This is a genomic window from Cupriavidus sp. F041 (assembly GCF_057814235.1).
In genome coordinates, this window is record NZ_JBVASY010000001.1 from 1,420,364 (window position 1) to 1,533,176 (window position 112,813).

Annotated in this window: 98 protein-coding genes and 2 pseudogenes (2 of these 100 cut by a window edge); 37 read left to right on the forward strand and 63 right to left on the reverse strand. The window is 66.5% G+C overall.

Annotated features, from left to right (window positions below; all coding sequences use genetic code 11):
* The 10 genes from ACZY0R_RS06475 to ACZY0R_RS06520 all read right to left on the reverse strand — a co-directional run.
* Positions 1 to 558: the 5' end (the start) of a CaiB/BaiF CoA transferase family protein gene (locus tag ACZY0R_RS06475; protein ID WP_488857654.1), read on the reverse strand. The gene continues 600 nt to the left of window position 1, outside the view; the window shows 558 of its 1,158 coding nt (coding positions 1-558); its start codon is at positions 556 to 558; its stop codon lies beyond the left edge, outside the window.
* A 108-nt stretch (positions 559 to 666) separates the two neighbouring features.
* On the reverse strand, positions 667 to 1,422 hold the full coding sequence (locus ACZY0R_RS06480) for a lipoate--protein ligase family protein (RefSeq protein ID WP_488857655.1): 756 nt from the start codon (positions 1,420 to 1,422) through the stop codon (positions 667 to 669).
* Between the two features lie 66 nt (positions 1,423 to 1,488).
* Entirely contained in the window at positions 1,489 to 2,265 is a 777-nt protein-coding gene (locus ACZY0R_RS06485; protein WP_488857656.1) for an SDR family NAD(P)-dependent oxidoreductase, read from the reverse strand.
* Positions 2,266 to 2,399: 134 nt separating this feature from the next.
* Positions 2,400 to 3,512: an acetoin dehydrogenase dihydrolipoyllysine-residue acetyltransferase subunit gene (locus tag ACZY0R_RS06490; RefSeq protein WP_488857657.1), complete on the reverse strand. Its 1,113-nt coding sequence runs from the start codon at positions 3,510 to 3,512 to the stop codon at positions 2,400 to 2,402.
* On the reverse strand, positions 3,512 to 4,528 hold the full coding sequence (locus tag ACZY0R_RS06495) for an alpha-ketoacid dehydrogenase subunit beta (protein WP_035866741.1): 1,017 nt from the start codon (positions 4,526 to 4,528) through the stop codon (positions 3,512 to 3,514). Before ACZY0R_RS06495 ends, ACZY0R_RS06490 begins: the two co-directional genes overlap by 1 nt.
* Before the next feature lie 78 nt (positions 4,529 to 4,606).
* On the reverse strand, positions 4,607 to 5,611 hold the full coding sequence (locus ACZY0R_RS06500; protein WP_488857658.1) for a thiamine pyrophosphate-dependent dehydrogenase E1 component subunit alpha: 1,005 nt from the start codon (positions 5,609 to 5,611) through the stop codon (positions 4,607 to 4,609).
* 11 nt (positions 5,612 to 5,622) lie between these two features.
* The gene (locus ACZY0R_RS06505; protein ID WP_488857659.1) at positions 5,623 to 6,747 is read right to left on the reverse strand and encodes an ATP-NAD kinase family protein; all 1,125 of its coding nucleotides are present in this window, start codon (positions 6,745 to 6,747) and stop codon (positions 5,623 to 5,625) included.
* Between the two features lie 238 nt (positions 6,748 to 6,985).
* The gene (locus ACZY0R_RS06510) at positions 6,986 to 9,007 is read right to left on the reverse strand and encodes a sigma-54-dependent Fis family transcriptional regulator (protein WP_488857660.1); all 2,022 of its coding nucleotides are present in this window, start codon (positions 9,005 to 9,007) and stop codon (positions 6,986 to 6,988) included.
* A gap of 211 nt (positions 9,008 to 9,218) precedes the next feature.
* Complete coding sequence (locus ACZY0R_RS06515; protein ID WP_488857661.1) at positions 9,219 to 9,980, reverse strand: haloacid dehalogenase type II; 762 nt, start codon at positions 9,978 to 9,980, stop codon at positions 9,219 to 9,221.
* Positions 9,981 to 10,007: 27 nt separating this feature from the next.
* Positions 10,008 to 10,973 carry an aldo/keto reductase gene (locus ACZY0R_RS06520; RefSeq protein WP_488857662.1) on the reverse strand — a complete coding sequence of 322 codons (966 nt, stop codon included), beginning with the start codon at positions 10,971 to 10,973 and terminating at the stop codon, positions 10,008 to 10,010.
* A 283-nt stretch (positions 10,974 to 11,256) separates the two neighbouring features.
* Between ACZY0R_RS06520 and ACZY0R_RS06525 the strand changes: the two genes are divergently transcribed.
* The gene (locus tag ACZY0R_RS06525; protein ID WP_488857663.1) at positions 11,257 to 12,828 is read left to right on the forward strand and encodes a methyl-accepting chemotaxis protein; all 1,572 of its coding nucleotides are present in this window, start codon (positions 11,257 to 11,259) and stop codon (positions 12,826 to 12,828) included.
* 112 nt (positions 12,829 to 12,940) lie between these two features.
* On the opposite strand, the gene ACZY0R_RS06530 is transcribed toward ACZY0R_RS06525, so the two are convergent.
* The gene (locus ACZY0R_RS06530; RefSeq protein WP_441635887.1) at positions 12,941 to 13,957 is read right to left on the reverse strand and encodes an LLM class flavin-dependent oxidoreductase; all 1,017 of its coding nucleotides are present in this window, start codon (positions 13,955 to 13,957) and stop codon (positions 12,941 to 12,943) included.
* Between the two features lie 82 nt (positions 13,958 to 14,039).
* Between ACZY0R_RS06530 and ACZY0R_RS06535 the strand changes: the two genes are divergently transcribed.
* On the forward strand, positions 14,040 to 14,726 hold the full coding sequence (locus tag ACZY0R_RS06535) for a TetR/AcrR family transcriptional regulator (RefSeq protein ID WP_488857664.1): 687 nt from the start codon (positions 14,040 to 14,042) through the stop codon (positions 14,724 to 14,726).
* 17 nt (positions 14,727 to 14,743) lie between these two features.
* On the opposite strand, the gene ACZY0R_RS06540 is transcribed toward ACZY0R_RS06535, so the two are convergent.
* Positions 14,744 to 15,208 (reverse strand): YbaN family protein, encoded by a 465-nt coding sequence (locus ACZY0R_RS06540; RefSeq protein WP_488857665.1) that lies wholly within the window; start codon positions 15,206 to 15,208, stop codon positions 14,744 to 14,746.
* Between the two features lie 313 nt (positions 15,209 to 15,521).
* On the opposite strand from ACZY0R_RS06540, the gene ACZY0R_RS06545 reads away from it, so the two are divergent.
* Together ACZY0R_RS06545 and ACZY0R_RS06550 are read left to right on the forward strand one after the other, a co-directional pair.
* Positions 15,522 to 16,496: a TauD/TfdA dioxygenase family protein gene (locus tag ACZY0R_RS06545; protein WP_488857666.1), complete on the forward strand. Its 975-nt coding sequence runs from the start codon at positions 15,522 to 15,524 to the stop codon at positions 16,494 to 16,496.
* A gap of 78 nt (positions 16,497 to 16,574) precedes the next feature.
* Entirely contained in the window at positions 16,575 to 17,078 is a 504-nt protein-coding gene (locus ACZY0R_RS06550) for a MarR family winged helix-turn-helix transcriptional regulator (RefSeq protein WP_488857667.1), read from the forward strand.
* Positions 17,079 to 17,105: 27 nt separating this feature from the next.
* Here the strand turns inward: ACZY0R_RS06550 and ACZY0R_RS06555 are convergent, their stop codons facing one another.
* On the reverse strand, positions 17,106 to 19,379 hold the full coding sequence (locus tag ACZY0R_RS06555) for a xanthine dehydrogenase family protein molybdopterin-binding subunit (RefSeq protein ID WP_488859537.1): 2,274 nt from the start codon (positions 19,377 to 19,379) through the stop codon (positions 17,106 to 17,108).
* Positions 19,380 to 19,540: 161 nt separating this feature from the next.
* On the opposite strand from ACZY0R_RS06555, the gene ACZY0R_RS06560 reads away from it, so the two are divergent.
* Complete coding sequence (locus tag ACZY0R_RS06560; protein ID WP_488857668.1) at positions 19,541 to 20,266, forward strand: TetR/AcrR family transcriptional regulator; 726 nt, start codon at positions 19,541 to 19,543, stop codon at positions 20,264 to 20,266.
* A gap of 42 nt (positions 20,267 to 20,308) precedes the next feature.
* Here ACZY0R_RS06560 and ACZY0R_RS06565 read toward each other — a convergent pair whose 3' ends face one another.
* From ACZY0R_RS06565 to ACZY0R_RS06580, 4 genes are read right to left on the reverse strand one after another with little or no spacing between them, the layout of a single operon-like run.
* Positions 20,309 to 20,938, reverse strand: a complete 630-nt coding sequence (locus ACZY0R_RS06565; protein WP_045238944.1) for an N-carbamoylsarcosine amidohydrolase — start codon at positions 20,936 to 20,938, stop codon at positions 20,309 to 20,311.
* The gene (locus tag ACZY0R_RS06570; protein ID WP_488857669.1) at positions 20,931 to 22,049 is read right to left on the reverse strand and encodes a 2,5-dihydroxypyridine 5,6-dioxygenase NicX family protein; all 1,119 of its coding nucleotides are present in this window, start codon (positions 22,047 to 22,049) and stop codon (positions 20,931 to 20,933) included. Before ACZY0R_RS06570 ends, ACZY0R_RS06565 begins: the two co-directional genes overlap by 8 nt.
* A 29-nt stretch (positions 22,050 to 22,078) precedes the next feature.
* Positions 22,079 to 22,921: an alpha/beta fold hydrolase gene (locus ACZY0R_RS06575; RefSeq protein WP_488857670.1), complete on the reverse strand. Its 843-nt coding sequence runs from the start codon at positions 22,919 to 22,921 to the stop codon at positions 22,079 to 22,081.
* A 44-nt stretch (positions 22,922 to 22,965) separates the two neighbouring features.
* Complete coding sequence (locus tag ACZY0R_RS06580) at positions 22,966 to 23,718, reverse strand: maleate cis-trans isomerase family protein (RefSeq protein ID WP_488857671.1); 753 nt, start codon at positions 23,716 to 23,718, stop codon at positions 22,966 to 22,968.
* A 379-nt stretch (positions 23,719 to 24,097) separates the two neighbouring features.
* Here ACZY0R_RS06580 and ACZY0R_RS06585 point away from each other — a divergent pair, with 379 nt between their 5' ends.
* From ACZY0R_RS06585 to ACZY0R_RS06600, 4 genes are all read left to right on the forward strand, one after another.
* On the forward strand, positions 24,098 to 25,252 hold the full coding sequence (locus ACZY0R_RS06585) for an FAD-dependent monooxygenase (protein WP_488857672.1): 1,155 nt from the start codon (positions 24,098 to 24,100) through the stop codon (positions 25,250 to 25,252).
* Between the two features lie 83 nt (positions 25,253 to 25,335).
* Positions 25,336 to 25,842 carry a (2Fe-2S)-binding protein gene (locus ACZY0R_RS06590; RefSeq protein WP_488857673.1) on the forward strand — a complete coding sequence of 169 codons (507 nt, stop codon included), beginning with the start codon at positions 25,336 to 25,338 and terminating at the stop codon, positions 25,840 to 25,842.
* Complete coding sequence (locus ACZY0R_RS06595) at positions 25,839 to 28,856, forward strand: c-type cytochrome (RefSeq protein ID WP_488857674.1); 3,018 nt, start codon at positions 25,839 to 25,841, stop codon at positions 28,854 to 28,856. Before ACZY0R_RS06590 ends, ACZY0R_RS06595 begins: the two co-directional genes overlap by 4 nt.
* A 391-nt stretch (positions 28,857 to 29,247) precedes the next feature.
* Positions 29,248 to 30,558 carry an MFS transporter gene (locus ACZY0R_RS06600; protein WP_488857675.1) on the forward strand — a complete coding sequence of 437 codons (1,311 nt, stop codon included), beginning with the start codon at positions 29,248 to 29,250 and terminating at the stop codon, positions 30,556 to 30,558.
* 62 nt (positions 30,559 to 30,620) lie between these two features.
* On the opposite strand, the gene ACZY0R_RS06605 is transcribed toward ACZY0R_RS06600, so the two are convergent.
* Positions 30,621 to 33,482: a hypothetical protein gene (locus tag ACZY0R_RS06605; RefSeq protein ID WP_488857676.1), complete on the reverse strand. Its 2,862-nt coding sequence runs from the start codon at positions 33,480 to 33,482 to the stop codon at positions 30,621 to 30,623.
* A 176-nt stretch (positions 33,483 to 33,658) separates the two neighbouring features.
* Here ACZY0R_RS06605 and ACZY0R_RS06610 point away from each other — a divergent pair, with 176 nt between their 5' ends.
* A complete protein-coding gene (locus ACZY0R_RS06610; RefSeq protein ID WP_488857677.1) occupies positions 33,659 to 34,345 on the forward strand; it encodes a hypothetical protein in 687 nt (228 codons plus the stop codon).
* Positions 34,346 to 34,381: 36 nt separating this feature from the next.
* On the opposite strand, the gene ACZY0R_RS06615 is transcribed toward ACZY0R_RS06610, so the two are convergent.
* The 3 genes from ACZY0R_RS06615 to ACZY0R_RS06625 all read right to left on the reverse strand — a co-directional run bounded on the left by ACZY0R_RS06615 (position 34,382) and on the right by ACZY0R_RS06625 (position 36,814).
* A complete protein-coding gene (locus ACZY0R_RS06615) occupies positions 34,382 to 35,368 on the reverse strand; it encodes a VTT domain-containing protein (RefSeq protein WP_488859539.1) in 987 nt (328 codons plus the stop codon).
* A gap of 185 nt (positions 35,369 to 35,553) precedes the next feature.
* Positions 35,554 to 35,958: a copper resistance protein CopQ gene (locus ACZY0R_RS06620; protein WP_488857678.1), complete on the reverse strand. Its 405-nt coding sequence runs from the start codon at positions 35,956 to 35,958 to the stop codon at positions 35,554 to 35,556.
* A gap of 151 nt (positions 35,959 to 36,109) precedes the next feature.
* A complete protein-coding gene (locus ACZY0R_RS06625; protein WP_045240100.1) occupies positions 36,110 to 36,814 on the reverse strand; it encodes an FMN-dependent NADH-azoreductase in 705 nt (234 codons plus the stop codon).
* A 134-nt stretch (positions 36,815 to 36,948) separates the two neighbouring features.
* Between ACZY0R_RS06625 and ACZY0R_RS06630 the strand changes: the two genes are divergently transcribed.
* Together ACZY0R_RS06630 and ACZY0R_RS06635 are read left to right on the forward strand one after the other, a co-directional pair.
* Positions 36,949 to 37,869 (forward strand): LysR substrate-binding domain-containing protein, encoded by a 921-nt coding sequence (locus ACZY0R_RS06630; protein ID WP_488857679.1) that lies wholly within the window; start codon positions 36,949 to 36,951, stop codon positions 37,867 to 37,869.
* Positions 37,870 to 37,974: 105 nt separating this feature from the next.
* Entirely contained in the window at positions 37,975 to 38,499 is a 525-nt protein-coding gene (locus ACZY0R_RS06635) for a cupin domain-containing protein (protein WP_488857680.1), read from the forward strand.
* A gap of 499 nt (positions 38,500 to 38,998) precedes the next feature.
* On the opposite strand, the gene ACZY0R_RS06640 is transcribed toward ACZY0R_RS06635, so the two are convergent.
* Complete coding sequence (locus tag ACZY0R_RS06640) at positions 38,999 to 39,520, reverse strand: hypothetical protein (RefSeq protein ID WP_488857681.1); 522 nt, start codon at positions 39,518 to 39,520, stop codon at positions 38,999 to 39,001.
* Positions 39,521 to 39,940: 420 nt separating this feature from the next.
* On the opposite strand from ACZY0R_RS06640, the gene ACZY0R_RS06645 reads away from it, so the two are divergent.
* Positions 39,941 to 40,789 (forward strand): IclR family transcriptional regulator domain-containing protein, encoded by an 849-nt coding sequence (locus ACZY0R_RS06645; protein WP_045240097.1) that lies wholly within the window; start codon positions 39,941 to 39,943, stop codon positions 40,787 to 40,789.
* A 135-nt stretch (positions 40,790 to 40,924) separates the two neighbouring features.
* Here ACZY0R_RS06645 and ACZY0R_RS06650 read toward each other — a convergent pair whose 3' ends face one another.
* The 3 genes from ACZY0R_RS06650 to ACZY0R_RS06660 form a co-directional block, all read right to left on the reverse strand.
* Positions 40,925 to 42,061 (reverse strand): NAD(P)/FAD-dependent oxidoreductase, encoded by a 1,137-nt coding sequence (locus ACZY0R_RS06650; RefSeq protein WP_488857682.1) that lies wholly within the window; start codon positions 42,059 to 42,061, stop codon positions 40,925 to 40,927.
* Positions 42,062 to 42,335: 274 nt separating this feature from the next.
* The gene (locus ACZY0R_RS06655) at positions 42,336 to 43,085 is read right to left on the reverse strand and encodes a flagellar brake protein (RefSeq protein ID WP_441631362.1); all 750 of its coding nucleotides are present in this window, start codon (positions 43,083 to 43,085) and stop codon (positions 42,336 to 42,338) included.
* A 280-nt stretch (positions 43,086 to 43,365) separates the two neighbouring features.
* Entirely contained in the window at positions 43,366 to 44,328 is a 963-nt protein-coding gene (locus tag ACZY0R_RS06660; protein WP_488857683.1) for a LysR substrate-binding domain-containing protein, read from the reverse strand.
* Between the two features lie 157 nt (positions 44,329 to 44,485).
* Here ACZY0R_RS06660 and ACZY0R_RS06665 point away from each other — a divergent pair, with 157 nt between their 5' ends.
* Positions 44,486 to 45,124, forward strand: coding sequence for a LysE family translocator (locus tag ACZY0R_RS06665; RefSeq protein ID WP_488857684.1), 639 nt, complete (start codon positions 44,486 to 44,488; stop codon positions 45,122 to 45,124).
* A gap of 21 nt (positions 45,125 to 45,145) precedes the next feature.
* Here the strand turns inward: ACZY0R_RS06665 and thpR are convergent, their stop codons facing one another.
* From thpR to ACZY0R_RS06725, 12 genes are all read right to left on the reverse strand, one after another.
* Positions 45,146 to 45,754 carry an RNA 2',3'-cyclic phosphodiesterase gene (gene thpR / locus ACZY0R_RS06670; protein ID WP_488857685.1) on the reverse strand — a complete coding sequence of 203 codons (609 nt, stop codon included), beginning with the start codon at positions 45,752 to 45,754 and terminating at the stop codon, positions 45,146 to 45,148.
* A 47-nt stretch (positions 45,755 to 45,801) separates the two neighbouring features.
* Positions 45,802 to 46,338, reverse strand: a complete 537-nt coding sequence (locus tag ACZY0R_RS06675) for a methylated-DNA--[protein]-cysteine S-methyltransferase (protein WP_488857686.1) — start codon at positions 46,336 to 46,338, stop codon at positions 45,802 to 45,804.
* Positions 46,335 to 47,807: an AlkA N-terminal domain-containing protein gene (locus ACZY0R_RS06680; protein ID WP_488859541.1), complete on the reverse strand. Its 1,473-nt coding sequence runs from the start codon at positions 47,805 to 47,807 to the stop codon at positions 46,335 to 46,337. The genes ACZY0R_RS06675 and ACZY0R_RS06680 overlap by 4 nt, the downstream gene beginning before the upstream one ends.
* A 455-nt stretch (positions 47,808 to 48,262) precedes the next feature.
* On the reverse strand, positions 48,263 to 48,622 hold the full coding sequence (locus ACZY0R_RS06685; protein ID WP_488859543.1) for a hypothetical protein: 360 nt from the start codon (positions 48,620 to 48,622) through the stop codon (positions 48,263 to 48,265).
* 15 nt (positions 48,623 to 48,637) lie between these two features.
* Positions 48,638 to 48,958 carry a hypothetical protein gene (locus ACZY0R_RS06690; RefSeq protein WP_488857687.1) on the reverse strand — a complete coding sequence of 107 codons (321 nt, stop codon included), beginning with the start codon at positions 48,956 to 48,958 and terminating at the stop codon, positions 48,638 to 48,640.
* A 27-nt stretch (positions 48,959 to 48,985) separates the two neighbouring features.
* Positions 48,986 to 49,462 carry an ISAs1 family transposase gene (locus ACZY0R_RS06695; RefSeq protein ID WP_488857688.1) on the reverse strand — a complete coding sequence of 159 codons (477 nt, stop codon included), beginning with the start codon at positions 49,460 to 49,462 and terminating at the stop codon, positions 48,986 to 48,988.
* Positions 49,459 to 50,130: an ISAs1 family transposase gene (locus ACZY0R_RS06700; protein ID WP_488857689.1), complete on the reverse strand. Its 672-nt coding sequence runs from the start codon at positions 50,128 to 50,130 to the stop codon at positions 49,459 to 49,461. Before ACZY0R_RS06700 ends, ACZY0R_RS06695 begins: the two co-directional genes overlap by 4 nt.
* 756 nt (positions 50,131 to 50,886) lie before the next feature.
* Positions 50,887 to 52,227: a cytochrome-c peroxidase gene (locus ACZY0R_RS06705; RefSeq protein WP_488857690.1), complete on the reverse strand. Its 1,341-nt coding sequence runs from the start codon at positions 52,225 to 52,227 to the stop codon at positions 50,887 to 50,889.
* 24 nt (positions 52,228 to 52,251) lie between these two features.
* Positions 52,252 to 52,560: a FixH family protein gene (locus ACZY0R_RS06710; RefSeq protein ID WP_488857691.1), complete on the reverse strand. Its 309-nt coding sequence runs from the start codon at positions 52,558 to 52,560 to the stop codon at positions 52,252 to 52,254.
* 109 nt (positions 52,561 to 52,669) lie between these two features.
* Positions 52,670 to 54,001, reverse strand: coding sequence for an IS701 family transposase (locus tag ACZY0R_RS06715; protein WP_488857692.1), 1,332 nt, complete (start codon positions 53,999 to 54,001; stop codon positions 52,670 to 52,672).
* Positions 54,002 to 54,284: 283 nt separating this feature from the next.
* A complete protein-coding gene (locus ACZY0R_RS06720; RefSeq protein ID WP_488857693.1) occupies positions 54,285 to 54,656 on the reverse strand; it encodes a DUF3703 domain-containing protein in 372 nt (123 codons plus the stop codon).
* A 182-nt stretch (positions 54,657 to 54,838) separates the two neighbouring features.
* The gene (locus ACZY0R_RS06725; RefSeq protein WP_488857694.1) at positions 54,839 to 55,141 is read right to left on the reverse strand and encodes a hypothetical protein; all 303 of its coding nucleotides are present in this window, start codon (positions 55,139 to 55,141) and stop codon (positions 54,839 to 54,841) included.
* Positions 55,142 to 55,374: 233 nt separating this feature from the next.
* Between ACZY0R_RS06725 and ACZY0R_RS06730 the strand changes: the two genes are divergently transcribed.
* Both ACZY0R_RS06730 and ACZY0R_RS06735 read left to right on the forward strand, forming a co-directional pair.
* Positions 55,375 to 55,581, forward strand: coding sequence for a helix-turn-helix domain-containing protein (locus tag ACZY0R_RS06730; protein ID WP_488859545.1), 207 nt, complete (start codon positions 55,375 to 55,377; stop codon positions 55,579 to 55,581).
* A 545-nt stretch (positions 55,582 to 56,126) separates the two neighbouring features.
* Positions 56,127 to 56,423 carry a hypothetical protein gene (locus ACZY0R_RS06735; RefSeq protein ID WP_488857695.1) on the forward strand — a complete coding sequence of 99 codons (297 nt, stop codon included), beginning with the start codon at positions 56,127 to 56,129 and terminating at the stop codon, positions 56,421 to 56,423.
* Between the two features lie 162 nt (positions 56,424 to 56,585).
* On the opposite strand, the gene ACZY0R_RS06740 is transcribed toward ACZY0R_RS06735, so the two are convergent.
* Positions 56,586 to 58,325, reverse strand: a complete 1,740-nt coding sequence (locus ACZY0R_RS06740; RefSeq protein WP_488857696.1) for an IS1634 family transposase — start codon at positions 58,323 to 58,325, stop codon at positions 56,586 to 56,588.
* 381 nt (positions 58,326 to 58,706) lie between these two features.
* Between ACZY0R_RS06740 and ACZY0R_RS06745 the strand changes: the two genes are divergently transcribed.
* The 4 genes and pseudogenes from ACZY0R_RS06745 to ACZY0R_RS06760 all read left to right on the forward strand — a co-directional run bounded on the left by ACZY0R_RS06745 (position 58,707) and on the right by ACZY0R_RS06760 (position 63,953).
* Entirely contained in the window at positions 58,707 to 61,562 is a 2,856-nt protein-coding gene (locus ACZY0R_RS06745; protein WP_488857697.1) for a M16 family metallopeptidase, read from the forward strand.
* Positions 61,563 to 61,732: 170 nt separating this feature from the next.
* Positions 61,733 to 62,137, forward strand: a complete 405-nt coding sequence (locus tag ACZY0R_RS06750; RefSeq protein WP_035874511.1) for a hypothetical protein — start codon at positions 61,733 to 61,735, stop codon at positions 62,135 to 62,137.
* A gap of 263 nt (positions 62,138 to 62,400) precedes the next feature.
* A pseudogene (locus tag ACZY0R_RS06755) lies at positions 62,401 to 62,535 on the forward strand (Lrp/AsnC family transcriptional regulator); the annotation flags it as partial.
* A gap of 107 nt (positions 62,536 to 62,642) precedes the next feature.
* A complete protein-coding gene (locus ACZY0R_RS06760) occupies positions 62,643 to 63,953 on the forward strand; it encodes an MFS family transporter (protein WP_488857698.1) in 1,311 nt (436 codons plus the stop codon).
* A 28-nt stretch (positions 63,954 to 63,981) separates the two neighbouring features.
* Here ACZY0R_RS06760 and ACZY0R_RS06765 read toward each other — a convergent pair whose 3' ends face one another.
* The 4 genes and pseudogenes from ACZY0R_RS06765 to ACZY0R_RS06780 form a co-directional block, all read right to left on the reverse strand.
* Entirely contained in the window at positions 63,982 to 64,800 is an 819-nt protein-coding gene (locus tag ACZY0R_RS06765) for a M78 family metallopeptidase domain-containing protein (protein WP_488857699.1), read from the reverse strand.
* Positions 64,801 to 64,985: 185 nt separating this feature from the next.
* The gene (locus ACZY0R_RS06770) at positions 64,986 to 66,143 is read right to left on the reverse strand and encodes an acyl-CoA dehydrogenase family protein (RefSeq protein ID WP_477103614.1); all 1,158 of its coding nucleotides are present in this window, start codon (positions 66,141 to 66,143) and stop codon (positions 64,986 to 64,988) included.
* 161 nt (positions 66,144 to 66,304) lie between these two features.
* Positions 66,305 to 66,758 (reverse strand): annotated as a pseudogene (locus ACZY0R_RS06775) (lysozyme inhibitor LprI family protein).
* 86 nt (positions 66,759 to 66,844) lie between these two features.
* The gene (locus ACZY0R_RS06780) at positions 66,845 to 67,165 is read right to left on the reverse strand and encodes an H-NS histone family protein (protein WP_035874525.1); all 321 of its coding nucleotides are present in this window, start codon (positions 67,163 to 67,165) and stop codon (positions 66,845 to 66,847) included.
* Positions 67,166 to 68,106: 941 nt separating this feature from the next.
* Here ACZY0R_RS06780 and ACZY0R_RS06785 point away from each other — a divergent pair.
* Positions 68,107 to 69,744, forward strand: a complete 1,638-nt coding sequence (locus ACZY0R_RS06785) for a phospholipase D family protein (protein WP_488857700.1) — start codon at positions 68,107 to 68,109, stop codon at positions 69,742 to 69,744.
* Positions 69,745 to 70,074: 330 nt separating this feature from the next.
* Positions 70,075 to 70,977, forward strand: a complete 903-nt coding sequence (locus ACZY0R_RS06790) for a LysR substrate-binding domain-containing protein (RefSeq protein ID WP_488857701.1) — start codon at positions 70,075 to 70,077, stop codon at positions 70,975 to 70,977.
* Between the two features lie 60 nt (positions 70,978 to 71,037).
* Here ACZY0R_RS06790 and ACZY0R_RS06795 read toward each other — a convergent pair whose 3' ends face one another.
* Positions 71,038 to 72,492, reverse strand: coding sequence for a GAF domain-containing sensor histidine kinase (locus ACZY0R_RS06795; RefSeq protein ID WP_488857702.1), 1,455 nt, complete (start codon positions 72,490 to 72,492; stop codon positions 71,038 to 71,040).
* A 545-nt stretch (positions 72,493 to 73,037) separates the two neighbouring features.
* On the opposite strand from ACZY0R_RS06795, the gene ACZY0R_RS06800 reads away from it, so the two are divergent.
* The 3 genes from ACZY0R_RS06800 to ACZY0R_RS06810 all read left to right on the forward strand — a co-directional run bounded on the left by ACZY0R_RS06800 (position 73,038) and on the right by ACZY0R_RS06810 (position 74,927).
* A complete protein-coding gene (locus ACZY0R_RS06800; protein ID WP_488857703.1) occupies positions 73,038 to 73,280 on the forward strand; it encodes a hypothetical protein in 243 nt (80 codons plus the stop codon).
* A 100-nt stretch (positions 73,281 to 73,380) separates the two neighbouring features.
* Complete coding sequence (locus ACZY0R_RS06805; RefSeq protein WP_488857704.1) at positions 73,381 to 74,331, forward strand: LysR family transcriptional regulator; 951 nt, start codon at positions 73,381 to 73,383, stop codon at positions 74,329 to 74,331.
* 122 nt (positions 74,332 to 74,453) lie between these two features.
* The gene (locus ACZY0R_RS06810) at positions 74,454 to 74,927 is read left to right on the forward strand and encodes an aminoacyl-tRNA deacylase (RefSeq protein ID WP_045238562.1); all 474 of its coding nucleotides are present in this window, start codon (positions 74,454 to 74,456) and stop codon (positions 74,925 to 74,927) included.
* Between the two features lie 241 nt (positions 74,928 to 75,168).
* Here the strand turns inward: ACZY0R_RS06810 and ACZY0R_RS06815 are convergent, their stop codons facing one another.
* The 9 genes from ACZY0R_RS06815 to ACZY0R_RS06855 all read right to left on the reverse strand — a co-directional run bounded on the left by ACZY0R_RS06815 (position 75,169) and on the right by ACZY0R_RS06855 (position 84,579).
* Complete coding sequence (locus ACZY0R_RS06815; protein ID WP_488857705.1) at positions 75,169 to 76,098, reverse strand: DMT family transporter; 930 nt, start codon at positions 76,096 to 76,098, stop codon at positions 75,169 to 75,171.
* Entirely contained in the window at positions 76,095 to 77,174 is a 1,080-nt protein-coding gene (locus tag ACZY0R_RS06820; RefSeq protein WP_488859547.1) for a histone deacetylase family protein, read from the reverse strand. The genes ACZY0R_RS06815 and ACZY0R_RS06820 overlap by 4 nt, the downstream gene beginning before the upstream one ends.
* A 114-nt stretch (positions 77,175 to 77,288) precedes the next feature.
* The gene (locus ACZY0R_RS06825; protein WP_488857706.1) at positions 77,289 to 77,606 is read right to left on the reverse strand and encodes a cupin domain-containing protein; all 318 of its coding nucleotides are present in this window, start codon (positions 77,604 to 77,606) and stop codon (positions 77,289 to 77,291) included.
* A gap of 40 nt (positions 77,607 to 77,646) precedes the next feature.
* Positions 77,647 to 77,772 carry a hypothetical protein gene (locus tag ACZY0R_RS06830; protein WP_488857707.1) on the reverse strand — a complete coding sequence of 42 codons (126 nt, stop codon included), beginning with the start codon at positions 77,770 to 77,772 and terminating at the stop codon, positions 77,647 to 77,649.
* Positions 77,773 to 77,800: 28 nt separating this feature from the next.
* On the reverse strand, positions 77,801 to 79,438 hold the full coding sequence (locus ACZY0R_RS06835) for an ABC transporter ATP-binding protein (protein ID WP_488857708.1): 1,638 nt from the start codon (positions 79,436 to 79,438) through the stop codon (positions 77,801 to 77,803).
* 18 nt (positions 79,439 to 79,456) lie between these two features.
* Positions 79,457 to 80,296 carry an ABC transporter permease gene (locus tag ACZY0R_RS06840; protein WP_045238557.1) on the reverse strand — a complete coding sequence of 280 codons (840 nt, stop codon included), beginning with the start codon at positions 80,294 to 80,296 and terminating at the stop codon, positions 79,457 to 79,459.
* Positions 80,293 to 81,297, reverse strand: coding sequence for an ABC transporter permease (locus ACZY0R_RS06845; protein WP_488857709.1), 1,005 nt, complete (start codon positions 81,295 to 81,297; stop codon positions 80,293 to 80,295). Before ACZY0R_RS06845 ends, ACZY0R_RS06840 begins: the two co-directional genes overlap by 4 nt.
* Positions 81,298 to 81,455: 158 nt before the next feature.
* Positions 81,456 to 83,072 (reverse strand): ABC transporter substrate-binding protein, encoded by a 1,617-nt coding sequence (locus ACZY0R_RS06850; protein WP_488857710.1) that lies wholly within the window; start codon positions 83,070 to 83,072, stop codon positions 81,456 to 81,458.
* A 160-nt stretch (positions 83,073 to 83,232) separates the two neighbouring features.
* Positions 83,233 to 84,579: an ArgE/DapE family deacylase gene (locus ACZY0R_RS06855; RefSeq protein WP_488857711.1), complete on the reverse strand. Its 1,347-nt coding sequence runs from the start codon at positions 84,577 to 84,579 to the stop codon at positions 83,233 to 83,235.
* A 175-nt stretch (positions 84,580 to 84,754) separates the two neighbouring features.
* Between ACZY0R_RS06855 and pdxR the strand changes: the two genes are divergently transcribed.
* Both pdxR and ACZY0R_RS06865 read left to right on the forward strand, forming a co-directional pair.
* Entirely contained in the window at positions 84,755 to 86,353 is a 1,599-nt protein-coding gene (pdxR, locus tag ACZY0R_RS06860; protein ID WP_488857712.1) for a MocR-like pyridoxine biosynthesis transcription factor PdxR, read from the forward strand.
* A 150-nt stretch (positions 86,354 to 86,503) separates the two neighbouring features.
* Positions 86,504 to 87,928 carry an FAD-binding oxidoreductase gene (locus ACZY0R_RS06865; RefSeq protein WP_488857713.1) on the forward strand — a complete coding sequence of 475 codons (1,425 nt, stop codon included), beginning with the start codon at positions 86,504 to 86,506 and terminating at the stop codon, positions 87,926 to 87,928.
* Positions 87,929 to 88,153: 225 nt separating this feature from the next.
* Here ACZY0R_RS06865 and ACZY0R_RS06870 read toward each other — a convergent pair whose 3' ends face one another.
* The 4 genes from ACZY0R_RS06870 to eat all read right to left on the reverse strand — a co-directional run bounded on the left by ACZY0R_RS06870 (position 88,154) and on the right by eat (position 93,193).
* A complete protein-coding gene (locus ACZY0R_RS06870; RefSeq protein WP_488857714.1) occupies positions 88,154 to 89,443 on the reverse strand; it encodes a haloacid dehalogenase-like hydrolase in 1,290 nt (429 codons plus the stop codon).
* 96 nt (positions 89,444 to 89,539) lie between these two features.
* Complete coding sequence (eutC, locus tag ACZY0R_RS06875; RefSeq protein WP_488857715.1) at positions 89,540 to 90,340, reverse strand: ethanolamine ammonia-lyase subunit EutC; 801 nt, start codon at positions 90,338 to 90,340, stop codon at positions 89,540 to 89,542.
* 13 nt (positions 90,341 to 90,353) lie between these two features.
* Complete coding sequence (locus ACZY0R_RS06880; protein WP_488857716.1) at positions 90,354 to 91,736, reverse strand: ethanolamine ammonia-lyase subunit EutB; 1,383 nt, start codon at positions 91,734 to 91,736, stop codon at positions 90,354 to 90,356.
* 8 nt (positions 91,737 to 91,744) lie between these two features.
* The gene (gene eat / locus ACZY0R_RS06885) at positions 91,745 to 93,193 is read right to left on the reverse strand and encodes an ethanolamine permease (protein ID WP_488857717.1); all 1,449 of its coding nucleotides are present in this window, start codon (positions 93,191 to 93,193) and stop codon (positions 91,745 to 91,747) included.
* A 225-nt stretch (positions 93,194 to 93,418) separates the two neighbouring features.
* Here eat and ACZY0R_RS06890 point away from each other — a divergent pair, with 225 nt between their 5' ends.
* Positions 93,419 to 94,474 carry a helix-turn-helix domain-containing protein gene (locus ACZY0R_RS06890; protein WP_488857718.1) on the forward strand — a complete coding sequence of 352 codons (1,056 nt, stop codon included), beginning with the start codon at positions 93,419 to 93,421 and terminating at the stop codon, positions 94,472 to 94,474.
* Between the two features lie 460 nt (positions 94,475 to 94,934).
* Positions 94,935 to 95,972 (forward strand): AI-2E family transporter, encoded by a 1,038-nt coding sequence (locus ACZY0R_RS06895; protein ID WP_488857719.1) that lies wholly within the window; start codon positions 94,935 to 94,937, stop codon positions 95,970 to 95,972.
* A 155-nt stretch (positions 95,973 to 96,127) separates the two neighbouring features.
* On the opposite strand, the gene ACZY0R_RS06900 is transcribed toward ACZY0R_RS06895, so the two are convergent.
* Complete coding sequence (locus tag ACZY0R_RS06900; RefSeq protein WP_488859549.1) at positions 96,128 to 96,841, reverse strand: FadR/GntR family transcriptional regulator; 714 nt, start codon at positions 96,839 to 96,841, stop codon at positions 96,128 to 96,130.
* Between the two features lie 129 nt (positions 96,842 to 96,970).
* Between ACZY0R_RS06900 and ACZY0R_RS06905 the strand changes: the two genes are divergently transcribed.
* The 4 genes from ACZY0R_RS06905 (at position 96,971) to ACZY0R_RS06920 (ending at position 102,145) form a co-directional block, all read left to right on the forward strand.
* Positions 96,971 to 97,747: a (Fe-S)-binding protein gene (locus tag ACZY0R_RS06905; protein ID WP_488857720.1), complete on the forward strand. Its 777-nt coding sequence runs from the start codon at positions 96,971 to 96,973 to the stop codon at positions 97,745 to 97,747.
* The gene (locus tag ACZY0R_RS06910) at positions 97,744 to 98,463 is read left to right on the forward strand and encodes a LutC/YkgG family protein (RefSeq protein WP_488857721.1); all 720 of its coding nucleotides are present in this window, start codon (positions 97,744 to 97,746) and stop codon (positions 98,461 to 98,463) included. The genes ACZY0R_RS06905 and ACZY0R_RS06910 overlap by 4 nt, the downstream gene beginning before the upstream one ends.
* Positions 98,460 to 99,932 (forward strand): LutB/LldF family L-lactate oxidation iron-sulfur protein, encoded by a 1,473-nt coding sequence (locus tag ACZY0R_RS06915; protein WP_488857722.1) that lies wholly within the window; start codon positions 98,460 to 98,462, stop codon positions 99,930 to 99,932. The genes ACZY0R_RS06910 and ACZY0R_RS06915 overlap by 4 nt, the downstream gene beginning before the upstream one ends.
* Positions 99,933 to 100,411: 479 nt before the next feature.
* Complete coding sequence (locus ACZY0R_RS06920) at positions 100,412 to 102,145, forward strand: lactate permease LctP family transporter (protein ID WP_488857723.1); 1,734 nt, start codon at positions 100,412 to 100,414, stop codon at positions 102,143 to 102,145.
* Between the two features lie 48 nt (positions 102,146 to 102,193).
* Here ACZY0R_RS06920 and ACZY0R_RS06925 read toward each other — a convergent pair whose 3' ends face one another.
* The 4 genes from ACZY0R_RS06925 to ACZY0R_RS06940 all read right to left on the reverse strand — a co-directional run bounded on the left by ACZY0R_RS06925 (position 102,194) and on the right by ACZY0R_RS06940 (position 106,999).
* Positions 102,194 to 103,345 (reverse strand): CaiB/BaiF CoA transferase family protein, encoded by a 1,152-nt coding sequence (locus tag ACZY0R_RS06925; protein ID WP_488857724.1) that lies wholly within the window; start codon positions 103,343 to 103,345, stop codon positions 102,194 to 102,196.
* A 61-nt stretch (positions 103,346 to 103,406) separates the two neighbouring features.
* A complete protein-coding gene (locus tag ACZY0R_RS06930; RefSeq protein ID WP_488857725.1) occupies positions 103,407 to 103,859 on the reverse strand; it encodes a PaaI family thioesterase in 453 nt (150 codons plus the stop codon).
* 238 nt (positions 103,860 to 104,097) lie between these two features.
* Positions 104,098 to 105,078, reverse strand: a complete 981-nt coding sequence (locus ACZY0R_RS06935) for a Bug family tripartite tricarboxylate transporter substrate binding protein (RefSeq protein ID WP_488857726.1) — start codon at positions 105,076 to 105,078, stop codon at positions 104,098 to 104,100.
* Positions 105,079 to 105,190: 112 nt separating this feature from the next.
* Positions 105,191 to 106,999 carry an acyl-CoA dehydrogenase family protein gene (locus ACZY0R_RS06940; RefSeq protein WP_488857727.1) on the reverse strand — a complete coding sequence of 603 codons (1,809 nt, stop codon included), beginning with the start codon at positions 106,997 to 106,999 and terminating at the stop codon, positions 105,191 to 105,193.
* A 295-nt stretch (positions 107,000 to 107,294) separates the two neighbouring features.
* On the opposite strand from ACZY0R_RS06940, the gene ACZY0R_RS06945 reads away from it, so the two are divergent.
* Positions 107,295 to 108,167: a LysR family transcriptional regulator gene (locus tag ACZY0R_RS06945; RefSeq protein ID WP_488857728.1), complete on the forward strand. Its 873-nt coding sequence runs from the start codon at positions 107,295 to 107,297 to the stop codon at positions 108,165 to 108,167.
* 285 nt (positions 108,168 to 108,452) lie between these two features.
* Here ACZY0R_RS06945 and ACZY0R_RS06950 read toward each other — a convergent pair whose 3' ends face one another.
* Positions 108,453 to 108,752: an antibiotic biosynthesis monooxygenase family protein gene (locus ACZY0R_RS06950; protein ID WP_035862620.1), complete on the reverse strand. Its 300-nt coding sequence runs from the start codon at positions 108,750 to 108,752 to the stop codon at positions 108,453 to 108,455.
* 303 nt (positions 108,753 to 109,055) lie between these two features.
* On the opposite strand from ACZY0R_RS06950, the gene ACZY0R_RS06955 reads away from it, so the two are divergent.
* From ACZY0R_RS06955 to ACZY0R_RS06965, 3 genes are read left to right on the forward strand one after another with little or no spacing between them, the layout of a single operon-like run.
* On the forward strand, positions 109,056 to 109,361 hold the full coding sequence (locus ACZY0R_RS06955) for a FeoA family protein (RefSeq protein ID WP_045240923.1): 306 nt from the start codon (positions 109,056 to 109,058) through the stop codon (positions 109,359 to 109,361).
* Between the two features lie 19 nt (positions 109,362 to 109,380).
* Positions 109,381 to 111,252 carry a ferrous iron transport protein B gene (gene feoB / locus ACZY0R_RS06960; RefSeq protein WP_488857729.1) on the forward strand — a complete coding sequence of 624 codons (1,872 nt, stop codon included), beginning with the start codon at positions 109,381 to 109,383 and terminating at the stop codon, positions 111,250 to 111,252.
* 16 nt (positions 111,253 to 111,268) lie between these two features.
* Positions 111,269 to 111,589 carry a DUF6587 family protein gene (locus ACZY0R_RS06965; RefSeq protein ID WP_488857730.1) on the forward strand — a complete coding sequence of 107 codons (321 nt, stop codon included), beginning with the start codon at positions 111,269 to 111,271 and terminating at the stop codon, positions 111,587 to 111,589.
* Between the two features lie 370 nt (positions 111,590 to 111,959).
* On the opposite strand, the gene ACZY0R_RS06970 is transcribed toward ACZY0R_RS06965, so the two are convergent.
* Positions 111,960 to 112,813: the 3' portion of a hypothetical protein gene (locus ACZY0R_RS06970; RefSeq protein ID WP_488857731.1), read on the reverse strand. 172 nt of this gene lie beyond the right edge of the window; only the last 854 of its 1,026 coding nucleotides appear in the window; its start codon lies beyond the right edge, outside the window; the stop codon is at positions 111,960 to 111,962.

Below are 112,813 nucleotides of genomic sequence, written 5' to 3' on the forward strand. Positions count from 1 at the left end.
ACGCGCCTCGTTGACCGCACACATCACGCCAAACGCCAGCAGCATGCCGCCGCCGCCAAAGTCGCCGACGTAGTTGAGCGGCACCACGGGCGGCTGCCCCGGCCGGCCAATGGCATGCAGCGCGCCGCCAATGGCGATGTAGTTGATGTCGTGGCCGGCCGCCTGAGCCAGCGGCCCGTGCTGGCCCCAGCCGGTCATGCGGCCGTACACCAGCGCCGGGTTGCGCGCCAGGCAAACGTCCGGGCCCAGCCCCAGGCGCTCCATCACGCCCGGGCGGAAGCCTTCGATCAACACGTCCGCCTTGGCGATCAGGTCCAGCACGACCCCGGCCGCGCCGGGCTTGCGCAGGTCGATGGCCAGCGAGCGCCTGCCGCGCGCGGTCACGTCGCAGCGCGCCTTGCCCGCGCCGGTGGCCGGCGCCTCGCCGGGCCGGGCCGGGCGGGGCCGGTCGATCCGGATCACCTCGGCGCCCTGGTCGGCCAGCATCATCGCGCAAAAGGGCGCAGGGCCGATCCCAACCATTTCCACCACTTTCAGTCCCGCCAACGGTCCCGCCATGTCCTGTCTCCGGTTGTCTGCTCCTTCAGGCGGAGCGTCTAGCCGGTCAGTTTGCCACGGACGCCAGGGGCCGGAATCGTCAATACCGACGAATCCGCGCGGTGCCGCTTAAGCCAGGGACGTCGCGGCGAAGGCCGGCGGCGTTGCGGCAAGCGCCTCGCGCAGCGCCTGGGCAGTCCGTTCGCCCAGGTCGCCGGGCACTGGCTGGCCGCTTTCCGCCAGCGCCTGGGCCACGCTGACCACCTTGTCGGCCCGGTAATGGCGCCCGCTGCCGATGGCGGCCTCGAAGTCGTTGGCGCGCTGGTTGATCTCCTCCGGATCGGCGCTGACCAGCAGGACTGCGTGGGCCAGCACTACGTGCAGGCTGGTGTCCCCGGCGCCCGCCACGCGGCGCCAGTACTGCGCGGTGCCGGCGATCTTGCGGGCCAGTTCCGGGGAGCCCCAGGCCAGGTTGAAACGGCCATCGCAGAATGAGCCGTCCACGGCCTGCCAGTGCGTCCGCAGCCCCAGCTTGTTCAAGGCACCGGCCAGCACCTCGCACAAGTGCAGGTAGACCGGCTCGGCGCAGGTGCCTGCACCGCCGCGCACAGGGTAGGCCAGGCTCAGGTTTAGGATGCCAGGGCCTTGCGGCACCAACCCGCCGCCCGAGAGGCGCAGCCATACCGGGCAGCCGCGCGCGGCAAAGGCGCTGCGCGCGGCGTCCAGTTGCGCATGGCGCAGGTAGCTGCGCGGCACCACCAGCGAGACGGGCGCCTGCCACAGATGCGCCAGCCAGCGGCTGGCGGATGCCTGTTCCAGCAGCGCCTGTTCGGCGTGGAGGGGATCGGGGTTGGCGGGGTCGGGATCGAGGGTGTCAAATCGCATGGCATGGCCGGTAAGCGCCGGGGCGGGATGCGCGCGTAACCGGGCCGCGGTGCGGCCCGGTGCCGGTCAGTGGAAGGTGAAGCCACCGTCGACGTTGACCGACTGCCCGGTCACATTGTCCATGGTCGCGAAGAACAGCGCCATCCTGCCCATGTCTTCGGGCGTCTGTGCACGTCCTTGCGGGATCAGCGTGAGCTGGTGGCGGGCCCAGGAGTCTTCGACCGATTCGCCCTCGGCCTTCCATTCGTCGGACAGGCGGTCCCACATATAGGTGCGGACGATGCCGGGGCAGATGGCGTTGACGGTAATGCCGTCGCGGGCGACTTCCTTGGCCAGTGCGTTGGTGAAGCCGACCACCGCGAACTTCGAGGCGCTGTAGTGGGCGAGGTTGGGGAAGCCTTCCTTGCCGGCGATCGAGGCGACGTTGATGATGCGGCCTTTGCCCTTGGCTTTCATGTGTTCCAGCGCGGCCTGGCAGCCCAGGAAGGTGCCCTTGGCGTTGACGTCCATGACGAAGTCCCAGTCGCGTTCGCTCAGCGCTTCCACGGGGTGGATGCTGATGACGCCGGCGCAGTTGACCAGGATGTCGAGGCCGTCCAGCTGGTCAAGTGCTTGCCTCACCATCGCGCGGTGCATCTCGGGCTTTGTCACGTCGACCTTGAGGGTGCTTGCCCGACGGCCGAGCGCGCGCACTTCTTCCGCAGTTTCGCGCATGGCGTCTTCGAGCAGGTCGGCGATCAGGATGTCGGCACCGGCATGCGCCAGCGTCAGCGCGATGCCGCGGCCGATGCCGCGCGCGCCGCCGGTGATTACGGCCACTTGTCCCTTCAGGGGTTCATCCATGGGTGGTCTCCTAAGCTTGTTTTGTTGATTTTCTTCAGTGCATACAGCAACGAAATACGTCGCGCGACGCGCTGGTGTTCTCCCCTCTCCCACTTCGTGGGAGAGGGGAGAACACCGGGCGGGACTCAAGTTCGTCAGCCGCCGATATGCCGCTTGAGCAGCGCGTTGACTTCGTTGGCCTTCTCCATCTGGCTCATATGGCCCGCATCGTCGAACACCTTCACGGTGGCGCCGGCGGGTGCATTCTGCGCATGCGCCGCGGGAATGATCTGATCCTGCGCGCCCCAGATCACCAGCACCGGCTTGCCGCTATCGCCCAGCTTGCGGCCCGGCTGCTCGCTCTGCCGGCCGCCGCCGAACAGACTCGCACCCAGGCTGCCCAGCGCCTCCGTCACGCCGTCTAGCCGCTTGTACTTCAGCAGGTCGTCCAGCATCTGGCGGCTGACCAGCCCCGCGTCGGCAAACAGCAACTCCACCACCGGCTTGAGATCGCGCCGCGACTGCGCGTTGACGAAGCCTTCGGTGTAGCCGCTGTTGACCTCATCGCCCATGCCGGCCGGCGATACCAGCGCCACCGAACGCACCCGTTGCGGCGCGTCCACCGCCAGCTGCGCGGCTACGCCGCCGCCCATCGAGTGGCCGACCAGGTGGGCCTGGCCGATATCCAGCGCGTCCATGAAGCGCGCGACGAATCCCGCCAGCGATGCCAGCGTGGTGCCCGGCAACTTCGGCGTGGACTGTCCGTGCCCCGGCAGGTCGAGCGCGATCACGGTGTGGGCTTCCGCCAGCGCGTCGAGGTTGAACAGCCAGTTATCGAGGTCGCCGCCAAAGCCGTGGATGAAGAGCACCGTCTGCGCGCCCTCTCCCCGTTTTGCATAGCGCACGCGGATGCCATCAACATCGATGAAGTGGTAGGCGGAAGCGGCCGCGTCTTCATCGTCCTCGTCGGCCGCCGGCGTCTCGTAGGCGGCGACAAAGGCGTCGATCTCCGCGTCGCTGACTTCTGGCGGGGCCAGTACGCCGAGCAGCGCCTTGACCGGCAGGATGTCGCCCACGGCGGCCACCTTGCGGCGCAAGGTGCCGGCGTCCGGCGCTTCCACCGCGTTGGCGATCTTGTCGGTCTCCACGTCGAGGATCGGCATGCCTACCGAGATCTGCGTGCCCTCCTCCACCAGCCAGTCGTTGATGGTGCCTTCTTTCATCGACAGGCCCCATTTGGGCATGACGATCGGGGTGATCTCGGCCATCAGTGTTTCCCTCCTTTCACGGTCTTGCGCGCGGCATCGGCGATCTGCGCCGCGCTGGGGATATACAGGTCTTCCAGCGCGGGCGAGAACGGCACCGGCGTGTGCGGCGGGCAGACCATCTCGATGCCGGCCTTGAGCGCGCCGAACGCGCGCTGGGCCACTTGCGCCGAAATGTCGGTGGCGATATTGCAGCGCGGGCTGGCTTCATCCACCACCACCAGGCGGCCGGTGTTTTCCACCGACTCCAGCACGGTGTCGATATCCAGCGGCGAGAGCGTGCGCAGGTCCACGATCTCGGCTTCGATGCCTTCCTTGGCCAGCGTGGCCGCCGCTTCCAGCGCGCGATGCACCATCAGGCCGTAGGTGACGATGGAAACGTCCTTGCCGTCGCGCACGATATTGGCTTCGCCGAAAGGAATCGCGTAGGAGTTCTCGGGCACCTCGCCTTCGAAGCCGTAGAGGTTCTTGTGCTCGCAGAAGATCACCGGGTCGTTGTCGCGGATCGCCTGGATCAGCAGGCCCTTGGTGTCGTACGGCGTGCTGGGGCATACCACCTTGAGGCCGGGGATATGCGTGAACAGCGGCGTCAGCATCTGGCTGTGCTGGGCCGCCGCGCGAAAGCCCGCGCCGACCATGGCGCGGATCACCACCGGCGTCTCCGCCTTGCCACCGAACATGTAGCGGAACTTGGCGGCCTGGTTGAAGATCTGGTCGAAGCAAACGCCCATGAAGTCGATGAACATCAGCTCGGCAATCGGCCGCATGCCGCAGGCGGCGGCGCCGATGGCCGCGCCCACATAGGCGGATTCGGACAGCGGCGTGTCGAGCAACCTGTCGCCATGCTTGGCGTACAAGCCCTTGGTCACGCCGAGTACGCCGCCCCAGGCGTCTTTCTCGCCGTCCGCGCCGGCGCCGCCGACGATATCCTCGCCGAGCATGATCACGCTCGGGTCACGGGTCATTTCCTGGTCGATCGCTTCGTTGATCGCCAGCTTCATGCTTAATTTGCGGGACATGGTGTGGTCTCCTGATCGTGCTTGCTGTCGTTATGCCGTTATGTCTTTACGTCTCGGGATGGTGGGCCGGGCGCGCGCTCAATAGCTGACGTACACGTCGGTCAGCAGGTCGGCGGGCGTCGGGAACGGCGCTGCCTTGGCCTGCTGCACCGCGTCCTCGATCAGCGCGGCAACCTGCTCGTCGATGGCCTTGAGCTCGTCCGGCGCGATGACGCCGGACTGGGTCACGGTGGCGGTGAACTTCTTCAGGCAGTCCTTGTTGGCGCGGATGTCGTCGAGCTCGCCGGAGGCACGATAGGTTTGCGCATCGCCTTCGAAGTGGCCGTAGAAGCGCACCATCTTGCATTCGAGCAGGGCCGGGCCGCCGCCTTCGCGGGCGCGCTTGATGACTTCGCCCGCGGCCTCGTGCACCGCGAAGAAATCGGTGCCGTCCACGGTCACGCCGGGAATGCCGAAGCCGGCGGCGCGGTCCACGTAGCTGTCCACCGCGGTGCCATAATCGCGCGCGGTGGATTCCGCGTAGCCGTTGTTCTCGATCACGAAGATCACCGGCAGGTTCCACACCGCGGCCAGGTTCAGGCTCTCCAGGAAGGTGCCCTGGTTGGATGCGCCATCGCCGGCGAAGGTGATGCCGATCTCGCCCTTGCCGCGGAACTTGGCTGCCAGCGCGGCGCCGCAGATCAGCGGCGCGCCCGCGCCCAGGATGCCGTTGGCGCCCATCATGCCCTTGGACAGATCGGCGATATGCATGGAGCCGCCCTTGCCGTTGCAGGAGCCGCCCTTGCGCCCGTAGATCTCCTTCATCATCGCGACCGGATCCACGCCCTTGGCGATGCAGTGGCCGTGGCCCCGGTGCGTGCTGGCGATGCGGTCGCCGTCGCCCAGGTGGTGCAGGATGCCGACCCCGGCGGCTTCCTCGCCGGCGTAGAGGTGGACGAACCCGGGGATGTCGCCGCGCCCGAAGTCCACGTGCAGGCGTTCTTCGAAATCGCGGATGGTGCGCATCCTGCGATAGACGGCGAGCAGTTCCTGCTTGTCGAGGGGCAGCGTGTTCCCGGTGGCGCCGGATGAGTTGGCTGTCATGTCTGTCTCCTTCAAGGTTTTGTGGTGGCGGTAAAAAACTCGGTCAATGGCTGGGGTGGAGGATGTTGCTGCTGCGGCTGCGGTGGCGCGCGCCCGCTGCGCATCAGCCCCGCCGCGGCGGCGTAGCGCATGCAGGCGGCTACGTCGATGCTCAGGAAGGCGCGCTCGCGCAGCGTCACGGTGATGGTGTCCTGCGGGCCGAACACCAGTTCGCGTTCGCCATCGAGCGCGACGATGCCGGCGCGCTGGCGCACGCGGTGCGGCACGCCGTCGGTCAGGCGCTCCCAGCCCGCGATGGGCACGGCGCGCAGCAGGCCCGGCGCAATCGGCGCGCGCAGCTCGAAGCGGCCCTCGCCGGGCGCGGCGAGTTCGATCGCCAGGCCGCCGGGCTCGTGCCGGCCCACCGGCTCAAGCAAGCCGCCGATGGCGGACAGGCCGATTGCCTGCGGATCGGCAAAGGACACGAAGACCGCGCCCAGCGTCTCGGTCTTCCACAAGGCGCGCGCGCCGATGAAGTGCTCGTGCGAAATCACGGCGTCGACCAGCGCGATGTCGTGCCGCACCTCTCCCGCGCCGGCAATCGCAATGTCCAGCCGCTTATTGCCGGCAAGCGCATGCGCGGCGGGAATGCGGCCGCTGGCGAACAGGCCGGTGGCCAGCCCCGTGATGGTGGGCTCGCGCATTTCGGGGTAGGCGTTGTTGGTGCCGGTGGAGAGACCGGCGATCGGCACGGTGCCGCATTCGCGCACCACCGCGCGGTGGGTGCCGTCGCCGCCGAGCACGATGATGGCGGCCACGCCGGCCTCGCGCATCATGCGTGCGGCCAGGAAGGTGTCGTCGACGCGCGCGGTGACGGGCATGTCGAGGTATTCCACCTCCGGCAGCGCGGCGTCCGGACCCTGGCGGCGCGACAGGTGGCGCGCCAGCAGCACGCGCATGCCTTCGCGGTCCGGCATCATCAGCACGCGGCCGACCCCGCAAGCCGACAGCGCGGCCAGCAGGCGCAGCACGATATTGACGCGATCGGCCAGTTGCAGCGTATTGGCGTTGGCGATCACGCGGCGGATATCGCGCGCGGAAATCGGATTGGCGATGATGCCGACCAGCGGCCGTGCGGCCAGCGCTTGCTCACCCATGCATGTCTCCTGTCGCCCTGGTTTTTTTCCAGGTTCCGACAGGCATATCGCAATGGGCGTGCCACCCCGCGAAAGCGGGTTCCGGCGGCAAGAAGCACGGGATTACCCCGAGGAAAACAGGGCCGTACGGGGGCGTTGCGGGGTGTACGCGGGCTGCGGCGTGACAGGTGTCACAGCATCAGTTGTACAGGTGGTGAACAGGTGTAGCGGGCGGCGATGGCACGCCGCGCCGCCCGCCTCAGTGGTGTCCCGCGTCGCGCTGGTTGGGCGACTCGATGCCGTAGCGCGCCATGCGGCGGTACAGCGTCATCCGGCTTACGCCGATCTGGCGTGCCACCGCGCTCAGGTTCCAGCCCGCCGCGCGCAGGTATTGCATCAGCAGCATCCCTTCCGGCGGCAGCAGGTGGGGGTCGAAACCGGGCGCCGGCAAGGCCGGGGCGGCTTCGGCTGCCGCGCCTGCGGGCGCCGCGCCGGGAAATACCGGCAGCAGATCTTGCTGCACCGGCATCTCGCCAAGGCCATCGGGCAGGTCCTCCGCCTCGATATGGCCGTCATTGCAGACGGCGCGCGCGTACTCGAGCGCGTTGCGCAACTCGCGCAGGTTGCCGGGCCAGCGATGCGCCTGCAGCCGCGCGCGCGCCGCGGGCGACAGGCTCACGGCGGCCTGTTGCTCGGCGCCGCCGAGCATCTTGTTGATCATCCAGTCCAGGTCCGTACGCTCGCGCAGCGGCGGCAGCATCAGCCGCGCGCCGTTGAGCCGGTAGTACAGGTCCTCGCGGAAGCGGCCGCTGCTGACCAGTTGGTCCAGCGGATGATGGGTAGCGGAGATCACGCGCAAGTTGACCGGCACCGGGCGCGACGCGCCGATCGCCAGCACCTCGCCTTCGGCCAGCACGCGCAGCAGGCGCGACTGCAGCTCGCGCGGCATGTCGCCGATCTCGTCCAGAAACAGTGTGCCGCCGTCGGCCTCCTGGATCAGCCCACGCTTGGGGCGGGAGCCGGCGCCGGAGAAGCTGTTGGGCAGGTGGCCAAACAGCTCGCTCTCGATCAGGGACTCCGGAATCGCCGCGCAATTCACCGCCACGAAAGGCCCGTGGCGGCGCGAACTGGACTGATGCAAGGCCTTGGCGAAATATTCCTTGCCACTGCCAGTCTCGCCGTTGATCAGCAGGTTGATGGGCGAGTCGACCAGCCTGGCGGCACGCAGCAACTGCTGCTGCAGTGCCGCATCGCCTCCGCACAGGGCGGCCAGCGGCGCCTGCAGCGGCTTGGTCCGCTCGGCGGTGTCGCGGGCGCGCTGCCAGCGCAAGGCCGGCGGCATCACGCTCAGGTACAGCCGCCCGCCGCTGTGGGCCAGCGCCAGCGCGCGCTGCTCGCTCGGGCGCGAATGCACGAAGCGGCCCAGCTCATCGAGCCGCGCTTCGAACAGCGATTCGAACGGCATGCCCAGCACCGGCGCGCCGCCTGGCCGCACGCCCAGCTCGGCCTCCAGCATCTGCTGGGCGCGGCGGTTGTGGCCGACGATGCGGCCGCCGGCGTCAAGCGCCAGCAGGTATTCCGGATTGACGTCGACGAATTCCGGCGCGGCATTGAGCTTGAGGATCCAGTCCTCCCGGTGGCTGCGCACGAAGCTGGCGTTCTCGATGCGGGTGGCGTAGATGCGCACCATCTGCAGCGCCAGTCCCTGGCTGTCCTTGGCCTGCGGCGAGGTCAGCGCGGAGATGTCGAGGATGGCGCAGAGGCTGCCGTGCGAATCGAACAGGGGCGCCGCGGTGCAGGTCAGCGGGATATGCGTGGCATCGAAATGGTCGGCCTGGTGCACGGTCAGGGCCTGGCCGGTGGCCAGCGCAGTGCCCACCGCGCAGGTGCCGGCGCCGGCCTCGCTCCATTGCGCGCCCAGGTACAGCCCGGCGTGGCGCAAGGAGGCATCGGCGTTGGCGTCGCCCAGGTAATCCACCGTCACGCCCTGCGCATCGGTCAGCAGCACCACGTAGCCCATGCCGGCCACCTGGCTATACAGCGTCTGCAGGCCGTGGCGCGCGATCCGCGCGAAATCGTCGATACGCTGCTGGTGCTCGCGCAGCCGGGTCTGCGGCAGGATGCAGGCCTGCTGCATGCGCGCCGGGTCCAGGCCGTACTGGTGCACGCAGCGCCGCCACGAATTCTGGATGATGGTTTCGGGCGCGCGCAGCATCGGCGCGCCGGCGCGGGTGGTGAGCTGGACTACCGTGTCGATGTGCTCGCGTTGCCGCAGGTCCATCGTCGTCTCCTTGTCGTCTCCTGGCGCGCCGCCGTCCTGGCGGGAGCCAACCCCCGGCTCTGGCTTGCCTCTGTGCGCCGCAGTTGCGGCGTGGGCGGCCGGGAGTCCTAATGTATCCGACAGGGAGTGGCTTGGGCAAACCCCTTCATCCGAAGTGCACCGGCGAGCGCTTGCGGCACTCCGCTGCGGACCAGCCGCTTGTTACGCAAACTCAGCCGCAAAGCCGGTCCGCCAGCGCCGTCAGGCTGTCCACGACCACATCCCAGTCCGACTCGGCCGCACGATCCTTCGACTGGTTCGGCCCGTACTCCGTGGGCCGGTTGACATAGGCAGTGCGCATGCCGTGCGAGCGGCCATGCCGCAGGTCGTTGTTGTGCGCCGCCACCAGCATCACCTCGTGCGGCTGCAGGTCGAAGAAGGCAATCACGCCCTGATAGATCTCCGCCTCCGGTTTGTAGTGGCGCACGATGTCCGCGCTGAACACGGCGTCCCACGGCAGGCCTGCATACCTGGCCGTATCGACCAGGCAGGACACGCTGCCGTTGGAGAAGGTGGAGATGATGTAGCGCTGCTTCAGCCGCGTCAGCCCGGGCACGGCATCGGGCCAGCCGGAGAGCCGGTGCCAGGCGCGGTTGAGGTAATCCTTCTCCGCTTCGCTCAGGTCTTCGATGCCGAACTGGTCGAGCAGCGCGTCGAGCCGCTCGCGATGCAGCACGTCGATATTGGCCCAGGGCCGCTCGCCCTTGCGCACGCGATCCATGCCGGGCACATAGCCCGCGCGCCACGCGTCGGTGAAGGCGGTCCAGTCGGCGTCGATGCCCTTCTTCTGCCCGAAGGCGGTCAGATCCGCGATCACGCTGGTGCGCCAGTCCACCACCGTGCCGAATACGTCGAACACCAGCGCCTTGACCGCGCTCAGGTCCGGCGCCGCGCCTTCGGCGCAACTGGCGTGGCGCTTCCTGTTTTCATGCATCCCGTATCTCCTCCAGGGTAGCCGCGCTCACGCGCTGGCCTGATCGAGCTGCGCGATATCGCCGGCGCTAAGTTGCAGGCGCGTGGCGGCGATCAGGTCGTCCAGTTGCGCCAGCGAAGTCGCGCTGGCGATCGGCGCGGTAATGCTGGGGCGCGCGATCTGCCAGGCCAGCGCCACTTGCGTCGGGTTGGTGGCGGTGCGCGCTGCTACCTCGTCCAGCGCCGCCAGGATACGCAGGCCGCGGGCATCGAGGTAGGCCTTGACGCGCTGGCCGCGCGCGCCGCTCTTGTCCAGGTCGGCCTCGGAGCGGTATTTGCCGCTCAGGAAACCGCTGGCAAGCGCGTAATAGTTGAACACGCCCAGGCCTTCGCGCAACACCAGCGGTTCCAGTTCGCTCTCGTACTCGCTGCGCGTATAGAGGTTGTAGTGCGGTTGCAGGCTCTCGTAGCGCGGCAGGCCAAGGCGGCGGCTGGTTTCCAGCGCTTCGGCCAGGCGCGCGGCGCTGTAGTTGGAAGCGCCGATGGCGCGCACCTTGCCGGCCTTGATCAGGCGGTCGTAGGCGTCCAGCGTTTCTTCCAGCGGCGTGTCCTGGTCATCGGTATGCGACTGGTACAGATCGATGTAGTCGGTCTGCAGCCGCTGCAGCGAGGCATCGACGGCGCGTTCTATATAGGAGGCGCGCGACAGGCCCTTGCGGCCCTCGCCCATATCCATGCCGACCTTGGTGGCCAGCACCACGCCGGCGCGCTTGCCGCTGCGCTTGAACCACTTGCCGAGGATGGCCTCGGACTCGCCGCCCTGGTTGCCGGGCACCCAGCGGGAGTACACGTCGGCCGTGTCGATGAAGTTGAGCCCGGCGCCGACAAAGGCATCGAGCAACTTGAAAGAAGTGGCTTCGTCGGCGCTCCAGCCGAAGACATTGCCACCGAATGCCAGGGGTGAGACTTCCAGCCCGGACCTGCCCAGCTTGCGCTTGGTGATGCTTGAGGTCATGCGTATTGCTCCGCGGGTTGCGTCGGACCGCCCGTGATCCGGGCGCGGCGAAAGGCACATTGTAGGCAGGGATCGAAATGCCTGCCGGCCCGGAATCGAGAATCTCTTGAGGCACTTTTCAATCGGCCATTCAAGTCCCACCGGCGATAGGTCGTTAACCGGCTGTGGCCAGGCTCCGCGCAGCGAGCGGAATCGTCCCCGCTGTGCCGCTCTGTCAACACCAAGGTCAGGCCGATGCCGCGCCGCCGGCGCGAACGGCTGCCCGTTCCCGGTAAGCATGATCATGAATCGAATCTCGTTGAACACCAAACTCTGGGCCGCGCTGGTGGCGATGTGGCTGGCCCTGCTAGCGCTGGGCACCTGGGGCGCCGTGCACACCCGCGCCACCATGATGGCCGAACGCCGCGAGAGCCTGCAGTCCCTGGTGGCCACCGCCGAAGGCATCATCAAGCTCTACGTGGACCGCGCCGCCAACGGCACCATGAGCCTTGAGGCCGCGCAGGCAGCGGCCAAGGACACGCTGCGCGTGATGCGCTTCGGCGACAAGGGCTACCTGTTCCTGCTCAACTCCAAGCCACAGGTGGTGCTCAACCCCGGCCTGCCGGATACGGAAGGCAAGATCGTGGGCGACTTCAAGGACCCCGACGGCAAGCTGGTCTACCAGAGCATCGTCGATGCGGGCAAGGCGGGCGCGCGCGCCGGCGCCAGCCCCGACGACAGCTTCGTCACCTATCGCGGCCGCCTCCCGGGCACCGAAACGCCCGCGCGCAAGCTGACCTATGTGCGCTACGTGCCGGCCTGGGACTGGCATGTGGCGACCGGCGTGTTCCTCAAGGACATCGAAGGCACCTTCCGCGACAGCCTGGTATCGGCGGCCATCAGCACCCTGCTGATCGGCGCGCTGGTGTCGGCATTCATGCTGGCCATCATGCGCACGGTGCGCAAGAGCCTGGGCGGCGAGCCGGCCTACGCGACCGAAGTGGTCACGCGCATTGCCGCGGGCGACTTCACCGTGCCGGTGCAGATCCGCGCCGGCGACAAGGACAGCCTGCTCGCGGCCATGCAGGGCATGCAGCAGCGCCTGTCCGGCACGCTGGGCGAGATCCGCGGCGCGGCGGATTCGATCGCCTCGGCCACGCAGCAGATTTCCGCGGGCAATACCGACCTGTCGCAACGCACCGAGCAACAAGCCTCGGCCCTGGAGCAAACCGCGTCGAGCATGGAAGAACTGACCGGCATTGTGCGCCAGAACGCGGACAATGCGCGCCAGGCCGCCTCGCTGGCGGTCAACGCCTCGGATATCGCCCAGCGCGGCGGCCAGGTGGTCAACCAGGTGGTGACCACCATGGGCGAGATCAACGGCGCCTCGCGCCAGATCGTCGACATCATCGGCGTGATCGAAGGCATCGCCTTCCAGACCAACATCCTGGCGCTGAACGCCGCCGTGGAAGCGGCACGCGCCGGCGAGCAAGGCCGCGGCTTTGCCGTGGTGGCGAGCGAGGTGCGCAGCCTGGCCCAGCGCTCGGCCACCGCCGCCAAGGAGATCAAGGGCCTGATCGACAACTCCGTGGCCCAGGTGGATAACGGCTCCGCGCTGGTCGCCAAGGCCGGCCAGACCATGGAAGACATCGTCGGCGCCGTCAAGCGCGTGACCGACATCATGGGCGAGATCAGCGCCGCATCGAACGAACAAAGCGCCGGCATCGAGCAGGTCGGCCAGGCGGTCAACCAGATGGACACGGTGACGCAGCAAAACGCGGCGCTGGTGGAACAGGCCGCAGCCGCGGTAGGCGCGCTGGCGGAACAGGCGCAGTCGATGATGCGTTCGGTGGCGTCGTTCAGGCTGGCGGCCTGAGGGCAACAGACCGCAAACCTGATCGTGCCGCCTCTCCACTCCGGGAGAAAAAAAGCCCGCGCCATATCGGCAGCGGGCTGCAGCGGGCTTTTTCACATGCGGACAGCTCCGTTCAGAGCACGATCTTCGCCACTGGCTCCACCGCCCGCATGGCCTGCGCCGCGATCTCGAACGAGCGCAGACGCGCCTCATGGTCATGGATCTGCGCCGTCAGCATCAATTCATCCGGCCTGAACTCCTCGATAAAGTTGCGCAAGCCATTGCGCACACCCTCCGGATCCCCCACCACCGAGCACGCCAGCGAGCGCCGGATATGCGTGGCCTCGGTCTCCGTCCACAGCAATTCGATATTGTCCACCGGAGGCCGGATCGGGCCCGGGCTGCCGCGCACCAGCGCCAGGAACTGCTGCTGCAGCGACGTGAACAGCCGCCGCGCCTGCGCGTCCGAATCCGCCGCGAACACATTGAGTCCCAGCATCACATGCGGCTTGGACAACTGCGCCGATGGCTGGAAAGTCTGGCGATACAGATCGACCGCCTGGCGCATGAAGCCCGGCGCGAAGTGCGAAGCAAAGGCAAAAGGCAGGCCCATCGCCGCCGATAGCTGCGCGCTGAACAGGCTCGAGCCAAGCAGCCACAGCGGCACCTTCAGGCCCGCGCCGGGCACCGCGCGCAGGCGCTGGCCGGGGCGCGGATCGTCGAAGTACGCCTGCAGCTCTTCCACGTCCTGCGGGAAAGCATCGGCCGTGTCCTGCGTGGCGCTGCGGCGCAGCGCCCGGGCGGTGGACTGGTCGGTGCCGGGCGCGCGGCCCAGGCCAAGGTCGATGCGGCCGGGGAACAGCGATGCCAGCGTGCCGAACTGCTCGGCCACCACCAGCGGCGAATGATTGGGCAGCATGATGCCGCCCGAACCCACGCGGATGGTGGAAGTGCCGTTGGCCACATAGCCGATCAGCACCGCCGTGGCAGCACTGGCGATGCCCGGCATATTGTGATGCTCCGCCAGCCAGAAGCGGCGGTAGCCCAGGTGCTCGGCGTGCTGGGCGAGCGCGAGCGAATTGCGCATGGCCTGGCCGGCGTCGCCGCCTTCCACGATGGGCGACAGGTCAAGCAGGGAGTAGGGAATCATGGCGAACGCCTGCCGGCGTGGCAATTTATTGAACGATCACTATGTTAATCACCACTGGCGCCGCTGGCAACGGAAAAATATAATGACCACTATGAAAAAGAGTGTTTCCGGTGCGGGCCGCGGGCGGCCCAGGCAATTCGATCGCGACGAGGCGCTGGGCCAGGCCCTGTCGCTGTTCTGGCGCTATGGCTATGGCTCCACATCGATCGCCGCCCTCACCGGGGCGATGGCGATCACCGCGCCCAGCCTGTACGCCGCCTTCGGCAGCAAGGAGCAGTTGTTCTACGAGGCGGTGGACCGTTATGCGGACACGCACGGCGCCCTGCTGTATGCGCCGCTGCAAGCCGCGGGCGGCGCGCGCGAAGCCGTGCAGGGGCTGCTGAGCGGCGCCGCCGCGCTGTTCAGCGCCAAGGGCAACCCGGCCGGCTGCTTCCTGATGAGCGGCACCAGCTGCTCGGCCGACTGCGCCTACATCGAAGACACCCTGCGCGAACGCCGCAGGGAAAAGGAGCTGGCCCTGCAGGCCTGCATCCAGCACGGCATCGCGCGCGGCGAACTGCCGGCCGGCACCGATACTGCCGCGCTGGCCAAGTTCTACAACACGGTGATGCAGGGGATGTCGATGCAGGCGCGCGACGGCGCGTCGCGCGCCGCGCTGGAGGCGGTTGCGGCCACCGCGATGCTGGCATGGCCGGCAGGCCCGGCCAAGGCGCCGAAAGCCGCGAAAGCCGCGAAGACCGCAAAGCCGCGCGAAGCACAAACCACGTAGCGCCCCGGATCAGCGCATCAGGCCGCCGGCTCCGGCCGGCGCCACAACCACGCCAGCACGCACGCCATGCAGGCAATCGCCCCGTAGGCCAGCCACGGCCGATGCATGCCGAACAGCAGCACGGCGCTGCAGATGCTCATCGCCACCGTGGCGCTCCACTTGGCGCGGCGGCTGACCATGCGGCCGTTGTGCCAGTTGTAGAGCATGGGGCCGAACACGCGGTGGCCGAGCAGCCAGGCATGCAGCCGCGGCGATCCCTTGGCCGCGGCCCAGGCGGACAGCAGCACGAACTCCGTACTAGGCAGGCCGGGCACGAACAGCCCGAGAATGGCAACGCCCAGGCTGAGCAGCGCCAGCGCGGTCAGCAGCAGCCGGGCCGTGCGGGTGCGCGCCAGCCGCAGCGGCGGATCGCCCGCATGCGATCCGCCTGGCCGGGACGTCGGGACGGTTTCGCGCGCGCAGGCTGCGTCGGCATCATCCAAGATGGTTCACCGCGAATGGAAACGGCGTTGCAGCATGGCGAGATTCTCCCGGTTCTGGCGATTCTGGCGTTTCTGGGAACAGGCAAGGCTGGCCACATTGTCCGCGCCGCCAGGCCGGGCGGCAAGACCCGGCCCTGATGCGGGCGCAGGCATTGCGCTACCCGGACCGGTGACGGCGGCCTTCCCGTGCGGGTGCTGCGCGGCCTGGCGCCTTATATGCAAAGCCGAATTCCTTCGTTGGGCGCGAGGCGCGGCACGCATATGGTAATGGTTTGGCGGCCAGGCGCTGCCGCACTTGCGAAGGAGCCCAGAGATGACCGAAGCCGTACTGGACCAGACAGAGAACGCAACCCGCCCCCGGCACACGGACGTCCCCCTCACCGTACACCCGCTGTCGGCCCATATCGGCGCGCGCATCGATGGCGTGGACCTGCGCGCGCCGCTGCCGGCAGCGGAGGTCGCCGCGATCCGGGCCGCGTTGCTGAAGTGGAAAGTGGTGTTTTTCCGCGACCAGCATCTGTCGCACGAGCAGCATATCGCCTTCGCCAAGCAGTTCGGCGCGCCGACCATCGGGCATCCCGTGTTCGGCCACGTGGATGGTTTTCCCGAGCTGTACTCGGTGGGCAAGCACCGCAAGGCCAACCGCTTCGAGGGCCATGCGGTGCAACGTCCGTGGACCGGCTGGCACACCGATGTGACGGCGGCCGTCAACCCGCCCGCCGCGTCCATCCTGCGCGGCGAGGTGATTCCGCCGTACGGCGGCGATACGCAATGGACCAACCTGGTGGCCGCCTACCAGGCGTTGTCCGAGCCGCTGCGCCGTATCGTGAACGAACTGCGCGGCGTGCACCGCTTCACGCCGCCGGCGGGCGCCAGCGCCACCGACGAGTTCGCGCGCGCGGTCAGGAGCCGCGCGCTGGTCAGCGAGCATCCGCTGGTGCGCGTGCATCCCGAGACCGGCGAGCGCGCGCTATACGTCAGCCCGAGCTTCCTCAAGCACCTGTCGGGCTTCGCGCCGCGCGAAAGCCAGCAACTGCTGGAACTGCTGTGGGAACACGTGGTGCGCCCCGAGTTCACGGTGCGTTTCAAATGGGAACCGGGCAGCATCGCGTTCTGGGACAACCGCGCCACCGCGCACCTCGCGCCCACGGACATCTTCGACCTCGACTTCGACCGGCAGCTCTATCGCATCACGCTGGTGGGCGATGTGCCGGTGGGCGTGAACGGCAGGCCCTCCAGCGCGCTGGAGGGCGATCCGGTGCTGGCGGCGCATGGGGCGGCGTCGTAGCGCGAAAAATCCCGCCGCGCGCGGCCACGCTCGGTATACTCGGAGGCACGTTTATCTCATGCCCGCAGACCGCCCATCGTGTCCAATTCCTCCGCGCGCAAGACCGCCGCGCAAAAATCCGCCGCCGCCGACTACGATTTCACCGAGCAAGTCGGGCACCTGCTGCGGCGCGCTTACCAGCGCCATGTGGCGATCTTCCAGCAGACCATTGCCGATTCGCAACTGACCGCCGCGCAGTTCGTGGTGATGTGCGCGGTCAACGAGCGCGGCTCGTGCTCGCTCAGCGAGATCGTCAGGGCCACCGCCATCGACCAGGCCACCGTGCGCGGCATCATCGAGCGCCTCAAGGCGCGCGAACTGGTGGCGGTCTCGCACGACACCAATGACCGCCGCAAGGTGGTGGTCACGGTGACGCCGGCCGGCCACGCGCTGATCGAGGAAACGGTGCCGTTCGCGCACCGCATCTCCGAGCAGACCTTTGGCGACCTCAATCCCGCGGAACGGGTGGCGATTACCTATCTGCTGCGGAAAATGAGTGAGTTCGACGAACGCGGCGGCACGCCGGACGGCGAGCCGGAATAAGGCTGGAATAAGGCGCCGATACGCGCTTCAGGCAGGCTGGCCCAGCTCGCCGGCCAGCGCGGCAAGCACCACCTCCGGCGTGAACGGCGCACGCCGCAGCCGCACGCCGGTGGCATCGAACAGCGCATTGGCAATGGCCGGCGCGCCCGGCAGCGATGCCGATTCGCCGGCGCCCATCGGCGCTTCCTCCTGGCGCGGCATCAGCACGACTTCGATGGGCGGCAGCTCGGGAAACGTCAGCAACGGATAGCTGCCCCACTCGCGGCTGGCCACGCCGGCGGCATCGAAGCGCACCTGCTCCTTGAGCACGCGGCCAAGCGCCTGCACCACGTTGCCCTGCACCTGGTGGCGCACGCCGTCGGGGTTCACCATCATCCCGGTGTCCTGCGCCACCAGCAGGCGCTCCACCGTCACCAGCCCGGTATCGGGCGCTACCGTCAGGTCCACCACCCAGGCCGCCCACGCGGCGCCAAAGCCCGGGAATTTGCTGTGGATATAGCGGGCGTAGGCCACGCCGCGCCCGCGCAGCAGCCCATCCGCGCCGGGCTTGCCACGCGAGCCGCGCGCGCCCTCTTGCCAGCCGGCGTGCGCCGCCAGCGCACGCAGCAGATCGGCGGCGCGCTCGTCGGTCAGGTGGCGCAGGCGGAAGGCCAGCGGGTCGGCGCCGCTCTCGTGCGCCAGTTCGTCGATAAAGGATTCGTGCGCGAAAACGTTTGGCAGGGCCGAGACGCCACGCAGCCACGAGGCGCGCACGATCGCGGGCGTATCGTCGCAGCCGATGCGCATGTTCGCGTACGGATAGGGTGGCACTGCGGTGCGGTCGCCCATCTGCAGCGTGCGCGGCGCGTTACCGACGATGCCGGTGAGCAACAGCGCCAGCGTGGGCGCATCGTTGGACGGATAGCGGCTGACGAAATCGTAGGCGAGCAGTTCGCCGCCGGGGCCGATGGCGCCGCGCACGTCCATCAGTTGCGCCGCGCCCTTGGGCTCCCACAAATGTTCCTGCTCGCGCGTGAGCTGCACGCGCACCGGCCGCCCCACCGCGCGCGACAGCAGCACCGCATCGGCGCAGACGTCGTCGGCGCAATTACGCCCGTAGCAGCCGGCGGCTTCCATCCGCACGATCTCGATGCGGCCTTCGTCCAGGCCCGTCAGCCGCGCCAGGTCGATGCGCAGCACATGGGGATTCTGCGTGCCCGACCACACTGTGAGGCCGTCTTCACGGTAGTCGGCTACGGCGCAGGAGGGACCGATCGAGGCGTGCATCTGGTAAGGCCACGCATAGCCGTGCGACAGCACCCGGCCCGCGCCGCGCGCGGCGTCGAACGCCGCCTGCGCATCGCCGTCGTCCACCAGGGTGCGGCGCGTCGCTGGATTGGTGCGCAGCGCGGCCTCCGCGTCCCCCGGTTCGTTCAGCGCGGGCAGCGGCGGCACCGGCTTCCAGTCCACCCGCAGGCGCCGCGCGGCCTGCATGGCCTGCTCCTCGCGCTGCGCCACCACGCCGACGAAATCACCCTGCACTACCACGTCGACCACGCCGCGCACCTCACGGATCGATGCGCGGTCGACGCCGCGCAGGCTGGTGCCGACAAAGTCGCCGCAATCGCGGCCAGCGTATGGCGGACGCACCACGCGGCCATGCAGCATGCCGGGCACGCGCACGTCGTGCACGAAGGTGAGCTGCGCGGTGGCCTTGGCGGGAATATCCACGCGCGCGGCGGCGCGCCCCACCACGCGGTATTCGCTGACGGGCTTGGTGGCGATGTCGTCGGCCAGCGGCAACTCGATATGCTCGCCGGCCAGCAGTTCGCCATACGTCAGGCCATCGCCCTGCCCGCCGCGCAAGCGCAGGCGGCCGTCTTCCGCGTCCAGCGCTTCGGGCGGCACGCCGAGCCGCGCGGCGGCGCGCCCGCGCAGCCAGGCCATGGCCTGCGCCGCCGCGCGCCGCAGCGGCAGTGCCGAGATCTGGATGGTGGCACTGGCGATGGTGGGCCCCTGGTTGGGCGTCAGTTGGGTGTGGCCCAGCGTCATCGCCACGCGCGCCGCCGGCACCTCCAGTTCCTCGGCCACGATCTGCGCCAGCGAGGTGCGGATGCCGGTGCCCAGGTCGACGTGGCCGTTGAAGGCCAGGATCTCGCCGTTGTCCCGCAGCGCCACGAAGATGTCCGGTTGCGCCGCGACATAGTCGGAAGCCGCGCCGGGCTGGCCGGGCGCGGGCCGGGGTGCTGCCTGCGGCGCCCGCGTCACCAGCAGGACGCCACGCGCCTGCAGCAGGGCGTCGCGCAGCGCGCCGGGAGACATCGGTGCCGATGCGGGGAGAGACGCGGACTCAGGTCCGGTGGCGGGGGTCGTTTCCATTCGTTCCATGTCTCGGATGGGCATGCGGGCGGGCCACCGGATTCCGGCTCCGCCCGCCGTGGCCGTTATACTGCCAGCCTTGAACAGCAAGTTGTATCAAACTTATGAGCACCCCGACCGCTAAGAAAAGCGCGGCAGCCGGAACCCGGGCCCGGCAAGCTCAGGACACCCGAGCCAAGATCCTCAAGGCAGCCATCAAGGTCTTCGCCCTGCGCGGCTACGAAGGCGGGCGCGTGGAGAAAATCTCCTCGCTGGCCAAGACCTACGACCGCATGATCTATTACTACTTCGGCAGCAAGGAAAAGCTCTTCGTCGAAGTCCTCGAAACCATCTACCTCCAGCTCAACGAGGCCGAGCAGGCGCTCCAGCTCGATACCGAGGACCCGGTGCGCGCGCTGACCCAGCTGATCGACTTCGTCTGGGGCTACTACCTGGACCATCCGGAGTTCGTCGCCATCCTGTCCAGCGAGAACATGAGCCAGGGCAAGCACGCCAAGAAATCGAGCCGGCTCAGGGAGATCTCCAGCTACGCGCTGTCCGTGCTGGACGGCATCCTGGAGCGCGGCAAGGCCGCTGGCCTGTTCCAGCCCGATGTGCAGGCGCGCGATATCTACCTGGTGATCGCTTCGCTGGGGTACTTCTACAACTCGAACCATCATACGCTCAGCGCTTTCCTTGACGAGCCCATGATGAGCAAGCCGGCGCTGGAGCACTGGCGCAATGTGATCCAGCGCACGGTGCTGAGCACGGTCTGCGTGGCGCCTCCTGCCATCGGCCCGGCGGCGGACGCCGCCGCGCGCAAGAAGCCGGCGCGCGCCAGGCGCGCGTAACCCTGGCAGCCGGCGGTCGGCGCGCATCGCCGGATGACCTTCTCAGGCCGCCGCCCGGGCGAGCATCGCCAGGGCTTCGTCGCGCGGCATCACCGTGGCGTATTTCTGCGCCATGTCGAACAGGTTGGCATCGTGCGGCCCGATGGCGCGGTCGCCCACGCAATCGGACAACACCAGCGGCCGGAAGCCCAGCGACATGGCATCGACCACGCTGGCGCGCACGCAGCCGCTGGTGACGCAACCCGCCACCAATAGCGTGCGCACGCCGCGCTGGGTCAGCCACGCCGCCAGCGAAGTGCCGAAAAAGGCGGATGGCACCGTCTTGCGCACCACCAGCTCGCCAGCACGCGGCGCCAGTTGCGGCACGATCGCGCTGTTGTGGCTGGCCTCCTTCAGCCCCAGCATGCCGGGCACCTTGAGCGTGAAGATGTTGTGGTCGCTGTCGTCGTCGGCGAATACGATGCGGCTGTGCGCCACCGGCCAGCCCTGCTCGCGCGCGGTGGCCAGCAGCGGCCCGGTGTTGGCGATGGCCTCGGGGATATTGCCGCCGCCGAAGACTTCCGGATTGGCGAAGCCGTTGACGAAATCGATGATCAGCAGGCCGTACGGCGCCTTGGGTTCCAGGGTGGCGCCGAAGCCCTGGCGCTCGTAGGTCTTGACTTCGTCATGCATGAATGGCTCCCTTGGCCCTTTGTTGCTGCACTTGCTGCACTTGCTGCACTTGCTGAACCTGCTGCGCTTGCTGGTACTCGCTGTCCAGCACCTTGCCCTTCTCGACCACCGCCTCGCCATTCAGCCGCACGGTGCAATGCCGCACAGGGATATCGATATGGCACGCCGTGGTGCGGCTGCCGCCGGCCTCGTTGTTGGGACCGAAGGAGCAGAGGAAGTTGCCCTCGAACGCGCGCGCGTCCATGCCGATGGTGGCCTCGCGGTCGTACATGGCAAGCGTGGACCAGCGCGCGCGCGGCTGCAGGCCCCAGCCGATATGCGACATGGCGTAGGCCTCGGGGTCGTTGAACGAGGCCATGTAGTCGCTCAGCAGCTCGGCGTCGAGGCCGCCTTCGATGCGGGTGACGAAGCCGTTCTCCAGCGTGATGCCGATGGGCTCCTGCACATACGATTTCATCGGCAACAGGATGTCGCCGCGATCGAGCACGATGCGCCCGTTGGTGCCGCCTTCGTCCGGCCAGGTCAGCACAAAGCCGCTTGGCCAGTGATCCCAGCGGCCGGGCTCGTCGACGAAACCGTACTCGCTGATGGCGGGAAACTCGCCGAGCGAGCAACGCAGGTCGGTGCCGGCGTCCGACACGATATGCATCTCCCGCGCGCGCGCCAGCCGCGCCGTGGCCGCTTTCACGCGGGTGCGGTCGCCTTCCGTGGGCACCAGCCGCACCAGCACCTCGGGCGGCTCCACCGCCAACAGGATCTTGGTGCCACCGGAGAGGATGTCGTGCTGCTCGGGCGAGAACAGCAGCGTCATCAGGTCCAGCACCAGGTCGCTGGCTTTGAGCGCGGCGATGGCGGCCGGGTTGCCGGTGAGCGGCGTGGTGCCAAGATAGGCCAGCGCGTCGCGGCTGAGCGCCTTGTCGCCGTTGACGGGCGGCAGGTCCAGCCGGTTGACGATGGCGCCCATCGCGGTGGCCGCCATCTGCGCCGTGCGCAGCGTTTGCGGATGCGTGGCGGCGCCGGTCAGCACCGTGACCGTCTGGCCCGGCTCCAGTTTTGACAGTGTGAGCACCTGGCGCCATGCCTGGGTCAGGTCGTGATCGCTTACTGGCATGTGTTCTCCTTTCTGGTGAAGCAGGCGGCTCAGGCGGCAGCCTGGTCCCGCAGCAGCGGCGCGCCCAGGAAATCGCCGAAGGCGCGGTAGAAGCCGGCCTCGTCGTCCCACGGGATCATGTGGCCCGCATCCGGCACGCGGGCAACCTGCACCGCGGGCAGCAGGCCGCGAATCTCTTCGATGTCTTCCGCGCGGATCACATCGCCGCGCCCGGCCACCATCAGCAGTGTGGGTACCTGCACCGATGGCATGTCCGCATGCACATCGTCGCGATGGAAGTCCTCGAAGCTGGTCACGATGGCGCGCTCGTCGCAGGTGTGCAGCCACTCGGCGCGCAGGCGAAGCTGCTCTTCCGTCCACGTGGGGCAGAAGCGGCGCATTCCCTCGGCGTCGATACCTTGCCGCGCCAGGCGGATCGAATCCACATACCAGGGCAATTGCGAGGGATAGGCACGGCGGCCCGGGCCAGACACGGGCGGGTCCACCATCACCAGCCGCGTCAGCCCGGCGGGGTTGCCGCGCGCGGCGCGGATGCCGATGCGCGCGCCCATCGAATGGCCGACGATGGCGTAGCGCACCAGGCCCAGCGCCTGCGCGAACGCCGTCACGTCCGCGGCTTGCGCATCCAGGCTGTAGTCCAGCGCATCGCCCGCCTCGGACAAGCCGCGCCCGCGCACATCCAGGATGTAGGTATCGAAGTGCTTGCCGAACTGTTCGCCGACAAAGCCCCAGGTCACGGCCGGGCTGGTGATGCCGGGCACGATCACCACGGCGTCGCGCCCTTCGCGCGCGCCGGTGGCGCCGCCATAGCGCAGGTAGTGCTGGCGGATGCCGTTGGCGAACACATTGCCGCCGTAGAGAAACTCGCTCATTGCTGACTCCTTTGTCGAACTAGCCGAACTAGCCGAAGGCGGTTTTAGTAGGCACCGGACAGCAACGCGCCCGCGCCGGGCACGACCGGCTCCAGGTCGAGCTGCTTGAGGATGGCGTAGGTGGTGGCGATGGCCGCGGTGATCACGGGCTTGCCGGTCATCGCTTCCACCTTGGCCACGGCCGGCAACGAAGGCATCTGCACGCAGGCCGACAGCACGATGGCGTCGACGTCTTTGGTGTTCATCTGCGCGACGATGCCGGGCAGCCTGGCGGGATCATGACGGCCCACTTCGAGGTTGTCGGGGATTTCCAGCGCGCGCCAGTCCACCACTTCGTAGCCTTCGTTGCGGATGTAGTCCACCACCAGTTCCGTCAGCGGCTTCATATAGGGCGCGACCACGGCGATGCGCCTGGCGCCGATCACCTTCAGCGCGTCGATCAGCGCACCGGCGCTGGTGATCACCGGCGCATCCGCGCCATTCGCGGCGGTATGGGCCTGCAGGCGCTTCTCCGAGACGCGGTGGTAGCCGTGGCCCATCGCCATGATGGCCACCAGGCAGGCGTAGCCCAGCACGTCGACGCGGGCGTCGCTGAGTTCCAGCGCGCAGCGGTCGGATTCGGCGTCCATGGCCGCCAGCTCCTCCTTGACCACCTTCTTCATGCGCATGCGGCTGGAGTGGAAGGTGAACCGCTCGGGCCGCACCTGCTGGCGCGCCAGCAGCATCGCGGGGATTTCGGTTTCCATGGTGGTGTTCGAGCTCGGCACGATCTGGCCGATACGGAAAATTTTCTGCACTGTCGACTCCGTCATCTATGTGTTCTGTCCACCCGCCCTGGCGCCCGTCTTCGCGGCGACGCCCTGCACGGCCGGCCCGGAGCCTTCAACGGTCTCCGTAGCCTGCGAACTATTGTAGTGTACACACGCTATTTGTACAACAAAACCGTGACTGGAAGAATATGCACCATTTCAGTGCCCACTTAATGAACCAACCCCTTGAATTGGGCTTATTTTCACGCTTAATTGGCATTTAATCGGCTCATTCACTTTGAAATCAGGGTTTTCCATAGGGGTGGCATGTCATTTCTTTACAAGCAATTTTCTAGTGTGTACACTCTATTCATCGATTGGCCAGACGGCCTGTTCAGACCCACATCACACCGCCAGGAGAAACATCGTGCAAGGCAAACCACGCATCGCAGTGATCGGCGCCGGACTGGGAGGGACGGTCGCGGCCGCCCTGCTGCAGCGCGCCGGACATCAAGTCAGGCTGTATGAGCAGGCGCCGGCGTTTTCGCGCCTGGGCGCCGGCATCCACGTCGGGCCCAATGTCATCAAGGTTATGCGCAGGATCGGCCTGGAGGATGCGCTCAACAACATGGGCTGCCACCCGGACTTCTGGTACAGCCGCGACTGGCAAAGCGGCGAAGTGATCGCCCAGATCCCGCTCGGCGACTATGCCCTGTCGCACTATGGCGCGAGCTACCTGACCGTGCATCGTGGCGACTTCCATGCCCTGCTGACCGAAGCGGTCGCGCCCGGCACGCTGCTGTTCGACAAGAAGCTGGCCAGCGTGGAAGACCTGGGCCATGTGGTGCGCCTGCGCTTTGCCGACGGCACCGTCGATGAGGCCGATATCGTGATCGGCGCGGACGGCGTGAACTCCCGCATCCGCGAAACCCTGCTGGGCGCCGAGCCGCCCAAGTACACGGGCTACGTGGCGCACCGCGCCGTGTTCCCGATCTCGCGCGTGAAAGGCTTCACCCACGAACGTTGCACCAAGTGGTGGTCCGACGACCGCCACATGATGGTCTACTTCGACACCAGCAAGCTCGACGAGATCTACTACGTGACCGGTGTGCCCGAACCCACCTGGGACATGAGCAAGAGCTGGCTGCCCAGCAGCGTCGAGGAGATGCGCGCCGCGTTCGACGGCTGGCATGAAGGCGTGCAATCGCTGATCGAAGGCACCGTGGAAGTGACCAAGTGGCCGCTGCTGGAGCGCGATCCGCTGCCGGTGTGGAGCCGCGGCCGCCTGGTATTGCTCGGCGATGCCTGCCACCCGATGAAGCCGCACATGGCACAGGGCGCGGCGATGGCCATCGAGGACGCCGCCATGCTGGCGCGCTGCCTGGACCAGACCGGCGTATCGGACTTCGGCGCCGCCTTCGCGCTGTACGAGGCCAACCGTGCCGAACGCGCCAGCAAGGTGCAGCTGGTTTCGCACAACAACACGTGGCTGCGCACCAACGAGAACCCGGACTGGTGCTTCGGTTACGATGTGTTCAGCGTGCCACTGGTGGAAGCCGGGCGCGTGGCCGTCGCAGCCTGAGCCACGTCCCGGCAAGACCGCCGGGCGCCCCCAACGGGCGCCCGGCCACGCGAGTGATGTTCTAAAACGCCCCCAGCCCCACGATGAACACGCCCCGCCCCCTGTGCCTCCGGGTCAACCGGACCACATACCAGCTCGATGCCGAGGTCGATCCCGGCACGCCGCTGCTTTATATCCTGCGCAACGACCTGGCCTGCAACGGTCCTAAATACGGCTGCGGGCTGGGGCAGTGCGGTGCCTGCACGGTGCTGGTGGATGGCGTGGCGGCACGTTCCTGCGTGATCCCCGTGAAAGCGGTGGCGCAGCGCGCCATCACCACGCTCGACGGGCTGGGCGCGCCGGGCGAGCCCGACCCGGTGCAGCAGGCCTTTATCGACGAACAGGCGGCGCAGTGCGGCTATTGCCTGAACGGCATGATCATGACCGCCAAGGCCCTGCTGGCGGAAAACCCGGACCCCGACGAAGCGCAGATCCGCGAGGCACTGCGCTTCAACCTTTGCCGCTGCGGCACGCATGTGGAGATCCTGCGCGCGGTCCGGCGCGCCGCCGTGCTGCTGCGGCAAGCTGCCGCCCCGGAATGCACGCCATGAGCGGGCGCGACCAACTCGTGATCGGCCAGGACAGCGTGACGGCATGGCAGCCGCCGCCCGAGCGGCAATGGCTGGCAGGCCACGTGATACGCCCTCCCGTACTGGAATGGCACGCAGGCAGCCTGCGCAGCGCACGGCTGCTTGGATGCGACGAAGCCGCTGCGCGCGCACTGCCCGGCGTTGCTTCGGTAGTGCGGCGCGGCGATTTCCTGGGCATTGCCGCCGACACGGCGCAGCAGGCCGCGCAGGCAGCCGGCGTGCTGCGCGCCCGCTGGCAAGCGCCCCCCAGCCCTGGCGCGCCGCTCACCCACCGCCTGCTTGCCGCGCACGGTGACACCACGCAGGCCATGGCGCACGCCACGGGCCGGAGCGCGCAAGACTATCAATGGCCGCTCTCCGGGTTGCAACCAGCAGGTTGCACCGCCGTCGCCGACTGGCGCGATGGCGCGCTGCGCGTCTGGCTGCCCAGCCGCAACCCCGGCGCCTTGCGCACGGAACTGGCGGCCCTGCTAGGCGTCGGCGAAGACCGCATCACGCTGGTCTGCTGGCAGGCCATGGACGGCGACAACAACGGCGCCGGCGAAGATACGCAGTACGCCCATCATGCGGCTGCCGATGCCGCCTTGCTGGCGCAGGCCGCCGGCGGCACGGTCCGGGTGCGCGTCGAAGCGCATGAGCTGGGCGCCACGCAGGCACAGGTCAATACCCATATCGAGAGCGCATGGACGGTCGATGGCGAGATCGCCGCTTACACAGTCAATGCGGCTGTCGATGCGCGCGGCAGCGCGGCTGTGATGGCGGCCCCGCCGCTTGCGCTATGGCTGACCGGCACGCCGGCGCCGGTCGGCGAGATCGATCTGGATGCATCCGGCGCAAGCGACGAAACCCGGGGCGACGCCATCCTGCCGCCCTACCGCTTCGCCAGCCTGAGCGTGACGCAGGCCGGCGCGCCCGGCCTGCCGCGCGCCGCCGGCACGCCCGCCCAGACGGCAAGGGCCTATGTCTTCGCGCATGAATCGCACGTGGACGAGGTAGCGGCAGCCAGCGCACAGGATCCTGTGGCCTTGCGGCTGCGGCATCTCGACGACGCGCGCGGGGCCGGCCTGGTGCGCCGGGTCGCGGCGCAAGCCAACTGGCAGCCGCGCGGCGAACGCACGCAAGCGAACCAGAATGTACGGCGCGGGCGCGGATTTGCCTATGCCAGCACCATCGAAGCCGGCGAAGCCAACGCGGGCCAGCCCGTGCAAAGCTGGTCCGCCTGGGTGGCCGAAGTTGAAGTCGATGCCAGCACCGGCGAGGTCAACGTGACCGGTGTCACGCTTGGCCATGACAGCGATGCGGGCGAGCAAGGCGCGGGCAACGCCCTGGCCTTGCAGCAGGAAGCCGCGCGGGCGGCGCAGCAACTCATCGCCGGCGGCAGCTTCGACAGCTGGCCGGGCACAGCGGCACCGGCATTGCCGGCACGGCACGACGCCGGCCTGCCCGCGCTCGCCACCGCGCCGTTGCCGCAGGTACGCATTGCCGGCGCGCTCGGTGCGGCAACCACCACGCTGGGTACCAGCGCGGCAGCCACCCTGCCCGCCGCGCCCGCCGTGGCCAACGCCATCTTCGACGCCACCGGCGTGCGCCTGCGCGAGCCGCCGTTCAGCGGCGAACGTATCCGCCTTGCGCTTGCCGCGCAGGGCAGTGCCGACGGCGCCAGCAAGCGAGGCGCCGCGCGCAAGCGCAACTGGCTGCTGGCCGGCGCCACCGCCGCCGTCGGGTTGTTCGCCACCGCGATGCCGTGGCGCGCGCCGATCGCGCCGGTCGCCCCGCCCGAAGCCGGCTTCTATTCCGCCGCCACCATCGAACGCGGCCGGCTGGTGGCCGCCGCGGGCGACTGCGCGGTCTGCCACACCGCACCCAACGGGGTGCGCAATGCCGGCGGGCTGGCGCTGGATACGCCGTTCGGCACCATCTACAGCACCAACATCACGCCCGATGTCGAGACCGGCATCGGCAGCTGGTCCTACGCGGCGTTCGAGCGCGCCATGCGCCAGGGCATTCATCGCGATGGCCGGCACCTGTACCCGGCGTTCCCGTACACCGCCTTCGCCAAGGTCAGCGATGGCGACCTGCAGGCGCTCTACGCCTACCTGATGGCCGCCGAGCCGGTGCGCACCAAGGCGCCCGAGACCGCGCTGGCCTTCCCCTACAACCTGCGTCCGCTGATGGCCGGATGGAACCTGCTGTTCCACCGCGCCAAGCCCTTCGAGGCCAATCCGGCCCGCTCGGCGCAGTGGAACCGCGGCGCCTACCTGGCCGAGGGCCTGGGCCATTGCAGCGCCTGCCATTCGCCGCGCAATGCGCTGGGCGCCGAACGCGGCGGCCGCCTCTACCTGGGCGGCGGCGAAGCCGAAGGCTGGGAGGCGCCCGCGCTGGGCAAGCTCTCGCATGCGCCGGTGCCGTGGACGGAACAATCGCTGTTTGAATACCTGCGCACCGGCTACGCGCCACATCATGGCGCCGCCGCCGGACCGATGGCGCCGGTGGTGGAAGAACTGGCGCTGCTGCCGGAGGACGATGTGCGCGCCATCGCGCACTATGTGGCGTCGTTCGGCGAGACCGGGCCGGATGCGGCGGCGGCAAGCGCGCAAGCCATGCTGCTCGAGCAGCGCAGCGCCACCGCGGCGCATGCGCTTGGCGGCCCTGCCGCGCGCCTTTACCTGAATGCCTGCGCGGTCTGCCACCAGGGCGACCAGGGCATCAGGCAGTTCGGCATCAAGCCGTCTCTCGCGCTCAATACCAACCTGCACGGCGACAAGCCCGACAACCTGATCCGCGTGCTGCTCGACGGTATTCCCACGCCGGCGGCAAGCGAACTGGGCTATATGCCGGCCTTCGGCGAAAGCCTCGACGACCGTCAACTGACGCAGCTGGTGCATTACCTGCGCGCCCGCTTCGCCCCCGACAAACCCGCATGGGAAAACGTGGACGACACACTCGCGCGGCTGCGCGCAGCTCCATCTCATTAAGCAGGCACTGAACAAAAACAGGCCGGCCTGAGGCCACCGATCCGTCAATTCCTGCGGCAGGCCACCTTGCCACCGCCCGCTGCCGCGCGGCACGGGAAAACCCCGAGGAGAAAACCGCCATCGCTCCCTTGCGAGCTTGTTTCATGTAGCTTACGCTGAACGCTTCATGTAGAAGGCACTACATGAGTGCCGGATGAAGGAAAGCGGTGCCGCCCCTGCACAAGGACGGCGCGTAACATCCCGGCCAGCCCGCCGGAAACCATAAAAATCGAACATCCATCACTGCGCAGGCCCTGGCCCGCTGCTTGCATAAGCAACAGCACCCAAGCGGCGACAGCGGTGGCAAAGATATCCACACGGTAGACAACGGTAAAACAGTAAAGGAGTAAACATGTCGTATCAGTATCAAGACGGCGCGGCGGGCGTGCTACCCGCGGCAGCGCAGCCAGACATCTATCGCAAGGTGACCTGGCGCCTGATCCCGTTCTTCTGCGCCTGCTACCTCGCCGCCTACCTCGACCGCATCAACGTCGGACTGGCCAAGCTGCAGATGCTGGACGACCTGCACTTCAGCGAAACGGTCTACGGCCTGGGCGCCGGACTGTTCTTCGTGGGCTACATCCTGTTCGAGGTACCGAGCAACCTGGTGCTGCAGAAGGTGGGGGCACGCATCTGGATCGCCCGCATCATGGTGACGTGGGGCCTGCTGTCCGGCGCCACCATGTTCGTCAACACGCCAACGCAGTTCTACGTGCTGCGCTTCCTGCTGGGCGCCGCCGAGGCCGGCTTCCTGCCCGGCGTGCTGCTGTACCTGACCTACTGGTTCCCCACTCACAAGCGCAGCAAGATCATCGCGCTGTTCATGATGGGCCTGCCCCTGGCCAGCATGATCGGCAGCCCGATCTCCGGCTGGATCATGACCGCCTTCGCCGGCATGCACGGCTGGGCCGGCTGGCAATGGCTGTTCTTCCTGGAAGCCATTCCCTCGGTGCTGCTGGGCGTGATGGTGTTCTTCTACCTGCCCAACGGCATCAAGGACGCCAAGTGGCTGGAAGCCGACGAGAAGCGCACCCTGCAGCGCAACCTGGACACCGACGTGCTGGTGGAGAGCAGCCACTCGCTCAAGGCGGCCTTTACCGACAAACGCGTGTGGATGCTGGGCCTGATCGACATGTGCCTGCTGATGGGCACGTACTCGATCGGCTTCTGGATGCCGACCATCATCCGCGACTCCGGCGTGGCGAGCCCGCTGCAGATCGGCCTGCTGACCGCGATCCCGCACGCGGTGGCGGTGATCGCGATGCTGCTCAACGGCGCCCACTCCGACAAGATGCGCGAGCGCCGCTGGCATATCGTGATTCCCATCCTGGCGGGCGCCGCCGGCCTGGTGGGCAGCACCTTCGTCACCGGCTCCACCTCCGCCACCGTGCTGATGCTGACGCTGGCCAACGTGGGCATCGTGGCCACCTTCCCGGTGTTCTGGTGCCTGCCGTCGACCTTCCTGAGCGGCACCGCGGCCGCCGCCGGCATTGCGCTGGCCTGCTCGATCGCCAACCTCGGTGGCTTTGCGGCCACTTACCTGCTGGGCTGGCTGAAGGACACCTTCCATAGCCCAAGCGCGGGCCTGATCCTGTTCGCCGGCTGCCTGCTGGCGAGCTGCTTCCTGGTGCTGGCGATGCCGGCCAAGGTGGTCAACCGGTAACAGAAAGCCAGGCTAGCCCGCCGGCACCGTGCCCGGCGGGCTTCGGGCGCCCGGCCGCAGGCTCAGTGAAGCCATAGGGCGCGCGCCACCGCATCGCCCTCCGCCCCACCGCCGAACACGCGCTGGCCAATGGCAAAACCCAGCTCGCGGTAGCTCTCCCACTGCGCCTCGTCGAAAAACTGGTCGCTGGTCGGCTCCTGCGGAAACGCGGGATGGCCGGCGCCATACTGCTGCACATCGGCCGGCGCCGAACCAATCATGCAGGGCTTGAGCAAGACGATGCGCGATACCGGCCGGCGCGTAGCGGCCGCTTCGGCGGCGCGGAACACGTTCAGCAGGATCGCGCATTTCTCGCTCGACGCCTGCCGCGCCGCCGGCAGGAAATCCGCCGGCGTGCCGAACACGCTGCCGAGCACATCGTCGCCGGCAGCCGCGGTGTCCACCACGATCTCCAGCCCCATGTCGATACGCGCCAGCCGGATCAGGTTGGCAAGATCGCCGAACTGGTATTGGGGATCCGCCCCGCAATCGCACAGCACGATCAGCGTCACGCCGCGCTCGGGACGCAGCAGCTCATACACGGCCGTGTTCTCGAAATGGCCGCCATCCGACAGATACTGCCAGCCGCGCCGCGTGCCATGAAAGCGCGCACTCAGCTCGCACGCCAGGTAGTACTGGGTGCGGAACAGCGTGATAAAGCCGCCCAGCCAGGGCGACCCGGCACGGTCCGCCTGCACGCAGTCGCGGTCGGCGCCGCCGGCGCGCGGCGCGCTGCCGGCATCCAGCGGATACGACGGCCACCAGGTGCCCAGGCGGAGGTTGGCCAGCCCCAGCAACAGCGACGTGCCCAGCGTGGTCGAGCGGCCCAGCCCGGTGGAGATCGCCGCGCCGGAGGTAGCGATCCAGTCGCCGAGCGTGCGCGACTGCGACAGCTCGCTGCCGCCCGCCTTGTGCGTCTCCGGGTAATACAGCTGCCCGTCCACGGTGAAGCGCACGAAGGAATCCGCGGGCACGGCGCGCGTGGCCGTGGGCGGCAACATGAAAGGCCCGGGCGCGATGCACAGCGGCTTGCCCTTGCGGTCGCGCTGCACCAGTTGCTCGGCGGGATCCACGGTGAGGTTGAGCGTGACGTTGATCAGGTGCAGCGGCGCCAGCATGGCGGGGTCGTAGTAGGTGTTCAGGCTGAGCGCATCGCCCGCCTCGGGCTCGGCCACGCTGAGCCTGGCACGCTGGCTGGCGTGCTGCTGCGCCGGTGCCGCCCCGCTGCCGGGCGCGAAGCGCTGGCCGTTGGAGCCGCCGAGGTAGGCGCGGGTCAGGCGGGCCGAGTAGAACTGCTGCAGCGTGGACAGGTTCAGGAAGCCGGCAAAGCGCCCGGCAATCAGCGTGAGCCCGAGCGCCATCGCGCTCAGCGCGGACAGCACCGGCGTGGTGTAGCCCGTGCCGAACACCAGCCAGTCGACCGGCTCGCGCCCATTCCACCTCACCCACAACACCAGCCACGACCACATGACGAAAACCAGCAACGCCACCACGGCGGCGGCGATGCCGGCCAACAGCGACACTGGCAGCCGCGACAGCCACGTCCCCCCCTTGCCATCGCTGCCCTTGCCGTCGAGCAGGCCCGCGCCATAGCGGATCAGCCAAACCAGGCCGCCCAGCATCCCCGCCGGACCGAGCGCGCCCCACGGATGGCCCGTAGCCTGCGTGTAGAGGTAGAAGGTACGCGCCACGGTATCCGCCACGCCCAGCGCCGCGAGCCACAGCGCCACGCCGACGGCATGGCTCAGCACGCGCGTGGCACGCACTCGGTAGGCCTGCACGGTGGCAGGCTGGCTCCGGCACAGCACAAAGCAGCATGCCACGCCCAGCAAGGTCAGCACCGCGATGGCCAGCAGCAGGCAGGACACCACCAGCCCCGGCCCGAGGTTGTGCAGCCAGGCGGCCAGCCCCAGCATGACAACGCCAGCCAGCGCGGCAAGGCGCGTGGCGAGGCTATCGAAGCGCAACGCCGGCCGCCCGTCGCCGGCGCGTGGGTAGACCAGCCAGTAAGCCAGGCCAGGCGGCACCGCGAACAGCAGCAGCGCGGCCAGCGGCAGCCATAGCAACTCGCTCCACCAGATCGCCAGGCCGCCCTCGTTGAACACCTGCCGCGCGTCGTGCAGCAGGTCCATCTCATGCCGGCCCAGGTCGAGCCAGGTCCCCACCGCGAGATGGCGGGACAGGGCCAGCAATGCCAGCAGCAACAGCAGCGCGCTGCCGATCACGTATTGCATGGCAAACCAGTTGCGCACCATCAGCGACGCCGCGTAGAGCGAATCGCCAGCGCCGGTGGGCGTCAGGTAGCGCCCGTTCTCGCGCAACCACGCCACGGCGGCGCGGCCGGGGTCGGCGGCGTAGGACACCGAGGAGCGAATGCGTCCCGGCGGCTCCTGCCGCAGCGTGCGGTAGGCAAGCGCGGCGGCCTCGGGCGGCGTCGTTCCCGGTTTCAGGCGGCCGGGCACGAACAGGCTGCAGAAGAAGGCGCCGAGGTAGCCGCCACCGCTGACGGTGGAGAGGTAATCGAACTGGCCAAGCAGCGCGGTCGTGGCTGGCGGGGGCGCGGTGAAGGCAGGCGCGGGGCCATCGCCTTCCTGTACGGCGTCCTGCGTGACATCAGGCATGGCCGCCGGTGTAGCAGGCTGCCCGCCGTCGCGCGCCACGTCATGCAGTGGCGCTCCGGGCGCGCCGGCCACCGGCGGCGGCGGCGTCTTGGCCAGCGCCTGCATCACGCCCAGGCTGAAGGTGGCGCTGCGAATCCCGCCGCCGGAGAGGGCCACGGCCCAGTTGCCGTCGCCATCGCGGATGCGCCTGGCAATGCCGAGTTGCCGGCGCCGGCGCGCGATGCGGGCCGACTCGTCTCCGGAAGCCTGGTCTTCGACTGGCATGCCGATCCTCCCTAGCAGATCCCCGCCCAAGTATAGGCGGCGCCACGGCGTGCCGAGACCGGACGGGGCGGCGCCCCCATGTGCGGCATGCCACACACGGGCATTTTCAGCGGACGCGCTTCGGTGTATGGTTGCGCACCTGACGCCGTCCCCGCCCTAGCGGCTATTCTTGCAACATGCTCCGCCTGAACGACCCCGAAAGCCACGCGCTGTCCCGCTACCTGTCCACCCTCGCCGCCTGTGCGGCGCTGGCCGCGCTGCCCGGCTGCGAACGCAACGAACCGGCGCCGGCCGCCCCCGCGGCGGCAACTGCCTCGGATGCGCAGGCCGCTCGCGCCGACGACGCCGCCCAGCCGGACGACACGCCCGTCTTCGCCCCCGCGCCGCTGGCCCGCCCGCTGGTGGCCCTGCGCGGCCTGAGCAGCATGGCGGACGTCCAGGCCGCCTGGGGCAAGCCGCCCGACATCACGCCCAACCAGGAAGAATGCGGTACGGCGCTCGATGAAGAGCAGCTGATGGACTACCGCTATCCGGATGCGCTGATCGAAGTGGGCCGCAGCGGCGACGCCGTGATCCGCGCACTACATGGCATTCCGGCCGGGCTGACGCTCAAGCTCGAAGGCCATGACATCACCGCGGCCTCCACGCTGACGCAGATCAACGCGGCCCTGCGCAAGAACCCGCACTGGAAGGTGGCCGAAGCGCCGGGCAAGGTGCGCAGCCCCGCCGACCGCGACGAGGATGATCCGCTCGAACACCTCGCCTACACCACGCTCTACACCCTGGATGGCGACGGCGACCAGTACCGCCTGTACTTCCTCGGCGACCGGCTGGTGGGTTACGCCTACTGGGTCGGCTGCTGACCCGGCGGGCCGTCGGCCAACTGGCCTGGCGGCGGACTAGCGCAATGCGCCGGGACCGCCCGCGTGTGGCGTGAGCGCCGCCTCGGCTCCCTCTTCGGCAGGGGCCGGTGTCACTTCGCCATGCAGCCGCTTCCACTCGTCGAAGCCGCCGGCCAGCGCCCAGGTATTGGCATAACCGGCGGACTTGAGCCGCTCTGCCAGGATTGCGGCCGACACCTCGTTCGGACACGCGCAGTAGATGACGATGTCGGCCGTGCGCGGATGGTCGGAGAGCAAGGCCAGCGGCGCGTTCAGGTCAATGGTCATGGCGCCGGGGATGCGTTCGGCCGCGTCGCTGCGTACATCCAGGACCAGCGGAAAGCGATCGCCGTGGCGGCGCGCCTCCAGTTCGCTCACCGACATGCGGGGCACGAGGCGCGTGCGGCGCAGCAGGCGCACGCGGCGCCAGAACTTCCACGCCACGAAGGCCGCGAACCCAGCCACCAGCACCATCACGGCCACCGGGCCATACGTGCTGAACGTGCTCAGGATGACCTCGACGAAATCGGTGAACACCGCGCCCACCAGCAACGCACCGCCAGCCCACACCAGCGCGCCGATCGCGTCATAGAACAGGAAGACGAGGAAAGGCGTGGACGTCATGCCGGCCATGGCCGTGGACAGCGCGCCGGCGCCCGGCAGCAACTTGGCGAACACCAGCGAGCGCGGACCCACCCGCAGGTACAGCGACTGGGTCTGGCGGATACAACTGTCGGGAGAGATCGACACGCGGCAGATGGTGCGCAGCATGGGCTGCCCGAGGCGCTTGCCGGCGAAGTACCAGGCCGTGTCGGCAATCAGGCAGGCCAGGATGACCGCCGCCAGCACCGCGCCCAGCGCCGGGCCGCCCTCGCGCATGCCGAGCGCGCCGGCGACGAATAACATGGGAACGGCCGGCACCGGCAGCCCGGCCTGCTCGGCAAGCACATTGAGAAACACCAGCATGACGCCGTGGCTCTCCAGCAAGGACTGCAACTCACCCACACCGATCTCCCGCGCTTGCGCACCTGCGCTGTTTCCGCCCGGCGCGAGCGACTCGCTCGCGCCGACGGGCATAGGTAGTAGTGTGCCACCAAGGCGGCACGGTGAAGTGCGTTGTCTTGCATGCCAACGTCAAAAACCCTGAAAGAACGGGCGATGCCGCGGGCGCGGGGCTAGCGCGCCGATCGTCAGGCGTGGGCGCCGTCCTGGAACGTATCGAACTTGCGCGCGGGATCCGAGGAAACACCGGAGCGATCCATGCCGGCCAGCTTTTCCGCGCCGTCCAGGAAGGGATCGACCTTCCGTGCCGGGTCAGAGGAAACGCCAGTACGGTCCATGCCGGACAGCTTATGCGCGCCGTCCGAGAACGGATCGGGCTTGCACGTCCGGCTGGCATCGGCGTCGGACGCGGCCGGGTCGAACCGTGCGCCATCGCTGTACACATTGAAGCGCGAGGCATGGAAAACGTAGCCATAGCGGTCCGCCGCCACCGGGCTGTCCTTGGGGCCGGTGGCTTGGGCGGGAGCCGCCAAGGCGGCAAGTCCGGCGAGTGCGGCCGAAGTCATCAACAGCTTGAGGCAATGGTTCTTCATGATGGTCTCCTTCTGGCGATCGGCGGATCGCCGCTTGCTTGCGGGGAGGCAGCGCATCGCGCCGGTCCGGCCACACGTGAAACGCGCGGTTAGACCAGATACGCCGCGCAGCGCGGCGTGGATGCAAAGAAAAACGTAAGTGGCGCAGATGTCAGGCAAGCGGGGCGCCAGTGAAGTCAGCCATGCCGTCCATGCGCCGCATCGCGCTGGCGACAGCGGCATCCACCTCCGCCTCGGCCCGCGCCACCGAGGCCGCCAGCCGGTCACCGCCAAATTCGTCGTATTCGATGGCTACCTCCAGCGCATCGTCAATACCGATGTAGCTGAACGCGGCGCGCACGCCGGGGGTGGCGTGGTCGAGCCGGGCCAGGCGGTCCGCATAGCCGTAGTCGCCGCGCGAGGTCAGCAGCACCAGTTGCTTGCCGCCGCCTGCCAGCATGGGCCAGTACGGCTCGCCCTCGCGTTCGCGGTCGAAGCCGAAGGTCTTGCCCACGCGCACTATATTGTCGATATAAGCCTTGAGTTGCGCGGGCATGCCGAAGTTGTACATCGGCACGCCGATCACCACGACGTCGGCGTGCTCGATCTCCTCGATCAGCCGGTCGCTCTCGGCCAGCAACGCATCCATCCACGGCTCGCGCCGCGCAGGCGGCGTAAAGGCGCTGCGTATCCAGTCGCCGCTGACGGGGGCGGGAGATTGCCGGCCCACGTCGCGGTAGGTCACGGTGTCGGTGGGGCGCGCTGTTTGCCAGCCGCGGACAAAGCGGTGCGAGAGGCGGCGCGTGTGCGAGCCGTGGGGGTCCGCGCCCGAACGCCCAGGGCGGGCGCTGGCGTCGATATGAAGCAGGTGAGTCATTCGGGTATCCGTATCGGTTGCGTCATGCATGAGCCATGCTCATGGCTCCGGGCATGCGGTTGAACTTGATCACTGACGGTATTGGCAATGTAGACTTGCCTCAACGCGTCGACAACCGATCCTTTCTCCGTCTCATGCCTGAGAATTTCTCATCTGATCCCAAGCCCCGGCGCTTGCCGCCGCTGTCGGCATTGCGCGCCTTCGAAGCCACGGCGCGGCACCTGAGCGTCAAGCGCGCGGCGCAAGAGTTGTCCGTCACGCCGACAGCGGTGAGCCACCAGTTGCGGCTGCTGGAGCAAGTGCTGGGCGTGATGCTGTTCGAGCGCCTGCCGCGCCGGCTGGTGCTCAGTGCGCATGGCGCCACGCTGTACCCCGGCACACGCGATGGTTTCGATGCGCTGGAACAGGCGGTGGCCAGGCTGCGGGCCCCGCCGCCGCGCAAGACGCTCACGGTATCGGCCACGCCTGCCTTCGCGGCGCGCTGGCTGCTGCCCCGCGCTCCGGGGCTGCGGACAGTAGCGCCCGGATTCGACCTGCACGTGCATGCCTCGCTGGATCCCGTGGACCTGCACGCGGGCCAGGCCGACGCGGCGATCCGCTACGGCAGCGGCAAATGGCGCGGGCTGGCCGCCGAGCTGCTATGGCGCGAACGCTTTGCGCCCGTGTGCAGCCCGGCGCTCGGCGTGAAGAGCGCCGCGGGGCTGCGCCGCCAGACCTTGCTGCATCACGCGCGGCGCAACAATGCGCGCCGTCCTGTCACCTGGGCCCTATGGCAACAAGAAGCCGCGCTGGACCGGCTCGACGTGGCCAGCGGCCCCACCTTCTCCGACGAAACCCACGCCATCCTCGCGGCCGTGGCCGGCCAGGGCGTGGCCCTGCTGAGCCTGACGCTGGTGGCGGAGGAACTGCGCAGCGGTGCGCTGGTGCAGCCCTGCGGCCCGGTAATTGAAGGCGATGGCTACTACCTGGTCTATCCGGCGCACCGGCGCGACGACGAAGCGGTGCGCGCTGTACGCGCATGGATCGGCCCGGCGGCAAATCCAGCCGCGCCCTGAACTGGCTGGCGGGTGGCGACCGCCTGGTGGCACCGTGCGCTCCGGCATGTTGCCTGTTGCGCCCACGTGCGGGCATCATGGCGCCTACCGAACCCGGAGCCCCGCATGTCTGCCCAACCCGCCTCGCAAGACCAGTTGATCCAACGCTTTGGCTTGCAGCCGCATCCGGAAGGCGGCTACTACCGCGAGACCCACCGCGATACGGCGCGCGTGGCACGCGAAGGCGCAATCGGCGGCCCCGCCACCCATGCCGCTTCCACTGCGATCTACTACCTGCTGTGCGACAACGCGTACTCCGCCTGGCACCGCATCCGCTCCGACGAAGTGTGGCACTTCTACGCGGGCGGCCCGCTCGACGTACACGTGCTGGAGGACGGTGGCGGCCTCACCACGCACCGGCTGGGCAACGCGCTCGCGCATGACGACGCGGTTTTCCAGGCCGTGGTCAAGGCCGGCTGCTGGTTCGCCGCCGAGCGCAGCGATCCGGCCGGATTCTCGCTGGTAGGCTGCACGGTGGCGCCAGGCTTCGAGTTCAGCGAGTTCGAGCTGGCCGACACCGACAGCCTGCTGGCAACGCATCCACGGCACGCCACGCTGATCACGCGGCTCGCGCCGGCTGCGCGGCGCTAGGGCACAGTTGCTTCACTGTTCTTGGTTTTGCCATTCCGGGATTCCGGATACGAAATACGTGTCAGCGCCAGGGAAAGCGAAGCCCAGAGGCTTCTTGCGGCACAACGGCATAGCGAGCGCCAAACATTCGATATCCGATGGCCGAAACAACAGCGCAGCCGCCGAACAACGATTCGGTGTAGCCGTCGGTGCGCGATGCGAAGCGAGCCGTAAAGGTTCACCAGGCCGTATGGGGCGCCTCGTCGGCAGGCAAAAAGAGCGGAAAAGAGGGACCCATGTCTGAGTATCGCCATAAGGCGATGCGAGTTTGGGTCCCGGCCGCTCTTTTTGTCTGCCGACGAGGGGGGGTCGCCCCATCCGGCGCGCCTTTTTTGCCTACTTTTTTGGCAAGACAAAAAAGTAGGTCGCCCCCCGCAGGGGGTGAAACCGCCTTTGACTTTAAGCCTTTGCAGTTGAAGTTGAAGTTGAAGTTGAAGTTGAAGTTGAAGTCAATCAGCCCCTACCGCGGCTTCCGATACTCACTTTCAATCCAATCCCCCGCACTAGCCTTACTCAACTTAAACCCAGCCGACACCCGCACCTGCGCCAACTCATCCCCATTCTCATCAACAGCACTCAGCACCGCATAAGGATTATCCTCATCCGGCACAATATCCAGCGTCACACTGATCCGCGCAGCATCCGTATCCACAACCACACTCTTGTGCAACATGGCATGCAACTGCTGCTCATGCCGCCGCAGCACTTCCGAGGCCGTCTTGACCAGCGTCGAAAAGGCATTGGCATCGAGCGGCTTGGGGTTCTTCTTGTCGCGCCCCATCGTCCACGGCCCCACCAGGGCAGGCTCCGGCTCGCCATCCTTGATCATGGCAACGGCCCAACCCTCGTCATCCTCGTTCTTGATCACGCGAGCGGTCCAGCCGTCGGCGCGCCACAGGCGCGGCTCCTGGATCTTGTCTGCGTTGTCCCCGCCGGCGTCGTGGTCATTGGTTTCGGGCGAAAATTCGGGCTGATTGGTCATGGCTGGCTTCAATTCGGGGCTGCGCGGAGGAATGCGGGCGCCGCCCGAACCGCGCAATGCCTGGCGGCGGGGGGGACGGGACGGCGGCGGCAACAAGGACGCGATTTTACCCGTCCCGCCGTGGGGGCGGGCGCAACGTCCCGCCAGCCGCCTCGGGCGCGGCCATGACGGCACACCGATCCCCCCCGAAGTTGTATTTAATGTCTGCGCACCACGCCCTATGCTGGAAGAGTCGCCAAGGCCCCCGTCTTGATGACGAACCCCTTCCGGTCGCCGCCAACTTGAGACGGCGACGTTTTTTTGCCCGCCGGGCCCCTTCTCGCACCAAACCGGGGCTCGTGCCTGACGAAAGCGCTGGCCGGAGGCGCCCAGCCGGTTTAAGATGCGCGATTATCGAACAACCCGCGCGCACCCGCACACATGGACGCCCCCCCTCCTACCAGCCCTGGCCAGGCAACGGCCGCCACTGTCCGCGTCGCCCGGCCCCAGGCAGACCTGCTCAACAGCTTCTCCGGCGACCCGAACTTCATGCTATCGCTGGCACGCGGCCTGAGCGTGCTGGAGGCCTTCTCGGAGCGTAAGCGCCCGCTCACCATCTCCCAGGTGGCCCAGCGCACCCAGCTTTCGCGGGCATCGGTCAGGCGCTGCCTGTACACGCTGGAGCAGCTCGGCTACGTCAGCCAGCAAGCCGGCCAGTTCGCGCTGCGGCCCCGCGTGCTGCACCTGGGACACGCGTATTTCTCGTCGACCTCCCTGGTGTCGCTGGCCCAGCCTATCCTCGACAGCCTAAGCACGCGCATCCAGCAGACTTCGGCGCTCGCCATCCTGGACGACACCGACATCCTTTACCTGGTGCGCTCGGAAGTTCAGCGCGTGCTCACTTATTCGCTCGGCATGGGCAGCCGCCTGCCGGCCTACTGCACCTCGATCGGCCGCCTGCTGCTGGCCCACCTCGCCGAGCCGGCGCTGGAGGATTTCTTCGACCACGTCGATCTGCGCCCGCGCACGCTGCAGACCAAGATCTCGCGCCCCGAGCTGGAAATCAGTTTCGCGAAAGCGCGCGAGCTGGACTACGTGGTGATCGACGAAGAACTGGAACCTGGCCTGCGCGCCATCGCGGTGCCGGTGCGCGGCATCTCGGGGACCGTGATGGCCGGCATCAGCGTAAGCGTGCGCGCGGCGCAGGTATCGGAAGCCGAGATGATCTCCCGCCTGTTGCCGCCAATGCGTGAAGCCGCGGCCGCCATCGGCAAGCTGATCGCCGCCTGAGCCGTGGCAGCAGGCAGCGTCTATGCGATGCGCGCCATCGGCCGCTCTATGAAGCGAAGCGGGCCGGCCGCAACCGGATCCGCATCAGCGCGGCCTGAGCGGTGGATCGGCGCCGCGCCTGAGCGCTTCAGCGATTCAGCGCTGCAGCCGGCCGGGTCCGAGCATGGCTTCGGTCAGCCCGAAATCCGCGATGCGCTGCGGCAAGGGCTTGCCCTGTACCAGCGCGGCGCAGGCCTCGCCCATGGCGGCCGAGGTCTGGATGCCGTAGCCGCCTTGCGCGGCCACCCAGAAGAAACCTTCGGCCTGGTCGTCGAATCCGCCCACCAGGTCGCCGTCGGCGACGAACGAGCGCAAGCCTGCCCAGACGCGGGCCGGGCGGCGGATGGCGAGCGTGGTCATGTCTTCGATGTGATGGATGCCAAGGGCGATGTCCATCTCCTCGGCCTGCACATCGTGCGGTAGCACCGGATCGGCATTGGCGGGCGAGCCCAGCAGCATGCCGGCGTCGGGCTTGAGGTACCAGGTCTCGTCGAAGCAGACGAACATGGGCCAGTGCGCGATCTCCACGCCCTCGGGCGGCGCGAAGACAAAGGCCGAGCGCCGCTTGGGCGTGAGCCCCAGCGGCCTGACGCCGGCCAGCGCGGCCACCACGTCGCACCAGGCGCCGGCTGCATTGACCACCACCGGCGCGCGATAGGCGCGTTCGCCTGTCCGCACTTCCCACGAGCCCTGGTTGCGCGCGATCGCCGTCACCTCCGCATCGCACGCCAGGGTGCCGCCGCGCTGGCGCATGCCGCGCAGGTAGCCCTGGTGCAGGCTGTGCACGTCCATGTCGGCGGCATCGGGCTCCAGCACCGCGCCGAGCACCTTGCCGGCACGCAGCACCGGCACCAGGGCGCAGGTGGCGTCACGGTCCAGGCGCTGCGCGCGTGCGCCAAGCGCCGCCAGCGCCTCGAAATGCTGGTCGAGTTCCGCGGCCTCGCCCGGCTTGCCCACTGTCATGGCGCCGCGCGGGCTCAGGACGGGATGCTCGGCAAAACCGGCCGGCGGCGCGTCCAGAAAGGCGCGGCTGGCCATGGTGAGCGCGCGTACCTGCGGCGTGCCGTAGCTCTCCATGAACAGCGCGGCCGAACGGCCGGTGGAATGGTAGCCGGGATGCGCCTCGCGTTCGAGCACGATCACGCGCCCGGCCTGGGCCAGCCAGTAGGCCAGCGAGGCACCGGCAATGCCGCCGCCGATCACCAGGAAATCCGCGGAATCGTATGCTGTCATCGAAGCCCTCCTTCATCCATGCGTGCGCCGTTGCGGGAAGCCCCTCATCGGCAGATCCGATGTCGGCAAGCGTAACCCAAATTTTGCGGATACGCAAAATTTAGCGAATCGGCGCAAAGCAGCGGACCCTGGCAGCCAGGCTGCCGGGCCGGAGACATGCTTGGAAGGAAAGACAAGAATCGGGAAGACACCGGCGGGCAATGCCGGCATGGCGAGGCAGCCGGCCGGCGCGCTCGCGTCGTCAGCGAACGGCGCTGCGTGCGGCCAGCGTCGCTCAACCCCGGCTGGCTAGTTCCAGCGCGAACACCAGGCGCTGCAGGAAGTTCTCCATGCGGCCATCGAGATTGGAGAAGGCACAGCCGAAATGGTGGATGGCGCTGTCATTGTGCCCGGCGAGCCAGTGGCCCACCACTTGCAGGCTCAGGGTGAGCTTGCCCAGCGCGCCGAAATCCAGCTGCACGCCCGGGATCGTGGTGCCGACCGGCAACTTCGTGGCATCCACGGTCTTGGAGCGCAAGCCGACACCCGAAAGCGAGAGATCGGCAATATCGAGCGTGAGCACTGTGCCGTCGCTCATCTTGATGGTGCAGACGTAGCCCTTGGTCACCAGCGTGCGCGCGCGGAAATGGCGGCGGCGCTGGAAGTGGTAGAGCTTCTCCGGGAACGGCGCGGAGAAGGCCGGGCCGCCCTTGAACTGGGTGGTCTCGGGGGTACCGATGATGAAGTTCACCGGCACGCCGCGCAGGGACGCCGAAAAGGCATTCTCGCTGGAAGCCAGCAACGCTTCGCGCTCGGGCTCGGTGCGGCACCAGTCGAAGACAAAAGTGCGGCTGGCCGGGTCCACATGCAGCACGGTGGTGACCATCTCGTGGGCGGTACGCGCGCGCACGTTCAGGCTACACTTCTGCCAGGCAAGGTCGCGCAGCACCGTGCCGATCTGCGAGGAATGGGTAAGGCGATAGCGGTCGTCTGGCAACGCGCCGGCGTCAAGCTCGGATTGCTCCGGGGAATCTTGGAGACTCATGAAAATCACGCAAACGTCTGAGAGAGGCCTGCGTCGCGCCAGACTGGCTTGCGACGGGGAATTCGGGCTGCCCGCTTACCGGGTTGCAATCGAAATGCAATCGGGGTTGCGAGCGGCCAGCGCCGCATGTTAAGGGCGGCGCCCGCCGCTGTGCAAGCTCTTGTTTGGACAACGGCGGAGTGTGGCAAAACTTGAGACAGACTTCCGTGGGGTAGCCCGCCCGGGCGGGTTTACGCATCGGCGATCCGCGCGGACTCGCCGGGTTTTGCCGGCCTGTGATCTAGGATGCCTTTGCACGCCGCCCCTGGTCCGTCGCGCTCTTGCCGCGGCGGCGGCCATTTGCCATGCCCGCCTGCGCGGCTGCCGTGGCCGGGTCCGCGCCGAGCGACGCTTGCGCCTCCTGGCACAGCCAGTCGCGGACTGCCCGGCGCCGCTCGTCGCGCTCGAACGCCACCGGCGAGAGCAGGTGGTAGGACGAGCCGTCGCGCACGAACCCACGCGGCGCGGCGATGCGGCCATCGGCCATCTCGTCGGCCACCATCAGGCGCGAGGCGATGGCGCAGCCAAGCCCGGCCGCGGCGGCCTGGATGGTCAGGTAGAAATGCTCGTACCAGGCATCCGCGCCAAAGCGCTGCGTGCTGCCGGCAGCCCGGGCCCAGCGCTGCCAGGCATCGGGACGCGAGCGCGTGTGCAGGCGGGCGAGCGAACTCAAGGCCGGCGCCCGCGCCGTCGGTGTGCCGGCGCGGCACACCACGCCCACCCATTCCTCGGCAATCTCGCATGCGTGCAGATGCGTGCCGAAGTGGAAATCGTTGCGGCGCAGCGCAAGGTCCACGCCGCTGCGGGCGAAGTCGACCGGCCCCCCGGCGGCCATCAGGTGCAGCGTCACGTCAGGATGCGCCTCGGCAAAGCGCGGCAGGCGGGGAATCAGCCAGCGCATGGCAATGGTGGGTTCGCACGACAGCACCAGCGCCTTGTGCTGCCCGTGCGCGCGGATGCGCTCGGCCGCCGTGGCCAGGACTTCCAGCGACTGCGTGGCGGCGGCATGCAGGATGTGTCCGGACTCGGTCAGGAAGACGGCCCGGTTGCGCCGCTCGAACAACGCCACGCCGAGCGCCTCCTCCAGTTGGCGAATCTGCCGGCTGACCGCGCCGTGGGTCAGGTGCAGTTCGTCGGCTGCCCGCATGAAGCTCTGGTGCCGCGCCGCCGCCTCGAAAAAACGTATCCCGCCCAGCCAGTGCATGATCGCCTCGATATGTCAGTTATTCTCACTGATTTGCACGAGTATAAATCGGTTGTGCCGCACTACGCGGACACTGAAAATAGCGGCACTCCTGTCCTGGTTCCAACCACAGGCCACAAGGCTCCTCGCCCATCCCCGTCAGAGATACTCACACGATATGCATCCCCTCACCGAACTCCTGGCCGTCGCCACCATCACCGTGCTGGCCGTCACCAGCCCCGGCCCCGACTTCGCCATGGTGATGCGCAACAGCTATCTGCATGGCCGCAGGGCCGGGTTGCTTTGCGCACTCGGCATCGCGCTGGGCGTGCAGGTGCACGTCTTCTACACGATGTTCGGCGTGGCGCTGCTGATGGAGCACGCGCATGGCCTGCTGACCGTGGTCAAGATCCTCGGCGCCGCCTACCTGATCTGGATTGGCATCCAGACCTTGCGCAAGCGCGTGCCGGACACCAGCGCTGCGCCGCTCGCGGCGGATGGGGGGATTCCTGCCATGAGCTCGTCCGGCGCGCTCAAGATGGGTTTTCTCACCAATGCGCTCAATCCCAAGACCACGCTGTTCGTGGTCAGCACCTATACGCAGGTGGTGAACACGCAAACGCCGCTGTCCGTGCAGTTCGGCTATGGCTTGTTCATGTCGCTGGCGCACCTGGTCTGGTTCGGGCTGATTGCGTGCTGCTTCACCACGCCCGCGCTGCGCACCGCGATGCTGAAGCGACAGCGTGTGCTGGACCGCGTGATTGGCTCGGCGCTGCTTGGGCTGGGCCTTGCGCTTGGCCTGAGCAACCTGGCCTGACGGCTTGAGCCGAATGCGCCATCAGCCTGCCGGCGGATCCTCGCTCGCATTCAGCGCATAGGCGCGTCGGCACACATGCTGCACGCCACCGGGAAGGAGGCGGCTTTGATACAGGATGAAGCGATCGACCTGGAACGGCTCGCACACCAGCCCGGACTGCGAGTCGCGCCATGCCTGCAGCGTGGTGTGCGCCACGGCGGGCGTGCAACGGGCCAGCGTGATATGCGGATGGAAGCGCGCCTGAGGCCGTGAGCCAGAATCCGGCAACACGTTGTTCTCATCATGCCCGATACCCATGCCGATACCGTTCCCGGCGAGAGCCCGCTCCACGCCCGCGGACAAATCATCCAGCGCCGCGTTGGACTCCAACCCCGCCCACAGCACGCTCGCGCGCCGGCTGCGAAAATAGCCTGCCTCTTTCACGGTGAGCGCAAAGGCCGCGCATGACACCGTCCCCAGCGCCTGCTCGATGCGTATCGCCGCGGCTTCGTCCTGCTCGCCGAGGAAATGCAGCGTGAGGTGGATCTGGTTCAGCGTCGCCGGCCGGATACCCGCCACGCGGGGCACGCGCGCGAGCAGCGCGCCGGCGAGCGCCTGCGGGATTTCGATTGCCACGAACAGGCGCGCCATCGGTATCCTCTCGCCAACTTGCGCGGCAGCGCCTGCGCCGTGCCCGCTCACTCAAACGCCAACGCTGACTGGCGCAGGATGGGCAGCGCCATTGCCGCGGCCGTGCCCTCCAGCCTGAGCAGCGCGCGCTTGCGGTCGGTGCCGCCGGCGTATCCGGTCAGGTCGCCGCTGGCGCCCAGTACACGGTGGCAGGGCACGATGACCGACAAGGGGTTGCGCCCCACCGCGCCGCCTACCGCGCGGGCGTGCGTGGGTGGGAGCCCGAGCCCGGCGGCGAGTTCGCCATAGGAGGTGGTCTCGCCGAACGGGATCTCGCACAGCGCTTGCCAGACGCTGCGCTGGAAGGGGCTGCCGGCCAGCATCGTGGGCATCGAGAAGGCCTGCAGGCGTTCGGCAAAGTAGTCGGCCAGCTCGTCGGCCGCCTGCTCGAAGACCGGCTTCGCGGCGGCGGGGACATCGGCATCCGGCATGGCCGCCGCCGGGTAGTACTTCTGCCCGGCAAAGAACACTCCGCTCAAACGCGCGCCATCGGCGCGCAGCAGGACTTCGCCCAGCGGGCTGGCAACGATACGGTATGCAATCATGGTGCGCCTCTTTCCTTGTCTTCTTGTCCCGGCTTGCTGTCTTCGTGGCGCCGCCACAGGTGGATGGCTGCGTAGGCGCGCCACGGCGCCCACTGCGCGGCGTGCTGGCTCATCCCTCGCACGGTAGCGATGCCGAGCACCTTGCGCAAGACATAGTCGGTGCCCGGGAAGGCGTCCGGCCAGCCGAGCGCCCGCATGGCCACGTATTGCGCGGTCCAGTCGCCCACGCCGTCGATCGCACGCAGGCGCGCCAGCGTGTCTTCCGGCGCGGCGCTGGGTTCCAGCTTGAGTTCGCCGGCCGCCACGCGGCTGGCGATGGCGTGGATGGCCCGGCCCTTGCCCAGCGGGATGCCAATCTCGCGCAGGCTCTCCGGCGTCACCGCGGCAAGCTTGGCGGCGTCGGGGAAGGCAAGGCGCAGGGAAGGCGCCGGCTGCGCCAGCACGCGGCCGTGGCGCTCGGCCAGCCGCGCCAGCAGGGTGCGGGCATGCTTCACCGAGATCACCTGGCCCACAACCGCGCGCACGGCGATCTCGAAACCATCCACCGCGCCGGGCAGGCGCATGCCGGGCGCCCCGGCCGCCAGGGGCCCCAGGTGCTGGTCGACCACATCGGGCCGGCAACCCAGGTCGCACAAGCGCCGCACGCGCCCCAGCGCCTGCGGAATCGCGTGCGCCAGCGAACCCGACAAGGTGACCTTGATCACATGGCGGCGCTCCACATGCGCCAGCCGCAGCCAGCCGAGATGCGTGCGGCCCCCGCTGTCGATCGCCAGCGTGCGCGCATAGCTGCCATCGGCAAGCTGCTCTATGCCGTCCACTGCCCGCACTCCCAGGAATTGCAGGAAAGCCGCCCAGGCCAGCGGCGGACGGTATCCCAGCTCGAACACGAGTTCCTCGGCCACGCTGTCGGCAGCGCGCTTGCGCATCGCCAGCGGCGTCAGCCCGTAACGCGTCTTGAGCACGTCGTTGAAGCGCCGCACGCTGCCAAACCCAGCGGCGTACGCCACATCGGTCACCGTCAGCGCGGTATCCGTCAGCAGGCGCTTTGCCAGCAGCAACCGCTGGGTCTGTGCGTACTCCAGCACCGAGACGCCAAACTGCGCATCGAACAGCCGGAGCAGGTGGCGCTCGGTGACGCCGATGCGCGCGGCCAGGGCGGCGACGCCGGCATCGGCCATGAAGCCATCGTCGATCAGCGTGGCCGCCGCCTGGGCCAGCCGTCCCGACAGATCGGCCAGACCGTGCCCCGGTGCCAGTTCGGGACGGCAGCGCAGGCAGGGGCGAAAGCCCTGTTTCTCGGCCGCCGCCGCGGTTTCATAGAAGGAGCAGTTCTCGCGCTTGGGTGTACGCACCGCGCACACCGGCCGGCAGTAGACGCCGGTGGACGATACGCCCACGAAGAAGCGCCCGTCGAAGCGGCGGTCGTGCGAGGCAACGGCCTTGTAGCAGGTGTCCGGATCGAGTTTCATAACCAGCATGCTACTCCGTTGGGTGGGCGGGACTAGCTGGATTCGGACATTTGCCTGCACGGCGTGTATTGACCTGCAGCACCTCAAGCGACGCGGAACTCGAACCATCCTCGGCCGAGGATGGCGTTCTTCACTATGGGAGACGCGCGGCGATCCACTGCGACACGAAGACCACCCCCCGCCGAACAGCGCGAACCCGATGCAGAAGGAACTGAGAATGCGCCAGCGGACAGCGGACCGCCGGACCAGAGCCACCAGCACAAACACCAACCCCACCAGCAGCGGCACGGCAGCCAGAAGGAACGCAACCGCGGCATAAACGACGAGGGCGCCCGTAGTCACCTGCTGCCGGTTTATCGGTGTCAGCATGGTAGCCACGGAAAAGGCGAGCCCATCCAGAGCGAGAAGCACGGCAATGCAGTCAACGATGCGCACCAGGGCCCTTGTGCGCATCGTCATCTAAGGCCCTCCGCCGCAACGCGCTCGGCAAGTGCAGCCCATCGTTTCGGGCTGTCTCGCACAACATGGGCATAGTAGAAGTGCCCCTCGCCCTTGCCGGCGAGCATCTGCATATTTAGCATCGGTGCCGATTCGACCAGTTCGCGCCAAGGCATTCCGGCGTAGATCGGGTCTCCGAGCTGCTTCAGATTGATCACGATGGTCTTGCGGATGTTCTCGTGGCTGCGCAGGTGCGCAAGGAATCCCGCTTCAATCGGCGAGCCCACCAAAACCAAATGGTCGATCGCGTGGCCGGCGCGGGCATATGACCATGCGGTTTGCGCGGCCAGGAGAGAGCCGTAGCTGTAACCGATCAGGTTGAACTGCGGCGCCTACGCCGACATACCACCCGTAATCGTCCACTCGCTGTCGTCGCGTGAGCGGATCAGCATTCCCGAATGGATAGCATCAAGCAACGTGCCAGAGAACTCGTATCCATTTGGCATGGCTGCGCTAGCGGTATGGGTCAGTCCAGCGAAGCAGTGCGCAATCCCCGCCTTCCGGAACGCATCGAGCAGCGGCTGAACATATCCGCCGTCCAGCCCGGCACCGCCCCAATACAGCGTGCCACGCGGCGGCGGCAAATCGACCTTGGCCGGCGCCCGGTCCTCGACGGGCGTATGTTGCGCCTTAACTGTCTTGATCGGCTGCATCAGGCACCCTCCCCCAGGGCCGGAGCATCAAATTCTCGGCAGTGGCGTGAGCTGGAGTAACTCGAATAGGTAATCAGGATTCCAGCCCGCGACCTTGCGACGTGCGGCCAGGCTACGCTTTTTCTTGCCGGATTCGGGCCGCATGCGCAGCCAATTCAAGGTAATGCGGCGCAAGGTGGCGAAATTGGCCGTTGCATTGCGCAAGCGCACGGTGCTGGCGTCCTCGCGGAAGGTCACGTCCAGGCAATGATGCAAGCCGTTCTCGATGGCCCAGTGCATGCGACTCGCCTCAAGTAAGAGCTTGGCATCAGGTGCGGCGGAACTGATCAGGTACTGCGTCTGCACGCTCACTTGGCCGCCGATGTCGCGCGTGCGCTCAATGCGCACCAAGCTCTTGAGCTTGGGCCAGCGATCCAGTTCGCTGAGATAGTCCGGCGCCGCTACTGCGACGCAGTGGCGGCTTTCAAGGCGACCGTGTCCTTTATCCAGCGTCTCAAAGATCATGGCTTCATGTGCGCCCAATCGTGAGCTTTGCCGATGCGCATATAGTCTTCAACGGCTTGAGCCAGGCTGGGTTGGTTGTCCTTGGCGACCAGCAGATAGTCGCCGCCGCGCTCAGTGATCTCCTGCGCGATGGCCACCTGGGTGCCGATCGCATCGATGGTCACCAGGCTACCCTTAAGGGAGAGGACCGGCAGCAGGGCTTCAATGGCGGTGATCTCGTTGGTCTTTTCCTCGCAACGCTGCTGCGCCAGCACCAGGCCACTCAGGCTCGCGTAGGCTGTCACGCTATGCAAGGCACGCACGCCCTTGGCACTCGAGCCCGAGCCACGCACACTCTTGCCGTCGATCGCGATGATCGTGTGTAGATCCGGACAAACCTGACCCACCCAACTCAGCAGGCAGGCATCCAGTTGTTTCGGATCGAGCACCTCAAAGACACGTCGAATGGTGTCGTGCCCGGGAATGCCATGCGGCAATTCCAGGTATTGCCGAAGCCTCACTTCATGAGCAATACCCCATTCCTCCATCTCGTCCCACCCCTGTGCGCCGGCCAGCACCGAGAACAGCGCAATCGACAGGATGTCGATCAACTTGTGCCAGGTTCGGCCTACGACGCGAGGATCTTCTATTTCCGACAGCAGGATGATCAGTTGTTTGCCGGGGCTCATTAGCTCGCCTCTGAATCAGAAAAATCAGAGTAAACCCCTTCCGCCCCCAGTTTACAACCCGCTGCGATAACTCATTGCTTGTTAACGAGTTTTGATGCTCCGGCCCTGCACCCTCCCCGAAGATCCCGGCCCGGACCTGGCAATCGTGCCGGTGCTCTTGCAAGCCTCGCAGTAAGCCTGGCCTCCGATCATTGCTGTCTGGCGAACGGGAGCGCCAAAAGTGCAACCTCGGCCTGGATAGGGCAGGATCTTCCCGCCGCGCTCCAGCGCGTCGCCAACGCAGGCAATGCTTCGCATCATGGTTGGGCCTCCCAAATGCCGATGGGCTGGTTTTCCTGCTGCATACGATCTCCCTCAGGATGGGCATGTGCGCAAATTCGCCCCCCAATTTGCGCGTAATTCCTCATCGGAATCAATCGGACACGTCCTAATCTGCAATGAATTTTTTTGCGAAAATCCCACAGCAAAATTCGGATTCGTCCGATTCCAATCGGCTCGTCCGCAAGCTACTCTTTCCAGCCGTCGCCGTTGCGACTCAATGCCCTGCGCGCGGCGAATGAAGCGGTTCGCAGGCATGGCGCCAGCGCGCTCCCGCTGGACGCATTCCGCTTCGCCCCGCCCACGTGTACCTGGATCAGTATGCAAATCAATGCGTTGGCTGCGAGGGTATGGTCGCGCGCCACGGCTGAGAGGCGAACCTGCGTCCATCTTCCCCAGTGCAACGCGGCTGAAGTGACAGGGCAACCCTCTCGGTTCCTATCGAGAAGAACGCTCCATGATGGGACCCGATAGGGTGCGCAGGAACGCGACAACGTCTCGCATCTCCTCCTCCGTCAAGCGGATGGGCTTGCGCTCGGCGTGCCCCGTGCCACCATGTGCCAGCTCGGAATGACCAACCGCCGCTGCCGGCGAACGCGCGTAGTGCATCACTACCTCGCCCAAGGTCGCGAACTGGCCCGCGTGCATGTACGGAGCCCGTAGTGCCACGTTGCGCAAGCTCGGGGTCTTGAAGGCGCCTTCCATGCCCGGTTCGCCGGTGGCCATGAAGCGCAGCTCTTGGCAGACTTGCGGTGGCGCGTCGCTGTAGCGGCTCAGGCAATTGAACTCGTCCGCCAAAACCTTGGCTGTGGCGGGAGCGCGGCCACTGTCCGGGCGTGCTGGCTCTCTGGGCGGGACGCCCGTGTTGTGGAAGGCCTGGTCCGTCAGGAGCGGGCCGTTGTGGCACGTCGCGCATTGAGCCTTGCCGATGAACAGACGAAGGCCATTGACCTCTTGGGTCAAAAACGTTTTCTGGCCCGCGCGGTCGCCTATGAGAACCGCGTCAACGTACCGGTCGAAGCGGGACTCACCGTAGGTCACTGTCCGCTCGTAGGCCGCGATGGCCTTGCCGAGATTGGCGAAGACGCGGTTGACGGCATCGCGTTGCTCGTTTGTCAGCCGAGACCAGGCCCGCTTCTCGTCGGCGCTGCCCAGGGGGCTCGCGTCGGCCGGTAGTTCCTGCAGGTTCGGGAGGGCGCCAAACAGCGACTCATACTCCCGCTGGTAGTGCGTCCGCACCACCCGGGCGAACTGGACGCGGTTGCCGCCGTGCTCAACGGCATCCTCTAAGGGACCCAACGCTTGAGACCACTGGCTGTCCTTGCGACCGTCCCAAAACAAGAACGGGCTGTGCGCCGTCGCCACGATTGGCATGGTCCGGCGTTTCCCGGCTCCGATGCCCCTTCCGAGAGGCAGTCCGTCCTGGAACTGGCGGTCGGGCGCATGGCAACTGGCGCACGACACCGCCCCGTTGCGAGATAGGCGTGCATCCGCGAACAGCCTCCTGCCGAGCGCGACTGCTTCTGGCTTGTCCGCCACGGCGTTCGACGGGTCGGGCGGCGGTGCGGGAAGCTTGTTCAGGCTCATCGAGGATAAGATGGCCCGCTCTTCCTGCGACCACGAGGCGGCGCCGTCCATGGTGTCGTCGGCACGTCCGAAGCCGGTAAGCAAGGCAAGCGGGGCCAGGACCACGGCTACAGCGGCGAGTGCGCCCGTCAGCCTTCCGCGCTTGCTCGCCTGCCGTGACGCAGGCAGCTTGGATTTGTGGAGCTGGCTCATTAAACTGTCCCCTGACCAAGACGCTTAGCGCTGAATCCCCGAATCGCCGACGATGACGTTGAACACGGCTCCGTCGGTCACATCCCCGGCCTGAATTGCAAGACGCATGTCCCACCAGCCGGTCATGCTGAACTTCATGCCTTCGAGTGCGTAGACGCCAGGCGCTACCTCGCGTGTGATGCGGGGCTTGGTAGGGAAGCGCTGGCCGTGCTGCGGCATGCCCCCGTCGAAGCCAATCACGGCTCGCGACACAGGTTTTCCATCGGGTGTCTCCAGGTGCACCTGCCATGCGTGCATCTGGTTGATAGCTGGGCCCGAAGCCGGGGGGTCCATGCGGACAACGAACTGGCCTTGGGAACTAGTTCTACTGTGTCATAAATTGAATCGACCATCGATTGATGCGCAGCATGGGCAAAGCCCAAGGCTGCGCATCAGGTGGAAGCTAAGGTGATGACGGAGTGTCGTGATCGAATTCGCCACGTGTCGCTGCGCGCGCAGGGCTGCCACGGGGGATGTAATCCGCGGGAAGCGCAGGGACTTGGCGTTCGAAGAAGTTTTTTTTACTGCCTTCTGACTTGTCGGCAGTGAGTCGCTCGGCCATCAGGAAGCCATAGGCTGCGATGCTCAGCGTCGCGTGATGGTGGAATCCGCGCCAGCCTCTCCCTTCGTAATGACCAAGGCCGAGTTCTTGCTTCAAGTCTTGGTAATCGCGCTCAATACGCCAACGCATTTTGGTCACGAACACCAGTTGCTCTATCAGCGCATCGGCCGGTGCGGTGGACAAGAAGTATTTGGTTGGCTCCGCTTCGCCCTCCGGCCATTCGACCAGCAACCACTCTTCGTCACGCAAGGTACTGCGCCAATAGTCCCGATGCGCCGGGCGAACCCGCACGGCCGCAAATCGCGATGAAAGGGCCGCATTGGTGCCTTCCCGCCAAGCCACCACTTGGTAAGCACTCGAGGGCAAAGTCATCGCCAGGGTCTTCACGGAAACCGGCTCATGGCCCGGTGCGCGACGCAGCAACTTCGGTGGCCTGCCCGGACCGTTCGACGGTTTCGCCGGCAGTGGCGAGACGCCCGGCGGCCACACTGTCGTCGTGGAGCGAATCCCGACCGCGTAAAGCAGACCCAACTCGGTCAGGGTTTCGCGAAAGCCGGTTTCATCGCCATACGCAGCGTCGGCCAGCACGACTCCGGCAGGCACGCCGGCTGCGATCGCCTCGCGCACTTGCGCCAAGGCAATCTCCGGCTTGGTGGCGAACGCGATATCGTCTGGCACGCCGGCCTTCTGGCGGCGAGTCACATCGTCGGCCCATTCCTTGGGGAGATAAAGCTGATAAGCAATCGGAAGGCTGCCTTGCTCTGTAGCCAGTGACAGGCTGACTGCCACCTGGCAGTTGTCCTGTTTGCCAAGCTGGCCACAATATTGGCGCGCCACACCCACTGAATGTTTGCCTTTCTTCGGAAAGCCCGTGTCGTCAATGATCCAATAACGACCGCTTTGAGCTTGCAGCAAAGGCTGCACCCATTCCCGGACGCGCCCCATCAATGCCGCATCCGACCAATCGGATTTAGAGACGAAGTGGTGCAGCGACTGATGCCGGGCACTGGCATGCAGTGGGTCAACCCGTGCCGCCATCGGTTCGACGCTCTTGCGCGACAGCGGCAGCATCAGGCCAGTGCAATAGCTCTCCAAGCCGGCCCGGCGATCGGCATGCCCCAATCCTTCCGCCAAGTAGCTCATGTACTCCGCAAATCGGTCGCTCGTGCTCATGCACTTCCACCTTGAATGAAGAAGTACATATAATGCACTATTTTTTATGACACAGTAAGACTAGGATGCTGCAGCGAAAGGTCAAAGTTCGCCGGCGGTGTGCCGCAGGCGGCGGTGAGAAGGGAGAAGGCGACTGCTGCGAGCGAGGTCGGCGCGGAGAGTTTGAACATGGTTGGGTCCTTTTTTACAATGACGATGGAATGAGCAAAGTCCGGGTGCCCTGATGAGGCACCTAAAGAGGTTGTCGGGAATCCGGGGGCGCCGTCGATGGCGCGTCGTGGCGCTAGTGCACTGAGCGAGCGGCGTCGATGAGCTGCTGCAGGTCTGCCGGAACCGGCATGAGCTTGAAGCCGCTGACTTTGGCGCCGCCGGTATTACCGATGAGCACCCAACCCAGCCAGGTTTTCAATGCCGCGGCAACGATTCGCCAGGTCTGGCCGAAAGCTTCACCCGCAATGTTCTGGCGGAGCGCCCAGCGGAACATCGCACAGTGGGTGCGCACGTGTTCCACAGTGGATTCCTGCCCAAGGATGTGGGCGCGCTCGAGATGAGTGAACGCCAAGATTGCCTCGCCCCGAGCTTCGTGCGCCGCTGCGGCATCGAGCTCGGCTTGGACGTGGGGGCGAATTTGAAAGGCGAAGGTAGAGCGGTACATCGTGCGTGTCCGGGATGGGCTGCTAATATGCGAGCCATTGTCGGGGCCGCGCACGGAATGAACTTGAACGAAACGGCTGAGTTGAGGGGGGGCGGATCGTGACAGCACTGCAGGGCGATTCCGCCCAACCGTCCATCGCGCACGGTCGTTTCTCGGCCATCACATCCACGGGTCGCAGCTACTTATGGCAAGGCGGCATTCTCTGGATAGGCGAAGGTCAGGGCAGAACGCAGTGGCACGAGCACCATGCCCATCAACTCGTCATCGCGTTGCGAGGTAGCTTCCGCTTTCGGACCACGGCTGATGGTGCCTGGACTGGCTACGAGGCCGCCATCGTCCCCAGTGAATGCACGCACCAATTCGAAGTTGTTGGCGCCGCCGCCATGGCACACCTCTTCGTGGAACCCGAAACCATCGCTGGGCGCGCACTCACGGCACGCTTTGGTTCGAATGCCGTCGCTGAACTCCCGGTCGCAGGTGCCCACGCGGCTGCCAGGTTGCTGTCCGAAGCTTTGCAGTCGAGCCTGTCGGCCAAGGACATGGTCGAGGCAGCAACGTTGGCCATTGCAGAGCTGTGTGGGACCGCAACGAGGCCGGACAAAGACCTGGACCCGCGCCTTAGCCGGGCCCTGGACTATATCCGGTCGAACATTCGAATTCCCCTCTCATTAAATGACGTGGCCTCAGCGGTCGCCCTGTCGGAGAGTGTTTTCGGCATCTGTTCGTCGCCGGGACCGGGATCTCGTTCAGAGCGTACCTCCTATGGCTGCGCATCAATCTGGCCGTCGAGGCGGTCATGTCGGGCGCATCCTGGACCGAAGCCGCGCATGAGGCAGGATTTGCGGACTCGGCTCACCTTACTCGCACGCACAAGCGCATGTTCGGCATCGAACCGACGGCACTGCGCCCTCAGGCGCCCGGTTGAGGCGCTGGAATGCCGATGCTTCAAAAGGTGCTCAGAACGCTTGGCTGGAGCCGAGTCCCACATCACCGACGGGAAAGCATGCTTGCTCGGCTGGACGGCCGGCAGGATCGATCTGGTGCCGGTGGTGGTGTGATGGCGTAGCGGGCGTGACTGTTTGTTGCGGCCGGGTTGGGCCGCATTGCCCCACGCTATACTTCGCTCGTCGCCGCAACCACAGCGGCCGGGTTTAGCAGCCCGGATGACAGAGGCGGACAGCCGCCACCAGGCGGCGTTTTTGCGTCCGTCGTGCGTCTGCACGTCCTTATGGGCGGGCCTAGGCGGGGCTAGGCGGGGGAGCCTTCGGGCTCGCCGGATCTCTGTCCCGGTCTGCTAACCTCGCCTTGCGCCCGCCCACCCCGATTAGCAGCGGGGAGCGGAGTCAAAATACGCTGACAGAGTAGGCACTCCCATGCCCCAGTCTTCGCTCGCCCATTCCGGGCAAATCGCATCCCCCAAGCTCCCCGTCAACTGCCATCGCCTGTGCGCATCCCGACGGAGCGCACTCGATGCATAACTACTACCCGCGCTACAACATCACCGCCCAACGTGCGGGCCGCGATACCTTCCTGACCGCGCATGCCCCATCCGAAAGCCCGCTAAGCCTCGCCGTAGAAAAAACCGCGCAGCTCAATGCGCTGTTGTCGGTTGCCATCGAGAACGCGGCGGGCGGCACCTTCTGCAACCTCACCGAAGAGACCCAGGCCCATCTGCTTTCACTGGTGACCGTGCTTGCGCACGAGACGCTGGTGTTGAGCGAACTGGCCGCGTTGGATGAGCAGGAGGGCGAGGGAGGCGATGGATGATCCCAGTGCGCTGCCGGTCTGTTGACAGGGACCGGTCGAGGCAGCCGCAGCGGTAATCCGCTGGCATCTCTTCTTAATCCTAACTTTGAGTTCAGGCCAACGTAAGGTGTTGATTTCACGCGGTTATGCGAGTGCGTAGCGAGGGCTGACTGGGTACAGGTGCTACGGCAGGGCTGCCGGGCTGATGCCCAGGAGGCGGAAGGCGCGGTCCTGAAGGGGCGTTGGCCGCGTGGTCATGATGATCTTGGCCTCCGGATTCAGCGGCGTGTGGCAGATGTTGTAGGTGAGCGTGGCCAGATCACCGAGCAACGTGCGCAAGCTGTGGACGGGCAGATCATCCTCGGTGCGCTTGGTGGCGTCCTTGGCTTTCGCCTGTTCCGAACGCCGTGCCTTGGCCACGGGCGAGGCACGGGAAGCGCGCGCTAGCTCGATGTATTCATCGTCAAACAGCATCGGCTTCAATTTTTCGCGCATGTGCCATTCGACGTAGTAGGCCAGCATGCACAGAAAGACATGAGCACGCACGCGCTCGGCATTCCAATGGAACACGGGGCGCACGTGCAAGTCCATGGTCTTGAGCGAACGAAACGCTCGCTCGACCGCCGCCAAGCCCTTGTAGGCCGACACGGCCGCCTCGGCTGACAGTTGCGCCGCCGGCAAACTCGTGCGCACCACATACAGGCCATCGAGTGCCGCCTCTTGCTCGATCTGTAGCGTCTTGCGCGCCCAGGCAAAGCTGGTGTCGGTGATGGTCAGCTCGAAGTGCTTGGCCATCTTGAAGCGCTCGATGACCCGGCCCACGCGCAGGGCAATCGCCTCCGTGCCCTTGAGCCGGTTGCGCGCGCGCGTGGTGGCCTCGGCAATCTTGTTGAGCTCCTGTTCGGTGGCCTGCAACAGCGCCTCGCGTTTCCTGGCCCGTTCGTCGGCCAGCAGCGGATTGCGGCACACCACCAGTCGCTCGCCAGGAAACGTTTCGCTGGTGAGTTCGATGAGGTTGCGTTCATCGAACAGCGAGGGCTGAAAGGGGCCTTGTTCGCGGGCGAGTTCAGCTACCTGCGGGGCGCGCAGGCTACTCACCCAGTCCAGTCCTGCCGGGCGCAACAGCGTGTCGATACGGGCTTGCGTCAGCATCCCCCGGTCCCCTACCCAGGCGAGCTTCTCGATGCCGAAACGGTCTTTGAGCTTCTCCACCTGAGACGCCACCGTGCTCGGATCGGCAGTGTTGCCGGCGAAGACTTCGACCGCCACCGGACACCCTTGCGGCGTACAGACCAGACCGAACACGATCTGCGGCTCGTGACGCTTGCCATCGCGGCTGTAGCCGTAGGCCGCCAGGTCGCAGCAGCGCCCGGTCAGCCAGGTGGAAGTGAGGTCATAGAGCACCAGGGTGCCACCAGCCAGATGCTGCTTCGCCAGGCGCTTCTCGATGGCTTCCTGGGCCTCTCCCAGCCAGTCCAGCGCGGCGTACAACTCCTCGGGCTCCACATCGCCGATGCCGAGCATGCGCGACAGCGAATGGGCCGCGGTCTCTTGCTGCAGCATGCGGTGCGTGGCCAGCTTGGAGGCGGGCGAAATCAGGCGTGCCACCAGCAGCGCCATGACCAGGGATGGCACGCGGCCCGGCGCCGCCGCGAACCAGTGTTGCGCGCCACAGGCGCGGGCCGTACCGAGCGCGGCGGCCACATGGCCGTGCGGCAGACTGCGCTCGATCACCAGGGCCTCATCGGCCGAGGCCACGGCCGCCCCGCCGCGCAGCAAGACCTTCAAGCCCTCGATCACCTCGGGCGGAAGTGCGGACAAATTCGCCAGGGTGCGTTTCTTGACCTTGTTGCCTTCGCGATAGGACTCGCGCAGCAGGATCGCCGGCGGGGAATTGCGGTTGGGGACGTGTTCGATATACATGAACACCATTATTGGACATATTCAGCAAAAAACAAGGCTAATGTAATGTATTTACATGGGTACATATGCACCCCAAAAAATAGCCGAAACCCAACGGTGGCGCGGGTTCCGGCGAGTTCAGGGGCCAAAGTTAGGCTTAATGTCCTGAACCTAAATTCAACGAATTTGGATTCAGGACACCCGGTGCGCTGCGGCGGCTTGAAGGGTGCGGAATATTCCCAAATTCACTGCGAACCGGCTGAAAAGCACTACACCATGCCGCTACGGGCCCGGCAAGAGCTAGAATCAGCCATCGGGCCGACCTTACCGCTGCCTTGCCGCGCCCAGCAGAATCGCACAGATCTCCGCGACAAGGGAGCCAATCCACACCTCGAATTCCGCATGCGTCTCACGTTCAAGTGCCTTTCCTGCCTGCTGGCCCTGACTTTCAGCGTAGCCGTATCTGCCGCCCCGGCAGTCCCGGCGACTGCGGCGGTTGCCAGGCTGTCTTCCGCCGCGCCGGTCGAAGTGGCCAGCGTGGAGGGCATTACCGAGTACCGGCTCCCCAACGGCCTGCGCATACTGCTGGCGCCCGACGCGGCGCAGCCAGTCACCACCGTGAACATGACTTACCTGGTCGGCAGCCGCCATGAGAACTATGGCGAGACCGGCATGGCGCACTTGCTCGAGCACCTGCTGTTCAAGGGCACGCCGGCGCTGCCGGGCAACACCATCGCGCAGGAACTCACGCGCCGCGGCATGCAGTTCAACGGCACGACTGCCTTCGACCGCACCAACTACTACGAGAGCTTCACCGCCAGCGAGGAGAACCTCGACTGGGCGCTGAAGATGGAAGCGGACCGCATGGTCAACAGCTTCGTCGCCCGCGAGGCCCTCGACAGCGAGATGACGGTGGTGCGCAATGAGATGGAGCGCGCCGAGAACAACCCCGGCGGCGTGCTGATGCAGCAGATGCGCTCGGCCGCCTATCGCTGGCACAACTACGGCAAGGCGCCGATAGGTGCGCGCAGCGACGTGGAGCATGTCGCCATCGGCAACCTGCAGGAGTTCTACCGCCGCTATTACCAGCCCGACAACGCGGTGCTGGTGGTGGCCGGCAAGTTCGACGTAGCCGCCACGCTGGCGCGCATCGGCAAGCACTTCGGCGCGATCCCGCGCCCGGCGCGCATGCTGCCGGCGCAGTACACCGTGGAGCCGCCGCAGGAAGGCGCACGCGAGATCACGCTGCGCCGCGTCGGCGACTCGCAGGTGGTGGCCGTGCAGTACCACATCGCCCCCGGCGCCCATCCGGATGCGGTGGCCATGCAGTTGCTGGCGGACATCCTCTCGGATGGCTCCGGCGGCCGCTTGTACAAAGCACTGGTGGAAAGCGGCAAGGCCAGCTGGCAGTTCGGCTCGGTGTCGTCAATGAAGGATCCCGGCTCGGTCCTGTTCGGCGCCGGACTGAGCAAGGCGAAGGATCTCGAGGCGGCGCGGCAGACGCTGGTGGCGCAGGTCGAGGGCTTCGCCGAGCGGCCGGTCACCGAGGTGGAACTGGAGCGTGCCCGCACCCGCATGCTCAACGGCTACGAGCGCCTGCTGGAGAACCCCTCCGGCTATGCCGTGGCCTTGTCCGAGGCGATCGCCAAGGGCGACTGGCGCCTGTTGCTGATCGCGCGCCAGCAGGCCGAACGCGTGACGCTGGCCGACCTGCAGCGGGTGGCGCAGAACTACCTGCGCGCCAGCAACCGTACGCTGGGACGCTTCGTGCCGCTCGACATGCCCGGGGACAAGCCTGCCGAGGCGCCTGCGTCGGCCAGCGTGCCCGCCGCTCCGGATATCGCCGCACTGGTGGCCGCCTACCAGGCTAAGCCAGCCAAGGCCGCCGTGCCGGCCTTCGACCCGAGCCCGGACAATATCGAGGCCCATACCTTGCGCGGCAAGCTGGCCAACGGCATGCAGTTCGCCTTGCTGCCCAAGCCCAGCCGCGGGCAGACCGTAAATGGCATGCTGATCCTGCGCATGGGCGACGTGAACAACCTGCAGGGCCTGGACGCGGCCGGCAGCCTGACCGCCGCCATGCTGATGCGCGGCACCCTTCGCCTGGAACGGCAGCAGATCGCCGACCGGCTGAACGCGCTCAGGGCAGTGGTGTCGATCCAGGGCGACGCCGAATCGGTCAACGTTCGTTTCGAGGCGCGGCGGGAAACGCTTGCCGAGACGCTGGCGCTGCTGCGCGAGATCTTGCGCGAGCCCAGCCTGCCAGCCGCCGAGTTCGAGACGCTGCGTGCCAACGCCATTGCTGGCGTCGAAAGCGGGCTGAGCCAGCCTGAGACGGTTGCATCGAATGCGCTCGGCCGCCACAGCAATCCCTACGAGCTGGGGGACCCGCGTTATGTCCCCACGACACAAGAGAATATTGCGGCACTCAGGCAGCTGCGGCTGGCCGACTTGCGCTACTTTCACACGCGCTTCTATGGCGCCAGCCACGGACAGGCGGTTCTGGTCGGGGACTTCGACCGCGAGGCGGCTCAGGCGCAGCTGGCTACCCTGTTCGGCGACTGGGAGGCGCAGGCGCCCTATGCACGTGTCGACCGCCCCTTCGTACCGCTCACGCCTGCCCGCCTGACCCGCGAGACACCTGGCAAGGCCAATGCCATCTACCTGGCCGCCCTGCCGATCGAGCTGACCAGCAATTCCCCGGATTATCCGGCCCTGGTCATTGCCAATCGCGTGTTCGGCGGCAACGCGCTCAAGGGGCGGCTTGCGGATCGGCTACGCCAACGCGACGGCATCAGTTACAGTGTCGGCAGTTTCGTGCAAGTGGGCGCGCTCGACACCAACGGCAGGTTTGGCATGCAAGCGCTTTATGCGCCGCAGAACCTGGATAAACTCAAGCGCGGCGTCGAAGAGGAACTGTCCCGCCTTACGGATACCGGGATTACACCGGAGGAGTTGGCGCAAGCCAGGAGCGGCCTGTTGCAGCTAGGCACGCTTTCCCGCACCAGCGACTCGGCATTGGCCGGCGCACTGGCCAACCAGCTGTTCCTGGGACGCACGATGCGCTTTGTCACGGAACATGAGCAAGCTATCGCCACGGCGACCGTCGAACAGGTCAACGCGGTAATCCGCAGGTACCTGGACCCGGCGCGGGTGGTGCATGTCTATGCGGGCGACTTTTCTGTCACGGCAGCGCAAAATGCCGGAGCGACCATGAAGGCGGATGGTGCGGCCACCGAGGCCACGCCCGCCCCCTAAAAGGGCCAGACTGGAGGAAAATAGCGGTACTGCGGGGCTGCGGAAGACGCCGCCGGCGCGGTAGCCCAAGAGTAGTTCAAAGGTAGTCCAAAGGGCCGGGGGGCAACCCCTTGCCGCAATGACGCGTTGACTGTATATTCGTACAGTATAAGACGATATAAGAGGTGTGGATGTCAATAGTGCGAGCTAGCAGCAAAGCAGAAGCGCTTCGGCTTCTCGCATCGAAAGATGTGCTGGCGCTTGAGCTGGACTATGAAACCGGATGGCAGGACGCCGTCGAACTCGGCCGGCTCGGAGAAAAGCGCGGCATCAAAGTGCAATACCGCGGACAGGAAAGCATTGCTGTCCATTCGCGCGAAGCCCTGATCGAGGGGCTGGCCAAAACCAAGACCACCTTCCGGCAGCGCAACCTGTATTGCCAGTTCGATCTCGGCACGCTGGCCGATCATGAACTGCTCGATCTCGAAGCCAAGGCGACCCGGCTGGGCGACTACATCCTGGCAGGCCATCTGCTAAGGGATGTGGACGGAGTCTGGCCGCAAGAAGCACAAGAAACGCAAGAACCCACGCAATAGGGCGGCAAGTGGTAGCAAGAGACGCTATCCACGTCGAACACAGCCGTCCAAGGCCAGGCGCCTCGCAACTAACGCGGCTTAGCGGCGCTTGCCCAGCCGTGCGATGCGGCCAGCATCGTTTATGCGCGGCGATGCTCCCCGCCCACCGGATGCCTCCCGGTCCAATCCAGGCGATACGCCGTTCTTTACACGCGTCGCCCACCTCCCCGGTTCCCTCCACGCTTGGCCCCAGGCCGGTTGCCGATCGGCCGTCACGGACTGGGTTGCTGCGCAAGCGGGCCAGCGAAAGCTTCAACCGCCTGCACGCCGAGCAATTGGCGTATCTGCCCAGCGTGCGGCGGATCAGTGACTTCCTGATGCTCAGGCAGGTGCTGTCCACCACGCAGTTCCCGGTCTGACGGCGGCCCGGCAGTTCGGCGCAAGCGCACTACACTGGAATCCTGCGTGCCGATCTCGCACCACGGCTCTTCACGTGGGGCGGCATGCCGAAAGGAAGAGACAAATCATGACTGACCTGTCCGCCCCCCTTCTCGATGCACCGCCGAGCGCCGAGGAAAAGCGCAAGCGCATTTACGCCATCGTCGCCGCCTCATCCGGCAATCTCGTCGAGTGGTTCGACTTCTACGTGTACGCGTTCTGCGCCATTTATTTCGCGGGATCCTTCTTCCCCAAATCCGACCCGACCGCGCAGTTGCTGAATACGGCTGGCGTGTTTGCCGCGGGTTTCCTGATGCGGCCGATCGGCGGGTGGCTTTTTGGCCGTATCGCAGACAGGCATGGCCGCAAGAACTCGCTGCTGATCTCGGTGACGATGATGTGCTGCGGCTCGCTGACGATCGCCAGCCTGCCCACCTATAACAGCATCGGAGCCTGGGCGCCCGCACTCCTGCTGATGGCACGGCTGTTGCAGGGGCTCTCGGTGGGCGGCGAGTACGGAACCACCGCCACCTATATGAGCGAGGTGGCGCTCAAGGGCCAGCGCGGGTTTTTCTCGTCGTTCCAGTACGTCACGCTGATCGGCGGCCAGTTGCTGGCGGTGCTCGTGGTGGTGGTGCTGCAGCAGTTCCTCGACGAGCAGGAACTCAAGGCCTGGGGCTGGCGTATTCCGTTCGTGATCGGCGCCGTCACGGCAGTGGTGGCGCTCTTCCTGCGCCGCACCTTGCATGAAACCACCTCTGCCGCCACCCGCGCGAGCAAGGAGGCTGGCACCCTGACCGAGCTGTTCCGCAATCACAAGGCGGCCTTCTTCACGGTGCTCGGCTACACCGCGGGCGGCTCGCTGATCTTCTACACGTTCACCACGTATATGCAGAAGTACCTGGTGAACAGCGCCGGCATGTCGATCAAGACCGCCAGCTACGTGATGACCGGCTGCCTGTTTTTCTACATGTGCATGCAGCCGTTATTCGGCGCGCTCTCCGACCGCATCGGGCGGCGCAACAATATGCTGCTGTTCGGCGCGCTGGGAGCGCTGGCTACGGTACCGATCCTCACGGCGCTGGGCGGCGCCCACAGTCCCTTCGTCGCCTTCGTGCTGATTTCCCTGGCGCTGGCCATCGTCAGCCTGTACACGTCCATCAGCGGCATCGTCAAGGCCGAGATGTTCCCGACGGAGATCCGGGCGCTGGGCGTGGGCCTGGCCTATGCCGTGGCGAACGCGGTCTTCGGCGGCTCCGCCGAATACGTCGCGCTGGACCTGAAATCCCTGGGCCACGAATCGAGCTTCTACTGGTACGTGACGGTGATGATGGTGATCGTGTTCATGGTCAGCTTCCGCCTGCCGCGGCAGGCCAAGTACCTGCATCACGAACACTGACGCCGGCGCCCGGCAGGGGTGGCCTGGGTTAGCGGGGAAAGGCTGCGCGCTGGTGCGCGCCGGTCCGCGCCGCGAGATGCCTGGGGCCCACGGCCAGCTCGATGCTGGTGCCGTCGTCGAGCCTCAACGTCTGCGGCGCCGCGCGCATGCCCTTCGCGCCGCCAAGGTCCTCGTCCCACAGCCCGAACGCCGTCTCGCTGGCCCAGGTGCCGAGCGTGACGCCGTCGCGCCGCAGGGTCAGCCGGGCCTTGCGGGAGGTATAGGACAACCAGCGCCGCGCCACATGATGCACCGGCAGGCAGAGACGCTCGGCCAGCCCGGCCAGCACATCCAGGTCCACCGCGCCGGGCAATGCCAGGCGGAAGGCATTGAGCGGCATCAGCAACCGGCTCGCAAAGGCATAGGCCAGGCCGCCCGCGGAGTCATCTTCCGGCACGGCCATCACGTCGGCGTTCGCGCACTCCACGTAGTCCATCTCGCTGCCGCCAAGAAGCTGGCGGCCCAGCAGGTAAGCGATCATGAAGCGCACATCCGGCGCGGCCAGGCGATCGCTGTGGAGGATGGTCCACGCGCCGGTGCCGGTGCGGTAGAGCGCGCCGTCGAAGCTTTGCAGGCGAGCCGGCTGGACCGAGGTCACCGGATCGGCACGGCCCAGCGCGCCGGCCGCGTCCAGCGCCAGGCGGATACAGTCCAGCGGCGCGCCTGACCCACGCGCGGCGCATGCCATCAGGGCTTCGATAATCGGGTAGCACGGCGCGCCATCGGTCCACGTGCCGTTGCCGGACGAGTGCGGCCGGCACAGGTGGTCAGTGCTGATAACGGGAAAATTGAAAGCGGCAATTGCCATGGGGGCGGCCTCCGTTGAATACAACAGGACATCGCGTGCGCGCTTCGGTTGGCCCGCGGGCGCAGCGCCATCGCGGCACGAACGCTGCCTGGGCCCGGCACGGACACCGGCCGGCGCACCGGGCCGGGGGTCCGCACGCTAATGGCAAGGCCGGCCTTGCGCCCGCCTCGCTTCGCGTCTTCCGATCAGTCGCGCAGCAGTTGCTTGGCGATGATCAGTTGCTGGATCTGTGTGGTGCCCTCGTAGAGGCGCAGCAGGCGCACATCGCGATAGAAGCGCTCGGCCTTGTACTCGGCGATATAACCGGCGCCGCCGTGGATCTGCACGGCGCGGTCGGCCACGCGGCCCACCATCTCGGTGCAGAACATCTTGGTGCAGGAGGCCAGCATGCTGACTTCCGGATCGCTCTTGCCAGGCGTCTTGGCGTCGTAGCGCTGGGCGCAGTCGCGCACCATCGACAAGCCGGCATACAGCTCGGCCTGGCTATCGGCCAGCATGGCCTGGATCAGCTGGAAATCGCCGATCGGCTGGCCGAACTGCTTGCGCTCCTTGGCATAGGCCACGGCATCGGTAATCAGGCGGTGTGCCATGCCGCAGGCCAGCGCGGAGATATGCAGGCGGCCCCGGTCGAGCACCTTCATGGCAGTCTTGAAGCCCACGCCAGGCACGCCGCCGATGATGTTGGCGGCAGGCACGCGCACGTTTTCCAGCACCACGTCGCAGGTCTTGGTGCCGCGCTGGCCCATCTTCTTGTCCGGCTTGCCGAGCGAGATGCCCGGCGTATTCGCCGGCACGATGAACGAGGAAATGCCCGATGCCCCGGCGCCGCCGGTGCGTGCCATCAGCGTAAAGGCGCCGGCGCGTGGGGCGTTGGTGATGAAGCGCTTGGTGCCGTTGATGATGTAGTGATCGCCGTCGAGCTCGGCCTTGGTCTGCAGCGAAGCCGCGTCGGAACCCGCGTTCGGCTCCGTCAGCGCGAACGAGATGACCAGCTCGCCGCTGGCGATCTTGGGCAGATATTCCTGTTTCTGCGCTTCGGTGCCGTCCATCAGGATGCCCTGCGAGCCAATGCCCACATTGGTGCCGAATACCGAGCGGAAAGCGAAAGCGGTGTGGCCGAGGTCGTACACCACGTCGCATTCCTGCGCCATCGACAAACCGATGCCGCCGTAGTTTTCCGGAATGGAGATCCCGAACAGGCCCATCTCCTTCATATCGGCAACGATATCGGCTGGTACGTCGTCGGTTTCCTCGAGCGTGTCTTCCGCCGGCTTCAGGCGTTCGTCGATGAAACGCTGCACCGACGCGCGCAGCAGCGAAAAGGATTCTGCATCCAGGCTCATGGGGGTCTCCGGTCAAAGCAAACAACGATGTGGCCCACATGGTACGCCGTCACCTGGCTTTGACAATCCCACCGGTCTTGAACAGAATGGATAACAAATTTTGACAACAGAGGAATATGGCTAAATCGGCGCGTTCCTCGTCGCACTGCCGATCGGACTGGTCAGCGCGCTCCCGCTTCGGCGGCGAGGTCGGCCAGCTCCTTGGCCCGGTCCGCCGTCATCTGCATCACACAGGCCGACGCATTGACGCCAGCAAGCGTGCCGCCGTCGGGATCGGCCTGGAAATCGCAGTTGGCATCCCGGAACTTCAGCCATGCACTGAGCATCAAGCAGCCTGGGCTTCCTGGCGGGCGAAATCGCCTGCAGTCGCTTATAGATGGTATTCAGGGTTTTGTCCTGCCGCGCGGTCTCCGCCGCAATGCACTCGTGCATGCCGGCAGTAGTGACATCCGGGCGCTCCATGCAGGCCCCGTACTGTTTCGACAACAGTTTTTCATCGGCATGCGCGGCAAAGGACGCGGCAAGCAGCAACGCTGAAAGCAGCGCTTCTTTCATATCGAATCTTGGGGGGAGTTGTTTCCTGGACGCCAATGGCCGCGCATAAGGCGCGGCCATTGGCTTGCCACCATGCCCGGCAAGCGGGCAAACGTGGGCAAGCGAGCGCCGGCTGGAGCCAGCGCTTTCAGTCAGCTATTGCGTGATCAGGCTTCTGCGATCAGGAAGCGGGCACGGTTCTTACCCAGCCAGGCCGGTGCGCGGCCACGGCCGGTCCAGGTGGCGCCGGTCTTGGGATCGCGATACTTGGGAGGCAGGCTGGACTTGGGCTTGGCCGCGGCGCCGTTCGCGCTGGCTGCCGGGCGGCCCCGGCGGCGCTTCGGGGCGATATCGTCGGCCGTCAGTTCGTATTCCGCCATGAGCCCCTGGATCTGGGCAATAACGCCCGCCACTTCACTAGCACGCATCTCCGCCAGCTTGGCTTCGAGCGCTTCCTTTTCTGCGATCAGTTGCTTGTAAGTCGCCATTTTGATCCTCCTGGAGCGGTGTTAATTCAATGATAGGGGAAATTTTGCTGGCACAGCCTACCACGTTTGATTAAAGAAAATCCAATCGCGTAAGAAGATGATACATCCGCCCCGAATTGTAGCGAATTGAAAAGCCCGGCGGGGCACCCACATTGCACACAGGATTGGCAGCCGGAATGCCCCGTCGAAGTAGGCGAATACCTGTGCGCATTGCCGGATTCAAGTAATAGCTTGCGCGGCAAAGGCGGCTCAAACAATTTGATCCCGCACGCCGCTAACGGCATTGACGTGCACCACGGTGCCGCAATCACCCACCGGCACTAAGATGCAATAAGACAACTCTGTCCGAAAGGTCTTTGAAAGGACACTCTTGCAAGTCATTGGCAAACGCGATGCCCGACTAATCCGAACGATGTGCGGACAATGTGCAGGCCATGCCAATGTGATAAGGAAGGCTGAACCGGCGAGCACGGGTTTCCGAAAATTGCCAGGCAAAGGCATATGGTTCGGCCACGATGCTAAGCAGTATCCACTTTCCCCTCCAATTCGGGCCGTGCCCCACCGTCAATCCCACCCCGGAACCGGGTGGAAAGCTGGCGTCGATGATCGTCAAAGCAAGAAATGCCGGGCAATCCGCGCGCCAGAAACACTAGCAAATCGGCGCTGCCGAAGCCTCGCCTATGCATCTGTGACGGCTTTTTTTATCCAGCGTTTGCCCAATTTCGGGTTGATTGCGATTTAGCCTGGAACGCCTGCGGCGTTTGATAGGCAGCGTTACGGCTTATGGATTCTGGCGCCCGCGCCTTTCCAAAAAACAGCGCGCGTGCCAGGAGATCAGGCTGGCCCGGAATCTTTCAGTTCCATGCCAACCGGACTGGTGGTACCTTGCAAAACGCGCCGCCCCCTTGGGGCATTGGCACAGCCAATTTGGGGAAAACACCATGTCGCATTGCCTGGAGGAAATCCATGAGGCGCAGGTGGTGGCCACCGGGAAAGCGCAAGGACGCTGGCTCCGCCGCTTCGGCCTGTTTGCCGGCAGCGCAATGGCAGCCGCCCTGCTGACGGCCTGCGCCAGCCTGCCCGAGCCGGCCGGCCGGACGCCATCGCGAGCCCTTGCCGACACCGCCGGCACGCGCCTGGGCCGGGCGCTCGCCCCCGGCCAGGCGCAGCACCCTGGCCAATCGGTCTTCTACCCCCTTTCGTCCGGGCCGGATGCGCTGGTGGCACGCCTGGCGCTGGCGCGCGGCGCCGAGCGCAGCCTTGACCTGCAGTACTACATCTTCGACGGCGACCTCACCGGCAAGACCTTGCTGGCAGCGGTGGTTGCCGCGGCCGACCGCGGCGTTCGCGTGCGCCTGCTGCTCGACGACCTGCACCTGAGCGGACAGGACCGCGAGCTGGCGGCAATCGACGCCCATCCGAATATCGAGGTGCGGCTGTTCAATCCCTTCGCCAACCGCAGCGCGCGCTGGCTGGAGTTCGCCACCGATTTCCGGCGTCTGGACCGGCGCATGCACAACAAATCAATGACCGCCGATAACCAGCTGACGGTGGTGGGCGGGCGCAATATCGGCGACCCCTACTTCTCCGCTAGTACAGCAACGGACTTCAGCGACTTCGATGTGCTCGCCGGCGGCCCGGTGGTGCCGCAGGTATCGGCCGTGTTCGATGATTATTGGAATGGCGCGGCGAGCTATCCCGTGGCCAGCCTGATGCCGGCCCCTGCCGACGCGCAAGCCGAGGTGCAGGCCCTGCGCAGATACCTGGACGAACATGCGGCCGAGGCCAGGGGCAGCGATTATGCGCGGGAATTGCTCGATTCCGGCATGGCGCAGGCGCTGGAAAGCGGCAAGGTGCCCGCTTACTGGGGGCAGGGCTCGGTGATTGCGGACCAGGCTGTCAAGGTCACGCTTCCGCCCGAAGACAACAGCAGCCACGCAATCCCCAAGCTGGTGCACCTGTTGGATAGCGCCCGGCGGGAGCTGGCACTGGTTTCGCCGTATTTCGTGCCGAACGCAACAGCGGTCGATTGGCTTACCGGCATGGCGCGCCGCGGGGTGCGCGTTAGTATCCTGACCAACTCCTTCGCGGCCACCGACGTGAGCGCCGTGCACGCCGGCTATGCGCCCACGCGCAAGGCGCTGCTGGCGGCAGGCATCCAGCTTTACGAGCTCAAGCCGTCGGCCTATGCGGAGATGGCGCACGAAGGGCACCGCAGCCTGATCAGCAAGAGCCGTGCAAGCCTGCACGCCAAGAGCTATATGGTCGACCGCAATTTGCTGTTCGTCGGCTCGCTCAACCTGGACCCGCGCTCAGCCCGGCTCAATACAGAGATGGGCGTGGTGGTCGACAACGCGGCGCTGTGCACGCAGCTTGGTGCGGCGCTGGACGAAAGGCTGCTTGATGTGGCCTACAAGGTAATGCTGGAGCCAGACCCCGCCGGCGGGGAGCCGAAGCTGGTCTGGCTAACGCGCGACAACGGGCTGCTGCGGACCTACGACAGTGAACCCGACATGAGTGTCTTCCAGCATTTCGGCCAGGGCCTGCTGCGGCTGCTGCCGCTGCAGGAAGAGTTGTAGCCAGCGTTGCCCTTGGTCCTTATCCATGGTCTTTAGCTTGTCGGTGACTGCCTGATGTATTGCCTGATGTATTGCCTGATGTATTGCCTGATGTATTGCGCTTAAGGAACCTAAGCTTGGCTCAACACGCCCGATCCGGCCACTTTCTTCGGCGGCACGGCCGTCGGTTACATCGACTACCCTGCGCTCGCCTGGCAACTCCCGGTTCGCTTCGCATTGCTGCGCGCGGTGGCCCAGGACCTGTCGCCGCGGGCGATGTGGAAGTGATATCTGCCAAATGCCGGCCTCATATTTACATATGCAATCCCGGACGTGTATAAGATGCCAGGAATGAAAACGACCATCGACGAATTGCTTGCCTTTACGGCCGTCGTGGACACGGGCTCGATTACGGCTGCCGCTGAACAGCTGGATCTGACGGTGTCCGCCACCAGCCGAACATTAAGCCGGCTTGAGGAGAAACTACAGACTACGCTCCTGCGGCGAACCACACGACGACTGGAACTGACGGAGGAAGGGGCGGCGTTCCTGGAACACGCACGCGCCATCCTGACCAGGGGTGATGAAGCGGAAGAGCAGATGGCAGCGCGACGAATGTGTCCGGTCGGGCGGCTACGGATTGACGCAGCAACACCATACATGGTGCACGCAATCGTGCCCCTTTTGGAAGGCTTCCGAAGTCAGTATCCGGAAGTGGCGCTGGAGTTGAACACGAACGAAGGCATTATTGATCTGCTCGAGAAGCGAACCGATGTGGCATTTCGCATCGGTCCGCTGAGAGATTCCACGCTACATGCGCGGCCGATCGGCACCAGTTCCCTTCGCGTGCTCGCGAGTCCCAACTATCTGAAACGCCACGGTACTCCGACCAAACCGGCGCAGCTCGCGCAGCATTCCCTACTAGGCTTTACACAGCCGGAGTCGCTCAATGAATGGCCGCTGCTCAACAGTGACCACACGATCATGCGCATTGAACCGACAATCGCCTCGTCAAGCGGCGAAGTACTTAGGAATTTGGCCCTGGCCGGTCAGGGCATCGTTTGTTTGGCAGACTTCATGACAAGGGCTGATCGACAATGCGGGCGACTGGTGCAACTGTTCACGAAGCAAACACTCGATGTATGCCAGTCGATCAACGCGGTCTACTACCGCAATACGGCGCTAGCCTCCCGTATCACCTGTTTTGTTGACTACGTGGTCCGTGAACTTGGAAAACAAACCACAGAACATTAGTCCAGATGTCAATGTGAAGAAATTAATCTGTGCGATTAAACATGATAATTCGGTTATGCGTTAATTTAAATCGCATTTATCTATAAAAGAGGCGGGTATTGAGAAATTGAACACCGTGCCCGTGAGATTGCTTGACGCACACCACAGATTTCCGCCATGTGCTTTGATTATCGAATTGCAGATGATCAGGCCCATGCCAAGCCCATTCTCCTTTGTCGTGAAAAATGGTTCGAACATTCGTTCATTTGCCTGTTGAGTAAGGCCTGTCCCGGAATCCTGTACGGAGACGACGACATCTTGCTTCCCGGAATGCCACGAGCTTATATGGAGGAGTCGGGGCCGCCCGGCAATACCTTTTAGGGCATCCAGTGCGTTCAGTGCCAAATTCAGGATTACTTGCAGTAGCTGGACCTTGTTGCCGGTAACGGGCGGGAGGTTTGGACTCAGATCGGCCGTAATCGTGATCTGCTCTTCCGAAGCTTTTCCTCTGACCAGCGTTAATGTCTCTTCAACGAGATCGTTCATATGCCATCGAGCGGGAACGGATGCCGTTGTCTTCTTGAGAAGATCTCGCATCCCGTTTATCACTGCCGCCGCCCTGACCCCCTGAGAGACAATGCTGTCCAAGGACGCGCGTGCCTCATGAAGATTTGGCGGGTCATGGGCCAGCCAGCGGATGGCTGCGGCGGCATTGGCTTTCAATGCTGTGAGAGGCTGACTGAGTTCATGTGCCAGTGAACATTGCAGAACGCTCAATGTCATGACTCTTGACGCGTGCTCCAGATTGATTTTCGCTCTCCTGAGCGACTGTTGTAACTGATCGGATTCTTTGATCAGGCGGCAGTTTTCCAGGAGAATTGTCAATAGCTGTGCGAAGAACCTAAGCACTGTCATCTCTTCCGGGACGTGATCGGACGACGACAGGTGGTTCTCAATGTAAAGGGAGCCGACAGCTTTTTCATGCTTGATCAGCGGCAGGCAGATAATCCAGCGAGTGCGGTGAATGGTTATATAGTGATCGTCTTTAAATGGCGCTTCTGACGAAGCATTTGTGAGTACCAGTTCCGCGCCCGTGTTCAACACATGCTGGATAACCGACTGAGGAAGTGCGGTTTGTTGCGACGCCGTATCTTCCATTTTCGGCGATGTTGAGTCGACGCCCGCCATTGCCACCGCAGCTACGCACTGCTTATTGCCCTGAACGGCTACTACCGCCCCACGCGTCGCGCCGGCTAACTTCACGCAGGTGTGCAACAAGACGTTCAATGTTCCCTGAGTATGCACCTCAGATACCGCTGGCAAAAACCGTGTACACAGCATCGCCAATTTGGTCGCAATATCGATGCGTTCACAGTCAGGCATAGGTGGCCACGAGGGCATCTCGACAAGATCATGCGCGAAGCGCTGGTCCGAGCGGAATGAGGCTTTAAGGCGAGCAAACTGGTGACGGCGCCGGGCTCCGAGAGCACTGGGCACCGCGGGCCGAATCTGGCTGCTTCTTGTCAGTGGTTTCATGCTCTTCCCCATGCAGCGGCCGACTGACGGCCGCCATTCAAAGGCGGATGTTCCCTCTGAGGGGTAGTTGCTCAGCCTGTCGGTTGCCGCCACTGCCGGGGGCCGGATGACCCATATGCTAGTTGAACGGGTCGCGGATGATCAAATCAAAACATTATTTACAAGGAATCAAGAATCGATGCCGGACGCGCGACGTAACGCTGGCCGCGGCTTTTCGCCAACTGGAGGGGCGCAGCAAAAAGCTGCCATCAGATAACGCCGAGAAGAGAGACGATGCCTCGAACCCCAATTTCATGCACGAAACGGGCACTACTTTTCGACTGGGCGCCCTGATTAGGCAAGGTTGCGCAAGCCGATCCGCACAAAGAACCGCTTAAAGATGGTGTTCAAAACTCGCCGCAGACCGGGCCTGATGACGGGTTTTTCCAGCGACAATAAGTGCATGAAACAAACTGACCTTGGCCTGGACCTGAGCAACCGCCGCGAACTGGACCTGATACTGGGCCCGCTCGACATCCGCGCTGCACGCCGCCACCCCGGTGCCGATGCAGCGCATCGAGACCGCTTCCATCATCACCATCCAGATGCTGCTGCGCGAGTCGCCGTACCTGACCGTGCTGTCCGGGTCAGTCGCCGATCACTATGCCGCGATGGGCCTGCTGGAATGCGTGCGGATGGCGCCGGAAGTCGCCTTCAGCGCGCTCGGGATGCTGTGGAACAGGAACGCGGAGAGCCCTGGGCTTAGCCAGCTCGTCCAGTCGTTCAAGGAGGTCGCGCAGTCGCTATAGCGCCGGACGCCGCGCCCGGCCCCGCCCGCCGCAAAAGCTACACTGTCTGCCGTGCCAGCGCCTGCCGGCACGTTTTCACCCGAAGGAACCAACCCGCCACATGGACCTGAACGCCCTGCGCCTTTTCGTGGACATCGTCGACGCCGGCAACCTCTCGGCTGCCGCGCGCAAGCTCAAGATGACCCGCGCCAACGTGAGCTACCACCTGAAGGCCCTTGAAGCAGAACTGGGCGTGCAATTGCTGCGCCGTACCACCCGCCATGTCGAACCCACGCCAGTGGGCGCGGGCCTGTATGAGCACGGCCGCAACATCCTGGGCGAAGTGGCGGCGGCCAACGCGCTGATCAACAGCATGGGCAAGAGCCTGCAAGGCCACGTGCGCCTGTCGGTGCCCACCGGGCTGGGGCATTCGATGCTGTCGCCGCTGCTGGTGAAGTTCAAGCACCGCTATCCCGACATCACGCTCGACGTGGTGTTCGACAACCGCATCCACAACCTGGTGTCCGAGGATGTGGAAGTGGCCCTGCGCATCATCTCCACGCCACCAGATTCCGTGGTGGCGACCGAGATCGGCGTGGTCGAATGGGTGGTGTGCGGATCGCCCGGCTACCTGGCCACGCAGCCGCCTCCGCGCGAGCTGGCTGATCTCAAGGACCACGCCATCGTCTGCGCCTCGCCCATCGGCCAGAAGCTCAAGGCCTTCGGCACGCGCGGCAACGGCGGCGGCGCCGCGCGCGAGCAAGTGTCGCTGGAGCCGACGCTGAGCTCCGAGAACTTCGCCTTCCTGAAGGACGGCGTGATGGGCGATCTCGGCCTGGGCATCTTCCCGCTCTACGCCGTCGGCGCGGAGCTCGACACGGGCGCCTTGCTGCCCGTGCTGGCGGACTACCACATCAGCGTGTTCGGCAGCCGCCTCTATATGCTGACCATGCCGAACCGCTACCAGACCATGGCCACGCGTTACCTGCTGAACTTCCTCAAGACCGAATTGCAGGCCTTGTGGCCCCAGCCGCGCCAGGCACCCCCCGCGCAAGCGGACGACGAGGCATGACGGCGGCGCGAGGCAACGCGGCCAAGGCGGATAGCAGCGCAGCCCGCGGGGGCACGGACTATAGTAGGAAACGCAGGGGCCCGCCCCCGTGGCCACCGCACGTACAGCGAAGGAGACGCATCATGGCCTTGGCTACCACCCTGGCAAATTGCCTCAACAGCAGAAACAGCCGTTTCGACACCATCCGCCATCCCTACACCCTCAGCAGCATGGCCACTGCAGAGGCTGCGCACGTTCCCGGAGATCGCCTGGCCAAGACCCTGTTGCTGGAGGATGACATCGGCTACGTAGCCGCGGTGATCCCGTCCAGCCACCACCTCAACCTCGCCGCCATCTGCGCGCAAACCGGGCGCACGCTGGTACTGGCGCACGAAGACGAAATCCGCGAAGTCTTCAAGGATTGCGATCTCGGCGCCATACCGCCGGTCGCCATGGCCTACGGCATGCACACCTACCTCGACGACAGCCTGCTGGCCCAGCCGGAAGTATTCTTCGAGGCAGGCGACCACCAGCAACTCGTCCACATGAGCAGCGACCAGTTCGCAGACCTGATGGCAGGAGCAGAACCCGGGCATTTCTCGCGCCGCATGATGTAGCAAACGAAAGGGTGTGGCCCGCGAGCGGGCCACACCCCAGCGCGATGCGAAGCGAGCCCCTCAAGCGAGGCGAAGCGAGCCGTGAAGGTGTACCAGGCCGTATGGGGCGCCTTTTTTGCCTACTTTTTTGGCAAGACAAAAAAGTAGGTCGCCGCCCCGCAGGGGTGGTGAAACTGCCTTTGACTTTAAGCCTTTGAAGTCAGTCCTTTGACAGCTGCCGTACCATCCGGCTGCAAATCACTCATGATGATTCCGCAGCGGAAGCGGAACGAAGGCGATTTCCCGCCTGGACCCCGGCCCGCTGCGGCAACGTCACCGAAAGCCCGGCTGCGATGATCAGCGCGATACCCGCCATGGCGGGACCGTCCGGCCAGCGGCCGAACCACAGCGCGCTGTACACCAGCGCCAGCAGCAAGTGGCAATAATTGAGCGGCGCCACGGTGGATGCCGGCGCGCGCTGCAGAGCAAGGATCAGCAGCACCTGTGCGATTGCGCTCATGAATCCCATGGCGAGAATGGCCAGCCAGTCGGCCATGCCAGGCCATGCCGCGGGCAGGAAGAACGGCGCCGGCACCCCTGTGGCAATCATGCAGATCACCGCCGCGAAACCGTACTGCGCGCCCGCCTCCACCTTCCCGGCAAGGCGCCGCGTCAGCAGTTGCAGCAGGGCATACGCCACGGCCGCGGCGACCATCAGCACCGTGCCCACTGCCGACAGCTGCCCGCCGGGCCGCACGATCAGCAGCATGCCCGCGAAGCCGGCCGCCACCGCCACCCACTTGCGCGGTCCCACGCTCTCGCCCAGCAGCCACGGCGAGAGCGCGACGATGACCAGCGGCGACATGAAGTAGATCGCCGTGGCCTCGACCAGCGGCATCCACAGCAGCGCGGTCATGAAGCAGGTGCCCACCAGCGCCAGCATCACGCCGCGCAGCGCCAGCAGCCCGCGGTGGGGCGTGCGCCAGAAGCGCAGGTGTCCCGAGCCCGCCAGCATGGCGATGGCCACGGTGGCGGTAATGGCATAGCGCACGGCATTGAGGAAAGGCGCGGGATGGCGGCCCACCAGATGCTTGGCGGTGGCGTCCACGGTGGCGAACAGCGCCACCGCGCAGAGAAAGATCAGGCCTCCGCGCCACCAGCCCGCCGCGCCTGCGTGCCCCGAATTGCTCATGCCCCGGCCGTCGCAGGGGCAAGGCCCGACAGGAAAACGTCGAGCGCAGGGCCGATCGCCTCCACCTCGTAGCCGCCCTCCTGCACCACCACCGTGGGCACGCCCAGCGCATTGATGCGCTCGCCGATGCCACGGTACGCGTCCATCCCGACGCGCAACACGCTGATGGGGTCGTGGATATAGGTGTCAAAGCCCAGCGCCAGTACCAGCGCCTGCGGCCGGTAGTCGCGCAGCGCGTCGAGCGCGTTGTCGAGCGCGCCCAGGAAGCCGGCATCCCCGGTGCCGTGCGGCAGCGGGAAGTTCAGGTTGTAGCCGTAGCCCGCGCCATAGCCGCGCTCGTTGGCGTAGCCGGTATAAAAGGGGTAATACGCGCTGGGGTCGGCGTGCAGCGAGATCGTCATCACGTCGGAGCGCTGGTAGAAGATCTGCTGGGTGCCGTCGCCGTGGTGGGCGTCCACGTCGAGCACCGCTACTTTGTCGAACCGCTTGAGCAGCGTCTCAGCGGCGATGGCCGAGTTGTTGACATAGCAGAAGCCCACCGCGCGGTCGCTGTGCGCATGGTGGCCGGACGGGCGTGACAGCGAGTACGCGACACCCTGCCGGTCTTGCTGCTCGCAGACGTACCCGGCCGCAGCCACGGCGCTGTGCGCGGAGCGCAGGATGGAACGCCAGCTATGCGGCCCGAGCGGCGCGCTCAGGTCGCCGAGGTAGTACCCCGCTTGCGCGATGATGGAATCGGTCGGGCACGGCACGCGGCGCGGCTGGTCCACGCGGCCGTTATAGTACGGGGAGAGATTTGGCAGCACTTCGATGCCCGGCTCGAAGCCGGGGCGCGCCAGCGCCATCCAGCGCTCGTAAGCGTAGCTGAGGAAATCGAGATACGCCGGGCTGTGTACCGCCTCCAGCGGCGCGCGGCCGAAGTCGACCGGCTCGGCCAGCGCAATGCCGCGCCCGGCCAGCGCGCGTTGCAGCGCGTGGGCGCGGGCGGGCACGTCAGTAGGTTCGCACAAGCGGCCCGCGCGCATGAACTGGCGGGGCTGGTGCAGCAGTTGGTTATCCGAGAAGAAGGCGCGCATGAAGTTTTTTGTAAAGATGAGACTCACGGTTTCCGGGCCGCCGGGTGGCACCCCTGGCACCACGCTGCCTGAGCTTGCACGTTGTCGTTATCGCCGGCCTGGATCCCTTGCAGCTCAGCTGCCCGTGGCAGGCGGCTGCGCGTCGGTTTGCTTGATTTCGATTTCCACGAACACGCATTCGCCGTCATGTGCATTGATCACGTTGTGTTCCACGCCCGCGCCGCGGTAGTAGGCGCGGCCCGCCACGAGCTGGCTGACGACCTCGCCGGCCGGCGTCTCCAGCCGCAGTGCGCCGGTGGTCATCGGCACCACCACGTAGTCGTAGCCGTGGCGATGATGGCCGGTCTCCGCGCCCGGCGCGAAGCGCCACTCGGTGACGAGCATGCGGTCGTTGTCGACCTGCACGGTGGGGACGGCCTGGGGTCTGCTCATGGCGGTTGCTCCTGAAAGCGATATGTGTTGTGGCGAAGGCTTAGCGGCTTAGCGGTCCACGCCGCCCAGCAAGGTCGCTGGCATTGGCCAGCATCAGGTCGCACTTGGCGCGCAGTACCTGGGCGCGCTCGCGGGCGGTCTTCCGGCGCCATGCGGCCTGCGCCACGCGGGCCGCTTCGATGGCGCGCGCGGCTTCATGCGGCGGCGCGGATCAGCGTCGGGTCCCATTCCTTGCCGGGAATCGCGGCAATCAGCCGCTGCGTGTAGTCGTGCAGCGGCGCGTCGAAGATCTGGCCGGGCGGTCCGGACTCCACCACCTTGCCCTTGTGCATCACGATGACGTGGTGGCAGATCTGGGCGGCAACCCGCAAGTCGTGGGTAATGAAGATCAGGCCGATGTTGAGCCGCTTCTGCAGGTCGTTCAGCAGTTGCAGCACCTGCGCCTGCACCGAGACATCGAGCGCGGAGACGGATTCGTCGGCCACCAGCAGCTTCGGCTCCAGCGCCAGCGCTCGCGCGATGCCGATGCGCTGGCGCTGGCCGCCGGAGAACTGGTTGGGATAGCGGTCGAAGGCGGATGCCTCCAGCCCAACCAACTGCAGCAGCTCGCGGCCGCTGGCCTGCGCCCTGGCCAGCGGCACGCCGTTGGCCACCGGGCCGTCGGTGATGATGCGGCCCACCGTGTGCCGCGGGTTGAGCGAGGCGAACGGGTCCTGGAAGATCATCTGCACGTCGCTGCGCAGCGGACGGAACTGGCGCTCGGACAGGCGCGCGATATCCTGCCCGTCGAACAGCAGCTCGCCGCCGTCGATATCGGTCAGCTTCAGCAGGCATTTGCCGATGGTGGACTTGCCCGAGCCGGATTCGCCGACGATGCCCAGCGTCTGGCCGCGCCGCACGCTGAAGCTGACGCCGTCCACGGCGTTGACCACGCGCTTCTTGCTGAACAGTCCGCCGCCGGAAGAGTACGTCTTGCGCAGCCCGCGCACATCCAGCACGATCTCGGCCGCCTGCTGGTCGCGCGCCTTGGCGCGTCCGTGCGGCACCGCGCCGATCAGGCGGCGGGTATAGGGATGCTGCGGGTGGTTGAGCACTTGCTGCACCGTCCCGACTTCCACCAGCACACCCTTCTCCATCACCGCGACGCGGTCGGCGATCTCCGCAACCACGCCAAAGTCATGCGTGACGAACATCACACCCATGCCCTTCTCCGCCTGGATGCGCTTGATCAGCGCCAGGATCTGGGCCTGCGTGGTGACGTCGAGCGCCGTGGTGGGCTCGTCGGCGATCAGCAGCGCCGGCTCCAGCGCGAGCGCCATGGCGATCACCACGCGCTGCCGCTGCCCGCCGGACAGGCGGAACGGATAGCTGTGGATCAGCGTAGCGGGATCGGGCAGGCCCACGAACGCCAGCAACTCCAGTACACGCCGGGTACGCGCCTCGCCCGGATAGGCGTCGTGCACGCGCATGACCTCGGCGATCTGGTCGCCTACCGTCATCACCGGATTCAGGGCCGAGAGCGGCTCCTGGAACACCATCGCCATTTCCTTGCCCCGCATGGACAGCAGGGTCTGCTCGTCCTGTGCCAGCAGGTCCTTGCCCTGGAACAGGATCCGGCCGCCCTGCGGCTTCAGGTAGGGCGGCAGCAGGCCCATGATGGCGTTGGCGCTCATCGACTTGCCCGAGCCGGACTCGCCGACGATGCAGAGGATCTCTCCGGCGTGCAGGTCGTAGCTCACGTCCTTCACCGCGTGCGCGCGGTCGCCGCCGGCGGGCAGCGCGATGGTGAGGTCGCGCACGGATAGCAGCGGTAGCTTGTCTGGTGCTTGCATGGTGCGTCTTCCTTGTGCTTACTCGCCTCGGCGGCGCAGCTGCGGGTTCATGGCGTCGTTCAGGCCTTCGCCGATCAGGTTGATGGAGAGCACCGTCAGCAGGATGGCCACGCCGGGCCACACGCTCATCCACCAGGCTTCTCGGATCATGGTGCGGGCCGCGCCGATCATGAAGCCCCAGCTCATCATGTTGCGGTCGCCCAGGCCCAGGAAGGACAGCGCCGACTCGGTCAGGATCGCGGTCGCCACCATGAAGGAGGCCGACACGATGATGGGCGACATGGCGTTCGGCAGGATCTGCGTGAGGATGATCCTCAGCGGCTTCTGCCCGATCACCACCGCGGCCTGCACGAACTCGCGCTGCTTGAGGGTGAGGAACTCGCCGCGCACCAGCCGCGCGACCGGCGGCCACGACACCACCGAGATGGCGGCCACGATGGAATAGATGGTGGGATTGAAGATCGCCACGATCACCACTGCCATCGCCAGTTGCGGAATGGTCTGGAAGAACTCGGTGAAGCGCATCAGCGCGTCGTCGATGCGGCCGCCGCAATAGCCGGCCACCGAGCCGATCAGGATGCCGAACACCAGCGCCACGCCGGTGGAGATCACGCCCACCAGCAGCGAGACGCGCGCGCCGTACAGCATGCCGGCAGTGATGTCGCGCCCGAGCATGTCGGTGCCGAAGGGAAAGGCCGCTTCGGCAAACGGGCGCACCAGCGGGTCGCCCACCATCAGCCAGGGCGACTCCTCGTACAGCATCGGCGCCAGCAGCGCCACTGCCACCACCAGCAGCAGCACGACCAGGCCGATCACCGCGCCGTAGTTGCGGCAATAACGTTGTGCGAAGGCTTTCATGCCGTGGCTCCCTTGCCGCCCACCGAGATGCGCGGGTCGATAAAGCGGTAGACGATGTCCGTCACCAGGTTAAAGAACACCACCAGCGCCGAGGTGACGAAGAAGATCCCGAGCAGCAACTGGTAGTCACGCTGCAGCAGGGCATCGAACATCAGCCGGCCGATGCCCGGCCAGGAGAAGACGGTTTCGGTCAGCACCGCGCCGCCCGCCATCTGGCCAAGCTGGATGCCGGCAAAGGTGATCACCGGCAGCAGCGCGTTGCGCAGCACATGCACGCGGATCACGCGCCCGGCGGGCACGCCTTTGGCGCGCGCGGTCTTGACGAAGTCCATGCCCATCACTTCCAGCATCGAGGCCCGCGTCAAGCGCACATACACCGCCAGGAAAAAGCAGCCCAGCGAGATGGTGGGCAGGATCATGTGCAGCGCCACGTCCTGCACGCGCGCCATGCCGGTATAGCCCGCGCCGATGGTTTCCATGCCGAAGGCAGGCAGCCAACCGAGCACCACCGAAAACAGGATGATGGCCATCAGCGACAGCCAGAACAGCGGTGTGGCGTACAGCAGCAGCGCGCCGGACATCACCGCGCTGTCGATCCAGCGCCGCTTGTTCTCATAGCGCGTGCGCGCCGAAACCACGCCCAGGAACACGCCGAGCACGAGGGAGAAGACAAAGGCGCCGCTCATCAGCACGATGGTGGCGGGCAGCCGGTCCAGGATCAGGTCGAGCACCGGCAGGTGATTGCGATAGGAGTAGCCGAGATCGAGCGTGGCCACGCCTTTCAGGTAGATGCCAAGCTGCGTCAGCACCGGCTGGTCTAGCCCGAACTGCTGGCGCAACTGGCCCACGAAGGCGGCATCGCCTGCGCCGGCCTCGCCCGCCAGCACGGTGGCAGGGTCACCCGGCGCCATGCGGATCAGGAAGAAGTTGATGATGACCACGCCGAGGACGACCACGAGGGCCTTCCACAGCCTGGATAGCAGGAAAGAGAGAAAATTCACGGCATGCTCCACACGGGCAAACGCTGGGCCCGGGCCGGCCGTGCCATAGCCGCGATCCTGGCGGAGCGCGGCGGCGACGGGCTTGGCCGGCACCATCTCGCGCGCGCCAGGCAGGTTGCCCGGCGCGCGAACTTACTGGCGGCTTCGTACTCGCGTACTCAGTTCTTTTCGATGGAGACGTTGTCGAACGACTCGTTCAGGCCGATGGCGGTGGTCACGAGGTTCTTGACGTTCTTGCGGTACAGCGTGGGGAACTCCAGCTCGAACAGGTTGCCCGCGGCCACCTCCGTCATCAGGATCTTCTGCACCTCGGTGTAGAGCTTCTGGCGCTCCGCCGCGTCCATGGTGATGCTGGCCTTGGCCCACAGTTCATCCGATTGCGGATTGCTGTAGCCCTGCACATTGGCGAACGGCGTACCCTTGACGATGTTCCTGGTCACGTAGAGCCGTTCCACGCCCAGCGCCGGATCGCCGTACTGATAGGTGTAGGTGGCGGTCAGGTCGAAGTCCCAGTTGCTGACTCGGGCGGACCAGGTGCCGGCATCGGCGGACTCGATGCTGACCTTGAAGCCGAGCTGTTCCAGCATCTGCTTCATGTACTCGTCAAGCCGGTCCCAGTTGGCGCCGTAGGACGAGGACAGGATCTTGACCGGGTACTGGCCCACATTGACGCCGGACTCCTTGATCAGCTCGCGCGCCTTCTTCAGGTTGAAATCGTAGGCCGGGGTGTTCTTGTCGAAGAACAGCGTGGCCGAGGCGAACGGGCTGACCGCCGGCTTGCCCATGCCGAAGAAGATGTTGTCCACGATCATCTTGCGATTGAGCGCGTGCATCACCGCCTGGCGCACCTTGACGTTGTTGAACGGCGGCTTGCGCGTGTTCATCAGCAGGTTCGACATCGGCGAGAACAGCTCCCAGCCCTTGGTGGTGTATTCCACATTGGGCAGCGCGCGCAGGCGCTTGACGTCCACGTTGTCGACGTCGCCGCCGCGCAGCACCTGCACGTCGCCCTTCTCGAAGGCGACCGCGCGCGAGGCCGAATCCGGGATCACGTAGAAGACCAGCTCATCCAGGTAGGGCTTGCCCTTCTTCCAGTAGTTGGGGTTCTTGGCCAGCTTGATATAGGCGCCCTTCTTCCACTCCTTGAACACGAAGGGGCCGGTGCCGACGGGCTTCTGGTTGGCGGGGTTGTTGCGGTAGTCGGTGCCGTCGTAGATGTGCTTGGGCATCATCGGCATGGTGCCGGTCTCGAACATCGAGATAAACGGCGGAAAGGCTTCCTTGAGCTTGATCTCGACCGTGCTGTCGTTCACCGCGCGGATCGACTCCATGTACTTGTTGAGCACCGCGCGGGTACGCACGTGGACTTCGCGCAGCATCTTGTCGATCGAGAACACCACGTCGGCGGAGGTGAAGGGCTTGCCGTCATGCCACTTCACGCCGCTCTGCAGCTCGAACGTGTAGGTCAGGCCATCGGGCGAGATCTTCCACGACTTGGCCAGTTCCGGGCGCGGCTTCAGGTCGGGGCCGTAGGTCAGCAGGCCCTGGTAGATCTTGCCGGCGATGTATTGCGTGGGCGCCTGCGAGTTCATCGCGCTGATCAGGATCGGCGGCTCGGGTTGCACGATGCCGGACAAGGTGCCGCCGGCGGTCTGCGCGGCAGCGTTGCCCGCGGGCAATAGTACCGGTGCCAGGGCCAGGCCGGCGGTGGCCAGCGCCATCGACACCAGGCTTTTGCCAAAGCTCTTTTTCAGGTGTTGGGTGAGGTGTTTCATCGGTCAGTTTCCTGTGGTGGTGATCGTGATCTGCGGATACGGAAGACGACTAACTTCGATTGCCTGGATCCATGGCACCTCATGCAGCCCCGTCAGGCCGCACGAGTGCCGTGCGCCGCCATGCGGACGCGCCGACGCATTGACGCATTGACTCGCGGACTCAGGTAGCGACCGGCTCGACACCGCACCAGTCGTGCATGAACTGCGCGAGCGTGGTGGCGACGCGCACCATGCTTTCGATGGAAACCGACTCGTCGATGCCGTGGATGTTGCGGGCCTGCGGTCCGTAGCAGGTCACCGGCGTTTCCAGCATCAGGCGGAAGTGCCGCGCATCGGTGGTGGCGGTGGTGGCCTCGCGCCGCACTGCCTCGCCGTTGACCTTGCGGTGCGCCTCCCCCAGCGCCTGCATGCTGGGCACATCGAGATCGAACTCGCAACCGGGCGCGTGGAAACCTTCGTAGCGGATATTGAGTGTCAGGTTGCTGGCCAGGCGATCCAGCGTGGCTTGCACGCAGGCCGCCACCCGCGCCTTGGCATCGGTCACGCTCATGGTCGGGTAGAAGCCGATGCGGATGCCCAGCGTGCAGGTGCAGGGCACCGACGAATTCCACTCGCCGCCCTGGATCTGGCCAAGGTTGAAGTTAATCGGGTGGGCGTGGTCGCGATAGGTGGCGGGACGGTTCTCGGGCAGGTTCCACTCGGCCTCGAGCTTGCGCAGGCCGGCCATCACTTCGATGCCGGCTTCCACCGGGTTCACGCCGCTGGTCATGTAGGCCGCGTGCGCGGGCCGCCCGGTCAGTTCCACGAACATCCAGAACACGCCCATCTGCGCGCTCATCAGGCTCTCGCCCAGCGGCTCGGGAATCACCACGGTGTCGAAGGAAGCCAGCTTGCCGGCGCCCACCGCGCTGCGCAGCGCGGCCACGGTGGCGAGCGCGCCATTGCCGGTGTTCTCTTCTTCGAGCACGGAGTTGAAGCCGACCGCGCCGGCGGGCTGCACGCCAAGATCCTTCAGCGCCTTGTAGGCGGCGAGCGTGCAGATGATGCCGGCCTTCATATCGCCCGCGCCGCGGCCGAACAGCCAGCCGTCCTCGACGAAGGGCGCATAGGGCGACTGGCGCCACATCGATTCCGGGCCGGTGGGCACCACATCCAGATGGCCGTTGAACAACACGGAACGGCCGCCCTTGGCCACCGGCCTGTGCGTGGCCAGCAGGTTGTAGCGGCCACCGTCCGGACAGCACGGCGGCGAGAACAGCGGCAGGTCCTTGAGCGTCTCGCTGCGCAGGTAGATGCGCTCCGGCTCCAGGCCAAGTTCGCGCAGCGCGCCTTCCATGAACGCCACGGCCGGCTGTTCCTGTCCGGAGGGACTGGGCGCCGCCACGAACTCCGACAGCGTGCGCACCATGTACGGCTCCAGCGCGCGCACTGCGGCGGCGATGTCGTCGGTGGAAAGCGTGGGGGTAGCAATGGAGGACAAACCGGAACTGCCTGCAGGACGTTGCATAAGTGGCTCCACGGGGGTCCGGTGCACGCGGCGGGCGTGTGTCCGGAGAAGGCAACTCGGCCGGATCGGCAAAACGCCGCTCAGGAAAACGACGATCGACATACGATGGGTGGAAACTTAGCGGATCATTGGTACCATACATAGATCCATATTTTTCATTTCACTAGGGGCCGCTTTGAAAGAGACGATTCTGTCCGAGCTGCTGTTGCAGCGTCTGGAGCGGCCTGCGGACGGCGCAACGGACAAGAATGGCGCGCATATGAACCGCCAGCTCTACGAGATCATTCGCCAGGAAATCCTTGCCGGATCATTGGTTGCGGGCACCAAGCTGCCTGCCTCGCGCCTGCTGTCGAAAGAGGTAGGGGTTTCCCGCAATACCGTGCTTTACGCTTATGAGCAGTTGCTCGCGGAAGGCTATGTCACAGCGGCGAGCGGAAGTGGCACCTTTGTGTCGCAGAGTTTTCCCGACCATAGTGCATTGCACAACCACAGGGCGCAAAGTGGCACCATGCTTGTGCCTGCGATGCAGCAGAACCCGAACCGGTTCACGCTTTCGCGCCGCGGCCAGCACCTGATATCGCACTCCGGTGCATCAGATCGGCAATGGGGCGCGTTCGTTGCGGGCGTACCCGACGTGTCGCTGTTTCCGCACGCCGTGTGGGCACGCCTGCTGAACAAACACTGGCGCGCGCCGCGCCCCGAGCTGCTGACCTATGCCCACAACGGCGGCTACATGCCGCTGCGCCGCGTGCTGGCCGAGCACCTGCGGCTGGTGCGCTCGGTGCGCTGCGAGCCCGAGCAGATCATCCTGACCACCGGCATCCACCAGGCCATCGACCTGATCGCCCGCCTGCTGGGCGACGTCGGCGACAAGGCCTGGATGGAAGACCCGGGCTACTGGGGCACCCGCAGCCTGCTGAACAGCGCGGGCATCGAGACCATTCCGGTCCCCGTGGACAGCGAGGGGCTCGCCCCGGATGCGGCCACTTTGCAGAATCCGCCGCGCTTTATCTTTGCCACGCCTTCGCACCAGTATCCGCTGGGCATGGTGATGAGCCTGTCGCGCCGGCGCATGCTGCTGGAATACGCACGCCAGCGCGGCGCCTGGATCGTGGAGGACGACTACGACAGCGAATTCCGCTTCGAAGGCCGGCCGCTGGCCTCGCTGCAAGGGCTGGACGAACACGACCGCGTGATCTACATGGGCACGTTCTCCAAGACGCTGTTCCCCGGCTTGCGCATGGGCTTCATGGTGCTGCCCAAGCCGCTCGCGCCGCACTTCGCCACGGGGCTTTCGGAGTTGTTCCGCGAGGGGCAACTGGTACAGCAGGCGGTGCTCGCCGACTTTATCGAGGAAGGGCATTACGCCACGCATATCCGGCGCATGCGGCAGCGCTACGCGCAACGCCAGGGCCTGCTGCGCGAGTCCATCGCGGCGCGCCTCGGCGCGGCCTGGCCCACTTCCACGCACGAGGCCGGCCTGCACATGGTGATCCACCTGCCGCCAGGCGCCGACGATCTCGGCATCAGCATGGCGGCGCGTACCCAGGGCCTGTCCACGCGGCCGCTGTCGCGCTATTTCTCCGATCCCGCGCAGGCGACGCAGCAGGGCCTGCTGCTGGGCTATGCCTGCGTGCCGGAAGCCGAGATCGCGCCTGCGTTCAACAAGCTGGCGGAAGTGATCGAACCCGCGCTGGAGCACCTGGCACGCACGCAGGTACCGCGCCGCGCGCCTGCAGCGGCCATCAACCGGGAGGCGTGGAGCGGCGCGTGATGGCGCGTGCGCGGCTTGCCATGCGCGCGGCGCCGTGCGATGGTGCCATCGCCTCCCGCTGGATTGGCCCTTAACGCAAGGCCGATCCTTCCATAGCATTGGCGTCCTTGTTCTTCCCCTTCGCCTGCTCCCCTTCACCTCTTCCCCCCTATGCCAAGCAACGCGCCAGTCCAGTCCGCCACCCTGCTCACCGAACTTGCCAGCCTGCTCGACGCCGCCGGCCTGCAGACGGGCGACGCCATCGAAACCCGTTTCCGCAAGGACTGGTACGCACCGCTTGGCGCGGTGCCGCCGTTGGCGGTGGTGCGAGCGCGCAATACGGAGGAGGTCGCGGCCGTGCTGGCGCTGTGCAACCGGCTGCATCAGCCTGTGGTGCCGCAAGGCGGACTGACCGGGCTGGCGGGCGCCGCCACGCCGGAGGGCGGTGAGGTGGTGCTGTCGCTGGAGCGCATGCGCGGCGTGGAAGAGATCGACGCGCAAGCCGGCACCATGACGGTGATGGCGGGCACCACGCTGCAGGCCGCGCAGGAAGCCGCGCGCGCGGCCGGCTGGCTGCTGGCCGTGGATCTGGGCGCGCGTGGCAGTTGCCAGATCGGCGGCAATATCGCCACCAACGCGGGCGGCAACCGCGTGATCCGCTACGGCATGATGCGCGACCAGGTGCTGGGGCTGGAAGCGGTGCTGGCCGATGGCACGGTGGTCTCGTCGCTCAACAAGATGCAGAAGAACAATGCGGGCTATGACGTGCGCCAGCTCTTCGTGGGCAGCGAAGGCACGCTGGGCGTGATCACGCGTGCCGTGCTGCGGCTGGCGCCGCTGCCGGCGGCCACGCAGACAGCGCTGTGCGCGCTCGAAAGCTACGACGACGTGGTGCGCCTGCTGCGCCATGCGCAGCGCAAGCTCTCGGGCCGGCTATCCGCCTTCGAGGCGATGTGGGCAGACTTCTACAACCTCGTGACCACGCGCGTGGCCGGCGTGCGCGCGCCGCTGCCCGAAGGCCATCCCTTTTACGTGCTGCTCGACCTGCAGGGCAATGACGACGCGCAGGATGCCGCGGCTTTCGAAGGCATGCTGGAGTCCGCCATGGAAGCCGGCCTGATCCGGGACGCTGCGGTGGCCTCCAGCCACAAGGAAGCGGAGAGCTTCTGGCAACTGCGCGACGCGGTCGCCGAATTCCCGGTGATGTGGGCGCCCAATGCCGCCTACGACGTGAGCCTGCCGATCGGCCGCATCGGCGAATTCGCCGACACGCTGCGCGCACGCATGCTGGCGGTGTGGCCGCATGCGGATCTGGTCAATTTCGGTCACGTGGGTGACAGCAACCTGCACGTCAGCGTGTACCTGCCGGGCGCTACCGACGCAGACTTCCCGGAGCACGAGATCTCCGACGTGATGTATGGCGTGGTGCGGGAATTCAAGGGCAGCGTCTCTGCCGAACACGGCATCGGCTTTCACAAGAAGCCCTACCTGCACTGCTCACGCACGCCGGAGGAACTGGGATTGATGCGCTTGCTCAAGCGCTCGCTGGATCCGCACAACATCCTCAGCCCCGGCCGGGTGTTTGATCCGGATTGAGGCGCAGGGGCAGGTGTGCTCAAGCCGCCTCGAGATCGCGTGGCGCGATCTCGGCGGCAATCCTCTTGCCGTGCTCGCGCTGAGCGACAATGCGCGGTCGCGAGCGCTCGGCGGGCCGGGTTGCCATAGAACCGGCATAAAAAGTGAAGGTTCCGCCGCTGACAGGCCGGATGCGGAAGCTGTCCGGTGAGCGCGGTGCCGACTGCGCTCACCACGGCCTGCCGACTACTTCAACAACTTCCCCTCCTTCGCCCCCAACGGCGTATGCACTTGCGAAGCCACAAACACCCCCGCATTGTCATCGCGTCCCTGCAGCAAATACTTTGCATCCGGCTTGCCATAGCTCTGCACCGCCACGCCGGACAACTTGCCGATATCGCTGGCGCGAAGCCGGTTGACGATCAGCACCGTGCGGGTATCGGCGAAGTCCTGCATCATGTTCTGGTCGCCTTCGCTATCGCCGGCGACAAACGCCGGGCCATAGCCGTAACGCGGCACCAGGAAGCGCTCGATGGTCCTGGTCTTGCCCGTGCCCTGGGTCTGGTCGTAGCCGTGGCGGAACTCGGGCTGGATCACGCCTTGCGCATTGCGCTCCAGTTCCATCGCCAGCACGCGGTCGGCGGGGTTGTTGTAGCCATACGCGGGGTTGGAGGAGATCTCCCTGATCACATCGACGAACGACGCCGAGCAAACCCATATATCGAAGCCCGCATTGCGCAGCTTGCCGTAGAGATCCTGCATCTCCGGCACCAGCCGCAACCCGTTCTTCCAGCTCACCGACACCACGCCGGCACGCCCGGGCAGCGCCGCCGGGCTGGTCCACTTCACCTTCCCGATCGGCTGCGCGAGCTGCCAGGTGACGGTGTCGGCCGTGAGCTGGCGCACCTGTGCCTCGGTCATGCCGGCGAAGTGGTAGGTCACCCACGGATACGCCACCGCATGATCGAAACTATCGCCGATGGCTTCGTACAGATAGCGCATCTTGGCGATGAAGTTCTGGTAATTCGGGTTGGCCTTGACCTGCTCGAGCGATTGCGTGCCCTTCAGGCCACGGTAGTTCTGGTAGAGCCAGGTGTAGCTCTCGATGATGTCCGCCGCCACCTTGTCGATGTTGACTGGCTGGCCCGCGGCGTTGTTGAAGGGCGCGTTGAAGTCCTTCGCGGGGATATTGACGTGAATGGCGGTGTCGAGCTGCTGCGGCGTGGCGCCGAAGCGCAGGTTCTCCAGCTGGTAGACCAGCACCGCTTCCTCGATGTCGAGGAAGACGCTGGTGTTGTCCCAGTCGAACACGGCATACGGCGGCTTGCGCGCATCGTAGGCCGGACTGCCCTTGCCGTAGGTGGCGATCATGGCATCGATGCGGCTACGGTTGAAGGCGTCCCAGTTGCCCCTGGCAAGCGGCTGCACCGTGTTCTGAACCAGCGCTGCCGGCGCGTCCGGGACATGCGTGGCGCAACCGCCCGCGGCGAATGCGGCGGCAAGCAGGGATACGATCAGCAGGCTCTTGTGCTTCATGGCGATTTCCTTCCTCTTCTTTGTCGTTGTGGTGCGATGGCAAAACGGCACGGCAATGCCCGGCCGCCTGCGTGGGCGGCCGGATCGATCGGTTTCTCAGTCAGTCTTTGCACCGGACGCAGGCAGCGTACCCGGCGCCGGCTCGGGCAAAGCCGCGTGCTCACTGTCGTCCTTCAGGTCCACGCCGCTGCGCCCCAGCGCCAGCGCGCCGCGCAGCAGGAAGGCGAGCTTGTCGGCGGCCTGTGCGTAGGGCAGCCCTTCTGGCCGCACATTGGAAATGCAGTTGCGCTCGGCGTCGCTGCGCCCGGGCCGCGGGTCGTGCGTGAGATAGATGCCGAGACTGTCCGGCGAACTCAGCCCGGGCCGCTCGCCGATCAGCATCACCACCTGGCGCGCGCCGAGCAGGTGCCCGGCCTCGTCGCCCAACGCCACACGCGATTGCTCGGCCACCACCACCGGCCCGATGCGCCAGTCCGGCAGGCGTTCGCGCACGGCCAGCAACAGGGCGACGCCGTGGCGCTCGGCGGCCAGCGCGGAAAGGCCGTCGGCGATCACAAACACCACGTCGGGCGTTTCGGCGGGCCGGGCCTGTGCCAGCCGTGTGCGGCTGTCGTCATCAAGCTGCCTGCCCAGGTCGGGCCGGCGCAGGTAGTGCTGACGGTCGGGCGCGGCACTGTGCACGGCCACGCAGCCAAGACCCGCGTCGCGCAGGGCCTGCTCGATGGCCGCGCGCGCCAGCGGCAGATGCACGGCATCGCGCGCCTGCGCGTGCGCCAGCCCGAAGGCGAGCACAGCCTCCGTGGTCTGGCTGTGGCCGGCGCGGCCCAGCGCGATGCGCGCGGCAGTGAACTGGCGCAGGCGCTGCCAAGGGTTGTCCTGGATCAGTTTGCGGCTCATGGCTGGCGATGTCTCACAAACCATGGGCAAGCTGCAGCAGCGGCTGGCGCTCGGCGAGTTCAAGCAGCCGCCCGTCCTCGCCGAAGATGCCCATCGCCTGCAGCCAGGCCTCGAACTCCGGCGCGGGCCGCAGGCCCAGCGTGTCGCGCAGGTAGAGCGCGTCGTGGAAGGAGGTGCTCTGGTAATTCAGCATGATGTCGTCGGCGCCGGGCACGCCCATGATGAAGTTGATGCCGGCCACGCCGAACAGCGTCAGCAGCGTGTCCATGTCATCCTGGTCGGCCTCGGCATGGTTGGTGTAGCAGACGTCGCAGCCCATCGGCACGCCGAGCAGCTTGCCGCAGAAGTGGTCCTCCAGCCCGGCGCGGATGATCTGCTTGCCGTCGTAGAGATATTCCGGGCCGATGAAACCCACTACCGTATTCACCAGCAGCGGCGAGAACTCGCGCGCCACCGCATAGGCGCGGGCTTCCATGGTCTGCTGGTCCACGCCGTGATGCGCGTTGGCGGATAGCGCGCTGCCCTGGCCGGTCTCGAAGTACATCACGTTGTTGCCCACCGTGCCGCGCGCCAGGCTCTGCGCGGCGTCATGCGCCTCGGCCAGCAGCGCCAGGCTGATGCCGAAGCCCGCGTTGGCGCGCTCGCTGCCGGCCACCGACTGGAACACCAGGTCCACCGGGGCGCCCTGCTCGATGGCGCGCAAGGTATTGGTGACGTGGGTCAGCACGCATGATTGCGTGGGCACGTCGTAGCGGCGGCGCAGGTCGTCGATCAGGCGCAGCAGGGTGACGATGGCGCCGAGATTGTCGGTAGCGGGGTTGATGCCGATGGTGGCATCGCCGCAGCCATACAGCAGGCCATCGATCATCGATGCGGCAATGCCGCGGGCATCGTCGGTGGGATGGTTGGGCTGCAACCGCACCGAGAGCCGGCCGGGCAGGCCGATGGTGTTGCGGAAACGCGTGACCACGCGGCACTTGCGCGCCACCGCGATCAGGTCCTGGTTGCGCATCAGCTTGCTCACGGCGGCGGCCATCTCGGGCGTAACGCCCGGCGCCACGCGAGCGAGTACGGCGGAATCGGTCTCGTGCAGCAACAGCCAGTTGCGGAAGTCGCCTACGGTGAGGGACGCGACCTCGCGAAAGGCGTGCGCGTCATGGCGGTCGACGATCAGGCGCGTGACTTCGTCCTCTTCGTATGGCACCAGCGCTTCGCTCAGGAAATGCGCCAGCGGCACCTCGGCCAGCGCCATGCGCGCGGCCATGCGTTCTTCCTCGCTGGCGGCCGCCAGCCCCGCCAGGTAGTCGCCCGAGCGTGCGGGGCTGGCCTTGGCGAGCAGGGTCTTGAGATCGGCGAAGAGATGGCGCCGCGAGGCAACGGTGTGGGCAAAGGCCATGATGTGTCTCAGTCGGCGGGGGCAGCCACGGGAGCCGGCACTTGTGGCCCGCTGCCGGCCAGGTCGCCATGCGCGACCTGGTGCCGCCCGCGCCAGTGGTAGTGCGCATAGCCCACGGCCAGCACGCCGGCATAGAGCAGCGCGATCAGCGGGTTGAACCAGATCATGGCGCCCAGCGAAGCCACCGCGCCGGCCAGCGCGATCAGCGGGAAGACCGGGTAGAACGGCGTGCGGTACGGCCGCGCCATGTCCGGCGCGCTGCGCCGCAGGCGGAACAGGCTGGCCATGCTGAACAGGTACATGGTGAGCGCGCCGAAAACCGACATGGTGACGATATTGGCGGTCAGCGGCTGGCCGCCGATGGAGATGAAATCATCGCTGTAGATGGCCAGGATGCCCACCACGCCACCGGCCAGCACGGCACGGTGCGGCGTGGCGAAGCGCGGGTGCACGCGCGCCAGCCAGCCGGGCAGGAAGCCGGCGCGCGCCAGCGCGAAGATCTGCCGCGAATAGCCCAGGATGATGCCGTGGAACGACGCCACCAGCCCGAACAGGCCGAGCCACACCAGCATATGCAGCCAGCCGGAGTTGTCGCCCACGATCATCTTCATGGCCTGCGGCAGCGGATCGTTGATATTGGCCAGCCGGGTCCAGTCGCCGGCGCCGCCGGCAAACACCATCACGCCAATGGCGAGCAGCACCAGCGTGACGATGCCGGTGGTGTAGGCGATGGGAATCGAGCGGCGCGGATCGCGCGCTTCTTCCGCCGCCATCGCCACGCCCTCGATGGCGAGGAAGAACCAGATCGCGAAGGGGATCGCGGCGAACATGCCGGGCACCGCCGCCAGCGAAAAACCATCCTGCCCGGCCCAGCCGCCCTTGACAAAGTTGGCCACAGAAAAGCCCGGCGCCACCACGCCCATGAATACCAGCAGCTCGAAGATGGCAAACAGCGTCACCACCAGCTCGAAGGTGGCCGCAATGCGCACACCGATGATATTGAGGCCCATGAACACAATATAGGCGCCCACGGCGGCCGTCTTGGGATCGAGCCCCGGAAACTGCACATTGAGGTAGGCGCCGATGGCCAGCGAAATGGCCGGCGGCGCGAACACGAACTCGATCAGCGTAGCCAGCCCCGCGAGATAGCCCGCGCCCGGCCCGAACGCGCGATACGCATAGGCAAACGGCCCGCCGGCATGCGGGATGCTGGTGGTCAGCTCGGTGAAGCTGAAGATGAAGGTGGCGTACATGGTCGCCACCGCCAGCGCCGTGACCATGAAGCCGAGCGTGCCGGCGCTGGCCCAGCCGAAGCTCCAGCCGAAGTACTCGCCCGAGATCACCAGCCCCACGGCGATGCCCCAGAGCTGTACGGTGCCCAGCGTCTGCGTCAGGGTCTGGGCGCCACCGGACGACGGGGAGGATGAGGGCGGCGATGCGTGGGGCTGGCTGGACATGGCTAGGGTTTCTCCGGGGCGGTTTGCCACCGGCGGTGCATTGCCTTGGCGGTGGCGTTTCCGGCATCATCGCCAAAACCGTGTGGGCAGCGTTATCGAAAATCGGCAGCATTGCCTTGGACCCGTGCAAAAACAGCGGACAAGGCCACCGCCGAGGGCGCCGGCGCAACGGATGCTGCACCCCGCCGCTGGAATGAAACTTGCGGAAGAGACGCTTTGCACCGAATGCCCCCCATCTTCGCCATGAGCGCTACGTTCGATCGCAGCACCGACAACAGCACCAGCGCCGGCCGCCACGGCATCTTCCGCGTCACCGCCGCGCACGATGCCGACGAGCACGCCAGCAACCTGTCGCGCTGGAACCAGACCTACGACCAGCTCTCTCCCGGCCACTTCGCCGGCGAGGTCCGTGAGCTATGGCTGCCGCATGCGCAGGTATTTATCGAGCGCACCAACCGCAGCCTGCGGCAGTCGTGCATGGCCTGGCCCGACGCAATGTGGTTCGGCGTGCCACTGCCCTCGGTCCAGGCGCCGGCCACGGTGGGCGGGATTGCCATCGCGCCCACGGCCATTGCCGTGCGGCCCGGAGGCACCGAGTTCGAACTGCGCACGCCGGAGGATTTCGGCATCTTCGGCATCGTGGTGGAGACCGCCGAGTTCGCCCGCTACATGGAGGAAGTAGAACACCGCGCCCCGGCCAGCATGCTCGGCCAGCGCGAGGTGCTGCCGGTCCAGCCATGGGCGCGTGCGCGGCTGTGCCGCGCGCTGATAGAGATCCTTTCCGAAGCCGCGGGCCACCACACGATGGATTCAGCCGACCGGGCCGACCCGGCGCTGTTCTGCGGCGACCTGCAGGAACGGCTGCTGGGCTGCCTAGTGACCCTGCTGATGGCATCCAGCGACAGCGCGCAACGCGCCACCGTCACCCATATCAACCGCCAGCGCACCGTACAGCGCATCCGCGACTACCTGCTGGCCCATGCCGCGGACCCCATCACCGTGCCGGACCTGTGCCGGCATTTCCACCTGAGCCGGCGCGCGCTGCAATACTGCTTCGAAGACGTCGCCGGCATGTCGCCCGCCGCCTACCTGCGCGCCCTGCGCCTGAACGGCGTACGCCGCGACCTCAAATCCGGCAACAGCCACCGCACCGTATCCGACATAGCCGGAGCCTGGGGCTTCCATCACCTGTCGCAGTTCGCCCAGGACTACCGCCGCATGTTCGGCGAACTGCCATCGGCGGCCCTGCGCGGACCAACCGGGCAAAGCCGCCCGAACTAGACAAACGCCAACCGCAAGCCCCCAAGCAATGCGAAGCGAGCCGCCCACGCGATGCGAAGCGAGCCGTCAAGGTGTACCAGGCCGTATGGGGCGCCTCGTCGGCAGGCAAAAAGAGCGGAAAAGAGGGGGCCATGTCTGAGCATCGCCTTAAGGCGATGTGAGTTTGGCCCCCGGCCGCTCTTTTTGTCTGCCGACGAGGGGGGGTCGCCCCATCCGGCGCGCTTTTTTGCCTACTTTTTTGGCAAGACAAAAAAGTAGGTCGCCCCCGCAGGGGGGTGAAACCGCCTTTGACTTTAAGGTTTTAAGCCTTTGACTTTGACCTTGACCTAGGCGCCCACAGCCAGCCCCCAACGCGCCTCAATACTCCCCCCAGCAACACCCCAATCCCCCACCCCCCAATCAAGCGCCGTACAATCCACAGACGCCCGGCCGTCCCACGGCCCCCCCAAGCAGGAGACCCATGAATCAACCCGATCCGCCACACTTGCCCCGCCTGCCGGAAGCAAAGTGGTTCAGCATCGGCACGGCCGCCTATATCCTGACCGCCCTGGCGCTCTGGACAGTGATGCAGGCCAACCTGGTGGCAGCCCTGCTGGCCGGCCTGCTGCTGTACTCGCTAGTGGACGTGCTGGCACCCAGGCTGGTACGCCTGCACCAGCGTCACGACGCCCTGGCAGTGGCGATCCTGTCGGCGGTCACCTTGCTGGGACTGACGCTGGGAGGCTGGGCAGTCGTACGCTTCGTCAGCGGCGACGGCAATACCCTGGACACCCTGCTGATCCGCACCGCCGACATCATCGACAAGTCCCGGGCCCAGTTGCCGGTATGGGTCAGCGACGCACTGCCGCGCGGGGTGGACGAACTGGCCAACACACTGATCGACTGGCTGCGCGAGCACGCGCAGATGGCCCAGAAGCTGGGCGCCGAAGTGCTGCGCGCCCTGGCGCACATCCTGATCGGCTTCGTGATCGGCGCCATGGTCGCCCTGTACCGCGCCATCTCCAAGCCCAACCGCAGGCCGCTGGCCACGGCGCTGGTGGAACGCGCCCGCAACCTGCAACTGGCCTTCTCGCAGTTCATCTTCGCCCAGGTGCAGATCTCGCTGATCAACACCGTGCTGACAGCGGTCTACCTGCTGGTGGTCTTGCCGCTGTTCGGCGTGCACCTGCCGCTGACCAAGACGCTGGTGGCGCTCACCTTCCTGGTCGGGCTGCTGCCGGTGCTGGGCAATTTGGTGTCGAACACCTTTATCGTGGTGGCCTCGCTGTCGATCTCGCTGCCGATGGCGATCGCTTCGCTGTTCTACCTAGTGGTGATCCACAAGTTCGAGTACTTCCTCAACGCACGCATCATCGGCGCGCGCATCAATGCCGCCGCCTGGGAGCTGCTGACGGTGATGCTGCTGATGGAATCGCTGTATGGCATCCCCGGCGTGATTGCCGGGCCGATCTACTACGCCTACCTGAAGCGCGAGCTGTCCAACGCGGGACTGGTCTGAGCCGGCGGCCTGGCCGGCTCGCGCTGCGCCGCCGCCCCGATATCCCGAAGGCCTAGGGTAAATCGGGAGTGCCGCGCGGCGCCGTTTCGCGTGCCGAAGATGCGCCGGATGGGGCACAAGTCGCCAGCCCCCTTCCCTGGTTGGACCAATCCGCCCTAGGCCCCACCCTCTTCCACCCGGCTGCGCACAAAATCGATATGCGTCTGCATGGCGGTGCGCGCCTCCTCGGGCCGGCGCGCGCAGATCGCCTCGCACAGCGTGCGGTGCTGCAGCAGCAATAGCGCCGAGGCGTCCTCGTCCTGCACGCGCAGGCCGGTGCCATTGATGGTGATGTGCTCGCGCAGCATGCCGATCACGCTGGTATGCAGGTGCAGGAACATGGTGTTGTGCGAGGCCTGGGCGATGGCCTCGTGCAGCCTGGCATCCGCCTCGGCCTCGGCGGCCTTGTCGTCCTGCTCGCGGGAGGTTTCCAGCGCGCGCAGCAGGCCGCGGATGCGCTTGAGATCGGCGGCATCGGCGCGCAGCGCGGCAAAATAGGCCGTGGCGCCCTCCAGCACGCGCCGAAACTCCAGGATATCGTCGCGCAGCACGGGGTGGTCTGCCACCAGCTGGCGCCACGGCGAGGCCATCCCGGTACGCAACTGGTCGGTGACGAACACGCCGGCGCCCTGCCGGCTCTGCAGCAGCCCGCGCGCCGCCAGGCGCTGGATCGCCTCGCGGATGGTGTTGCGGGCCACGCCGTACTGCGCCGCCAGCAGCCGCTCCGCGGGCAGGCGCGCGCCTGCCGGCCAGGTGCCGTCCAGCATGGCCGTTTCCAGTTTCCGCATGACCTCTTCCACGCGCCCCCGCGCCTGCATGCCCGCCGCCATCCCCAGCTCCGAAATCGTACTGCGCATCCACCTGGTCCAACCAATTTGAACTGGCGCGCGTCTCGCGGAATTATGCGCCCAAACACCGGCCGGCCCGACAGCAAGGCAGCCGGCCCCACGGAGCGAGACATGAAGCAAAGGCGCTACCCCCCTGCCCCGGCACAGGTCTACCTGTTCGCCACCTGCCTGGTTGACCTGTTCGTGCCCCAAGCCGGGCTGGACGCGGTGCGCCTGATGGAGCGCGAAGGGCTGACGGTGCACTTCCCGCGCGGCCAGAGCTGCTGCGGCCAGCCGGCATACAGCAGCGGCAACCCGGAGCAGGCGCGCACCGTAGCGCTGGCCCAGCTGGACCTCTTCGCCGAACCGTGGCCGGTCATCGTGCCCTCGGGCTCATGCGCCGGGATGATGCGGCACCACTGGCCCCAGCTGTTCGAGCATGACCCGGTGGCGGGCCCCAAGGCACGCGAACTGGCCGAGCGCGTGTTTGAACTAAGCGAATTCCTGCTGCACGTGCTGAAGGTACGCTTCGACGTCAGTGGCGTGGCCGGGCAACCGCCCGAGACCGTGGTGCTGCACACCTCCTGCGCCGCGCGTCGAGAAATGGGTACGCGCGACCATGGCGTGGCCCTGGTCGACGCCCTGCCCGGCGTGACGCGCGCCGAGCACCAGCGCGAATCCGAATGCTGCGGCTTTGGCGGCACCTTCTCGCTCAAGCATCCCGATATCTCCGGCGCCATGGTGCAGGACAAGATCGCCTCGGCCTGCGCCACCGGCTGCGACCGGCTGGTTTCCGCCGACTGCGGCTGCCTGCTCAATATCGGGCATGCGGCCCGGCACCAGGGCGCGGCGCTCCCCGTGGAACATCTCGCTACCTTCCTGTGGCGGCGTACCGGGGGCCAAGCATGAACGCACTGAATGCCCGTGAGCGCATGCTGGGCAGGCTGCGCGCGGCAGCGCCGGCCGCCGCGAGCGATGCCAGCATGCTGGACGCAAGCATCGACGCGCACTATCAGGCGCGCCGCGAGGCGGCATCCGCCGTGCCTGCCACCCCGATCGAACTGGCGCAAGCCATGCAGGCCGCGCTGGGCGCTTCGCACGCGCAAGCCTGGTGCGCGAGCGCCGACGCATGGCCCGCGCAACTTGCGGACAAGCTCGCCGCCGCCGGCGTGCGGCGCCTGCTGCTAGACCCTGCCAGCGCGGAAGGCGCAGCGCTTGTGCGTGCCCTGCACGCCCCGGTGGCGGCCATCGCCTACGACCGCCCCATCGAAGCCTGGAAACCCGAACTCTTCGACACCGTGGACGCGGGCTTTACCGTCGCGCGTTCCGGCATTGCCGGCACCGGCACGCTGATCCTGGCGCCCGACGCGCAAACGCCGCGCACCGTCTCGCTGGTGCCGCCGCTGCATATCGCGCTGGTCTACGCCGACACCCTGCATCCCGACCTGCATGCCGCCGCGCGTGCCGAGCGCTGGAGCGCCGGGATGCCGACCAACCTGGTGCTGGTGTCCGGACCATCCAAAACCTCTGACATCCAGCAGACGCTGGCCTACGGCGCGCATGGTCCGCGCGAACTGTGGGTGATCATCGTCACTCGCGGCGATGTAACGGGAGCCGCGCAATGAGTACGCCGAACACCTCCGGCACCGCAGGCGCCGCGCCCCTGCATTTCGTCCCCGCCGCCGACTTCAAGGCGCGCTCGCGCGCCGCGCTGGATGACCCCAAGCTGCGCAGCAGCTTCCGTGGCGCCATGGATTTCCTGCAGGCCAAGCGCTCGGTGCAGTTCCCCGACGGCGACGAACTCGAACAGTTGCGCGACCTGGGCGAAGCGGTGCGCCAGCACGCCCTGTCGCGCCTGCCCGACCTGCTGGTACAGCTCGAAGACAAGCTCACGGCAGCCGGCGTGCAGGTGCACTGGGCCGAGACCGCGGATGAAGCCAACGCCATCGTGCACCGCATCGCGCAGGCACGCCAGGCGCGGCGGGTGATCAAGGGCAAGTCGATGGCCAGCGAGGAAATCGAGCTGAACCATTACCTCGCCGAGCGCGGCGTCGACTGCATCGAGTCCGACATGGGCGAGTACATCGTGCAGCTCGCCGGCGAGAAGCCGTCGCACATCGTGATGCCCGCCATCCACAAGACGCGCGGCGACATCGCCGAACTGTTCGAGCGGCACATCCCCGGCACGCCTTACACCGAGGACGTGGACGAACTGATCCAGACCGGCCGGCGCGCGCTGCGGCAGGAATTTGTCAACGCCGATATCGGCCTGTCCGGCGTGAACTTCGCCGCGGCCGACACCGGCACGCTGTGGCTGGTGGAGAATGAAGGCAATGGCCGCCTCTCCACCACCGTGCCCGACGTGCATATCGCCATCATGGGCATGGAGAAGGTGGTGGCCCGCCTTGAGCACATCGTGCCGCTGGCCAGCCTGCTGACGCGCTCGGCCACCGGCCAGGCCATCACCACCTACTTCAACCTGATATCCGGCCCGCGCCGCGCCGGCGAGCGCGACGGCCCGCGCGAGGTGCACCTGGTGCTGCTCGACAACGGCCGCAGCCAAGCCTACGCCGACGAGCAACTGCGCGCCACGCTGCAATGCATCCGCTGCGGCGCATGCATGAACCACTGCCCGGTGTACACGCGCATTGGCGGCCATGCCTACGGCACCACCTACCCCGGCCCGATCGGCAAGATCATCTCGCCGCACCTGCTCGGGCTCGACGCCACCGCGGATCTCGCCACCGCTTCCAGCCTGTGCGGCGCCTGCGGCGAAGTGTGCCCGGTGCGCATCCCCATCCCGCAATTACTGGTCCGCCTGCGCACCGAAGCCAACCGCGATCCGGACGAACAGGTAGCGCATCCGCTGCGTGGCCAGGGCGCGAAATTCAGCCGCAGCGAACACCTGGTCTGGCGCTTCTGGAGCGGAGCCTTTGCGCATCCATTCACCTACCGGCTGTTCCGCTGGGCCGCAACGCGGCTGCGTGCCCTGACGCCTTCGCGCCAACTAGGCTGGACGAGACACCGGGCGCCGCTCACGCCTGCGCCGCGCAGTTTGTCGGACTTGCTACGCGAGCGTGGACAGGCGGAGTAGGTCGGCGCCAGGAACAAACACAACCAAAGCGCGCTGATTTCACGTGTAGGCCCGCCCGCGGGCCACACCCCAGCGCGATGCGAAGCGAGCCGTGAAGGTGTACCAGGCCGTATGGGGCGCCTCGTCGGCAGGCAAAAAGAGCGGAAAAGAGGGACCCATGTTTGAGTATCGCCCTAAGGCGATGCGAGTTTGGGTCCCGGCCGCTCTTTTTGTCTGCCGACGAGGGGGGGGTCGCCCCATCCGGCGCGCCTTCTTTGCCTACTTTCTTGGCAAGACAAGAAAGTAGGTCGCCGCCCCGCAGGGGTGGTGAAACTGCCTTTGACTTTAGGCCTTTGACTTTGCAGTCAGACAGTCAGTCAGTTGCAGAAGATGTCAGGGAAGCCCCAAGCCAACAAAAACCAGACAACAAAGAACAAACGCAAACACCAAAACGCCCCAAAGCAAATTCATCCAAACGCAATCCCCGGAGGAGACCCACCGTGCAACCCTGGACCCAGATCTACACACCGCTAGGCAGCCTATGGCTGTCCGCGCTAGCAGCCGCGCTACCCATCCTCTTCTTCTTCCTCGCCCTGGCGGTGCTCCGCATGAAGGGCCACGTGGCGGCAGCCATCACGCTACTGCTCGCGCTAGGCGTGGCGGTCTTCGCCTACGGCATGCCCGTGCCGCAGGCACTGGCCGCCGCTGGCTTCGGCTTCGCCTACGGCCTGTGGCCGATCGCGTGGATCATCGTGACCGCGGTGTTCCTCTACAAGGTCGTGGTGAAGACCGGGCAGTTCGACATCATCCGCGCATCCGTGCTGGCCATCACCGATGACCAGCGCCTGCAGATGCTGCTGATCGGCTTCGCCTTCGGCGCCTTCCTGGAAGGCGCCGCGGGCTTCGGCGCGCCGGTGGCGATCACCGCGGCGCTGCTGGTCGGCCTGGGCTTCAACCCGCTCTACGCGGCGGGCCTGTGCCTGATCGCCAATACGGCGCCGGTGGCCTTCGGCGCCATGGGCATTCCCATCATCGTTGCGGGCCAGGTGACCGGCATCGACGCCATGCACATCGGCGCGATGGCGGGCCGGCAATTGCCGCTGCTGTCGCTGGCGGTGCCGTTCTGGCTGGTATTCATCATGGACGGCAAGCGCGGCGTGAAAGAGACGTGGCCGGCGGCGCTGGTGACCGGCGCCAGCTTTTCGGTGACGCAGTATTTCACCTCGAACCACATCGGGCCCGAGTTGCCGGACATCACCTCGGCGCTGGTGAGCCTGGTGTCGCTGACGCTGTTCCTGAAGGTGTGGCAGCCGAAGCGCGCAAGCCAGCGTGCCGGCGGCGTGGTGGCGACCGGCAGCGGTGGTGCCGCCGCGCTGGCGCGCATGGGCAGCGGGCTCGCCGCTGGCGCCGGTGCCGTCGGCAACGGCGCGGGCGACAATCGCCGCGCCTCGCCCTATACCGTGGCGCAGACCGTGCGCGCCTGGGCGCCGTTCGGCATCCTGACCGCCATCGTTACCGTGTGGAGCCTGCAACCGTTCAAGGCGCTGTTCGCCAGCAACGGCGCGCTGGCCGGCTGGGTGCTGAAGTTCCATGTGCCGGCACTGGACCAGTTGGTGATCAAGGCAGCGCCGATCGTGGCGCAGCCCAAGGCCTACGAGGCAGTGCTCAAGCTGGACCTGGTATCGGCGGTGGGCACCGCCATCCTGCTGACCGCGCTGATCTCCGCCGTGCTGCTGCGCATGAAGCCGCGCGATGCGCTGGCCACCTTCGGCGAGACGCTGGCGGAACTGCGCCGCCCGATCCTGTCGATCGGGCTGGTGCTGGCGTTTGCGTTCGTCGCTAACTACTCGGGCATGTCGTCGACGCTGGCGTTGCTGCTGGCCGGCACCGGCGCGGCCTTTCCGTTCTTCTCGCCCTTCCTGGGCTGGCTGGGCGTGTTCCTGACCGGTTCGGATACGTCGTCCAATGCGCTGTTCTGCTCGCTGCAGAGCACCACCGCGCACCAGATCGGCGTGTCCGACACGCTGCTGGTGGCGGCCAACACCACCGGCGGCGTGACCGGCAAGATGATCTCGCCGCAATCGATCGCGGTGGCCTGCGCGGCGACCGGGCTGGTGGGCAAGGAATCGGAGTTGTTCCGCTTCACCGTGAAGCACAGCCTGCTGTTCGCGGTGATCGTGGGCATCATCACCGTGCTGCAGGCTTACGTGTTCACGGGCATGGTGCCGCACTGAGCGGACACCGGCGCCTGCCGCGTGCAACGCGCGGCGGGCGCGGCGACGTTACTCGCTATCGTTGGCGGCGTCGCGCGGCAGGAACTGGTCGCCCTCGACCAGCGGCGCGTAGCGGTAGGTGGCCGGCGTGCGGCTCAGCTTGATGGGCGCGCCCAGTCCCTTGTAGCCATCCGCCATCTCCACCACCATCTCGCGGTGAACGGTGTGCGGATGCTGCAAGGCGTCGGCCACCGACAGCACCGGCGCGCATGGCACGCCGGCAGCCACCAGAGTATCGGCCAGCACCTTCCCATCCAGCTTGCCCATGCGGGCTTCCAGTTCCACCTTCAGCAAGGCACGGTTGACCGAACGCGCGCCCGCCGTGGCGTAGCGTTCGTCGTCGGCCAGCGCGGCCAGGTCCAGGTGCTCGCACAGGATGCGGAACTGCCGGTCGTTGCCGACCGCTAGGAAGATCGGGTCGGTGGCGGTGGCGACGGTGTCGTAGGGATAGATATTCGGGTGTGCGTTGCCGGTGCGGGTGGGCTCCTTGCCGTTCATGAACCAGTTCGCGGCATGCGGGTGCAGCAGCGACAGTCCCGAGTCGTACAGCGCCGCCTCGACGAACTGGCCGCGTCCGCTGCGCTCGCGCTCCTGCAGCGCCAGCAGCACGCCCAGCGCGGCATTCAGCCCGGTCACCATATCCACCACCGGCAAACCCACGCGCAGCGGATCGCCGCCGGCTTCGCCGTTGATGCTCATGATGCCTGCCATGGCCTGGATCGCCGCGTCGTAGCCGGGCAAGCCGCCCAGCGGGCCATCGGCGCCAAAGCCCGAGACCCGGCAGTGCACCAGGCGCGGGAAGCGCGCCGACAGCGCGTCAAAGCCCAGGCCCCACTTTTCCAGCGTGCCGGTCTTGAAGTTCTCGACCAGCACGTCGGCATCCGCCAGCAAGGCGAGCAGCACTTCGCGGTCGGCGTCGGTGGTGAGGTCCAGGCGCATCACGCGCTTGTTGCGGTTGAGCCCGAAGTAGTACGAGGCCACGCCATCCTTGAACGGAGGCCCCCAGGTGCGCGTGTCGTCGCCCTGGGGCGGTTCGATCTTGAGCACGTCGGCACCATGGTCGCCGAGGATCTGGCCGCAGAACGGGCCACCCAGGATGCGGGAGAGATCGACCACGCGGATGCCGGCGAGGGCGCCGGGGGGGGCAGGGAGTTTGCTCATGAGATGGGTTTCCGTAGCTGCGGCGATTGGCGGTTGACGGTTGACGAATGGCGTCTGTTGCTCAGGCAGCCGCGGGAGCGCGCTCGAGCAGCTTGAAGGTGCCGGTGGCCAGCGCCAGCAACTCGCCCTGCTCGTCGCGGATCTCGCCGCGCGCGAAGCACAGGGAGCGGCCACGCCGCTCGCACCAGGCGGTAGCGGTCAGCTCGCCGCGTCCGGGCGCCGTGAAATGCACCGACAGGTCGATCGTCGCCACGCCGTAGCGCCGGGGATCGTGGCCGCGCGCGGCGCAGGCCAGCGTGCAGTCGAGCAGGGTGGCCAGTGCGCCGCCATGCACGTCGCCGCGGCTGTTGGTGTGGTCCGGGTGATAGGGCATGCGCACGCGCGCTTTTTTGGCGTCGATGTGCACGCCAGTCAGCCCGAAGACGCGGGCCATCGGCATCGGCAGGGCGAACAGCAGGCCTGGCGCCTCACCGGCGAATTCGTTGACGGGCGCGGGCTTGGATAGATCGGTCATATACGGCGGGGTCGGTTGGAGGCGGTAAGGAAACGCGGGAACGAGGGACGGTCATGAAGTCCGGAGCGGGCACCGCTGCTTTGTTGTGCCCACGAACAGGCCTTCATGCCATGAGGTGCGCAGAAACGCACGCTCGTTCGCAAACAACGATACTACAGCCGAACCGGCCATCGTTCATAGCCTTGCCTGGCCAGCTTCACCACCGGGGCGGCAGCGTAGCCGCCCCGGCGCGGTTTGCTCAGTCCAGCTGCGCGCCCGATTTTTGCACCACGCCGCGCCATTTGGTCACCTCCGCCTTGACGAAGCTGCCGAGCTGCTCCGGCGTCGTCGACGGCGCGAGTTCCAGGCCCTGCGCGAGCAAGGTCTTGCGCACTTCGGGCTGTTGCAGCGCATCGGCAAAGGCATGATTGAGCCTGGTGATGACCGCCGGCGGCGTGCCGGCCGGCGCGACCACGCCGAAGAACACGGAGACATCGAAGCCGGGCACGCCCTGCTCGGCCACGGTGGGCACATCGGGCAGCGCCTGCGAGCGGCCCTTGGTGGTCACGCCCAGCACGCGCACCTTTCCGCTCTTGATAAAGGGCAGCGCGGTGAGCACATCGGTGAAGGCCATGCTGACCTGCCCTCCAAGCAGGTCGTTGAGCGCGGGACCGGTGCCCTTGTAGGGGATATGGCGGAAGTCGGTACCGGCCAGGTTGTTGAACAGCACGCCGGCGAGGTGCGAGGACGCGCCGTTGCCGGAGGAGGCATAGGTGAGCTTGCCGGGATGCACCTTGCCGTACGCGATCAGTTCGCTCACGTTCTTGGCGGGCACGGATGGGTTGACCACCAGCACGTTAGGCAACTGCCCGATCTGGATCACCGGCGCAAAGCTCTTTACCGGGTCGTAGTTGATCTTGCGGTACAGGCTGACATTGATCGCCAGCGGGGCCGAGGTGCCGAACATCAGCGTGTAGCCATCCGGCTCGGCGCGCGCCACCGCTTCGGCGCCGATATTGCCGCCGGCGCCGGCGCGGTTTTCCACCACCACGGTCTGGCCGAGGCTGCCCTTGAGCGCGGACGCCAGGGTGCGCGCCATCACGTCGGTGGGCCCGCCGGGCGGGTAGGTCACGATCATCATGATCGGCTTGGACGGGAATTCCTTCTGCGCCAGCGCGGGGGCCACGCCCACGCAGAGGGTGCAGGCGGCGACGGCCGCGATGCGTTGCCAGAGGGTCATGCTTGTCTCCTGGTTTAGGTCTTCTTCCGCCGGGCAGCCGATGCTGCGGCGGCGTGCGCGGCGCCGGAGGGCGCCGCGGGGGCTTGTCGGTTTGCGGTTTTGCGGTGCTGCGTCAGAAGAGGTTGACCTGGTCCACCTCGCCGGTGGCGCTCACGGCGCCGTCGTCGCGCGGCGCGACGGTGTCGGCCAGCCAGTAGGGTTCGGCCTCGCCGGCCAGCGGATCCTGGGGCAGCACGCGATGGAGCAGCACCAGCTGGGCTAGGCGCATGCGCCGTACCGAGCCGATGCGGCCGGCTTCCCACGCCATGGCGACCGCGCTGGTGACGTGGTACAGCGCGGAGGCGGCTTGGCGGGCAAGCACATCGCCATCGGCGCCGGCTTCGGCTGCGCGGTCGGCCAGCGTGCTGGCACGGGCGACGGCCCTGGTGAACGCAGCGCGCGCCGTGGGATGCATCGGCGTGGCTTGCAGCAGGCCTGCCAGGTGGGCTTCGAGCACCGACAATGCGCCTTCGCGGCGGATCGCGCGCAGCACATCCAGGGCGACGATATTGCTGGTGCCTTCCCAGATCGAGCCAAGATGCGCGTCGCGCACCAGGCGCGGATCGCTCCATTCCTCGATATAGCCGCAGCCGCCACGCATTTCCATGGCGTCGCCGGTGACCTTGCGCGCATCGCGGCAGGCGCGGAACTTGATCAGCGGCGTCAGCACGCGCATCAGCGGATAAGCATCGGCCTCGCCGGCATCGGCGCGGCGCAGTGCCTCGGCGGTCTGGAACACCATGGTGCGGGCCTGCTCGGTGGGCAGCACGAGCTTGAGCAACTGGCGGCGCATCAGCGGCATGTCCAGCAGGCGCTTGCCGAAGGCGCGGCGCTCGCGCGCGATGAACTGGCCCTCGGACAGGGCGCGGCGCATCAGGCCGGCCGCGCGCACGCCGTTGGACAGGCGCGAGTTGTTGATCATGTCGGCCATCTGCACGAAGCCCCGGCCCAGTTCGCCCACCAGGTAGGCATGGGCGCCCTCGAGGCGGATCTCGCCGCTGGCCATGGACCGTGTGCCGAGCTTGTCCTTCAGGCGGATGATGCGGTAGTGATTGGCGCTGCCGTCGGCCAGTGTGCGCGGCAGCAGGAACAGCGACACGCCCTTGATGCCGGGAGCGGCCTCGCCGTTCTCGTCTTCGACGCGGGCCAGCACCATCGCCAGCGCGGCGTCCGGGTTGGAGCAGAACCACTTGTCGCCCGACAGGCGCCAGCCGCCTTCGGCCTGCGCGTCGCGGGCGGCGCGCGTGGTGGTCGCGGCCACGTCGGAGCCGGCGCCCTGCTCGGTCATGAACATGGCGCCCTGGTACAGGTCCTCGAAGACCTGGGTGGTGAGATTGGGCAGGAAGCGCTCGACCACCGCCGGATCGCCGAACTTGCGCAGCGTGCGCGTGAGCGAATCGGTCATCGACAGCGGGCAGCACAGGCCGAACTCGGCCTGCACGAACAGGTAGGTCAGCGCATACTTGGCCGCGGCGGGCATCGGCTTGTCCCAGCCGAGCACGCCGCCGCGGTGCGATGCTGCCGCCAGGCCGAACTCGGAGAACGCTACCTTCTCAAGCTCCACGTAAGCGGGATGCTTATCGATGCGTTGCGCATCGATGCCGGTGCGGGTCCGGTGCGACAAGGTGGGCTTGTTCTGGTCGGCGATATGCGCGAGTTCGTCCAGCACGCCGCCGGCCAGCGCGCCCATGCGATCGAGGTGGGGCAGCAGGTGGGCGAACAGGTCGGCCGGGAGATACAGCGGCAACAGCGCGCGAAGATCCGGATCGCTGGCAAACAGGTTGACGCCCTGCTGGTCCGGCACCGGATGGGCTGGCGTGGCCGTGGCGGCGGGTGCGGTGGTGGCGGAAGTGGCAGTTTGGCGCGCTGCGCTGGTCTGCATGAGGTGTCTCCTGAGTTTGCCGGCGCGTGACGCCGGGTCCAAAGCCAGACCGGCCCCTGGGCGGACGCTCCAGGCTGCTGGCGGGCGGTTCTTGCGCGGTGTGGTGGTTTTGCTGTCTCTTGCTGTTCGTTTTGTGCTTTTACCGGCCGTTTTAGCGGGCAGGGCACCTGCGTGGACCCTGGGCCGTGGCATCGCGCGCGGGGCGGCGGACGGATGCTTTGCCTGCATTATTCAAAGCCCGGCGATTCGTGTCTAATTCTAAAATTGGCTTGGTCCATATAATTTCTGTATCGCCATGGAATTCCGTCACCTGCGCTACTTCCTGGTGCTCGCCGAGGAACTGCACTTCGGCCGTGCCGCACGCCGCCTGTCGATCTCCCAGCCGCCGCTGTCGCTCAATATCCAGCAGCTGGAAGCTTCGGTGGGCGCCCGCCTGTTCGAGCGCGACAGCCGCGGCGTGCGCCTGACCGCCGCCGGCCGGGCCTTCCGGGAATCGGCCAGCGCGCTGCTGGCGCAGGCCGAGGAGGCCCGCCTGCTGGCGCGCGAGATCGAGGCCGGCGCGGTGGGACGGCTGCGCATCGGCTTCGTCGGCTCGATGTTGTACCGTGGCCTGCCCCAGCGCCTGCGCGCGTTCCAGGCCAGCTACCCCGGCATCCAGGTGGCGCTGACTGAACTCAACTCGCAGGAGCAGATCGACGCGCTGCTGCACGACGGGCTGGACGCCGGCTTCATCCACACCAACCGCGTCCCGGACGAGCTCGCCACCGCGCTGGTGCATAGCGAGCCGTTCCTGTGCTGCGTGCCCGACGACCATCCGCTGGCCGGACAAGCCTCCGTAGCGCTTGGCGAGCTGCGTGGCGAGCCTTTCGTGCTGTTCTCGCGCAAGGCTTCGCCCGACTATTACAACCGGATCTTCGAGATGTGCGCGGCGCAGGGCTTTTATCCGCAGATCCGGCATGAGGTGCGGCACTGGCTGTCGGTGGTGTCGCTGGTGTCGCAAGGCACCGGGGTTGCCGTGGTACCGGCGGCATTGCAGCACTCGGCGATGGCGGGGGCGGTGTTCCTGCCGCTGGCACAGGCGACAGTGCCGTCGGAGGTGTATTGCGTGTGGAAGGCCGGGCCGGATGATCCGGCGAGGGACCGGTTCCTGGAGATGGTGAGGGGATGATGCAGGAGGACGGCGCGGCAGTTCACGCAGGGTGCTTTCGGGTTTGAGTGGGCATCGCAGCGCCCCTTTGGCGAAAGCTCCGGCACAAGAAGAAAATGCCACCTGCTTTACCGGCAGGTGGCACGTCAAATACGCGTGGAACGGGGTGTTCAGCGTGCAAACAGCTTACCCCCTGGCTATGCCCCCACCAATAACGCAATTGCGTTATTCGCCCCCCTCCCGCAGCGGGGGACTGAAGCAGGGGAAAAGCGCCGGCAGCCCGGGCATCCCCGGCTGCCGCCGGCCTCAGAACCCTTCGACCGCGACGCTCGCATGCCCGACATTGGGCGCCGCCGCGAAGTATTCGCCAACCAGCTTGCGCCACTCGGTGAAATCCTCGGATTCGCGGAAATCGACCATATGGTTCTCGACCGTTTCCCACTTCACTTCGAGGGTGTAGTGCGAGGGATTCTCGATCGACCTGAGCAGGCGCATGGCGTGACAGCCGCGGGCGCGCTTGAAGAGCGGCGCCGCCTTCGCCACACCTGCCTCGAACGCCGATTCCGAACCCGGCTTGATCTGGAACTGCGCTATTTCGAAAATCATGTCTTGTGCTCCCTGTTAGCGTGGCTTGGCCGCCCTGGGCCAGCGCCGGGTGTGTGCCGACTCGCATTCTATGACAGGGGGCAGCATCCCGTCGCGCGACGCTGTCCGTCCCCCGGCAATGTCCGTTTCCACAACCGCAGGTGCCCGTTACCAACGGAAGATTGGCGGCAGCAATAAGGCAACGGCCCGAAAGCCGAACACAGGCATGCAAATCGGCTACAATAGGAACGATTTTCATTTACCAACCCTGGTGTGAGTTTGCCGACCGCGTGCCGTGCCTCGCGCCAACGGACTGGAAGCCACATGCGGTTGTCTGACCTTGCGCGGCGCACCGCCGCTGTCATCGTGTCTGTCGATGACAACTCTCCTAACGATCCGGTAGCACGCCGCCTGCGCGAACTCGGCTTTGTGCCGGGCGAAGCCGTACAGGTCATTGCGCTGGGACCGTTCGGCATGGATCCCCTTGTCGCCCAGGTTGGCTTTACCCGGTTTGCATTGCGCCGCGCCGAAGCGGCCCGCATTACCGTGGAAGCGGTCAGCGCTTCCGTCTCCAGCATCACGCCGGCAGCGCAGCCCGACGCGCCCGCCGCCAAACGCTCCGCTGCCTGACCGGGCACCTGCCAAGAATATGTCTGTCGCCTCCCCGACTTCCGCTTCCCAGCGTCCCGCTTTGCGCGTTGCGCTGGTGGGCAATCCCAACTGCGGCAAGACCGCCCTGTTCAATCGCCTGACCGGCAGCCGCCAGAAGGTGGCCAACTATGCGGGCGTCACCGTCGAGCGCAAGGAAGGCCATTTCGTTTCGCCGGCCGGGCGCCAGGTGCGGGTGCTCGACCTGCCGGGTGCATATAGCCTGCACGCGGCCAGCCTGGACGAAGCCATCACGCGCGATATCTGCCTGGGGCAGCGCCCGGGCGAGCCGCGCCCCGACCTGCTGGTGTCGGTGGTGGATGCCACCAACCTGCGCCTGCACCTGCGCTTTGTGCTGGAGCTGCGCCGCCTCGGCCTGCCGATGGTGCTGGTGCTCAATATGAGCGACGCCGCGGCCAAGCGCGGCATCCACATCGATCGCGACAAGCTGTCCGCCGCGCTCGGCGTGCCGGTGGTGGAGACGGTGGCCGTCAAGCGCAATGGCGCCGCCAACCTGCTGGCCGCGCTCGACGCCGCCCTGCCCGCGGCGCCGCAGGCCGCCGCCGAAAGCGCTTCCGACCTGGACGTCCACCAGGAGGTCAAGCGCCTGCTGGATGCGTCCGTCACGATGCCGGCGCGCACCGCCGCCATGGACGACCGGCTCGACCGCATCCTGCTGCACCCGGTGTTCGGGCTGCTGATCCTGGCCGTGCTGCTGTTCCTGATGTTCCAGGCGGTGTTCTCATGGGCAGCGCCGCTGATGGACGGCATCGAGGGCGGCGTGCACTGGTTCGGCGAGATCGTCGGCAGCCACCTGCCAGAAGGCATGCTGCGCAGCCTGCTGGTGGATGGCCTGATTGCCGGCCTGGGCGCCGTCGTCGTATTCCTGCCGCAGATCCTGATCCTGTTCCTCTTCATCCTGACGCTGGAAGAATCCGGCTACCTGCCGCGCGCAGCCTTCCTGCTCGACCGGCTGATGATGGGCGCGGGCTTGTCCGGCCGTTCCTTTATCCCGCTGCTGTCGAGCTTTGCCTGCGCGATTCCCGGCATCATGGCCACGCGCACCATCCAGGACCCGCGCGACCGCCTCGCGACCATCCTGGTGGCGCCGCTGATGACCTGCTCCGCGCGCCTGCCGGTATACGCGCTGCTGATCGGCGCCTTCATCCCGGCGCGCACGGTGATGGGGCTGTTCAACCTGCAGGGGCTCGTGCTGTTTGCGCTCTATGTGGCGGGCATCGTGAGCGCACTGGTGGTGGCCTATGTGCTGAAGTATTTCCGCCGCGACCGCACCGACCACCCGCTGCTGATGGAGCTGCCCTCGTACCGCATCCCCAATGCGCGCGACGTGGCGATCGGCCTGTGGGAGCGTGCCCGCATCTTCCTGTCCCGCGTGGGCAAGGTGATCCTGACGCTGACGGTGCTGCTGTGGTTCCTGGCCACCTTCCCGTCGCCGCCGGACGGCGCCACCGCCCCGGCCATCGACTACAGCTTCGCCGGCATGATCGGCCGCGCGCTGGAGCATGTCTTCGCGCCGGTGGGCTTCAACTGGCAGATCTGCATTGCCCTGGTGCCCGGCCTGGCCGCGCGCGAAGTCGCCGTGGGCGCGCTGGCCACCGTCTATGCCCTGTCGGGCAGCGAGGACGCGATGGCCAGCCAGCTGGCACCGATGATCGCCGCGCAATGGTCGCTCGCCACCGCTTTGTCGCTGCTGGCGTGGTTCGTGTTCGCGCCGCAGTGCATCTCCACGCTGGCGGTGATCCGGCGCGAGACCGGCTCCTGGAAGGTGATGGCGGCCTCGACTGCCTACCTGGCGGGGCTGGGCTACGTGGCAGCCTTTGCCACATACCGCATCGCCCTGATGTTCAGCTAACCAGCAGCGCCCAGCCATGAACTTCTACCACGCCGTCGAAACCCTGCTCGTACCCTTGATCGTGCTGGTCTGCGCGTTCTCCGTGCTGGCGCGCTATGCGCCGCGCACGCGCGAGCGGGTCAAGGCGTGGCTGGCGGCGAGCCTGGGCGGCAGCGCCGCCACTGGCTGGCGCCAGCGCGCCGTGGCATGGCTGGCACCGCAGGCCGCGGCCGGCTGCGCCAGCGGCTGCGACAGCGGCGGGTGCAATACCTGCGACTCCAGCGCGGCGCAGGGCGAGCAGCCGGCGCCCGGCAAACAGGCCGGCGAGCAGGTCATCCGCTTCGTGGCCAAGCGCTGAAACACCCTCAAGACCCATCGCGAACCCTGTTTCCGATCCACGCAGAAACGCACGCAGAAACGGGTACGCCCTGGGTTCGCCGGGGCTGAATCCCGCCTTTTCCCGCTTCCTTCCCCCTCCGCCTGCGCCGGTCTTTCTCTTCCCGCCAGGAAGCCCGGGCCAGGCAGTCTCCACGGTATTGCGCCAAGGTCCAGGCTCTCATGCGCGAGCAGTTGCCGGATTCCCACCGCGTTACGGTATGTTCCCGATTGCCAGGCCAACCTCTCCTTGCTTGTGCAGTGCGCCGACAATGACAACGACGCCCGGCAGATAAGTATGCCGGGCGCCGCGTCAAAGCTGAGAAGGCGTACAGGAAGACCTGGCCCTCGTATCAGATCACCGTTCCCGGAATCGTGATCGAGATCGGCTGCAACTCGGGGCCTGCCGTGCAGGTTGCCGTCACGGAGAAGTCGCCAAGCGCCAGGGGCGTCACTACGATCTGCGCGGCATCGACGCCAGGCCCGAACGTTACGTTGGCGCTGCTGGTCCAGCTCCAGCCGGTGCAGTTGAGGGACGGGCTTGCCGCACCGAAGAACATAAGCTTGGCGCTGACTGGAATGGGCACCGGCAGCGACAGCAGCAGCTTCAGGGGCTGCGGCCCGCTATACACCAGCGCCCATTTCGGCTGCTCCGTCACCGTCAGGCTGGCCTTGGGCGTACTGGATATCTTGGAGCTTGCAGCCGTCACCAGCATCTGGCTCTGCACGGTGGGCGTGCCGATCACGATATTGCTGCTCACCACGGCTTGCCGCGTGGCCGGAGTCGCGGAGACGGACAGCGTCGGCGAAGCGATCGCGTAGCTCCAGGTGCCGTCGAAGTCCGCGGTGGAATCATGTGAGTCGCTGCGGATCACGCGGGCGCCAAAGGTCTGCGGATAGCCATTGAGCACGGTCAGCGTACTGATCGGCGTTCCCCCCTGCGACAGTTCGAGCTGGTACGTGTAGCTGGTGTTCTTCTGCACCGTCACCAGCATTTGCCCGCTGACAGGACTGCCGTTGGGCGCGGTGACCGACACGGTAACCGTGCCGACCGCTTCGGTCGTATCAGAGCTGTTGACCCCCTTGAGCGAAGCCGAGTTCTGCGCGGCACTGACTTGCACGTTGGAAATCGAACTGGCCCAGGCCCAGTCATGCACGGCCGCGCTGACGTCGTTGCCGTTGCCATCGACCAGCTTCGCCGTGACTG

Excerpts from the sequence above, each read along its gene's own strand:
- ACZY0R_RS06505 (WP_488857659.1), bottom strand. The coding sequence starts at position 6,747 with ATGGGTGAGCAAGCGCTGGCCGCACGGCCGCTGGTCGGCATCATCGCC.
- ACZY0R_RS06675 (WP_488857686.1), bottom strand. The coding sequence starts at position 46,338 with ATGATTGCATACCGTATCGTTGCCAGCCCGCTGGGCGAAGTCCTGCTG.
- ACZY0R_RS06770 (WP_477103614.1), bottom strand. The coding sequence starts at position 66,143 with ATGAGCCTGGATGCAGAATCCTTTTCGCTGCTGCGCGCGTCGGTGCAG.
- ACZY0R_RS06640 (WP_488857681.1), bottom strand. The coding sequence starts at position 39,520 with ATGACCAATCAGCCCGAATTTTCGCCCGAAACCAATGACCACGACGCC.
- ACZY0R_RS06525 (WP_488857663.1), top strand. The coding sequence starts at position 11,257 with ATGAATCGAATCTCGTTGAACACCAAACTCTGGGCCGCGCTGGTGGCG.
- ACZY0R_RS06660 (WP_488857683.1), bottom strand. The coding sequence starts at position 44,328 with ATGCACTGGCTGGGCGGGATACGTTTTTTCGAGGCGGCGGCGCGGCAC.
- ACZY0R_RS06955 (WP_045240923.1), top strand. The coding sequence starts at position 109,056 with ATGCGGTTGTCTGACCTTGCGCGGCGCACCGCCGCTGTCATCGTGTCT.
- ACZY0R_RS06645 (WP_045240097.1), top strand. The coding sequence starts at position 39,941 with ATGGACGCCCCCCCTCCTACCAGCCCTGGCCAGGCAACGGCCGCCACT.
- ACZY0R_RS06925 (WP_488857724.1), bottom strand. The coding sequence starts at position 103,345 with ATGAGCAAACTCCCTGCCCCCCCCGGCGCCCTCGCCGGCATCCGCGTG.
- ACZY0R_RS06485 (WP_488857656.1), bottom strand. The coding sequence starts at position 2,265 with ATGGATGAACCCCTGAAGGGACAAGTGGCCGTAATCACCGGCGGCGCG.
- ACZY0R_RS06555 (WP_488859537.1), bottom strand. The coding sequence starts at position 19,379 with ATGTCTCCCGGCGCGCTGCGCGACGCCCTGCTGCAGGCGCGTGGCGTC.
- ACZY0R_RS06560 (WP_488857668.1), top strand. The coding sequence starts at position 19,541 with ATGAGCACCCCGACCGCTAAGAAAAGCGCGGCAGCCGGAACCCGGGCC.
- ACZY0R_RS06895 (WP_488857719.1), top strand. The coding sequence starts at position 94,935 with ATGAATCAACCCGATCCGCCACACTTGCCCCGCCTGCCGGAAGCAAAG.
- ACZY0R_RS06690 (WP_488857687.1), bottom strand. The coding sequence starts at position 48,958 with ATGCAGCCGATCAAGACAGTTAAGGCGCAACATACGCCCGTCGAGGAC.
- ACZY0R_RS06720 (WP_488857693.1), bottom strand. The coding sequence starts at position 54,656 with ATGTACCGCTCTACCTTCGCCTTTCAAATTCGCCCCCACGTCCAAGCC.
- ACZY0R_RS06840 (WP_045238557.1), bottom strand. The coding sequence starts at position 80,296 with ATGAAAGCCTTCGCACAACGTTATTGCCGCAACTACGGCGCGGTGATC.
- thpR (WP_488857685.1), bottom strand. The coding sequence starts at position 45,754 with ATGGCGCGCCTGTTCGTGGCAATCGAAATCCCGCAGGCGCTCGCCGGC.
- ACZY0R_RS06935 (WP_488857726.1), bottom strand. The coding sequence starts at position 105,078 with ATGACCCTCTGGCAACGCATCGCGGCCGTCGCCGCCTGCACCCTCTGC.
- ACZY0R_RS06805 (WP_488857704.1), top strand. The coding sequence starts at position 73,381 with ATGGACCTGAACGCCCTGCGCCTTTTCGTGGACATCGTCGACGCCGGC.
- ACZY0R_RS06490 (WP_488857657.1), bottom strand. The coding sequence starts at position 3,512 with ATGGCCGAGATCACCCCGATCGTCATGCCCAAATGGGGCCTGTCGATG.
- ACZY0R_RS06820 (WP_488859547.1), bottom strand. The coding sequence starts at position 77,174 with ATGCGCGCCTTCTTCTCGGATAACCAACTGCTGCACCAGCCCCGCCAG.
- ACZY0R_RS06695 (WP_488857688.1), bottom strand. The coding sequence starts at position 49,462 with ATGATCTTTGAGACGCTGGATAAAGGACACGGTCGCCTTGAAAGCCGC.
- ACZY0R_RS06880 (WP_488857716.1), bottom strand. The coding sequence starts at position 91,736 with ATGGCCTTTGCCCACACCGTTGCCTCGCGGCGCCATCTCTTCGCCGAT.
- ACZY0R_RS06515 (WP_488857661.1), bottom strand. The coding sequence starts at position 9,980 with ATGCATGAAAACAGGAAGCGCCACGCCAGTTGCGCCGAAGGCGCGGCG.
- ACZY0R_RS06790 (WP_488857701.1), top strand. The coding sequence starts at position 70,075 with ATGAAAACGACCATCGACGAATTGCTTGCCTTTACGGCCGTCGTGGAC.
- ACZY0R_RS06800 (WP_488857703.1), top strand. The coding sequence starts at position 73,038 with ATGCAGCGCATCGAGACCGCTTCCATCATCACCATCCAGATGCTGCTG.
- ACZY0R_RS06480 (WP_488857655.1), bottom strand. The coding sequence starts at position 1,422 with ATGCGATTTGACACCCTCGATCCCGACCCCGCCAACCCCGATCCCCTC.
- ACZY0R_RS06865 (WP_488857713.1), top strand. The coding sequence starts at position 86,504 with ATGCCAAGCAACGCGCCAGTCCAGTCCGCCACCCTGCTCACCGAACTT.
- ACZY0R_RS06810 (WP_045238562.1), top strand. The coding sequence starts at position 74,454 with ATGGCCTTGGCTACCACCCTGGCAAATTGCCTCAACAGCAGAAACAGC.
- ACZY0R_RS06745 (WP_488857697.1), top strand. The coding sequence starts at position 58,707 with ATGCGTCTCACGTTCAAGTGCCTTTCCTGCCTGCTGGCCCTGACTTTC.
- ACZY0R_RS06930 (WP_488857725.1), bottom strand. The coding sequence starts at position 103,859 with ATGACCGATCTATCCAAGCCCGCGCCCGTCAACGAATTCGCCGGTGAG.
- ACZY0R_RS06620 (WP_488857678.1), bottom strand. The coding sequence starts at position 35,958 with ATGAAGAACCATTGCCTCAAGCTGTTGATGACTTCGGCCGCACTCGCC.
- ACZY0R_RS06780 (WP_035874525.1), bottom strand. The coding sequence starts at position 67,165 with ATGGCGACTTACAAGCAACTGATCGCAGAAAAGGAAGCGCTCGAAGCC.
- ACZY0R_RS06795 (WP_488857702.1), bottom strand. The coding sequence starts at position 72,492 with ATGAAACCACTGACAAGAAGCAGCCAGATTCGGCCCGCGGTGCCCAGT.
- ACZY0R_RS06600 (WP_488857675.1), top strand. The coding sequence starts at position 29,248 with ATGTCGTATCAGTATCAAGACGGCGCGGCGGGCGTGCTACCCGCGGCA.
- ACZY0R_RS06815 (WP_488857705.1), bottom strand. The coding sequence starts at position 76,098 with ATGAGCAATTCGGGGCACGCAGGCGCGGCGGGCTGGTGGCGCGGAGGC.
- ACZY0R_RS06905 (WP_488857720.1), top strand. The coding sequence starts at position 96,971 with ATGAAGCAAAGGCGCTACCCCCCTGCCCCGGCACAGGTCTACCTGTTC.
- ACZY0R_RS06850 (WP_488857710.1), bottom strand. The coding sequence starts at position 83,072 with ATGAAACACCTCACCCAACACCTGAAAAAGAGCTTTGGCAAAAGCCTG.
- ACZY0R_RS06870 (WP_488857714.1), bottom strand. The coding sequence starts at position 89,443 with ATGAAGCACAAGAGCCTGCTGATCGTATCCCTGCTTGCCGCCGCATTC.
- ACZY0R_RS06590 (WP_488857673.1), top strand. The coding sequence starts at position 25,336 with ATGAACACGCCCCGCCCCCTGTGCCTCCGGGTCAACCGGACCACATAC.
- ACZY0R_RS06545 (WP_488857666.1), top strand. The coding sequence starts at position 15,522 with ATGACCGAAGCCGTACTGGACCAGACAGAGAACGCAACCCGCCCCCGG.
- ACZY0R_RS06910 (WP_488857721.1), top strand. The coding sequence starts at position 97,744 with ATGAACGCACTGAATGCCCGTGAGCGCATGCTGGGCAGGCTGCGCGCG.
- ACZY0R_RS06765 (WP_488857699.1), bottom strand. The coding sequence starts at position 64,800 with ATGGCAATTGCCGCTTTCAATTTTCCCGTTATCAGCACTGACCACCTG.
- ACZY0R_RS06915 (WP_488857722.1), top strand. The coding sequence starts at position 98,460 with ATGAGTACGCCGAACACCTCCGGCACCGCAGGCGCCGCGCCCCTGCAT.
- ACZY0R_RS06535 (WP_488857664.1), top strand. The coding sequence starts at position 14,040 with ATGACCACTATGAAAAAGAGTGTTTCCGGTGCGGGCCGCGGGCGGCCC.
- ACZY0R_RS06520 (WP_488857662.1), bottom strand. The coding sequence starts at position 10,973 with ATGACCTCAAGCATCACCAAGCGCAAGCTGGGCAGGTCCGGGCTGGAA.
- ACZY0R_RS06650 (WP_488857682.1), bottom strand. The coding sequence starts at position 42,061 with ATGACAGCATACGATTCCGCGGATTTCCTGGTGATCGGCGGCGGCATT.
- ACZY0R_RS06595 (WP_488857674.1), top strand. The coding sequence starts at position 25,839 with ATGAGCGGGCGCGACCAACTCGTGATCGGCCAGGACAGCGTGACGGCA.
- ACZY0R_RS06510 (WP_488857660.1), bottom strand. The coding sequence starts at position 9,007 with ATGGACCTGCGGCAACGCGAGCACATCGACACGGTAGTCCAGCTCACC.
- ACZY0R_RS06565 (WP_045238944.1), bottom strand. The coding sequence starts at position 20,938 with ATGCATGACGAAGTCAAGACCTACGAGCGCCAGGGCTTCGGCGCCACC.
- ACZY0R_RS06710 (WP_488857691.1), bottom strand. The coding sequence starts at position 52,560 with ATGGACCCCCCGGCTTCGGGCCCAGCTATCAACCAGATGCACGCATGG.
- ACZY0R_RS06785 (WP_488857700.1), top strand. The coding sequence starts at position 68,107 with ATGTCGCATTGCCTGGAGGAAATCCATGAGGCGCAGGTGGTGGCCACC.
- eutC (WP_488857715.1), bottom strand. The coding sequence starts at position 90,340 with ATGAGCCGCAAACTGATCCAGGACAACCCTTGGCAGCGCCTGCGCCAG.
- ACZY0R_RS06625 (WP_045240100.1), bottom strand. The coding sequence starts at position 36,814 with ATGACTCACCTGCTTCATATCGACGCCAGCGCCCGCCCTGGGCGTTCG.
- ACZY0R_RS06900 (WP_488859549.1), bottom strand. The coding sequence starts at position 96,841 with ATGGCGGCGGGCATGCAGGCGCGGGGGCGCGTGGAAGAGGTCATGCGG.
- feoB (WP_488857729.1), top strand. The coding sequence starts at position 109,381 with ATGTCTGTCGCCTCCCCGACTTCCGCTTCCCAGCGTCCCGCTTTGCGC.
- ACZY0R_RS06945 (WP_488857728.1), top strand. The coding sequence starts at position 107,295 with ATGGAATTCCGTCACCTGCGCTACTTCCTGGTGCTCGCCGAGGAACTG.
- ACZY0R_RS06740 (WP_488857696.1), bottom strand. The coding sequence starts at position 58,325 with ATGTATATCGAACACGTCCCCAACCGCAATTCCCCGCCGGCGATCCTG.
- ACZY0R_RS06680 (WP_488859541.1), bottom strand. The coding sequence starts at position 47,807 with ATGAAACTCGATCCGGACACCTGCTACAAGGCCGTTGCCTCGCACGAC.
- ACZY0R_RS06665 (WP_488857684.1), top strand. The coding sequence starts at position 44,486 with ATGCATCCCCTCACCGAACTCCTGGCCGTCGCCACCATCACCGTGCTG.
- ACZY0R_RS06655 (WP_441631362.1), bottom strand. The coding sequence starts at position 43,085 with ATGAGTCTCCAAGATTCCCCGGAGCAATCCGAGCTTGACGCCGGCGCG.
- ACZY0R_RS06630 (WP_488857679.1), top strand. The coding sequence starts at position 36,949 with ATGCCTGAGAATTTCTCATCTGATCCCAAGCCCCGGCGCTTGCCGCCG.
- ACZY0R_RS06760 (WP_488857698.1), top strand. The coding sequence starts at position 62,643 with ATGACTGACCTGTCCGCCCCCCTTCTCGATGCACCGCCGAGCGCCGAG.
- ACZY0R_RS06735 (WP_488857695.1), top strand. The coding sequence starts at position 56,127 with ATGCATAACTACTACCCGCGCTACAACATCACCGCCCAACGTGCGGGC.
- ACZY0R_RS06635 (WP_488857680.1), top strand. The coding sequence starts at position 37,975 with ATGTCTGCCCAACCCGCCTCGCAAGACCAGTTGATCCAACGCTTTGGC.
- ACZY0R_RS06965 (WP_488857730.1), top strand. The coding sequence starts at position 111,269 with ATGAACTTCTACCACGCCGTCGAAACCCTGCTCGTACCCTTGATCGTG.
- ACZY0R_RS06890 (WP_488857718.1), top strand. The coding sequence starts at position 93,419 with ATGCCCCCCATCTTCGCCATGAGCGCTACGTTCGATCGCAGCACCGAC.
- ACZY0R_RS06700 (WP_488857689.1), bottom strand. The coding sequence starts at position 50,130 with ATGAGCCCCGGCAAACAACTGATCATCCTGCTGTCGGAAATAGAAGAT.
- ACZY0R_RS06605 (WP_488857676.1), bottom strand. The coding sequence starts at position 33,482 with ATGCCAGTCGAAGACCAGGCTTCCGGAGACGAGTCGGCCCGCATCGCG.
- ACZY0R_RS06495 (WP_035866741.1), bottom strand. The coding sequence starts at position 4,528 with ATGTCCCGCAAATTAAGCATGAAGCTGGCGATCAACGAAGCGATCGAC.
- ACZY0R_RS06610 (WP_488857677.1), top strand. The coding sequence starts at position 33,659 with ATGCTCCGCCTGAACGACCCCGAAAGCCACGCGCTGTCCCGCTACCTG.
- ACZY0R_RS06575 (WP_488857670.1), bottom strand. The coding sequence starts at position 22,921 with ATGAGCGAGTTTCTCTACGGCGGCAATGTGTTCGCCAACGGCATCCGC.
- ACZY0R_RS06705 (WP_488857690.1), bottom strand. The coding sequence starts at position 52,227 with ATGAGCCAGCTCCACAAATCCAAGCTGCCTGCGTCACGGCAGGCGAGC.
- eat (WP_488857717.1), bottom strand. The coding sequence starts at position 93,193 with ATGTCCAGCCAGCCCCACGCATCGCCGCCCTCATCCTCCCCGTCGTCC.
- ACZY0R_RS06750 (WP_035874511.1), top strand. The coding sequence starts at position 61,733 with ATGTCAATAGTGCGAGCTAGCAGCAAAGCAGAAGCGCTTCGGCTTCTC.
- ACZY0R_RS06570 (WP_488857669.1), bottom strand. The coding sequence starts at position 22,049 with ATGCCAGTAAGCGATCACGACCTGACCCAGGCATGGCGCCAGGTGCTC.
- ACZY0R_RS06835 (WP_488857708.1), bottom strand. The coding sequence starts at position 79,438 with ATGCAAGCACCAGACAAGCTACCGCTGCTATCCGTGCGCGACCTCACC.
- ACZY0R_RS06825 (WP_488857706.1), bottom strand. The coding sequence starts at position 77,606 with ATGAGCAGACCCCAGGCCGTCCCCACCGTGCAGGTCGACAACGACCGC.
- ACZY0R_RS06950 (WP_035862620.1), bottom strand. The coding sequence starts at position 108,752 with ATGATTTTCGAAATAGCGCAGTTCCAGATCAAGCCGGGTTCGGAATCG.
- ACZY0R_RS06500 (WP_488857658.1), bottom strand. The coding sequence starts at position 5,611 with ATGACAGCCAACTCATCCGGCGCCACCGGGAACACGCTGCCCCTCGAC.
- ACZY0R_RS06715 (WP_488857692.1), bottom strand. The coding sequence starts at position 54,001 with ATGAGCACGAGCGACCGATTTGCGGAGTACATGAGCTACTTGGCGGAA.
- ACZY0R_RS06940 (WP_488857727.1), bottom strand. The coding sequence starts at position 106,999 with ATGCAGACCAGCGCAGCGCGCCAAACTGCCACTTCCGCCACCACCGCA.
- ACZY0R_RS06855 (WP_488857711.1), bottom strand. The coding sequence starts at position 84,579 with ATGCAACGTCCTGCAGGCAGTTCCGGTTTGTCCTCCATTGCTACCCCC.
- ACZY0R_RS06530 (WP_441635887.1), bottom strand. The coding sequence starts at position 13,957 with ATGATTCCCTACTCCCTGCTTGACCTGTCGCCCATCGTGGAAGGCGGC.